Raw genomic sequence first — 109,200 nt, forward strand, 5'->3', positions numbered from 1 at the left:
TGACCGAAACCAGCCCGGTGTCGCTGCAGACCGGGCCGGCGGATGAGCTGGAGTTGCGCGTCACCACGGTCGGCCGCACCCAGCCGCAACTGGAAAGCAAGATCATCGATGATGCCGGCAACGTCGTGCCGCGCGGCACCATCGGCGAATTGTGCACCCGTGGTTACAGCGTGATGCTTGGCTACTGGAACAACCCGCAGGCTACTGCCGAAGCCATCGATGAGGCGGGGTGGATGCACACCGGCGACCTGGCGAGCATGAACGAGGAGGGTTACGTCAACATCGCCGGGCGTAACAAGGACATGATCATTCGTGGTGGCGAGAACGTTTATCCCCGTGAGCTGGAGGAATTCTTCTTCACCCATCCGGCGGTGGCGGACGTTCAGGTGATCGGCATTCCGTGCCCGCGCTACGGTGAGGAAATCGTTGCATGGATCAAGTTTCATCCCGGCCACAGCGCCTCCGAGCTTGAGCTGCAAGCGTGGTGCAAGGAGCGCATCGCCCACTTCAAGACACCGCGTTACTTCAAGTTCGTCGACGCGTTTCCGATGACAGTGACGGGGAAGATCCAGAAATTCAGGATGCGCGAGATCAGTATCGAGGAGCTGAAAATAACCGAGCGGTAACCTAAACCCTGTGGGAGCTGGCTTGCCAGCGATGGCGTCAGGTCAGCCAGCATCAATGTTGAATGTTCTACCGCAATCGCTGGCAAGCCAGCTCCCACAGGGATCGGGGGATTCATAAATTGCAGAAAGCACAAAGGGGAGCCGAGGCTCCCCTTTAATTTGTCGTTGCGTGCTCTTTTTATTATTGAGGGTCGGTCTGTTGTTGTTTTTGGCAACCGTGGCCCTGTACAGCTTTTTGGCGACCCCCATCCGGGGTCAAGAGCAAACGTATTTTTTTGAGCGCTGATCTGCTTTCTCGTTTAACGATCCAACCGATTCGGGAGCTACCTGAAGGTAGTTTTATTGTTCTCTGCCCGGTTGCGGGTCACTCATGGGAGCACCCTGAAAAGCACACCTTCTCCAAAAAAATCTGTTAGCTGCGTCTCTGCCGTGTTGTTCTTGTTATGTCAGAGTCGTTTCGTCTTGTTTTTATTGGTTTGCGGCTTTTTATTCTTGTTATGCGATAGAGATAGCAGGTGTCGTGCCAACTTTTGAAAAACGTTGTAAATCAACTAGTTACGATTTCAGAAGTTTTCAGCCTTGGGCAAAGCCAGACAATTTGTTTCCGTGTTACTCGCTTTTGCCCACAACACCGACCCCGCGGTAACACCTCACTGCGCGCTGCGCGCCTTGGCCACCCGCGAACCGCTCGGGCGGCCGAGCACTGCGCTGATCTTTTGACCCGCGGCGATCAAGGCGTCCAGATCGATACCGGTGTCGATGCCCAGGCCATTTAGCAGGTACACCACATCCTCGGTGGCGACGTTACCGCTTGCGCCTTTGGCGTACGGGCAGCCGCCGAGGCCGGCGATAGAGCTGTCGAACGCCGCAATGCCTTCGAGCAGGCTGGCGTAGATGTTGGCCATGGCCTGGCCATAGGTGTCATGGAAATGCCCGGCGAGCTTGTCCCGCGGCACTTGCGCCGAGACCACCTCGAACAGGCGCCGGGTCGCACCCGCCGTGCCGGTGCCGATGGTGTCGCCCAGCGACACTTCATAGCAGCCCATCGCGTACAGCTCACGGGCGACCACCGCCACTTGCTCCGGCGCGACCGTGCCTTCATACGGGCAGCCGAGGACACAGGAAACGTAACCGCGCACGGTAACGCCGTGTTGTTTCGCCGCCTCCATGATCGGCGCAAAGCGCGCCAGGCTCTCGCTGATCGAGCAATTGATATTGCGCTGCGAGAACGCCTCGGAGGCCGCAGCGAATACCGCGACTTCCTTGACCCCGGCGGCGAGCGCGTCTTCAAAGCCGCGCAGGTTTGGCGCCAGCGCGCCATAGGTCACGCCGGGCTTGCGCTGAATCTGCGCGAACACCTCGGCGGAACCGGCCATCTGCGGCACCCACTTGGGCGAAACGAAACTGCCGGCTTCGATATAACTCAGGCCTGCGGCGCTCAGGGCATCGACCAGTTGCACCTTGTCAGCGACGCTGATCGGCTGGGCTTCGTTCTGCAGGCCATCGCGCGGGCCGACTTCGATCAGGCGTACTTGGGAGGGGAGGGACATGGGCGGGACCTGCCTGTTTTTTCAGTTCACGAAGATCCCTGTGGGAGCGAGCCTGCTCGCGAAAGCGGTGGATCAGTCACCGTTAAAGGTGGATGACAGAATGCATTCGCGAGCAGGCTCGCTCCCACAGGGGCACCAATATTTGCTAAACCGCCTGCTGGCTTTTGAGCGTCTGCTCCAACGCCTGCACGCAGCGTTCTTCAGCAGTGTCCAGCTCGAGTTTCATCTGTTCGATATCCAGCAGCTGCTGCTCGAGCTGTTCGCGGCGTTCGCTGATTTTCGCCAGCATGCTGTTGAGCTGTTTGGTGTTACCGCCGGACGGGTCGTAGAGTTCGATCAGCTCGCGGCATTCGGCCAGGGAAAAACCGATGCGCTTGCCGCGCAGGATCAGCTTCAGGGTGACCTTGTCGCGCGGTGAATAGATGCGTTCCTGGCCGCGACGCTCGGGGCTGAGCAGGCCTTGCTCTTCATAAAAGCGGATCGCCCGGGTGGTGATGTCCAGCTCGCGGGCGAGGTCGGAAATGCTGTAGGTCTGATTGCTCATGAAAGCGCTCGGAAAAGGGGCATGGCGCTAAGCTAATCGGTGGTTTACGTTTACGTCAAGGCTCAAGATCCTCGCTGCGTTTGCCGGCCTCTTCGCGAGCAGGCTCGCTCCCACATTGAATTGCATTTCACCGGAAGGAATGCAGTCGAATGTGGGAGCGAGCCTGCTCGCGAAGAACGATAACGCGGTAAAAAGCCTTACACCTTTTCCAGCTTCTTTTCCTGCGCCGTCACCTGCTGGCACAACTCGATCATCTGCTCACGCATCCAGCGGTTGGCCGGGTCCTGGTCGGTGCTTTCGTGCCAATACAAATGCGTTTCCACCGACGGCACATCGTTCACCGGCAAGTTGAACGCCTGCAAGTCATGACGACGGGCGAAGCGTTCCGGCACGGTCATGACCATGTCGGTCTGCTGCATCACCTGCGAAGCCATCAGATAGTGCTGCGAGCGCAGGGCGATCTTGCGCTGGATGCCCATTTTGCCCAGCGCCAGATCGACATAACCCAAACCACTGCGGCGGCTGGAAATATGGATGTGCGTCAGCGAAAGATAATCATCGAGGCTGAGTTTTTCCTTGCCCGCCATCGGATGGCCCTTGCGCATGGCGCAGACGTAACGGTCGTCCATCAGCTTGACGTGGCGCACCTGCGGGTCGGTATTGAGCGGCGCATCCACGGCGAAATCCAGACGTCCGGCCGCGAGTTCCTTGGTGGTTTCCCGGCGTTTGGACAGAAAGCTCTCGATAATCACCGTCGGCGCCAGGCGGCGCAGGCGCTGGAACAATGGCGGCAGAATGATTGCTTCCGTGAGGTCGGTCATGCTGATGCGGTAAGTCTTGACTGCCTGCGCCGGGTTGAAAATGCGGCTTTCCTGCACCGACACGCGCAGCAGTGACAGGGCGTTGCGCACCGGGCCGATGATGTTCTGCGCCATCGGTGTTGGCACCATGCCCTGGGCGGTACGCACGAAGAGCGGATCATTGAAGGTCTCGCGCAGCCGTGCCAATGCATTGGACACCGCCGGCTGGGTGATGCCGACAATCTGCCCGGCGCGGGTCAGGTTGGCTTCGGTGTAGATCGCGTCGAAGACGATGAAAAGGTTGAGGTCGACCTTGCTCAGGTTCATAACGCGGCTTCTCTTGTTATTAAGGGCGGTGTTTTAACGGCTGACGATCAGCCGATCATATATCGGTGATGAATGTTTATACACGCCGAGAATAGGCTAGGTAAATTATCAGCGCTGTTCTAGCATCGATTGCATGACTTGAACAACCTCTGCCCGAGAAGGTAACTACCCATGGATTTCGCTTATTCGCCCAAGGTGCAAGAACTGCGTGAGCGCGTGACTGCGTTCATGGACACTTACGTTTACCCGGCCGAGGCGGTGTTCGAGCGCCAGGTCGCCGAGGGCGATCGCTGGCAGCCGACCGCGATCATGGAAGAGCTCAAGGCCAAGGCCAAGGCCGAAGGGTTGTGGAATTTGTTTCTGCCTGAGTCCGAACTGGGCGCCGGCCTGAGCAACCTCGAATACGCGCCCCTGGCAGAAATCATGGGCCGTTCCCTGCTGGGGCCGGAACCGTTCAACTGCTCGGCGCCGGACACCGGCAACATGGAAGTGCTGGTGCGCTACGCCAACGAAGAACAGAAACAGCGCTGGCTCGAACCGCTGCTGCGCGGCGAGATCCGCTCGGCGTTCGCCATGACCGAGCCTGACGTGGCGTCTTCCGATGCCACCAACATGGCCGCCCGCGCGGTGCGCGATGGCGATCAGTGGGTGATCAACGGCAAGAAATGGTGGACCTCCGGCGCCTGCGATCCACGCTGCAAGATTCTGATCTTCATGGGCCTGAGCAACCCCGACGCGCCGCGTCACGCCCAGCACTCGATGATCCTCGTGCCGGTCGACACCCCCGGCGTGAAGATCGTCCGGCCGCTGCCGGTGTTCGGTTACGACGATGCACCGCACGGCCACGCCGAAGTGCTGTTCGACAATGTGCGGGTGCCGTACGAAAACGTTCTGCTCGGTGAAGGACGCGGTTTCGAAATCGCCCAGGGTCGCCTTGGCCCAGGGCGGATTCACCACTGCATGCGTTCGATCGGTATGGCCGAGCGTGCGCTGGAACTGATGTGCAAGCGCTCGGTGAGCCGCACCGCGTTCGGCAAACCGCTGGCGCGTCTGGGCGGCAATATCGACAAGATCGCCGACTCGCGGATGGAGATCGACATGGCCCGTCTGCTGACGTTGAAAGCGGCGTACATGATGGACACCGTCGGCAACAAAGTGGCGAAAAGCGAGATCGCACAGATCAAGGTCGTGGCGCCGAACGTCGCCTTGCGGGTGATCGATCGGGCGATCCAGATGCACGGCGGCGCCGGGGTGTCGAACGATTTCCCGCTGGCCTATATGTATGCGATGCAGCGCACCCTGCGTCTGGCCGACGGCCCGGACGAAGTGCACCGCGCGGCGATCGGCAAGTTCGAGATCGGCAAGTATGTGCCGAAGGAAATGTTGCGCAGCGGCCACTGAGCCGACACCGACTTGCGGTGAACACTCATTGTGGCGAGGGAGCTTGCTCCCGCTCGGCTGCGCAGCAGTCGTAAAATCAGGCAACCCGGTTTTTCTGCCAATACCGGTCACTTGATCAGGGTCGCTTCGCAACCCAGCGGGAGCAAGCTCCCTCGCCACAACAGCCGTTGAGCTTTCGGATCAATACACCCAAACCTCAACCCGCCGATTCTTGATCCTTCCCTCATCCGCACTGTTGGTCGCCACCGGCATCAGCGCGCCGAAGCCGCGCACTTCGCGCATGACCACACCGTTCCTGACCAGCTCGCGGCGAACCGCCATCGCTCGCAGCTTCGACAGCAGATCGGCCCGCGCCGGGTCATCCTTCAAATCACCAAAACCCACCAGCGTCACCGCGCGCTCGGTCTTGCCATTGCGCTGTATATAGTCGAGCACCCGCGCCAGATCCTGCCGTGCCTTGTTGTCCAGACTGGCGCTGCCCTCGGCAAAACGGAAATTCACTGTCAGACGCTGGGCATGTCGGCTGAGGGATTGATAACCTTCGGGCATCAGCGCATTTGGCGCCACGCTCATGGCTTGCACGGTCTGGCTGACAAAACCGCTCGCGGCGACAATCGCCTGACCCTGAGGGCTCTGCGCGAATGTGGCCAAGGCCTGCGCCCACTGATTCTGGCTGTCCGGCGGCAGATAAAAGAACAAGCGCCGCGACAGCGGATAATCTTCGGTGGCGATCAGACTGTTCAGCGGCAGCATCGCTTGGGAGGCGCCATCGGCAATTGCCACGGCTTTGGCCTGACGCACGTAAGGCAAGCCGATGAAGCCGATACCTTGCGGGTCAGCGCTGACCGCATCGGACAATTGCTCGCTGGATTCGAAACGTTTCGCTGCGCTGCTGAGACTTTTCCCACGCCGACTCAGGACCAGTTCCTTGAGTGTGTCGTAGGTCCCCGATTGATCATCCCGCGCATATAGATGTATGGCGCCGCCACGGCCACCGATGTCTTCCCAGGTTTTCACTTCGCCGGCGAAAATCCGCGCCAGTTGTTCGGTATCCAGCTGCTGTAGCGGATTGGCCGGGTTGAGGATGATCGCCAGACCGTCGATGGCAATGACTTGCTCAGCCGCCGGGCTTTTCAGATCGCCGAGGATTTGCAGGGCGAGCAGCTCGCTGTCCTTGATCTCGCGGGAGGAGGCGGCGAGGTCGGCGCTGGCGTTTTTCAACGCGGTGAAACCAGTGCTGGAACCGTGGGCGGCGACCTCGATGACCACACGCTGCCCTTGTGCGGTCTGGCCGACGATGCGTTGTTCGTTGGCAGTATCCGGGGTTTCGCGGTGGATTTTCAGCAGGCCTTGTTCCTGCAACAGGCCTTCGACCAGCGCCGGGCCGAGCTCGGCGCCGATGGTGTTGGAACCCTGAATGCGCAATGCCGGGCCGTTTTCGGGGATCGGCAGTGCGGCGGCGGACACCGACAACCAGCCACTCAACAGGAAAACGCAGAAAACACGCAGGGTCATGCCGGCACCGAATCAAGCCAAGGGGATTGCCGGGGAGATTAAGTCAGGCGCGTGACCGAAATATGACAGTGGATTACCTGTGGGAGCGAGCCTGCTCGCGAATACAGAGTGTCAGTGGACAAATATGTGACTGATACACCGCCTTCGCGAGCAGGCTCGCTCCCACAGGGGATTTCAGGTGATGCGCAGATCAGGCCAGTTCAAGCCAGATCGGCGCATGGTCCGAGGGCTTTTCCATGCCGCGCAGTTCGTAGTCCACGCCGGCGTCCTTGACCCGTGGCAGCAGGCCATGGGAAGCCAGAATCACGTCAATCCGCAGGCCGCGCTTGGGCTCGTCTTCAAAGCCACGGCTGCGGTAGTCGAACCAGCTGAACATGTCGGTCACTTCGGGATTGAGGTGACGATAGCTGTCGGTCAGGCCCCAGTTCTTCAGGCGCGCCATCCACTCGCGTTCTTCCGGCAGGAAGCTGCATTTGCCGGTTTTCAGCCAGCGCTTCATGTTGTCCGGGCCGATGCCGATGTCGCAGTCTTCCGGGGAAATGTTCACATCGCCCATCACCACCAGTGGCTGTTCGTTGTGGAACTGGCTCTCCAGCAGCGCTTGCAGATCGCTGTAGAAGCGCTGCTTGGCAGGGAATTTGGTTGGGTGGTCGCGGCTTTCACCCTGTGGGAAATAGCCGTTCATGATCGTCACCGGCACGCCATTGGCGTCGGCGAACGTGCCCCAGATAAAGCGCCGTTGCGCGTCTTCTTCATCCGTGGCGAAGCCTTTGTGAATGGCGATCGGTTCGTTGCGCGAGAGCAGGGCGACACCGTAATGACCCTTCTGGCCATGAAAGTGCACGTGATAGCCGAGGGCGCGGATCTCTTCGTGGGGAAACTGGTCGTCGTGAACTTTGGTTTCCTGCAGGCCGATCACGTCGGGCTGATGTTTTTCGATCAGCGCTGCCAGCTGATGCGGACGGGCACGCAGTCCGTTGATGTTGAAGGAAACGATCTTCATGGTCGGCAGTCCTGGCAAAAGGGCGATGCTAGCTGACATGGGGGAGATGGGCCAGTGTGGGAGAAATCATTTTGGCCTGTGGGATTTGGGTTGTTGGGTCTGGCCCCTTCGCGAGCAGGCAAGATCGATGAAGATCCCGACTTGGTCTATACCTGTCAGGGGAACCACCACACCCGCCCAAGGTTCGTACCAACAAGCGCGCCAGCCTTCGAGCGCGCTCCGGGGAGAATCATTGTCATGCCTGAAACCCAGTTCGCCAGCGCCGCCATCCACATGCTCGACCGCGGCTACTCGCGCGAAGCCCGCTCGTTGCTGTATCAGGCTTATCGCCACGAGCCGACTTTCGGCTATCTGTTCGAGGCCGAACGCCCCGGCTACGAACAACGCGTGCGCGCCACGGTGCGCGAGCTGGTCAAACAGCATTTCCTCCAGGACTTGCCGGCGATCGGCCTGTTGGTCAACGATCGCTTGATCGGCATCGCCCTGATCGCGCCGCCGCAACGGCGCCTGGGCGTTACCGAGAGCTGGGCGTGGCGCCTGCGCATGGTGCTCAGCACCGGGTTTCGCTGCACCCGGCGTTATCTGGAATATCACGATGCCGTCGCCGCGTGCGTGCCCGGGGATTCAGTGCACATGCTGCCGCTGCTTGGTGTACATCCACAGTTTCAGGGCAAGCACTACGGCGAACAACTGCTCACCGCCGTGCACAACTGGTGCGCGGTCGATGAAACCTCGCAAGGCGTGGTGCTCGACACCGGCAATCCGCGTTACCTGGAATTCTATAAACGCCAGGGTTATCAGGAGATCGGCGAGGTTGCCGTCGGCCCGGTGCGCGAACACGTATTTTTCCACGCCAATCCGCAGGTGTTACAAACAGCAACGGGATAATCATCGAACTTCTTCACAAATTACCTGTTCTATCAGGCTCCCGAGCCCGTGATAGCATCCGCGCCTATGAAGTTTCCACGAAGATTTACCAGCGGCGTGCTGATGCTGTTATCCAGCTGCGCGGCGTTGGCGCAAAGTGAATTGGATGTACGGATCAAGCCGTCCAACGATGAACTCAAGGCCAATATAGAAGGCTATATCGGCAACCTCGGCGATCGCGACGAAGAAGCCTTGCTGCGCTTCAGTCGCGGCGCCGAAGAGCAGGCGCGCAAAGCCGCGCAGGCGTTGGGCTACTACCAGCCGCAGATCGACAGTGACGTCAAGGGCGGGGAAAAACCGCGTCTGGTGCTGAACATAGATCCCGGCGAGCCGATTCGCCTGCGTAATGTCACCGTGCGCGTCGATGGCCCGGCGGCCTCGCTGAAATCCTTTCGCGTACCGAAAAGCGACCTGCTCAAGTCCGGCGCAGTGCTCAACCATGGCCGCTACGAAGACGCCAAACGGGTCATCCAGAATCAGGCCTCGCGCTTCGGTTACTTCAGCGGCCATTTCACCAGCCAGAAACTCATGGTCGATCCGCGCGCGGGTGTCGCCGACATCGAACTGATCTACGCCAGCGGCCCGCGTTATGCGCTGGGCAAAGTCAGCTTTGCGGGCGACACGCCGTTCGACGAAGACCTGTTGCAACGCATGGTGCCGTTCAAGGCAGGCGAGCCTTACGATTCCGAACTGATCGCCGAACTCAATCGCGACCTGCAATCGAGCGGCTATTTCGAAGGCGTGCGCGTCGACGCCGCGCCGACCGCAGCGAAAAACGATGTGATCCCGGTCGAGGTCAAACTCGACACGCGCAAGCCGCGCACCATGGGCCTGGGTCTCGGTTACTCGACCGACGTCGGCCCACGCATCAAGGCCAACTGGACGCGGCACTGGGTCAATCCGCAGGGCGACAGTTATGGCTGGGAGGCCGAGCTGTCGGCGCCGCGGCAGAACGTCGGGCTGTTCTATGACATTCCGCTCGACCCGCCATTGACCGACAAACTGCGCTGGGCCGGCGGCTATCAGTTCGAAGACATCGAAAGCTCCGACACGTTGAGCAAGCTGCTGACCTTCGGCCCGGAATGGCACAGCAAGTTGCCCAGCGGCTGGCAGCGGGTGATCTCGCTGAAATGGCAGCGCGAGGAATACGAACTCGGCGACGACTCCGGCCTGAGCACCTTGCTCATGCCCGGCATCAGTTATTCGTACCTGAAAAGCGACAATCGCATCGACCCGCGCAACGGCTACCGCTTGAGCTTCGAAAGCAAAGTGGCCAAGGAGGGCCTCGGTTCCGACAACAATCTTTTATATGGCACCGCACTGGTCAAGGGCCTGACCACGGTGTTCGACAAGCACCGCTTGCTCGGTCGCGTACAGGTTGGCGGCAGCGCCACCAATGGCTACAACTCGATTCCGCCGTCGCTGCGCTTCTTTGCCGGCGGCGATCAGAGCGTGCGCGGTTACGACTATCAGAGTCTGTCGCCGAAAAACTCCAAAGGCGATCGTATCGGTGGCCGCTACATGATTGCCGGCAGCGTCGAATATCAATACTCGATCGCCGAGAAATGGCGGGTCGCGACCTTCGTCGACCAAGGCAATTCTTTCAACAAACTCGAACTGCCCGACCTCAAGACCGGGGTCGGCGTGGGTGTGCGCTGGGTCTCGCCGGTCGGGCCGATCCGCCTCGACCTCGCTCGGGCGCTGGACGACGACGGCGGCTTCCGACTGCACTTTTCCATGGGGCCTGAGCTGTGAAGCGTGGTTTGAAAATAACGGCGCTGACCCTGTTGGCGCTGGTCTTGTTGCTCGTCTTGATTTTCGCCGCATTGCTTGGCACGCAGGCCGGCAGCCGCTGGGCACTGGGTCTGGTGCCGGGCCTGAGCGTGGAGAATTTCCACGGTCGCCTCGCTGGCCAATGGAGCGCCGATCACCTGGTTTGGCAGCAGGACACCAGCCGTGTCGAGCTGAACAAGGCAATCTTCGCCTGGTCGCCGCTGTGCCTGACGCGCATGACCTTGTGCATCGATCAGCTCAAGGCCGATCAGGTGATCCTGCAATTCCCGCCGAGCGCAGAAACCACCGAGAGCGGCCCGATCAAACTGCCCGATCTGCAATTGCCGCTGGCCATTGAACTCGGCGATGTCGAGGTCGGCAGCCTGTTGTTCAACGGCAGCGAACAGCTCAAGGGCTTGCAACTGGCGGCGCACTGGACCGCTCAGGGTTTGCAGATCGACAGCGTGAAGTTGCAACGTGATGAACTCAGCCTGAACCTCTCCGGTCTGCTGCAACCGAGCGGTAACTGGCCGTTGAACATTCAGGGCGATCTGACCTTGCCCGCGCCCGGCAGCGAGCCGTGGACCCTAGCGCTGAAAGTCGACGGCGATCTGCTGAAAACCCTCAACCTGCACGCCGACAGCCGTGGCTACCTCGACGGCGAGTTGAGCGGCGAGCTGCAAGCGCTGGCGGAAAACCTGCCAGCAAAGGTGCGCATCACCAGCGAGGCGTTCAAGCCGAGCGCCGATCTGCCGGACACTCTGCAATTCACTCAGCTTGTGCTCACGGGCGAAGGCGACCTGAAGAACGGTTACCAGCTGCTCGGCAACGCCATGCTGCCCGCCGAGAAATCGCCAGTGGCGCTGCTGCTCAAAGGCAAGGTCGACGCCAACGGCGCGCAGATCGCCGGGCTCGATCTCAACGCCAATGACACGCAGAGCCTCAAACTCACTGGCAATGTCGACTGGAGCAAAGGCCTCAGCGCTCAGGCCAACATCAACTGGCAAGACTTCCCCTGGCACCGGCTCTATCCGGAAATCGACGAACCGCAAGTCACGCTGCGTACCTTCACTGGCGAAGTGTCCTACACCGACGGTCAGTACCTCGGTAATTTCGACGCGGCGCTGGATGGCCCGGCGGGGGCGTTCACCCTGAGCAGTCCATTCAGCGGCAGCCTCGAACAGATCGCCTTGCCGCAACTGGTCATGCAGGCCGGGCAAGGCAAGGCCGAAGGGCACGTCAATGTGCGCTTCGCCGACGGCATCGCCTGGGATACCGCGCTGGATCTGTCGGCGCTCAACCCGGCGTACTGGGTCGCCGAACTGCCGGGCACGCTGGCCGGGCCGCTGAAAAGCAAAGGCGAGATGAAGAACGATCGCCTGAGCCTCAGCGCCGATCTCGACCTCAAAGGCAAACTGCGCGGCCAACCGGCGATCCTGCAAGCCAAAGCTGACGGCGCCGGCGAGCAGTGGAACCTCAACGCCCTGCAGATCCGCCTCGGCGACAACAGCATCAACGGCAAGGGCAGCCTGCAGGACAAACTCGGCGGCCAGATCGACATCAAGCTGCCGCGCCTCGCGCAGTTGTGGCCGCAATTGCGCGGGCAGGTCAACGGTCAGGTCAATGTCGCCGGTACGCTGAAGGCGCCGCAGGGCAAGCTCGATCTGCAAGGTTCGCAACTGGCCTTCCAGGACAATCGCCTGCAAAGCCTCAACCTCGACGCCACGCTCGACAGTGCGCAACGGGCGAAGATCAATCTCAAAGGTAGCGGCATTCAGACCGGCGATACCTCGCTGGGCACGCTGACGGCGAGCGCTCAGGGCGATATCAAAAGCCAGAAACTCAACCTCGACCTGATCGGACCCAAGTTGAAACTGGCCCTGGCTCTGGATGGCAATCTGGACAAGGGCAACTGGCGCGGACGCCTGGCCAGCGGTGATATTCAGGCCGGTGGCCAGGACTGGAGGCTGCAAAGCCCGGCGAGGCTGGAGCGTCTGGCGAACGGCCAGATCAATTTCGGCGCGCATTGCTGGCTGTCCGGCAACGCCAGCTTGTGCGGTGAAGATCAGCGCCTGATGCCCGAGCCGAAGCTGCGCTATCACCTCAAGCAGTTCCCGATCGAAAGCCTCGCGCAATGGCTACCCAAAGACTTCGCCTGGCAGGGCCGGCTCAACGCCGATCTGCAACTGGACCTGCCGGCCAGCGGTCCGAACGGCGTGGTCAATGTCGATGCCAGCGGCGGCACGCTGCGCGTGCGCGACAAGGATCAGTGGCTGGATTTCCCCTACCAGACGCTCAAGCTCAGCAGCAAACTCACGCCCAAGCGTGTTGACACCGAGCTCAATTTTGTCGGCGGCAAACTCGGCGAATTGATGGTGCAGGCGCAGCTCAATCCGCTGCCGAAAAACAAACCGCTGAGCGGCTCGTTCCGCCTTTCCGGCCTCGATCTGTCGGTGGCGCGGCCATTCGTGCCGATGGTGGAAAAACTCAGCGGCCGGCTCAACGGCAGCGGCACTATTTCCGGTGGCCTGCTCGCACCGCTGGTCAACGGCACCGTGCAGCTCAGTGATGGCGAAGTCTCCGGAGCTGAATTGCCGATGGAGCTGCAGAACCTGCAACTGACCGCGGCGATTGCCGGCGAATCGGTGCGTCTGGACGGCGGCTGGAACAGCGGCAAGACCGGCCAGGGCAGCCTCAACGGCAACGTCGCCTGGGGCCAGGCGCTGGTGGTCGATCTGGCGCTCAAGGGCACGCGATTGCCAGTCAGTGTCGAACCCTACGCCAAACTTGAAATGGCTCCGGACCTGAAGATTTCCATGGCCGGCGATGAGCTGAAAGTCGCCGGCAAGGTGCTGGTGCCGAAAGGCGAAATCACTGTGCGCGAATTGCCGCCATCAACGGTGAAAGTCTCCGACGATACCATCATCGTTGGCGCGCAAACCGAAGAGGGCAAACCGCCGATCGCGATGAAAATGGACATCGACGTGATCGTCGGCCAGGACAAGCTTAGCTTCGCCGGTTTCGGCCTGACCGCCAACCTGCAAGGCCAGGTGCACATCGGCGACAACATGGACACCCGTGGCGAACTGTGGCTCAACGACGGCCGCTATCGCGCCTATGGCCAGCGCCTGACGGTGCGGCGTGCGCGTCTGTTGTTCGCCGGCCCCATCGACCAACCGTATCTGGACATCGAAGCGATCCGCCAGACCGACGATGTCATCGCCGGTATTCGCCTGAGCGGCAGCGCCGAACAGCCGACTACGCAGATCTTCTCCGAACCGGCGATGAGTCAGGAGCAGGCGTTGTCGTATCTGGTACTGGGCCGTCCGCTGAGCACCAACGGCGAAGACAACAACATGCTTGCGCAAGCAGCGCTGGGTCTGGGCTTGATGGGCAGTGCCGGGGTCACCGGTGGCCTGGCCAAGGATCTGGGCATCGAGGATTTCCAGCTCGACACCCAGGGCAGCGGCAACGACACCAGCGTCGTCGCCAGCGGCAACATCTCGGAAAAGCTCAGCCTGCGCTACGGCGTCGGCGTCTTCGAACCGGCCAGCACCATCGCCTTGCGCTACAAGCTCAGCAAGAAGGTCTATGTCGAAGCGGCAAGCGGCGTGGCGAGTTCGCTGGATATTTTCTACAAGCGGGACTTCTAGAACGCACCTGCTCATTTCAACCGAGTCGCGCCCTTCGCGAGCAGGCTCGCTCCCACAGTTGGAATGCGGTTTCCCCCTCTGTAGGAGTGAGCCTACTCGCGAAGGCTTTTTTTCAGGCGGTGGGGTTTTTTTGACCGGGTACATATCCGTTGCTGCGGTAACGGCTGCTTAGGGTTCCGCCCTTACGGCGGGTCACCTTTTCCAAACGCCGAAAAGGTAACCCAAAAGGCTTGCTCCTGCGTTCGGCCCTCGCAGGCTCGGGTTCCTTCGCTGCGGGATCGATCCGGGCGCAGCGGCTCCGGTTTGCTTCGCTGCACCTCCTTGCGCTGTGTTCGACTTCGTCGAACGGTCGCTGCGCTCCCACGCCCGGATCCATCCCTCCGCTCAGCCTTCCGACGTCGCTGGTGGATCTAGATCAAAAGCAGGCGAGCTGACACTCGGACTTATGGTTGGCGCGGTCATTGTAGGAGCTGCCGAAGGCTGCGATCTTTTGATTTTGCTGTTGCTGTTGCTGTTGCTCTTGCTCTTGCTCTTGCTCTTGCTCTTGCTCTTGCTCTTGCTCTTGCTTTTGCTTTTGCTTTTGCTTTTGCTTTTGCTTTTGCTTTTGTAGGAGTGAGCCTGCTCGCGATAGCTATCTCGAAAAAACCGGTGAATAGCAGGTTTACCCAATCCCTGTGGGAGCTGGCTTGCCAGCGATGGCGGCCTTGTAGCCGACCAGCCTCTGGCGGATATACCCGGTTCCGATTGTGGGAGTGAGCCTGCTCGCGAAGGCGGCTTTCCGGTCGGCAGAGAAGGTGCGGCTGACTGCCCCATCGCGAGCAGGCTCACTCTTATAGGTGCGCCGGTTGGCACACCAATGAAGCTCGTTCGTAGTTCAACGCCTTGTCGCGCTCCGGCAGCGCATAGGGTGCCTCGCAGCGCTGGCCTTGCCACTTGATGGTCAAGGTGCCGGCGTCGTCTTCGACCAGGGCCAGGGCCTTGCCGCTCGGATCGGAGATCGCCAGTTGCTTGCCGGCGGCGTCTTCCAGCGCGGCGCCGAACGGAATCGGCTGGTGCTGCGCATCGAACAGCGAGAACTGCACCCTGCGTCCGGTCTTGCTCGCATAGCGCGCCAGCACCACCGCACCACGGCGCGGCACCACTTGCTGGGTGGCGTTTTCGATTTCGACATCGCCGCCCAGATCGCGGGTGTCGAGGCTGATCCAGTTGACCCGATACGGTTGCGCATTGGACACCACGGCATACCCATTGCCAGCGGTTTTCGCCCCGGAGAAGCTGGCGATCTTCACGCCTTCGACACCCTCGACCTGCGCCAGCGCGAACGTCTCGCCGACGGTCTGCCCGAGGTTGATGCCGCCGGCGTGGCCGACAATCGAACCGGCAACATTGAGATTCTGCGAGTTGTAGCCACGGCCCTGACTGTAACCGGCACTGATGTCCATTACCGAGGTTCGCGTGCTGAGGTTGGCCGAGCCCGTGCTGCCGCCGGTGCGACTGTTGCCGCCCTGCACCGAGTAATAGGTGTCGCTGTCTTCGGCCAGATAACCGTTGATGCCGACCTGGGTGCTGCTGTTGTCCTTCTGCGAACTGGCCGAAACGAATGCCCGTGGCGCGCGGGGTTTCGAGCCCAGCGGAAACGACAGCGACAGGTTGAGCAGAGTGTCGTTGTTCGCCGGGCCGTAGTTGCCGACATCCTTGGTATAGGTGGCGCTGAGGTTGTAGCTGACTTCGCCCCAATAATTGCTGTAACCGGCCGACAGGCTCTGCGAACCGCCGCGTCCCCAGTAGCGCTGGTCGCTGGCGTTGAGGTAGATGCTGCCGAACTGCTGGTTGCGTCCCAGGCTCTGGTTGACGGTCAGGTCGGTGCGGGTTTTCGAATTGCCGGTGCGTTGCTCGCCGTCCCGGCTCAGCTCCTCGACGTGTTCGCTCAAGGTGCGATAGCCCTCGGTCGAATAACGGTAGGCGGCGAGGGTGAAATTGGTGTCGGTCCCGGTGAAGGTCTTGGCGTACAGCGCGCGCAAGCTGTTGCCCTTGACGGTGCGGCCGAAGGTACGGCTGTTGGAATGGGTCAGGTCGAGCGAGATCGCACCGATCGCCGTATTGCGTCCGGCGCCGATCGACAGCGCCTGAAAATTCTCGGTGGCCTGGGTGCCCACGATCGCCGACAGATTACTGCTGACGCCATAAGCCACCGTGCTGCTGAGAAATTCCGGCGTCTGCTGGTCTTCGCTGTTGCTGTTGTAGCGGCCCGCCGAAACGCTGTACTTGAGTTGCCCTTCGCGAACCATGATCGGCAGGCTGGAGAACGCCTGCACCGAGACCCGGCGCCGACCGTCGGCTTCGATCACGGTGATTTCCAGATCGCCGTTGGAGCCGCTCGGGTAGATATCGCTGATCTCGAACGGCCCGGGCGGCACGTTGGCGGTGTACAGAATGTAATTGTTCTGGCGTATCTCGACGGTGGCGCTCGATTGCGCGATGCCGCGAATCACTGGCGCATAACCGCGCTCGCTGTCGGCGCGCATGCCGTCGTCGGAGGCCAGTTTCAAGCCGCGATAGCGCACGCTGTCGAACAGGTCGGCGTCGGAAAAAATATCGCCGGCACTGAACTGGCCCTTCAACGCGGTGACGTCATGTTGCAGATAACTTCGGTTGCTCTTGAACGTGCTCGGTCGGCCGGTGCTGCTGCTGAAGTTGGACTCGTTGCGCAATCGCCAGCCGCCGAGGTTGATGCCGTTGCGCAGGCCGATGTTGTTGGCAAACGTGGTTTCGGCGTCGCTGCTGTTGCGATTGCTGCTCAGCTGATAGTTGATGAACGCTGCGGGTACGCCTTCGTCCCACAGTGCCGGATCGACATAACCACGGCGACCACGCTCCATGGCGCTTTGCGGCACACTGACCAGCAAACGCAGGCGCGGCACGTCGTAGCGCACGGTGGCGTGGTCGATCAGCGCGGGCAGGTCGAGGCAGGCGTCCGCGTCGGCGACGTCGAGTTTGCCGCTGGCCTGCAACTTGCCGAGGTCCACGCCCAGTTGCTTGAGCATGTCCACGGTCAGGCAGGCTTCGACCTTGTTGCTGTCGGGGAGGCGGCGGAAGTCGATATCGCGGCGGCCCACCAGCATGTCGTTGCCGTACAGATCAACGCGATAGGTGCCGGGAAGAACGCGACTGCCGGCGAGCAGCGATTGCAAGTCGAGGGCGGATGTCGCGCCTTGCAGAAACGAGGTATTGAATTGTTCGTCGCCGTCGGCCAGGCAGGTGGTACTGAATACCAGAGCAACCGAAAACGGCGCCAGGCCATCGCGCTTGAGTAAAAACATGCAGGAACCCTATATCACCTCCGATACGAACTAACGGAGCGAAGAGAAATACAGTGAAAGTGCGGCTGTTAAAGCGGCACGCGAGTTACGGCGATTCTTTATCCGGGCTGGCGCTTGTTTCGGCGCTGCTGGAAAGTTGCGCGACATAACGATCGCGGGCGCCATAGTCGTTGATGCTGCTGAATGACAGGCGCGCGGAAGTGGCCGCGTGAATTTGTTTGAAAACGAACTCTTTTTGTTCACCGGGCGCGATCATCATCGAATCGAATGGATGCTCGCTGGTAGTGCCGGATTGCACGGTGATATCGGCAATCGACACGTGATAGAGGCCGGGATTATTCACCAGCAGCAGGCTTTCGCCGGCGCGTTCGGTCAGGCGCCAGGTCAGCTCGGCCGGTGCCCGATAGGCGCTGTTGTTCAGCCCGGCAGGGCGGAAGAACACCTTGATGCGTTGACGCACCGCCAGTTGCAGGGTGTTCGCGGTTTTCGCCGACTGCGGGATTTCCTGGACATTCAGCCAGACCACCGATTCGCGGTCGCTGGGCATGCCAGTGCCTTCGTAGATGACCCGCAGGATCTGCTGCTCGCTGTCGCTGACGCGCACCAGCGGCGGAGTGACGGCGAAGGGCACAGAGGCCTCGTCGTTGTCGGTGTCGACCCAGGACTGAACCAACACGTCGGCACCGCTGTTGCGCACGGTGATGCCGGCTTCTTTGTGCTTGCCATCGAAAATCAGCCGAGTGCTGCTCAGGGAAATGCCGGCCATGGCCTGATTGACGACGAACAGGCCGAGAAGGCCGACGCAAAGAGACAGGGAAGAACGTAAAAACATGAAGAGTTACCGCACAGAGTGAAGGAAAGTGCAGGGCCGTTCAGCCCCGCACAGTGCTCGATGAAGCGCGCGGTTTATTCGTATTGCAGGGTGAACGGCAGGGTCGCGTCGCCGCGGCCGGCCACGGCCAGTTTTGGATCGACGGTGGTCACGTAGGCCGCCGAGAATTTCAGCGTGGTGTTGCTGTCCTGCAGGGTGTTTTCGATGCGAGCGGTGGTCGGCGAAGTCAAATCGATCACCTCGCCGTTGGCGTCCAGCAACGCGATGCCGATGCCTTTCGCAGCGCCGAGGCCCTGGATCAGGTTCAGCACTTTGGTGCCTGTCGCGATGCCCGAACCACCCTGTTTGGTCGGTTCGAAGATCATTGCCACCTTGGTACCGGCGTTACAGTTGATCTTCATGTCGAAGTTCTCGACGCTCAGGGTGCCGTTGCCTTTTGGCGCGGTAGCGGTGCCCATGTCCTTGATCGACACTTCGCCCATGTTCACCGAAATGGTTTTTTCCTTGCCGGCGCCTTCGATCGAGCAGGCATCGTTGTTGATGTTGCCAGTGAAGTTGATGGTGCCGCTGCCAGCCTTGGTAGGCACGACCGGGTCGGCCGCGAGAACATTACCGGCAGCGAAGATCGACAGGGCGAGAAGCGTGCGAGACAGCTTTTTCATGTTGCTTTTCCATTGGTGGGGTAAAGACAACACGATAAAACCCGTACCGACATTGCAACATCAGACGATCCCTAGAAGCCGGGAAGTTGCAAGCGATAACGGTGAGTTAATTGAACAAGTTGCGTTCGATGCAATAAGCCAGCAACTCCTGATCACTGCTTACTTTCAGTTTGCGCATGGCCGAAATCTTCTGCGTACTGATTGTTTTCGCACTTCTGTTCAAACCCCGGGCAATTTCATTGACGCCTTGCCCCTGAACGAACAAGCGCAGAATTTCATGTTCCTTGGGCGATAGGCGGGAAAAGCGTTCATCGAGATCGGCGCCGTCGTCCAGCACAGAGTTCGGCGCCGGTTGATGGCCGCGTATCCGCTTGCCCTTGGCGATGGCTTTGAGCGCCACTTCTATTTCAACGTGCAATTGGCTTTTCTGAATGACCGCGAGTACGCCGAGCTCTTGCAGGCGGGTCAGGATCAGCGGGTTGGAAATCATGGTCAGCACCAGTACCCGCACTGCGGGAAAGTGCCGGGTGACGTACTCCACCAGTTTCAGACCGTCACCGTAGGGCGAGTCGCCGGGCATATTGAAATCCGTAATCAACAGGTCTACCGGCCGGGCCTTGAGCAATTCGATCAAGCCATCGGAGCACACCGCTTCGCCTACCACGTTGAAGCGCCGGTCGCGCTCGACCAGCTCGCGCACCCCCAGCAGGACGATGGGATGATCATCGGCGATGACAACGTTGAAGGTTTCCATGGGTGCTTTATCCAGAGTGAAATTATTCAAGGGCGTCGAGCAGGTCAGTCAGGCGCGCCAGTTGCTGGCGAACTTCAAGGGCCAACGGCGGGGTAATGCTCATGCCGGTCAAGCGGCATTCCAGCCCGACGAACGCCTGGGCCAGCGCCTCGACCTGCACTGCGCCGAGTGCCCCGGCCATGCTGTGCAACTGCTGCGCGACGCTGTTGGCGTCGGCCGCATCCAGCGCGCTGAGGGTGGTTTGAATGTCCTTGCGCAGTGTCGAGACAAACAGCTCACGCATCTTCGGCGACAGTGTCGGCGGGGTGTCAGCGACCTGCGCGAACGCAATCTGGCAGTGGCTTTGCAAATGCGCGCGTAGCGTTGCCAGGTTCAGCGGTTTGACCAGCCAGGCGTTCATGCCGACGGCGGCGCAGCGTTCGCCTTCTTCGCGCAGGGCATTGGCGGTGACGCCGATGATCGGCAGCGTCGCGTCCTGCTCGCGCAGTGCGGCGGCCAGTTGGTAGCCATTCATGATCGGCATGTTGACGTCGGTCAGCAGCAGATCGAAGCGCCTCGGTGCCCATTGCGCGAGGGCCTGCTCGCCATTGGCGGCGACGATCACCGAGCAGCCCAGCGCCTCCAGTTGTTCCTGGATGATTGCCGCGTTGATTGCATTGTCCTCGGCCACCAGCACGCGCAGATTCAGCGCGCCGGTCTTTTCCTGCGGCGAAGGCGCGCGGCGCTGATGAGTGTCGCGTCGGGCCAGCGCAATCGCCCAGCCAATCGCGCGCACATCGTCGGCATCGACCTGCCAGCCTTTGCCGCTGACCTGCGCCGGGTTGGGGCCGCCCGGTATTGCAGTGATTCGTGCGCCATCGAAAACCGTGGCGTTGGCCAGTGGCGCAAGATCCACCAGCAGTGCCGTGGAGGGTGGCAGCTCGTTGGTTACCAGACGACAATCGAGGCCAAAGCGGCTCAGCCAGCCGAGCAGATGCTGCGCCAGTTCGGCCACCGGTGCGCGTACGTACACGGCGGCGCTGCCGGCCTCGAATGATGGGCAATCGGCGAGGCTGCCCGGCGCGCAATCGAGGCTCAGTTGCAAGTTGAAGCGGCTGCCAAGCCCCGGTTCGCTGACCACGTTCAACTCACCATGCATCAACTCGCACAGCCACTTGCAAATCGCCAGACCAAGACCCGCACCGGCGTGACTGTCGGCCTCGTTGACTTGATAGAAAGGGTCGAACAATTGCTCTTGCTGTGCCTGGGAAATGCCCACGCCGGAATCGCTGACCTGCCACTGCACCTCGGCGCGGCCGTCAGCGTTCTGCAGCACCTGAACGCGCACCACAACGCGACCGTTATCGGTGAACTTGATCGCGTTGCTCAGCAGGTTGTTCAGAATCTGCCGAATGCGCTGCGCATCACCGAGCAACTGATCCGGCAGCGTCGCATCGATGCAGGCATACAGTTGCAGACCTTTGCCACGGGCAAACGCGCCGTAGCTGCGCAGCACATCTTCGGTCAGTTCCAGCGGGCAGAACGGTTGCAGCTCGAGATTCATCTGCCCGGCCTCGATCTTCGACACATCCAGCACGTCACTGATCAGCTTGAACAGGCTGGCGGACGAGCGCTGAATGGTCTCCAGATAGGCCTGCTGACGCGGCGCGAGATCGGTCAGGCCGAGCAGCTCCAGGGTGCCGAGCACGCCATACAGCGGCGTGCGGATTTCATGGCTCATGGTTGCCAGAAAGCGGCTCTTGGCCTGATTGGCCGAATCGGCGGCCTGACGGGCGACTTCGAGTTCCGCCGCATCTTCGACATGGCGGGTGACATCGTGCAGCGCACACAGCCACGCGTCCTGGCCCTGATAGCGTGTCGAAACGAAGGCCACGTGCAAATGCCTGCCGTCGATCTCAAGCTCAGCGTGGCCATGCCCGGTCGCGCCTTGTCGGTGGAGCAGGCTGATCAATTGCTCGGTATCGTGCCATTGCTGGGCGCGCTGATTTTCCAGCAAGACCCGGTGATCGCGGCGGCTGATCACGCACAGGCCGGTGGGTGCGGTGTCGATGACCGCGCGGCTGAACGCCTCGCTTTCGGCGATGCTCGCGTGAGCACTTTGTGCGGGCAGGATGACGCGCTCGGTGTACCAGCGATTGAGCGCGCGGCCACAACCGAGCAGGGCCAGGACCAGGCCCAGCAGGCACAGCAACGGCCACAGCGCGTAATCGAGAAAGCTCTGCACGCTGATCACATAGATCGCCGTCCAGTGCTGTTCGCCGGGGCTGCTCAGCTTGAACACCAGACCGTCGCGGGTCAGGTTCGCGCCTTCATCGAGAACCTGATCGGGCCTGGGCTCGCCGATCAGCACCGTGCCGCTGGGCGTGATCAGCGTGAAGTCATCGTAGATCGACCACTCCATCAGGCGCTCGATGTTGTTGACCTGCGACAGCTTCAACAGCGAACCGAGCACCACCCAGGAGTTCGAGCCTTCGATGGCCAGCGTCGGTTTGTGCAGGTTGATCCGCACGTAAGCGAGCAGACTCGGGGTAACGTTGTCGTCCTCAGCGAACGGGTAGGGCACCCAGTGCACTTGCGCCGAAGTCTGCGCGCGCCGTTGCAGGTTTTTCCGGGTCATGATCTCGACGAAGGTGCTGATCGGCGTCGGCCCCGCTCCGCGCAAACGACCGGCGGCGGGCACGGCGATGTCGAAATTGTCCGGCCCGTTGAGCAGGATCACCTGCGGCGACTGGTAATGCGACGCTGCCCAGAAAGCGCTGTAATAAGCCGCGAGATAGCTGCCGAGGGCAAACACTTTGGGGTACTGGCTGGGGGCGATGCGCTCGGGATCGATCTTGACGCTGAACGGCAACGAAAAGGGCAGGCCCCGACCTTCATAAATATTCGGACCTTCCTCAGGCAAAAGCCTTTGCACAACGGCCGGCGCCACGGTCTCGGGGAAGTACTCACCTTTGTCGCTGGCCCGTGAAACCGCGCCGAGAAAGGCTTCCTGCTCGCGGATGTTTTCCATCAGCCGGGCGAAGTGAAACTGCAGGGTATCGCGCTGCTCTTCGACCATGCGCTGCACACCCAGATAGCTGATGCCCAGCAACAGCAAAACCAGCGCCGCGAGTATCAGCAGGCCCTTGTTCAGGCGCAGCGAACTGCTGGCGAGTTTCTCCAGAAAGGCATTGGGATGCGGCATCAAAGCGCCCGGTCAGTGAAAGTGGTTAGGCCAGTGAACACAGATCACCTCGATGGCAAGTGACGGTCGTCCAGCGCATGCTGCGGCTCACCAGACATTCGCCGGGCCGTCGTGGCTGAGCAACTGCTGGAACTGCTCCGAAGACACCGCGTGGGAGATCAGGAAACCCTGGACCTGAGTGCAGTCGATCTTACGCAACAGAGCAAGTTCTTGCGCAGTTTCCACACCTTCGGCCACCACCGTCAGGCCCAGTTGCCGACCGAGGGTGACGATACTGGTCAGCGCCTGTGCCAGTTCCGCGTTGCTGTTGCAACCTTTCACCAGCGCGCGGTCGATTTTCAGTTCGGTGAAGGGCGCCGACACCAGATTCATGTAGGAACTGTAGCCCTTGCCGAAATCATCCTGGGACAAGCCGAAACCCTTGATGCGCAAGCGGCAGGCCCCGGCATAGAAATTACTGATGTCATCAGGCACCGAGCACTCCATCAGCTCGAAGCAGATCCGCGCCGGCAGCCCGTCGTGTTGCAGGACAAACGCGAGGATGCGATCAGGCAGGTCGTGGCTGTTGAGCAGGTGCGTCGGCAGGTTGATCGACACCGGAATGTCATAGCCTTGTTGGCGCCATACCGATTGGGCGGCAATCGCCTGTTCGAGCATGCGCCAGAGCAGATGTTCTTCAAGGTCGTGGGCGATCAGCGCTGGCAGGAACGCTCCCGGCAACAAGGTGCCATGTTCGGGATGCATCCAGCGCACCAGTGCTTCGGCGGCAACGATGCGGCCATTGTCCAGCGCCTTCTTGGGTTGAAACCAGGCTTGCAGCTCAGCGTTATCCAGCGCACGCAAAAGACTCTGCCGATCGATACCGGCATGCGCAGTAACCGCAACGTCCTGACGTAGTGCCTGCAACTGCTCGATCAGGCAGCGCAATGCCGCGCTGTTGACCGGTTTGGAAATCAGCCCGATGACCTTCACTTGCAGGTTGCTCGCCACCAGACTCGCGCCCATCAACATGCGCCGGGAGGCAGCACTCATGATCGCCAATGCCGGACGCGACTTCTGCGCCGCAAGGCCCTGGATGAACTGCACGCCGTCCATGCCCGGCATCAGCAGATCGGTGAGCACCAGATCGAACTCGCGATTCTGCAGGCGCCGCAAGGCTTCTTCGCCGTCCCGGGCAAACTCCAGATCGAACACGCCCAGCGCGTTGAACAGGTTCTGCAAGTACAGATGCTGAAACGGATGATCTTCGACAATCAGCAGACTAGATGACTTCATCGGTGACTCGTTGGTAGGGAGCCAGGACAGTCGACAAGGCTCGCAGCGTGAAAGGTTTGATCAGGCAGTGATTCATCCCGGCGGCCAGGCACAACGCCTCTTCGCCGCGCAGGGCGTTGGCGGTGGCGCCGATGATCGGCGTGGTGCAGCCCAGATGTCGCAGGGCCTTGGCCAGTTCATAGCCGTTGAGGCGCGGCATGTTGACGTCCGTCAGGACCACATCGAAGCTTTCGTCCTGCCAGAGCGACAAGGCTTCTTCGCCATCGCTGGCCAGCGCCACCGTGCAGCCCAGCTCTTGCAACTGGTCGCGCAGGATCAACTGATTGATCGCATTGTCTTCGGCGACGAGGATGTGCAGATGCAACGGCGCCAGCGCGGCGGTTGGCGAGGGCCGCTGATGCTCAATGACGGGGCCGCCCTGCGCCTGACGCACGGCCTGGCGGATCGCGGTCAGATCGTTCAGGTTCGCCATCCAGCCGTCGCCGGTGCACTGCGGCTCACAGGCTGCATCGCCGCTGGCCAGCACTCGCGGTCCAGACCAGTGCAGGTCGCTGCGCTGCGCCAGCGGCTCCGGGTACAACTCCAGCAACACGCCGCTGTCGGCAGACTCGTGGCTGGCTGGCGCACCAAGGTGCGGCAGAGCGCCCCAACGACGCAGCCAGCCCGCCAGACTCTCGGCCAATTCGCGTACTGGCGACACCACGTAAACGGTCTCGGCCGCGAGTTTTGCCTTCACTTCAGGCAGCGCATCGCCCGAGCGCTGCTCCAGCGGCAAGGTCAGGGAAAAACTGCTGCCCAGCCCCGGCTCGCTGACCATGCGCAGCGTGCCGTCCATCAAATGGGTCAGGCGCAGGCAGATCGGCAGACCCAGCCCGGTACCAGCGACCACATGGCTGTTGCCCTGGGTCTGATAAAACGGTTCGAAAATAAACGCCTGATCCGCGTGGGCAATCCCGCGACCGGTGTCCGAGACCTGCCATTGCACACAAACGCGCTCACCCTCACGGGCCTGCACCTTGACCCGCAACACCACGCGCCCCGAATCGGTGAATTTCACCGCATTGTTCAACAGGTTATTGAGAACCTGGCGCACGCGGCTGACATCACCAACCAGGCTGTCGGGCAGTTGCGGGTCGAAGCAGGCATACAGCTGCAAGCCCTTGCCCTGCGCCGCCGCCGCGTATCCCTGCACCACTTCCTGCGCCAGCGTCACGACGCAAAAGTCACTCAATTCCAGCGCCAGTTGCCCGGCTTCGATTTTCGATACATCGAGCACATCGCAGATCAATTGCAGCAGGGTTGCGGACGAGCCTTCGATCGCTCGCAAATAACCTTTCTGCTGAGCGTCGAGTCGGGTCCGGGCGAGCAACTCCAGTGTGCCGAGTACGCCATACAGCGGCGTGCGGATCTCGTGGCTCATGGTCGCCAGAAACAGGGTCTTCGCTTCGTTGGCGGCATCGGCGGACTGGCGCGCCTGCTCCAGCGCCGCTTCGATCTGCCGGCGTGCGCTGATGTCGCTGAAGGCGCAAAGCAACACGTCCTCGCCCTTGTAACGGGTCGGCGCGCAGCTCAGGTACAGGTGGCGACCGTCGGCGGTTTCGAAATAGTCGGTCAGGCACGGCGCGTTTTCTGCAAACGCAGCGCGGATCCAGTCAGGCCCGAGTTGGTGGCTGCATTCGCCCAGCCATTGCCGGGCGAGGGTGTTTTCCAGCACCACCTGCGCATCGCTGCGCCGCAATACGCAGAGCGCCACCGGCGCGGTCTGGATCACGTCGCGGCTGAACAGCTCGCTTTCGACCAGGGCCTGAATGCGCTGCAGGGTCGGCGTGATGAAGCGATGTTCCAAACGTCGGATCAGCAGCCACACCAGGCTGATACTGGCCAGACAGAACGCCAGCGCGCCGAGAATCTGCGGCCACAACGCCCACAGCACGGCGAGCAAGTCGATGGAGTAAGTCAGTTGCCAGTCCGAGGATTTCAGCTGTTTGCGCAACACCAGTTGCTCGGGTAGCCAGCCGTCACCGACGAAGCCGAAGAAGTCCTGCTGGCGCAACAGCGGCAGATCCTGCCCAGGCGGCGGCTTGCGGCTGTTGCTGAACAGCGGCATGCCTTGCGAGTTGAACATGGTGAACTCGCCAGCGCTGTGGTCGCTCAGCGCATTGGAGATCTCACGGTCGTCCATCTCCAGACCCAGCCAGCCGGAATCAAGGTCGCGCTCATCCAGACGAATGAAGATGTACAGCTGCGAGTGCCCCTGCGAATTGTGCGTCAGCCAGATCTCTTTGAGGGCGCTGGTATTGTCGCGTTTGAGGGTTTCCAAGCGCTCGAGCATGGCCTGCGGAAAATCTCCAGCCATCGGCGTCGTGTTATACAGACGCCATACCTGCGCCTCGGCGCCGCTGCTGACGTAGAGCAGATTCAATTTGCGCGCTTGCAGATAGTCACGCATGCGCTGGGTCAGCCAGATGCTCCATTGCTTGCCTGGGGATTTTCCCAGCAACAGGCGAATTTCCTCTTCGGACAGCGGCGCGCTTAACGCAGTCTGCCGGGTCGCCGACAAACTCAGGCTTTCCAGCAGCGCTTCGCGGGTGGTGAAAAACGTATGCGCCTCGGCTATCGCACTGCTCATGTAGCTGCGCCGCTGAGAGATTTCGTTGTTGAAGGTGAACAGCAGAAAGCTGTACACGCCGCCGAGAATGCCCAGCAGCAGCACCCACGCAAAAATGCGCAACAAACGTCGCGCAGCATGAGGCGTGGACAGCACAGGGCTGATCTGATGGAGGTAATTCTTCAATCGCATGCCGGCACAGTAGGGGCGGCCGGGTGTGGCGAGAATCAGACGATTCCTAAAGAGGGCGCGCGGATAATTTGCTATGCGTGGGTACCAATGGATTCACAGGTAACTCATGACAAAGGCAATCGTTGCGTTGGCTGTTCCGGCGCGCATGCCCTTGTCAAACCCACCATTGCCAGCGGTTTCAGCGATGCGAAAGTATCGAGCGCTCAGGGGGATCTTCAAGTTGCCCCCCACAGAGGGATAGTCCGTGAACACATGACTTTGATTCAAAACCAGGGGGTTTCCATCACTGTTGAGTACTTGCAAAGCCGTACCCTGAGCAGTCGAATCTGCACTCAGATTTACGATGCCTGCCGTGGCGTTCTGCGCGGGGGAAGTTGAGGTAGGCAGTAGGGAATAAGTTACTTTGTTTATGCCTGTCGGGCAGTTGTTAAGGCTGATGTCAAAGTTGACGGATTTCGAATAGGCGCCGTTATAGGAAAAAGCACTTATGTCATGTGAGCCCATGTCCACTTTGATGTCAGGTGTTTCGCATGATTGAGGGACGATAGTTGTGCCGTTGGTGGCCATTGCCAGTGGTGAGACACCGTCTGCATGGAAAACCCCCAGTGTTCCTGCCGGGATTTTCTGCGCATCGATTACGTCCGCTATCTTGATCAGTCGTAGCACGTGCCTTGTGGTGTCCCATCCGAATCCGCCCGCTTCTCGCCGAATAGCCGGATAAATGGGTATGGTGATGTTGTCCTTGAAGGACCATTGCCATGCAAGCCCGGTATTTCCGATGGCGTAAACAAGATCGCCCGATTTGGACACGCCGACGTTGTTCTGAACCCCATATGAAAACTCGGTAGTGCATTTATACGAGCTGGGCGTAGGACCCATTGTGAGTGGAGGACTTTCATATATTACGGTGCCATTAGGCGTATCGCGAGGGACCGAAAGTGTAGCCGGTACTTGCATGGTAATAGTTGTTTGATGATGACCCGGGTAGAACGAGCAATTAGCCGCGCCCGCGTAGCTGGACGCAAAGAGTAACGTCAGGCACAGCGTGTGAATCAATTTCGTCAGCGGGACAGGGCGCTGTAGTTGGAAACGCTTCATGAGGTGGGCTTTACGTATCGGCCAATGAGTGGCGTACGTTAGCCACGACACTCAAACCTGAATATCAGGCGATTCCTAGAAGCCGCTCCCAACTTGCAATGCATTCCCCTGTGGGAGCGAGCCTGCTCGCGAATGCGGCCGCTCACGTAACAAAACCCAGCCCACTGGTCAACTAATTACCAAGCCCCCTAACTATTGCGTTGACATTCGCTGCCTAAGCAGTAACATCTCGACATACATTCACTGCCTAGGCAGTTATCAGGTCAGCCCATGAAGCATTTCACCCCGGAAGAATTCAAACACTGCCACCTCGGCCTGTTGCTCGGCCGTGCCGCGTTGCTCAAGGACCGGATCATCGACACCCACATGGAACCCCACGGCATCACCGCCGCGCAATTCAAGGTGTTGATCATCATGGCCCAGTTCGGCGTCGACACCCCGGCCGAGCTGTGCCGGCATTTGTCGCTCGATAGCGGGTCGATGACGCGCATGCTCGATCGCCTCGAGCAGAAGGCTTTTCTAGTGCGCCAACGCAGCGAAGGCGACCGTCGTCAGGTGCAATTGAAATTGACCGAGCAGGGCCAGCAACTGGCCGATCGCCTGCCGCATATCGGTGCGGAGGCGATGAATGAATTGGCCGGCGCGATCTCCCGCGACGAGCTGAAGACCCTGCAATACATCCTCAAGAAAATCCTTCTGGCCGCCGGTGACCCGATCACCGTGCAGCGTTTGGGTGAACACAATGAACGCTAAAATCATGCGCCGCAGCCTGACGCTGGTGCTGTCGGCGATGATCCTCGCCGGTTGCGCCAACTACAGCGGCCTCGACACCGAAGGCCAGCGCCTCGACGCGGCGAACCTGAAGACAGCGCAGTCTCTCGACGGCGTCATGCTGTCGCCGGCGGCGTGGCCGAAAAGCGATTGGTGGAGCAGCCTTGGCGATCCGCAGCTTGATGGGCTGATCCGCGAAGCCCTGCACGACAGCCCGGACATGCAGATCGCCGAAGCCCGCGCGCATCAGGCCAACGCCGCTGCGTATGCCGCCGATGCCGAACGCTATCCGACCCTCGACGCCAGCGCCGGCATCAGCCGTTCGCGTCTGGCCCGCGATCAGGATCCGCGAGGGCAGGGCGGTGCCTATGCGACGGTGCGCAATGTCAGCGCCGGCTTCAATTACAACTTCGACTTGTGGGGCGGCCAGCGCGATGCCTGGGAAGCCGCACTCGGCGAGGCGCGCGCTGCCGAAGTCGATCGTCAGGCCGCGCAGCTGACCCTCGCCGCTGACGTCGCCCGTGCCTACAGCGATCTCGGTCAGGCGCACATCGTTTACGACCTCGCCAGCGAGGACCTCAAGCGCACCCGGCAAATGCTCGACCTCAGCCAGCGCCGCTTGAGTTCCGGGATCGACAGCCAATACCAGTTCCAGCAAACCCAGAGTCTGGAAGCCAGTTCTCAAGCCAGCCTGATCGACGCGGAAAAACGCTTGAACAGCGCGAAGATTGCCTTGGCGGTATTGCTCGGCAAAGGACCGGATCGCGGCAACGAGATCGCCCGACCGAAAGTCCTGCAAGCCAGTGCCGTGGCGGTGCCGTCGGTGTTGCCGGCGGAACTGCTCGGCCGCCGTCCGGATCTGGTCGCGGCGCGCTGGCGTGTCGAGGCGGCGAGCAAGGATATCGACGCGGCGAAAACCCGTTTCTATCCCAACCTCAACCTGTCGGCCTCGGCCGGCGCCGAGTCGTTGCTGGGTGATGCGATGTTCGGTTCGGCCAGCCGCTTCTTCAATATCGCGCCGACCGTGTCATTACCGATCTTCGATGGCGGACGCCTGCGCGCCAGCCTCGATGCCCGCGACGCCGATTACGATCTGGCGGTGGCGCAGTACAACAAGAGTCTGGTCAAGGCCCTTGGCGATGTCGGCGACACCATCAACCAGCTACGCGATATCGGCCGGCAGATCGGCGCGCAGCAGCACGCCACCGACATCGCTCAGGATTCTTACAACACCGTCGTCCAGCGTTACGGTTCCGGCATCGGCAACTACCTGGACGTGCTCAGCATCGAGCAGCAATTGCTCCAGGCCCAGCGTCAGCTGGCGACCCTCAATGCCGAGCAGATCGACCTGTCGATTCAACTGATGCAAGCGCTGGGCGGCGGCTTTCAGGGTGAAAACCTGAACGCAGCCAACGCCAGCCCAGCCTCGTCGCACTACTAATTCAAGGTATTTGTCATGGCCACTGCCGAAAACACCCAAGCTCCAGACAACACCCCGGACACCGGCAACCCGCGCAAACGCAAGGTGATGCTGCTGGCCCTCGCCGTGGTCGTCCTGCTCGCCATTGCCGGCGTCTGGGCCTATCACGAATTCATCGGGCGCTTTAACGAAAGCACCGACGATGCCTACGTCAACGGCAACGTGGTGGAGATCACGCCGCTGGTGACCGGCACCGTGGTCAGCATCGGCGCCGACGACGGTGATCTGGTCCACGAAGGCCAGGTGCTGGTCAACTTCGACCCCAACGATGCCGAAGTCGGCCTGCAAAGCGCCAAGGCCAAACTGGCGCGCACCGTGCGTCAGGTGCGCGGCTTGTACAGCAACGTCGATGGCATGAAAGCCCAGGTCAACGCGCAACAGGCCGAGGTGCAGAAGGCACAGGACAACTACAACCGGCGGAAAAATCTGGCCCAGGGCGGGGCGATTTCCCAGGAAGAACTGTCCCACGCCCGCGACGACCTGACCTCGGCGCAGAACGCTTTGGCCAACGCTAAACAGCAACTGAAAACCACCAGCGCGCTGGTCGACGACACCGTGGTCTCGTCGCATCCAGACGTGATGTCGGCCGCCGCCGATCTGCGTCAGGCCTACCTGACCAATGCGCGCAGCACCCTGATCGCGCCGGTCACCGGTTACGTCGCCAAGCGCACCGTGCAACTCGGTCAGCGCGTGCAGCCGGGCACCGCGCTGATGGCGGTGATTCCGCTGAATCAGCTGTGGATCGACGCCAACTTCAAGGAAACCCAACTGCGTGACATGCGCATCGGCCAACCGGTGGATATCGAGGCCGATATTTACGGCAGCGACGTCAAATACAGCGGCACCGTCGACAGCCTCGGCGCTGGTACCGGCAGCGCGTTTGCTCTGCTGCCAGCGCAGAACGCCACCGGTAACTGGATCAAGATCGTCCAGCGCGTGCCGGTGCGTATCCACATCAATGCCGAAGAACTGGCCAAGCACCCACTGCGTGTCGGCCTGTCGACCAATGTCGAGGTCAATCTGCACGACCAGAGCGGCCCGGTGCTGGCCCAGCAACCGCCGCAAAAGGCCTCGTTCAGCACCAATGTCTACGAGCGCCAACTGGCTGAAGCGGACGCGATGATTGCCCAGTTGATCCACGACAACAGCGCCGCCGCGGGCAAAACCGCACAGCGCTGAGATCAGATGCGTTCCACTGTGGCGAGGGAGCTTGCTCCCGCTCGGCTGCGAAGCAGTCGTAGATTTTTTGGGGCCGCTTCGCGACCCAGCGGGAGCAAGCTCCCTCGCCACAAAAAACTGCTTCCACAAGGCCGGCTGTGTTCATCAGGACGCAGCGCCAACCCGGTTTCATAGGATTCACAATGAGCAATAACGCTTCTTTCACGCCGCCCAGCCTGTTGCTCAGCACCATCGGCCTGTCGCTGGCGACGTTCATGCAAGTGCTCGACACGACCATCGCCAACGTGGCGTTGCCGACGATTTCCGGCAACCTCGGGGTGAGTTCGGAGCAGGGCACCTGGGTGATCACTTCGTTCGCGGTGAGCAACGCGATTGCGCTGCCGCTGACCGGTTGGCTCAGCCGCCGCTTCGGCGAGGTGAAGCTGTTTCTGTGGGCGACGATGCTGTTTGTGCTTGCATCGTTTCTCTGCGGTATCTCGACGTCGATGCCTGAGCTGATCGGCTTTCGTGTGCTGCAAGGTCTGGTCGCCGGGCCGCTGTATCCGATGACGCAGACGCTGTTGATCGCGGTCTATCCGCCGGCGAAACGCGGGATGGCTCTGGCGCTGCTGGCGATGGTCACGGTGGTAGCGCCGATTGCCGGGCCGATTCTCGGTGGCTGGATTACCGACAGCTACAGCTGGCCGTGGATCTTCTTTATCAACGTGCCGATCGGCATCTTTGCGGTGATGGTGGTGCGTTCGCAACTGGCGAAACGGCCGGTGGTCACCAGCCGCCAGCCGATGGATTACGTCGGCCTGATCACCCTGATCATTGGCGTCGGCGCATTGCAGGTGATCCTCGACAAGGGCAATGACCTGGACTGGTTCGAATCGAACTTCATCATTATCGGCGCGGCGATTTCCGTAGTCGCGCTGGCGGTGTTCGTGATCTGGGAAATGACCGACCGCCACCCGGTGGTCAACCTGCGTTTGTTCGCCTATCGCAACTTCCGCATCGGCACGCTGGTGCTCGTCTTGGGTTACGCCGGATTCTTCGGCATCAACCTGATCCTGCCGCAATGGCTGCAAACGCAAATGGGCTATACCGCGACCTGGGCCGGTCTGGCGGTGGCGCCGATCGGTATTCTGCCGGTGCTGCTGTCGCCATTTGTCGGCAAGTACGCGCACAAGTTCGACCTGCGACTGCTCGCCGGCATCGCGTTTCTGGCGATCGGCCTGAGCTGCTTCATGCGTGCCGAGTTCACCAACGAGGTCGACTTCCAGCACATCGCCCTGGTGCAGTTGTTCATGGGCATCGGCGTGGCGCTGTTCTTCATGCCGACCCTGAGCATTCTGATGTCGGACTTGCCGCCGAGCCAGATTGCCGATGGTGCTGGCCTGGCGACGTTTTTGCGGACGTTGGGCGGTAGCTTTGCGGCGTCGTTGACCACGTGGATCTGGATTCGCCGGGCCGATCAGCATCATGCGTACATGAGCGAGAGCATCAGCACCTTCGAGCCGGCTACGCGCGAGACTTTGCATGCGTTGGGCGGGGCGAGTCAGTCGGCGTATGCGCAGATGGATCAGATTCTCACGAGTCAGGCGTACATGTTGTCGACCGTGGATTACTTCACGTTGCTCGGGTGGGGGTTCATGGGGTTGATTCTGATCGTGTGGCTGGCGAAACCGCCGTTTGCTGCGAAGGCCGGGCCTGCCGCGTCCGGTCATTGACTTTGCGGTGACTGCTAAAAGATCGCAGCCTTCGGCAGCTCCTACAGGAGAACGCATTCCAAAGTAGGAGCTGCCGAAGGCTGCGATCTTTTGATCTTCGCTTTAAATCGTTGGGGCGGAGAGGGCGGGTGGCGGGGCAAAATCGAACGGGGCCAAGGCATACCCGCTCTCATCCACCTGCAACGCCCAGCCCTGACGATCCCAATCCCCCAGCACAATCCGCTTCGCCGCCTGTTCACCAAGCTGCAATTTGTGAATCGCCGGGCGATGGGTGTGGCCGTGGATCAGGGTTTTTACGCCGAATTCCTGCATCACCCGTGGAACCTCTTCCGGGGTGACATCGACGATGTCATTGGCCTTCATCCGCGTCTGCGCACGGCTTTCGCTGCGCAGCTTGCGCGCGAGTTTATGGCGGCTGCGCAGTGGCAGATGACGGAGGATGAACAGGGTGATCGGGTTGCGCAGGTAGCGGCGCAGCTTCATGTAGCCAACGTCGCGGGTGCACAGGCTGTCGCCGTGCATCAGCAGCACCGGCTCGCCGTAGAACTGCACGACACTCGGATCCTTCAACAGCGTGCAGCCGGCCTGTTTGCAGAAGGCCTTGCCGAGCATGAAGTCGCGATTGCCGTGCATGAGAAAGATCGCCGTGCCGCTGTCGCTCAAATCGCGCAGGGCCTGGCAGATGGAACGCTGGAAGGGCGTCATGGCGTCATCGCCAATCCACGCCTCGAAGAAGTCGCCGAGGATGTACAACGCACTCGCCGAGCGGGCGCGTCCGGCGAGCAAATCCAGAAACGCCCGGGTAATGTCCGGGCGCTCCTCTTCCAGATGCAAGTCTGAAATCAGCAATATCACGCTTCGATGATCTCGGCTTTCTCGATGATCACGTCTTCTGCCGGTACGTCCTGGTGGCCGGCCTTGGAAGTGGTCGACACGCCTTTGATCTTGTCGACAACGTCGGTGCCTGCGGTGACTTTACCGAATACCGCGTAGCCCCAGCCCTGCACGTTCTTGCCGCTGTGGTTGAGGAAGGTGTTGTCGGCAACGTTGATGAAGAACTGTGCCGAAGCCGAATGCGGTTCCATGGTGCGGGCCATGGCGACGGTGTATTTGTCGTTGGAAAGTCCGTTGTCCGCTTCGTTCTGGATGCTTGGACGCTTGTCTTTCTTTTCTTTCATGCCAGGCTCGAAACCGCCGCCCTGGATCATGAAGTTACCGATGACGCGGTGGAAAACAGTGTTTTCGTAGTGACCGGCCTTCACGTACTCGATGAAGTTGGCAACGGTGATCGGCGCCTTTTCAGCGTTCAGTTCGATGACGATGTCGCCATGGTTGGTGGTCAGTTTGACTTGAGTCATGGTCATTACTCTGTATAGGGAATTCGTGGTTCTGGGGCCGTCAGCCCCACAACCGGTTCAGCCTGCTTCGGCCAAGGTGCGCAGTTTAGCGTGACAGGCGCGAATTTCGAGGCGGTTTTTCAAATCCCGGCGATTAAATGCATGCCTTTATAAGAGCTGCTCTGTCAGGCCCTTGACAGCATCGGCTATGATAGCGGCTTTGTTTTGTCTGGCCCCTCTTTGCGGCCGCGCACCTGTACGTCAAGGATCCTATGAGCAAGCCCACTGTCGACCCTACCTCGAATGCCAAGTCCGGCCCTGCCGTGCCGGTCAACTTCCTGCGGCCGATCATCCAGGCAGACCTGGACTCGGGCAAGCACACCCAGATCGTGACTCGCTTCCCGCCGGAGCCCAACGGCTACCTGCACATCGGCCACGCCAAGTCGATCTGCGTCAACTTCGGCCTGGCCCAGGAGTTCGGCGGCGTCACGCACCTGCGTTTCGATGACACCAACCCGGCCAAGGAAGATCAGGAATACATCGACGCGATCGAAAGCGACGTCAAATGGCTGGGCTTCGAATGGTCCGGTGAAGTGCGCTACGCCTCGCAATATTTCGACCAGTTGCACGACTGGGCCGTCGAGCTGATCAAGGCCGGAAAGGCCTACGTCGACGACCTGACCCCGGAGCAGGCCAAGGAATACCGTGGCAGCCTGACCGAGCCGGGCAAGAACAGCCCGTTCCGCGACCGCACCGTGGAAGAGAACCTCGACCTGTTCGCGCGCATGAAGGCCGGTGAGTTCGCCGACGGCGCCCGCGTGTTGCGCGCGAAGATCGACATGGCTTCGCCGAACATGAACCTGCGCGACCCGATCATGTATCGCATCCGCCACGCTCATCACCACCAGACCGGTGACAAGTGGTGCATCTACCCGAACTACGACTTCACCCACGGCCAGTCGGACGCCATCGAAGGCATCACCCATTCGATCTGCACCCTCGAGTTCGAAAGCCATCGTCCGCTGTACGAGTGGTTCCTGGAGAACCTGCCGGTGCCGGCGAACCCGCGCCAGTATGAGTTCAGCCGTCTGAACCTGAACTACACGATCACCAGCAAGCGCAAGCTCAAGCAACTGGTTGACGAGAAGCACGTCGATGGCTGGGACGATCCGCGCATGTCCACGCTGTCGGGCTTCCGCCGCCGTGGCTACACGCCGAAATCGATCCGCAACTTCTGCGAAATGATCGGCACCAACCGTTCCGACGGCGTGGTCGACTTCGGCATGCTCGAATTCAGCATCCGCGACGACCTCGACCACAGCGCACCGCGCGCGATGTGCGTGCTGCGTCCGTTGAAAGTGGTCATCACCAACTATCCGGAAGGCCAGGTCGAAAACCTCGAACTGCCACGCCACCCGAAAGAAGACATGGGCGTGCGCGCGCTGCCGTTCGCCCGGGAAATCTACATCGACCGCGAAGACTTCATGGAAGAGCCGCCGAAGGGCTACAAGCGCCTGGAACCGGCCGGTGAAGTGCGTCTGCGCGGCAGCTACGTGATCCGTGCCGACGAAGCGATCAAGGACGCCGACGGCAATATCGTCGAACTGCGTTGCTCGTACGACCCGGACACCCTCGGCAAGAACCCGGAAGGGCGCAAGGTCAAGGGCGTGATTCACTGGGTGCCGGCCGCCGCCAGCGTCGAGTGCGAAGTACGTCTGTACGATCGCCTGTTCCGTTCGCCGAACCCGGAAAAGGCCGAAGACAGCGCCAGCTTCCTCGACAACATCAACCCTGACTCGCTGCAAGTGCTGACCGGTTGTCGCGCCGAGCCATCGCTCGGCAACGCACAACCGGAAGACCGTTTCCAGTTCGAACGCGAAGGCTACTTCGTCGCGGACCTGAAGGACTCGAAACCCGGTCAGCCGGTATTCAACCGTACCGTGACCCTGCGTGATTCGTGGGGCCAGTGAGTGAGTCAAGGAACTAACGTGCTAACGATCTACAACACGCTCACCAAGAGCAAAGAAGTCTTCAAGCCGCTGGATGGCAACAAGGTGCGCATGTACGTCTGCGGGATGACCGTGTACGACTACTGCCACCTCGGCCACGGCCGCAGCATGGTTGCGTTCGATCTGGTGACGCGCTGGTTGCGCTTCAGCGGTTATGACCTGACCTACGTGCGCAACATCACCGACATCGACGACAAGATCATCAATCGTGCTCGCGAGAACGGTGAATCGTTCGAAGCGCTGACCGAGCGCATGATCGCCGCGATGCACGAAGACGAAGCGCGCCTGAACATCCAGAAGCCGGACATGGAACCGCGCGCCACCGATCACATCGCCGGCATGCACGCGATGATCCAGACCCTGATTGACAAGGGCTACGCTTACGCCCCGGGCAACGGCGACGTGTACTACCGCGTCGCCAAATTCATGGGCTACGGCAAGCTGTCGCGCAAGAAGATCGAAGACCTGCGCATTGGCGCGCGCATCGAAGTCGACGAGTCGAAGGAAGACCCGCTCGACTTCGTCCTGTGGAAAGCCGCCAAGCCGGGCGAGCCGAGCTGGGAATCGCCATGGGGCGCCGGGCGTCCGGGCTGGCACATCGAGTGCTCGGTGATGTCCACCTGCTGCCTCGGTGAGACCTTCGATATTCATGGCGGCGGCAGTGACCTGGAGTTCCCGCACCACGAAAACGAAATCGCCCAGAGCGAAGCGGCCACCGGCAAGACCTACGCCAACGCGTGGATGCATTGCGGGATGATTCGCATCAATGGCGAGAAGATGTCCAAGTCCCTGAACAACTTCTTCACCATCCGCGACGTGCTCGACAAATACCATCCGGAAGTCGTGCGTTACCTGCTGGTGTCGAGCCACTACCGCAGCGCGATCAACTACTCGGAAGACAACCTCAAGGACGCCAAGGGCGCACTCGAGCGTTTCTATCACGCGTTGAAAGGCTTGCCGAGCGTGGCGCCGGCCGGTGGCGAAGCGTTTGTCGGACGTTTCACCACGGTGATGAACGACGACTTCGGCACCCCCGAAGCGTGCGCCGTGCTGTTCGAAATGGTGCGCGAGATCAACCGTCTGCGTGAGAGCGATCTTGATGCGGCGGCGGGTCTGGCGGCACGCTTGAAGGAACTGGCCAGCGTGCTGGGTGTGTTGCAGCTTGAGGCGGATGACTTCCTGCAAGCGGGCGCCGAAGGGCGTGTCGATGCGGCGCAAGTGGATGCGTTGATTGCCGCGCGGCTGGCTGCGCGAGCGGCGAAAGACTGGGCCGAGTCGGACCGGATTCGCGATCAGCTGACGGCGATGGGTGTGGTGCTGGAAGACGGCAAGGGCGGGACGACCTGGCGTCTGGCTGACTGAGCAAGAAGCCAAAAGTCAAAAGCCCCTCACCCTAACCCTCTCCCGGAGGGAGAGGGGACTGACCGCAGTGTCTTTTGCTATACGCCGACCTGAACGACCGAGTCGATTATGGATTCGGTGAAGCCAGATCAGGTCGACGTTTCTCTCGAATATCCCCTAATCGGCTCCCTCTCCCGGAGGGAGAGGGACTGACCGCGGTGTCTTTTGCTATACGCCGACCTGAACGATCGAGTCGATTATGGATTCGGTGAAGCAAGGTCAGGTCGGCGTATCTCTCGAATAACCCCCAATCGGCTCCCTCTCCCGGAGGGAGAGGGACTGACCGCGGTGTCTTTTGCTATACGCCGACCTGAACGACCGAGTCGATTATGGATTCGGTGAAGCCAGATCAGGTCGGCGTATCTCTCGAATAACCCCCAATCGGCTCCCTCTCCCGGAGGGAGGGAGGACTGACCGCGGTGTCTTTTGCTATACGCCGACCTGAACGATCGAGTCGATTATGGATTCGGTGAAGCCAGATCAGGTCGGCGCATCTCTCGAATATCCCCCAATCGGCTCCCTCTCCTCGGGGAGAGGGCTGGGGTGAGGGGCAAGGGGTTGATGCAGTAGCCGAACAGGACGATGTTCGCCTAATCCATAATCGACGCGTGTTTTTCAGGTCGATGTATAACGCAAGACACCTCGGTCGGCTCCCTCTCCTCGGGGAGAGGGCTGGGGTGAGGGGGAAGGGGTGTACTCAACCGCCCATCTGTCGCAATCGCTTGTAAAGCGTATTCCGACTCACCCCTAACCGCCGTGCCAAATGCGAAATATTCCCCCCGGCCGCCTTCAACTCCCTGTTCAACGCCTCCACGTCATTCAAATCCAGCCCCAACGGCGCCGCCGTTTCCACCGGCTCCATCTCCAGATCGACAAAAAAATCATCCGGCAAATGCTCAAGCCGCACCGGTTGTTCCTCGGCCATGGCCAGCGCCACCTGCATCACACTGCTGACCTGACGCAAATTCCCCGGCCACGGATGCTTTTCAAACAACTCCAGAACCTCAGGGCTCAGCCCCGCCCATTGCGTCGGCTCGCGATGCTGCTCCCACAATCGTTTAAACAGCGCCTGCTTGTCGCTGCGTTCGCGTAACGGCGGCAGCTCCAGGGTCAAACCACCGATGCGGTAGTACAAATCCTCGCGGAAACGGCCCAATTGCACCTGCTCGCGCAACGATCGGTTGGTCGCGGAGATAATTCGCAGATCAACCGGGAACAACTCGCTGCTGCCCACCGGTTGCACGCAACGCTCCTGCAACACCCGCAACAGGCGCGCCTGGGTCGGCAGCGGCATATCGCCGATCTCATCGAGAAACAGCGTGCCTTTGTCGGCCTTGCGAATCAGGCCGATGCTGCCTTTCTGGTTGGCGCCGGTGAAAGCGCCTTTCTCATAACCAAACAATTCCGATTCGACAAGTTCAGCGGGGATCGCTGCGCAGTTCACCGCGATGAATGCTTGTTTGCTGCGGGAACTGGCCTGATGCAAGGCTTTGACGAACACTTCCTTGCCGACCCCGGTTTCGCCGTGGATCAACAACGGAATGTCCTTCTCCAGCAAGCGCTCGGCCTGGCGCACGGCTTTTTCCACGCGGCTGTCGCCGAAATGCAGGGTGTTGAGGCTGATCACACTGACTGGCGCAGGCTTGTCTTCAGCGACAAACACCCGCGCCTGTACCGGCGCCTGTTTCGGCCGCTTCAACAAACACTGGAAACGGTTGCGCCCCGAAGTCTGCAAGGCAAACGGCAGACCTTCGGGCTGATTGATCAACTCCAGCAGCGACACCTTGAACAGGCTTTCGACGCTGACCCGCGACAGACGCACGCCAAGCAGATTGTCGGCGCGGCGATTGGCCGAGAGCACCTGGCCGCTCTCATCGAAAATCAACAACCCGGCCCATTGGCTGTCGAGGTTGTTCAACCCGGTGTTGAAGGTCAGTTGAAAATGCTGGCCATGGAACAGGTTGAGGATCAGCCGGTTCTCCACGGTCTGGCTCATCATCTTGACCATGCCCAGGGTGTGCGAGGGCGGCAAATAGCTGTCGCTGGAGACATCGAGCACGGCGATGACCTTGCGCTCGGCGTCGAAGATCGGCGCGGCGGAGCCGGTCATGAAGCGGTTGGCCTTGAGGAAGTGTTCGTCGTGTTCGATGTGCACCGCCTGCTCACAGGCCAGCGCGGTGCCGATCGCATTGGTGCCGCTGCTGCGCTCCATCCAGCTCGCGCCGGCCTGAAAACCCCGGGCCAGAGTCGGTTCGATAAAGCGTTGGGTGCCCCACGAGGTCAGCACCTGGCCCTGATTGTCGGCGAGCATGATCAGGCAGTTGGAATTGCTGAGAATGTTTTCGTAATAGGGCAGGACTTCCTGATGCGTGGTCTGCACCAGCGAATGATGGCTGTCGAGCAACCGTGCGATGCCAGCGGCGGGCAATTGATCGAAGGCCGGGGCGCTCTGGTGGTCAAGGCCGAACGCGCGGCAACGTTGCCAGGAGGTCTGGACGATCGCGTCGTGGGACAGCGGCGAAGCAGGTGCGGCCATGGGGGCGAGCCTCTGAGTGCAGCGATTTTATTATTGTTATGAGGTCCACCTTCCCCCGTAGGAGCTGCCGAAGGCTGCGATCTTTTGATCTTGATCTTGAAAATCAAAGTCAAAGTCAAAAGATCGCAGCCTTCGGCAGCTCCTGCATGGGTGTGAACAGTGCATAGAGTGTTGTTCACTATTGTTCATTGTCAATCACCCCGACTGTTCAAAAGTGTTCAGCTGTGAACGCCACTTTCCCGCGTAATCATCGAATTTCACAGCAAATCAACCACTTGCCATTACTGGCACGAATGTCGCTCTGTTGCTTCGGTCGCTTGACTCCAAAAATAACAAAGGCCGAGCCATGTCACTCACCCTGGAGCACGTCAGCCGCACCGTCGAGGGCCAGATCTGGATCGACGATGCGTGTCTGAAATTCGAACCCGGATCCTTCAACGTTCTGCTCGGGCGCACCCTGTCCGGCAAGACCAGCCTAATGCGCCTGATGGCCGGCCTCGACAAGCCCGACAGCGGCCGCGTGCTGATGAACGGCGTCGATGTCACCCAGCGCCCGGTGCGGCTGCGCAATGTGTCGATGGTCTATCAGCAGTTCATCAATTACCCGACGATGACCGTGTTCGAGAACATCGCCTCGCCGCTGCGCCAGGCCGGCATCTCGAAAGAGATCATTCACAGCAAGGTGCAGGAAACCGCACGCATGCTGCGTATCGAGAAGTTCTTGCAGCGCTATCCGCTGGAGCTGTCCGGCGGGCAGCAGCAACGCACGGCCATGGCCCGCGCGCTGGTCAAGGATGCTGAACTGATTTTGTTCGACGAGCCGCTGGTCAACCTCGACTACAAATTGCGTGAAGAGCTGCGTCAGGAAATGCGCGAGCTGTTCAAGGCCCGCCACACCATCGCCATTTACGCCACCACCGAACCCAACGAAGCGCTGGCCCTCGGCGGCACCACGACCATCCTGCACGAAGGCCGGGTGATTCAGAGCGGCCCGTCGACCGAGGTCTATCACCAGCCGCAGTCGGTGCTCGCCGCTGAATTGTTCTCCGAACCGCCGATCAACCTCATGCCGGGACGCATTGCCGGCAACGAAGTCAGCTTTGCCAACTTCGTCCATTTTCCGTTGAACGTCGACCTGCGCCCGGTGGGCGAGGGCGAGTTCCGCTTTGGCGTGCGCCCCAGCCATATTTCGCTGGTGCCGAGCAACGATGACGATCTCGAACTGGCGGTGACCGTCGAGGTCGCCGAAATCAGCGGTTCGGAAACCTTCCTGCACGTGCGCAACGAGCATTTCCTGCTGGTGCTGCACTTGCCGGGGGTTCATGAATACGACGTCGATGCGCCGATCCGCATCTATATCCCGACCCACAAACTGTTCGTTTTCGATGCGCAGGGCCGTCTGGTGCAAGCACCGGGCCGGCGTGTCGCGAGGGTTGCCTGATGGCCGAAATCCGTTTGCAGCACCTCGCCCACAGCTACAGCAAAACCCCCAGCGGCGCGGAGGATTATGCGATCCGCGAGATGGATCACGTCTGGGAGCAGGGTGGCGCCTACGCCTTGCTCGGCCCGTCCGGTTGCGGCAAGTCGACCTTGCTCAACATCATTTCCGGCCTGCTCAGCCCGTCTCAGGGCCACGTGTTGTTCGACGGCAAAGCGGTCAACGACCTGACGCCGGAGAAGCGCAACATCGCCCAGGTTTTCCAGTTTCCGGTGGTCTACGACACCATGACCGTGTTCGACAACCTCGCCTTCCCCCTGCGAAACCAGGGCATGGCCGAGGCGAAAGTGCACAGCAAGGTGCAGGAAATTGCCGAAGTGCTCGACCTGCAGAATCTGCTGAGCAAGAAAGCGCGCAACCTCACTGCCGACGAAAAGCAGAAAGTCTCCATGGGCCGTGGCCTGGTGCGCGACGACGTCTCGGCAATCCTCTTCGACGAGCCGCTGACGGTGATCGACCCGCACCTGAAGTGGAAACTGCGGCGCAAGCTCAAGCAGATCCATGAGCAGTTCAACATCACCATGGTCTACGTCACCCACGACCAACTGGAGGCCTCGACCTTCGCCGACAAGATCGCGGTGATGTACGGCGGCCAGATCGTCCAGTTCGGTACGCCACGAGAGTTGTTCGAGCGGCCGAGCCACACCTTTGTCGGCTATTTCATCGGCAGCCCGGGGATGAACCTGATCGAGGTGCAGCCACAGCCCGGTGGCGTCGGTTTCGCCTCGACGCACCTGCCGTTGTCCGACGCCTTGCAGCGCCATATCGAGCACGGCCAGTGGAAAAATCTCAAGGTCGGCATCCGTCCCGAGTTCATTCATGTTTGGGACGAGCCGTTTGATGACGCTATGCAGGCAAAAGTCGTACACGTCGAAGACCTCGGCACCTACAAGATCATGACTCTGAACCTCGACGGCGCGCCGTTGAAAGTGCGGCTGGCCGAAGACAAACCGGTGCCCCAGGGCACCGCGTACATCAGTTTTCCGGCGCAGTGGCTGATGGTCTATGCCGATGAGTTTCTGCTCGAAGCCGATGATGAGGTGCAGCCATGAACAAGGTGCAGAACAACAAGGCCTGGTGGCTGGTGTTACCGGTGTTCCTGCTGGTGGCGTTCAGTGCGGTGATCCCGATGATGACCGTGGTCAACTATTCGGTGCAGGACATCTTCGACCAGTCCAGCCGCTACTTCGTCGGCGCCGACTGGTACAAGCAAGTGCTGCTCGACCCGCGTCTGCATGATTCGCTGCTGCGTCAGTTCATCTATTCGGCGTGCGTACTGTTGATCGAAATCCCGCTGGGTATCGCCGTGGCCCTGACCATGCCGACCAAGGGCCGCTGGTCGTCGGTGGTGCTGATCATTCTGGCGATTCCGCTGCTGATCCCGTGGAACGTGGTCGGCACCATCTGGCAGATTTTCGGCCGCGCCGACATCGGCCTGCTCGGTTCCAGCCTCAACGCGCTGGGCATCAGTTACAACTACGCGGCGAACACCATGGACGCCTGGGTGACGGTGCTGGTGATGGACGTCTGGCATTGGACTTCGCTGGTGGCGCTGCTGTGTTTCTCCGGTTTGCGGGCGATTCCCGACGTGTATTACCAGGCCGCGCGGATCGATCGCGCCTCGTCTTGGGCGGTGTTCCGCCACATTCAGTTGCCCAAGCTCAAGAGCGTGCTGCTGATCGCGGTGATGCTGCGTTTCATGGACAGTTTCATGATCTACACCGAGCCGTTCGTGCTTACCGGCGGCGGGCCGGGCAATGCCACGACCTTTCTCAGTCAGACGTTGACGCAGATGGCCGTAGGGCAATTCGACCTCGGTCCGGCAGCGGCGTTTTCGCTGGTGTACTTCCTGATCATCCTGTTGGTGTCGTGGCTGTTCTATACCGCCATGACGCACTCCGACGCCAACCGCTGAGGCCCGGCCATGAGCAAGAAAAAGCTTATTCCGTTGCTGGTGTACATCCTGTTTCTGCTGGTGCCGATCTACTGGCTGCTGAACATGTCGTTCAAGAGCAACACCGAAATCCTCGGCGGCCTGACGCTTTTCCCACAGGACTTCACGCTGGCGAACTACAAGGTAATCTTCACCGATCCGAGCTGGTACACCGGCTATCTGAACTCGCTGTATTACGTCAGCCTCAACACGGTGATTTCCCTGAGTGTGGCGCTGCCAGCGGCTTACGCGTTTTCACGCTATCGTTTCCTCGGCGACAAGCACCTGTTCTTCTGGCTGCTGACCAATCGCATGGCGCCGCCAGCGGTGTTCTTGCTGCCGTTTTTCCAGTTGTATTCGTCGATCGGCCTGTTCGACACGCACATCGCCGTGGCCCTGGCGCACTGCCTGTTCAACGTGCCGCTGGCGGTGTGGATTCTCGAAGGCTTCATGTCCGGCGTGCCCAAGGAGATCGACGAAACGGCCTACATTGACGGCTACAGTTTCCCCAAGTTCTTCGTGAAGATTTTCATCCCGTTGATCGGTTCCGGCATCGGTGTCACGGCGTTTTTCTGCTTCATGTTTTCCTGGGTCGAACTGCTGCTGGCGCGCACGCTGACCTCGGTCAACGCCAAGCCGATTGCGGCAGTGATGACGCGAACGGTGTCGGCATCGGGGATCGATTGGGGCGTGCTGGCGGCGGCGGGGGTGTTGACCATCCTGCCAGGCATGCTGGTGATCTGGTTTGTGCGCAACCACGTGGCCAAGGGCTTTGCCCTCGGTCGGGTCTGAGGAGCAGATGATGGAATGGATGAGCTGGACGACACCGACCGCCGCGTTCTTCATCGGCATCGGTCTGATTCTGGTGGGCATGACCACCTGGGAATTGCGCTCGCCGAGCATCCTGCGGCGAGGGTTTTTGCCGATTGCCACCACCCGTGGCGATCGCTTGTTTATCGGTCTTCTCGGCAGCGCCTACCTGCATTTGCTGGTAATCGGCGTCACCGACTGGAGCATCTGGGTGGCGTCCGCGTTGTCCCTGGTGTGGCTGTTGGCTGTGATGCGTTGGGGCTAGTCGAATCGTTCGGCAACGCGGCTCCACAACTTAAACAGGAGGTCTCTATGTTCGATAAAAACAATAAGCTGCGACATAGCATTTCATTGGCAGCCATGCTGGCACTCAGCGGTTTGAGCGCATCTGCCTGGGCCGACGCCTATGAAGATGCGGCGAAAAAATGGATCGGCAGCGAGTTCAAGCCCTCGACCCTGACGGCCGAACAGCAGCTCGAAGAACTGAAGTGGTTCATCAAGGCCGCCGAGCCGTTTCGTGGCATGGACATCAAGGTCGTTTCCGAAACCCTGACCACCCACGAATACGAGTCCAAGGTGCTGGCCAAGGCCTTCAGCGAAATCACCGGGATCAAGCTCACCCACGACCTGCTGCAGGAAGGCGACGTGGTCGAGAAGATGCAGACGGTGATGCAGTCGGACAAGAACATCTATGACGGCTGGGTCAACGATTCCGACCTGATCGGTACGCACTTTCGCTACGGCAAGACCGAATCGATCACCGACCTGATGGCCAACGAGGGCAAGAACTTCACCTCGCCGACCCTCGACATCAAGGACTTCATCGGCATTTCTTTCACCACCGCGCCGGACGGCAAGATCTACCAATTGCCCGACCAGCAATTCGCCAACCTCTACTGGTTCCGTGCCGACTGGTTCGAACGTGCGGATCTGAAAGCCAAGTTCAAGGAAAAGTACGGTTACGAGTTGGGCGTGCCGGTGAACTGGTCGGCCTACGAAGACATCGCCAAATTCTTCAGCGAAGACGTCAAGGAAATCGACGGCAAACGCGTCTACGGCCACATGGATTACGGCAAGAAGGACCCGTCGCTGGGCTGGCGCTTCACCGACGCCTGGTTCTCCATGGCCGGCGGCGGCGACAAAGGCATTCCCAACGGTTTGCCGGTGGACGAGTGGGGCATTCGTGTTGAAGATTGCCACCCGGTCGGCTCCAGCGTGACCCGTGGCGGTGACACCAACGGCCCGGCGGCAGTGTTCGCCACCACCAAATATGTCGACTGGCTGAAGAAATACGCGCCACCGGAAGCGGCCGGCATGACCTTCTCCGAATCCGGCCCGGTGCCGTCCCAGGGCAACATCGCCCAGCAGATTTTCTGGTACACCGCATTCACTGCCGACATGACCAAACCGGGCTTGCCGGTGGTCAACGCCGACGGCACACCGAAATGGCGCATGGCGCCGTCGCCGCGCGGGCCGTACTGGGAAGAGGGCATGAAGCTCGGTTATCAGGACGTGGGTTCGTGGACGTTCATGAAGTCCACGCCTGAGAAGCAGAAACTGGCGGCGTGGCTGTACGCGCAGTTCGTCACCTCGAAAACCGTGTCGCTGAAGAAAACCATCGTCGGCCTGACGCCGATTCGTGAGTCGGACATCAACTCCCAGGCGATGACCGATCTGGCGCCGAAGCTCGGTGGCCTGGTCGAGTTCTACCGCAGCCCGGCCCGCGTGCAATGGACCCCGACCGGCACCAACGTGCCGGACTATCCGCGGCTGGCGCAACTGTGGTGGAGCCACATCGCCGAAGCCGCCAGCGGCGAGAAAACCCCGCAACAGGCGCTGGACGGCCTGGCCAAGGATCAGGATGCGATCATGACCCGTCTCGAACGCTCCAAGGCTCAAGCCACTTGCGCGCCGAAGATGAACCCGGAGCGCGACGCGCAATACTGGTTCGATCAGCCGGGCGCACCGAAGCCGAAACTGGCGAACGAGAAGCCGAAGGGTGAAACCGTGAGCTATAGCGAACTGCTGAAATCGTGGGCGGATGCGCGTAAGTGATGTTGGAAATGTAAGAAGCGAACGGCACCGGAAGGTGCCGTTTTTTTTTGCCTGATCTGCCGCTTTCGCGAGCAGGCTCGCTCGCACATTGGAGCGGTGGTACTCAAAATTAGTGGCACCCAAGATCCCCGTGGGAGCGAGCCTGCTCGCGAAAGCGGTGGGTCAGTTAGCATATCCATCGACTTGTAGGACGCCATCGCGAGCAGGCTCACTCCTGCTGGGGGTGCGATGCACCCGGATGCTATGAGCGACACACACACCTGTGGGAGCGGGCTTGCCCGCGATGACGCTTGCACGAACGCCGGCGATATCGACTTCTTCTACAAACAAAAAACGGCACCCGAAGGTGCCGTTTCCGTTTCCAGCCAGCCGAGCAATCAGCCCGCCAGACCCGCCTGCTGTACCAGCACCAGCAATGGCTGCGGATACACACCCAGGAAGAACGCAACCAGGGCGATGGCCAGCAGCATCACGCCGCCTGCCTTCTGTTCCCAGTGCAGCTGGGCATCGTGGCGACGCAGGTTTGGCTCGATCAGGTACAGGGTGACCATTACGCGCAGGTAGTAGAAGACGCCGATGGCGCTGCCCAGTACCAGTGCGCCGACCAGCCACCACTGACGGGTTTCGACGCCGCTGGCGATGATGTAGAACTTGCCGATGAAGCCGGCGGTCAGCGGGATGCCGGCCAGGGACAGCATCATCACGGTCAGCACGGCGGTCAGGTACGGACGGCGCCAGAACAGGCCGCGGTATTCGTACAGAGCGTCGGCGTCGCGGCCGTTGTATGGCGAGGACATCAGGGTGATCACGCCGAACGCGCCGAGGCTGGTGATTACATAAGTCACCAGATAGACGCCGATGGCTTCCACCGCCAGACCCTTGCTCGCCACCAGTGCGATCAGCAGGTAGCCGAAGTGCGCGATGGACGAATAACCGAGCAGACGCTTGAGGTTGCTCTGGGTCAGGGCCAGCAGGTTACCGAACAGGATCGAGGCAACTGCGATCACGCTGAGCACGTCGCTCAGCACGCCACTGCTGGCGGCAGGGGAGAGCTGGAACAGACGCACCATCACCGCGAACACTGCCACCTTCGAAGCGGTAGCGAGGAACGCCGCCACCGGTGCCGGCGCACCTTCGTAGACGTCCGGCGTCCACAGGTGGAACGGTACCAGCGACAGCTTGAACGCCAGGCCGATCAGCATCATGCCCAGGCCCAGTTGCGCCAGCGGGCTTGGCAGACCGGTCGCGGCCAGGGCCTGACCGATGCCGACGAAGCTCAGCGAACCGGCGTCTGCGTAGAGCAGCGCCATACCGAACAGCAGGAACGCGGAACCGGCGGCCGACAGCACCATGTACTTGATGCCGGCTTCCAGCGAACGCTTGTTGAAGAAGGCGTAAGCCACCAGACCGTAGACCGGTACCGAGAGCAGTTCCAGACCGATGAACAACCCGGCCAGGTGCTGCGCGCTGACCAAAACCAGACCACCGGCGGCAGCCATCAGGATCAGCAGGTACAGTTCTTCGCGATTGCCCGGGTAACCCGAACCGCCATCACCCAGGTAGGCGTGGGCGAGGGTGACGCAGGCGAGGGTGGCAACCAGGATCATCGCCATGTACAGGCAGGCAAACGCGTCGATTTGCAGCAATGGAGTCACGGCCAGAGGCGCGACTTTCAACGCAGGCAGGATCGACAGCAGGGCCAGGTTCAGACCCGCCACCGAAATCAGGAAGGTCTGCGAGTGGTTGCGGCGCCAGGCGATTGCCAGCATCACCACGATAATGGTGAGGCTGGTGATCAACAGTGGCGCAAGCGCAATAAAGTGTTGAATCGTGAATTCCATAGCGCTCTTACCGGGCCGAAGCGAGTTGAGAGAAGGCGGTGCCGAGCCACTGCTGCACGCCATGCATGGTGGCGGCAGAGGTGTCGAGGAACGGTTGCGGGTAGACGCCGAGGTAAATCAGCAGCACCGCCAGACCGAGCACCATGATCAGTTCGCGCGCGTCCATGCCGTGCAGCACCGCGTCGGATTTCGACGGGCCGAAGTAGGCACGGTGGATCATGATCAGCGAGTAGACCGAACCGAACACCAGACCGGACGTGGCAATCGCCGTGACCCATGGAGCGCTGGCGAAGGAACCGATCAGGATCAGGAATTCGCCGACAAAGTTACCGGTACCCGGCAAGCCCAGCGACGCCGCCGCGAAGAACAGACTGATCGCCGGCAGGTAGGCGATACGCGACCACAGACCGCCCATCTCTCGCATGTCCCGAGTGTGCAGACGCTCGTACAACTGACCGCTGAGGATAAACAGTGCTGCCGCCGACAGACCGTGCGCGAGCATCTGGATCACTGCGCCCTGCAGCGCCAGTTGGCTGCCGGAATAGATACCGATCAACACGAAGCCCATGTGGGAAACGGAAGAGAAGGCGATCAGACGCTTGATGTCGGTTTGGGCGAACGCGAGGAACGCGCCGTAGAAAATCCCGATCAGACCGAGGGTCATGGCAATCGGCGCAAACTCGGCCGAAGCGTTCGGGAACAGCGGCAGGGCGAAACGCAGCAGGCCGTAGGCAGCGGTTTTCAGCAGGATACCGGCGAGGTCGACGGAACCGGCAGTCGGCGCCTGGGCGTGGGCATCAGGCAGCCAGGAGTGGAACGGTACGACCGGCAGCTTGACCGCGAAGGCGATGAAGAAGCCGAGCATCAGAATGTACTCGGTGGTCATCGACATCTTGGTTTTCAACAGATCGGCGTAGTTGAAGGTAATCACGCCAGTGTTGTTGAAGTTGACCAGCACCAGACCGAGGATCGCCACCAGCATGATCAGGCCGGACGCCTGAGTGAAGATGAAGAACTTGGTCGCTGCGTAGATCCGGGTTTTCTTGCCGTCCGAAGAACTGTGACCCCAGAGCGCGATGAGGAAGTACATCGGCACCAGCATCATTTCCCAGAAGAAGAAGAACATGAACAGGTCGAGGGCGAGGAACACGCCGACCACGCCGCCCAGGATCCACATCAGGTTCAGGTGGAAGAAGCCAACGTGACGTTGAATCTCTTTCCACGAGCAGAGTACCGAGAGGATACCCAGCAGACCGGTCAGCAGGATCATCAACAACGACAGGCCGTCGAGGGCCAGGTGCACGTTGATGCCGAAACGCTGGATCCAGACATGCTTGAACTCAAGCGCCCAGGTCGGATCGGCGCCCGGCGCCGGTGCGAATGAATAGTCACCGTGGGCCCACAGCCAGAGGCCGAGTGCGAGTTCCAGGGTCATGGTCAACAGCGCAATCCAGCGCGGGAGGGTAGCGCCGAAGCGCTCACCCATCCAGCACAGCAGGCCGCCGATGAAGGGGATCAGGATTAGCCAAGGCAGAATCATGACGGGCTCGTTTCCTTTCGCAAATTCGCAAGGTTCATATCAGACCGCTACCAGCACGATGGCGCCGATCACCAGCACGGCACCCGCAGCCATCGAAGCAGCGTACCAACGCAGTTGACCGGTCTCGGTGCGGCTCAGGGCAGTGTGACCACCCTTGGCCATACGCGGGATCAGACCGATGGTCTGGTCGAGCGGGTCTTTGCGCAGTACATGGCTGATCGCAAGGTACGGCTTGACGAACAGTTTGTCGTAGATCCAGTCGAAGCCCCAGGCAGCGAACCACCAGGCCGAAAGGAAACGGCCGATGCCGCTGTTGGCGATCGCCGTGACGAAGCGACGCTTGCCGAGGAACAGCAGCGCTGCCAGCAGGATACCGGCCAGAGCGATGGCGCCCGAGGCGATTTCCAGACTGTGCTTGGCTTCGCCGCCGGCATGGCCAACGCTTTCTGGCAGAACGCCGTGCAGCGGCGGAACGATCATGGCGCCGACGAAAGTCGACAACACGATCAGCACCGACAGCGGCAGCCAGTGAGCGATGCCGTGACCGGCGTGGGCTTCGGTCTTGGCTTCACCGTGGAACGTGATGAAGATCAGGCGGAAGGTGTACAGCGAAGTCATGAACGCACCGACCAGACCTGCGTAGAGCAGACCGTGGTTACCGCTGGCAAACGCTTCCCAGAGGATTTCGTCCTTGGAGTAGAAGCCCGCGGTGACCAGAGGCAGAGCGGCCAGCGCAGCACCACCGACGATGAAGCTGGCGTAGGCCAGTGGCAGTTTCTTCCACAGACCGCCCATCTTGAAGATGTTCTGCTCGTGGTGGCAGGCAACGATCACCGCACCGGAAGCAAGGAACAGTAGGGCCTTGAAGAAGGCGTGGGTCATCAGGTGGAAGATCGCGCCATCCCATGCACCCACGCCCAGCGCCAGGAACATGTAGCCGATCTGGCTCATGGTCGAGTAGGCGAGGATACGTTTGATGTCGGTTTGCACCAGCGCGGCGAAGCCTGCGAGAACCAGAGTCACGCCACCGACGATGCCCACCAGGTGCAGGATTTCCGGCGCCAGGGTGAACAGGCCGTGAGTACGGGCGATCAGGTAAACACCGGCGGTCACCATGGTTGCGGCGTGGATCAGTGCCGACACCGGGGTCGGGCCGGCCATCGCGTCCGCGAGCCAGGTTTGCAGTGGCAGTTGCGCCGATTTACCGACCGCACCACCCAGCAGCATCAGGGTCGCCAGGGTGATCCAGAAGTCGCCGACCTGGAATTTCTGCGGTGCCAGCACCAGCAGTTCCTGGATGTTCAGCGTGCCCACTTGCTGGAACAGGATGAACAGACCGATGGCCATGAACACGTCGCCGATGCGGGTGACGATGAAAGCCTTGAGTGCGGCGTTACCGTTGTTGCGATTGCTGTAGTAGAAACCGATCAACAGGTACGAGCACAGGCCCACGCCTTCCCAGCCGAAGTACAGGAACAACAGGTTATCGCCGAGCACCAGGAACAGCATGCTGGCGATAAACAGGTTGGTGTACGAGAAGAAGCGCGAGTAGCCCGCTTCACCGCGCATGTACCAGGACGCGAACAGGTGGATCAGGAAACCGACGCCCACCACCACGCCGAGCATGGTGATCGACAGGCCGTCGACGTAGAGGGCGAAGTCAGGCTTGAAGCCTTCGACCGCCATCCACTGCCACAGCACCAGGGTGTAGTGACCGCCTTCCGGTGGTGCGACGTTGAATTGCCAGATGACGTAGGCAGCGACAATCGCCGACAAGCCAATGGAACCCACGCCGATCAGCGCCGAGAGGTTTTCCGACCAGCGTCCACGGGAGAACGACAGGAGCAGGAAACCGATCAGAGGGAATACGAAAGTCAGAAAGATCAGGTTCATCCGCGCATCTCACTGGCAGCGTCGATATCGAGCGTGTGGAAGCGGCGATACAGTTGCAGCAGGATCGCCAGGCCAATACTGGCCTCGGCCGCTGCAAGGCTGATCACCAGGATGAACATGATCTGTCCATCCGGCTGCGCCCAGCGGGCGCCCGCGACGATGAAGGCCAGGGCAGAGGCGTTCATCATCACTTCCAGACTCATCAACACGAACAAAATGTTGCGGCGGACCATCAGGCCGACCAGACCAAGGCAGAACAGGATGCCGGCAACCGCCAGTCCATGCTCGAGAGGGATAGCAGGCATGTCTTACTCCTTCGCCTCGTTACGGCCCAAATGGAACGCCGTGACGGCTGCGGCGAGCAGCAGCATCGAGGCGAGTTCGACCACCAGCAGGTACGGGCCGAACAGGCTGATGCCCACGGCTTTCGCGTCTACGGTGGTGTGGCCGATGGCCTGGCCGCTCTGGTGAGCGAACAGCACATACAGCAGTTCGGCCAGCAGCAGCGCGGCAAGAATCACCGGTCCTGCCCAGATGCCGGGCTTGAGCCAGGTGCGTTCCTGCTGCACCGAGGCCGGGCCGAGGTTAAGCATCATCACCACGAACACGAACAGCACCATGATGGCGCCGGCGTAGGCGATCACTTCCAGCACACCGGCGAACGGCGCGCCGAGGGCGAAGAAGGTCATGGCCACGGCGATCAACGAGATGATCAGGTAGAGCAGGGCGTGCACAGGGTTGGTGTTGGTGACCACACGCAGCGTGGACACCACAGCAATACCCGATGCGAAATAGAAAGCGAATTCCATCGTTCTTCCTTAAGGCAGCAAGCTCTTCACGTTGATCGGTTCGGCTTCGTTCTGCGCAGCGCCTTTCGGCTTGCCAGCGATTGCCATACCTGCAACACGATAGAAGTTGTAATCAGGGTTTTTGCCGGGGCCGGAGATCAACAGATCTTCTTTCTCGTACACCAGGTCCTGACGTTTGAACTCGGCCATCTCGAAATCCGGGGTCAACTGGATCGCGGTGGTCGGGCAGGCTTCCTCGCAGAGACCGCAGAAAATGCAGCGCGAGAAGTTGATCCGGAAGAAGTCCGGGTACCAGCGACCGTCTTCTGTTTCAGCTTTCTGCAGCGAGATGCAACCCACCGGGCAGGCCACGGCGCACAGGTTGCAGGCTACGCAGCGTTCTTCGCCATCGGGATCGCGGGTCAGGACGATGCGGCCACGGTAACGCGGCGGCAGGTAGACCTGCTCCTCGGGGTATTGCAGGGTGTCGCGCTTACGAAAGCCATGGCCGAAGACCATGACCAGGCTGCGCAACTGGGTACCGGTACCCTTAACGATGTCGCCAATATATTTGAACATGGGTCAAATCCTCACTGAACCGCAACCGCAGGCGTGTTCAACAACACAACCGCAGCGGTTACCAGCAAATTGATCAGGGTCAGTGGCAGGCAGAATTTCCAGCTGAAATCCATCACCTGGTCATAACGCGGACGCGGGATGGAAGCGCGCAGCAGGATGAACAGCATGATGAAGAACGCGGTCTTCAGTGCGAACCAGACGAAGGACAGTTGCGGCAGGATGCCGAACGGACCGTGCCAGCCACCGAAGAACAGGGTGACCAGCAACGCCGAGATCAGGATGATGCCGATGTATTCACCGACGAAGAACATGCCCCATTTCATACCGGCGTATTCAATGTGGTAACCGTCGGCCAGTTCCTGTTCCGCTTCCGGCTGGTCGAACGGGTGACGGTGAGTCACGGCGACGCCAGCGATGAAGAAGGTACAGAAGCCGAAGAACTGCGGAATGATGAACCACAGGTTCTGCGCCTGGTATTCGACGATGTCGCGCATGTTGAACGAGCCGACCTGAACCACGATGCCCATCAGGGCCAGGCCCATGAACACTTCGTAGGACACGGTCTGCGCTGACGCACGCAAGCTGCCGAGCAGGGCGAACTTGTTGTTGCTCGACCAGCCTGCGAACAGCACCGCGTAGACCGACAGACCGGCCATGGCGAAGAAGAACAGCAGGCCGATGTTCAGATCCGCCACACCCCAGGTCGGGGTGATCGGGATGATCGCAAAGGCGATCAGCAGGGCGGACATGGCCACCACCGGCGCCAGGGTGAAGATCACCTTGTCGGCGAACGGCGGAGTCCAGTCTTCCTTGAAGAACATCTTCAGCATGTCGGCGGCGATCTGGAACATGCCGAACGGGCCAACGCGGTTCGGACCGTAACGGTCCTGCCACCAGCCCAGCAGGCGACGTTCGACAAAGCTGAGCAAGGCGCCTGCGACCACCACGGCCAGCAGGATCACGATGGCTTTGATGACCGTCAGGATCACATCGATCACTTCAGGGGTGAACCAGGTCATTGCGCTGCCTCCTGCAGACCGTCGACGGACAACCCAGCGAATGCCGGTGGAATGCCGGCGATGCCCGCAGGCAATGCCACCAGACCGGCGCCCAGTTCTTCATTGATGCGCAGCGGCAGACGCAGGGTCTGGCCGGCCACGTTCAGGCTCAGCAGGGCACCGTCGTTGACGCCGAGGCGATCCGCTTCGGATTTCGCCAAAGCCACGTACGGAGCCGGAATACGCTCTTGCACCGGGGCGGCTTTCGAAGAGTTTTCTTCGCTGCCGAACAGGTGGAAGAACGGCACGGCTTGCCAGGTGCCCGGCGCCGGGTTGAATGCGCGCGGCGCAGCAGCGAACCAGTTCAGCGAATCACCGGTGCTTTCGATCAGGCGGGTGCCCGGGTCGCCAGCGCGCAGATGACCACCGACTTCGTCCTGGAACTTGTTCCACGCTTGTGGCGAGTTCCAGCCCGGCGACCATGCGAATGGCACCTGCTGACGCGGTTCGGCGGAGCCCGAGTAACCTTCCATGGAGAAGGCGAACGCGGTGTCCTGGTCTTGCGGGGTGCGCGGTTCGTGAACGCTGATGTCGGCGCGCATCGCGGTGCGACCGGAATAACGCAGCGGCTCACGCGCCAGTTTCAGACCCTTGATGCGGAACGCAGCGGAAGGTGCAGCATCGACGATACGCGCCAGTTGCGCGGTGCTCGAAGCCACGGCAGCGGTGACGTGGTCGAGTTGCGTCCAGTCGATCGGCTGGTTCAGCAGGGTCGCGCGCAGGGCGTGCAGCCAGCGCCAGCCTTCGTGGACCAGAATGCTCGCGTCGAGGTATTGCGGATCGAAAACCTGGAAGAAGCGCTGGGCGCGGCCTTCCTGGCTGACCAGCGTACCGTCGCCCTCGGCGAAGCTCGCCGCTGGCAGCACCAGGTGCGCGCGATCGGTGGTGGCGGTTTTCTGATGGTCGGCGACGATCACCACTTTTGCGGCGTTCAGTGCGGCATCGACCTTGGCTTTGGCAGTGCGGGTGAACAGATCGTTTTCCAGCACGACGATCGCGTCAGCCTTGCCATCGATGACCGCTTGCAGCGCGGCGTCGACCGATTCGCCACCGAGCATGGCCAGACCGAGGCTGTTGGCTTCCGGGACGATCAGGCTGATCGAACCGTTCTTCTCGCGCAGCTTCAGGGCCTTGGCGATGTTTGCCGCGGCTTCGATCAGGGCTTTGGAGCCCAGCGAAGTACCGGCGATGATCAGCGGGCGCTTGGCGGCGAGCAGGGCGTCGGCGATGCGCTGCGCCAGCTCCAAGGCTTCGGCATCCAGGCCTTCGACAGCCGGAGCGCTGGCATCCAGCGCGTGAGCCACGGCGAAACCGATGCGTGCCAGATCATCTGGAGCTGCATGTACGCACTCTTCGGCAACGTCATCGAGCTTGGTTTCCGCCAGGCTGGCAATGAACAGCGGGTTCAGCGCGTGCTGGCCGATGTTCTTCACTGCCGCGTCGAGCCAAGGCTGGACGCGCATGGCTTCGGCCATGTCTTCAGCCTTGCCCTTGACCGACTGACGCAGTGCCAGCGCCATACGTGCGGCGGTCTGGGTCAGGTCTTCGCCGAGGACGAAGATCGCGTCGTGGTCTTCGATGTCGCGCATGTTCGGCACTGGCAGCGGGCTGTCATTCAGCACTTGCAGGACCAGACGGATGCGCTCCAGTTCGGAGGCTTCGATACCCGAGTAGAAGTGCTCGGCGCCGACCAGTTCGCGCAACGCGTAGTTGCTTTCGAGGCTGGCACGTGGCGAACCGATACCGACGATGTTGCGCCCGCGCAGCAGGTCGGCGGCTTTATCCAGCGCCGCGTCGAGGCTGAGCTTGGTGCCATCGGCCAGCAGCGGCTGACGTGGACGGTCGGTACGGTTGACGTAGCCGTAGCCGAAACGGCCACGGTCGCAGAGGAAGTACTGGTTCACCGAACCGTTGAAGCGGTTTTCGATACGACGCAGTTCACCGTAACGCTCGCCCGGGGAGATGTTGCAACCGCTCGAGCAGCCGTGGCAGATGCTCGGCGCAAACTGCATGTCCCACTTGCGGTTGTAGCGCTCGGAGTGAGTCTTGTCGGTGAACACGCCGGTCGGGCAGACCTCGGTGAGGTTGCCGGAGAACTCGCTCTCGAGGGTGCCGTCTTCAACGCGACCGAAGTACACGTTGTCGTGGGCGCCGAACACGCCGAGGTCGGTGCCGCCGGCATAGTCCTTGTAGAAACGCACGCAGCGGTAGCAGGCGATGCAGCGGTTCATTTCATGGGAAATGAACGGGCCCAGTTGCTGGTTCTGGTGGGTGCGCTTGCTGAAGCGATAGCGGCGCTCGTTGTGGCCGGTCATCACTGTCATGTCTTGCAGGTGGCAGTGACCGCCTTCCTCGCACACCGGGCAGTCGTGCGGGTGGTTGGTCATCAGCCATTCGACAACGCTGGCGCGGAACGCCTTGGATTCTTCATCGTCGATGGAGATCCAGGTGTTGTCGGTGGCCGGGGTCATGCAGGACATGACGATGCGACCACGGGTGTCGTTTTCGTCGGTGTACTGCTTGACCGCGCATTGGCGACAGGCCCCGACGCTACCAAGCGCGGGGTGCCAGCAGAAATATGGAATGTCGAGGCCCAGCGACAGACATGCCTGTAACAGGTTGTCTGCCCCGTCGACTTCGAGCGCTTTGCCGTCTACGTGGATAGTGGCCATGGTTCAAAGGTCTTCGTTGGCCCGGTGTCAGCGGGCGTGGCTAATGGAATCTTGTTATGCGTCCGAATCCAAACAGCCCCGAAGGGCGTCATCGGACGAAAGGCGAAGGGCACGGACCCTTCGCCTTTTTTAAGCGTTTACGCGCCGACTACGATCGGCCTTGCCAGAGGCGGGACGGCGGCGCTGACAGGCGCGATACCGGCTTCGAACTCTGGACGGAAGTATTTGATCGCGCTGCCCAATGGCTCCACGGCTCCCGGTGCGTGAGCACAGAAGGTCTTGCCCGGGCCGAGGAAACCGACCAGACCCAGCAGGGTCTCGATGTCGCCCGGCTGGCCCTTGCCCTGTTCGATGGCCATCAGGAGCTTGACGCTCCATGGCAGACCATCGCGGCACGGCGTGCAGAAACCGCAGGATTCACGAGCGAAGAACTGCTCCATGTTGCGCAGCAGCGAGACCATGTTGACGCTGTCGTCCACCGCCATCGCCAGACCGGTACCCATCCGGGTACCGACCTTGGCGATGCCGCCGGCGTACATTTGTGCGTCGAGGTGCTCCGGCAGGAGGAAACCGGTACCGGCACCGCCTGGCTGCCAGGCCTTGAGCTTGAAGCCGTCGCGCATGCCGCCGGCGTAGTCTTCGAACAGCTCGCGACCGGTGACGCCGAACGGCAGTTCCCACAGGCCCGGGTTCTTCACCTTGCCGGAGAAACCCATGAGCTTGGTGCCCATGTCTTCGGAGCCTTCGCGGGCCAGCGATTTGTACCAGTCAACGCCGTCGGCAATGATCGCCGGCACGTTGCACAGGGTTTCGACGTTGTTCACGCAGGTCGGCTTGCCCCACACGCCGACGGCGGCAGGGAAGGGCGGCTTGGAGCGCGGGTTGGCGCGGCGGCCTTCGAGGGAGTTGATCAGTGCGGTTTCTTCACCGCAGATGTAACGCCCGGCGCCGGTGTGGACGAACAGCTCGAAATCGAAACCCGAACCGAGAATGTTCTTGCCCAGCAGGCCGGCCGCCTTGGCTTCTTCCACGGCACGGTTGAGGTGCTTGGCGGCGGTGGTGTATTCGCCGCGCAGGAAGATGTAGCCACGGTAGGTCTTCAGGGCGCGGGCACTGATCAGCATGCCTTCGATCAGCAGATGGGGCAGTTGCTCCATCAGCATGCGGTCTTTCCAGGTGTTCGGCTCCATTTCATCCGCGTTGCACAGCAGGTAGCGGATGTTGATGGATTCGTCCTTGGGCATCAGGCCCCACTTCACGCCAGTGGGGAAGCCGGCACCGCCGCGACCCTTGAGGCCGGCGTCTTTCACGGTCTGGACGATGGCGTCCTGATCCATGTCGGCGAAGGCTTTGCGCGCAGCAGCGTAACCGTTCTTGGCCTGGTACTCGTCGAGCCACACGGCTTCGCCGTCATCGCGCAGACGCCAGGTCAGCGGGTGAGTCTCGGCCGAGCGCTGGATGCGGTTGGCTGGACCAAAAGATGTCAGGGTCATACGTAGCCCTCGAGCAGTTTGGCCACGCCAGCAGGCTGGACATCGCCAAAGGTGTCGTCGTCAATCATCAGCGCCGGAGCCTTGTCGCAGTTGCCGAGGCAGCAGACAGGCAGCAGGGTGAAACGACCGTCGGCGGTGGTCTGACCCAGGCCGATGCCCAGATTGTTCTGGATTTCGCTGACCACCGACTCGTGGCCGCCGATGTAGCAGACCATGCTGTCGCAGACGCGAATGATGTGGCGGCCGACCGGCTGACGGAAGATCTGGCTGTAGAACGTCGCCACGCCTTCAACGTCGCTGGCGGGGATGCCGAGGATCTCGCCGATCGCGTACAGGGCGCCATCCGGCACCCAGCCGCGTTCCTTCTGAACGATCTTCAGGGCTTCGATCGACGCCGCGCGCGGGTCTTCGTAGTGATGCAGCTCGTGCTCGATGGCCGAGCGCTCGGTTTCACTCAAGGTGAAACGGTCTGTCTGGATAAGCGTGCTGTTCATGCTTAGCGGTCCACGTCGGCCATAACGAAGTCGATACTACCCAGGTACGCAATCAAGTCCGCGACCATGCTGCCTTTGATCACCGAAGGGATCTGCTGCAGGTGCGGGAAACTCGGAGTACGGATCCGGGTACGGTAGCTCATGGTGCCGCCGTCGCTCGTCAGGTAATAACTGTTGATGCCCTTGGTCGCTTCGATCATCTGGAAGGATTCGTTGGCCGGCATGACCGGGCCCCACGAAACCTGCAGGAAGTGCGTGATCAGGGTTTCGATGTGCTGCAGCGTGCGCTCTTTCGGTGGCGGCGTGGTCAGCGGGTGATCCGCCTTGTACGGGCCTTCCGGCATGTTGCGCATGCATTGATCGATGATCTTGATGCTCTGGCGCATCTCTTCGACGCGGACCATGCAGCGGTCGTAGGCATCGCCGTTGACGGCCAGTGGCACTTCGAATTCGAAGTTCTCGTAGCCCGAATACGGACGCGCTTTACGCAGATCGAAATCGCAACCGGTGGAACGCAGGCCGGCACCGGTGACGCCCCATTCGAGGGCCTCTTTGGTGTTGTAGGCAGCGACGCCGACGGTACGCCCCTTGAGAATGCTGTTCTGCAGGGCGGCCTTGGTGTATTCGTCCAGACGCTTGGGCATCCACTCGACGAAATCCTTGACCAGTTTTTCCCAACCACGCGGCAGATCGTGGGCGACGCCACCGATGCGGTACCAGGCCGGGTGCAGACGGAAACCGGTAATCGCCTCGATCACCGTGTACGCCTTCTGGCGGTCGGTGAAAGTGAAGAACACCGGGGTCATGGCGCCGACGTCCTGGATGTAGGTACCGAGGAACAGCAGGTGACTGGTGATACGGAAGAACTCGGCCATCATGATGCGGATGACATCGACCTTCTGCGGCACCTTGATGCCGGCGAGCTTCTCGACCGAGAGCACGTACGGCAGGTTGTTCATCACGCCGCCGAGGTAGTCGATACGGTCGGTGTAAGGAATGTAGCTGTGCCAGGACTGACGCTCGCCCATCTTCTCGGCGCCACGGTGGTGGTAACCGATGTCCGGGACGCAGTCGACGATCTCTTCGCCGTCCAGCTGCAGGATGATGCGGAACGCACCGTGCGCCGAAGGGTGGTTCGGCCCAAGGTTGAGGAACATGTAGTCCTCGTTGGCACCGGAACGCTTCATGCCCCAGTCTTCGGGACGGAAACGCGCGGCTTCCTCTTCAAGCTGCTGCTTGGCGAGGTTGAGGCTGTACGGATCGAATTCGGTGGCGCGCGCCGGGAAATCCTTGCGCAGCGGGTGACCTTCCCAGGTCGGCGGCATCATGATGCGCGACAGGTGCGGGTGGCCTTTGAAGTCGATGCCGAACATGTCCCAGACTTCGCGCTCGTACCAGTTGGCGTTCGGCCAGATGCTGGTGACGGAAGGCATGCTGAGGTCGCCTTCGGACAAGGCCACCTTGATCATCACGTCACTATTACGTTCCAGCGACATGAGGTGATAGAACACGGTGAAATCGGCGCCGGTCGGCAGCCCTTGACGCTTGGTGCGCAGACGCTCGTCCACGCCGTGCAGGTCATAGAGCATGACGTACGGCTTGGGCAGGTTGCGCAGGAAAGTCAGGACTTCAACCAGTCTGGCGCGGGCCACCCACAGCACCGGCATGCCGGTGCGGGTTGCCTGCGCGGTAAACGCTTCGGCGCCAAAACGGTTGTTCAGTTCGACGACCACATCCTGGTCGTCTGCCTTGTAAGGCGGGATGTACAGAGCACTGCCTGTAGTCATGGTTATTTTTTCGCTTTCGGTCAACGTAAAGAATGAAGCCAGCTTCTCGTTACTTGGAACAGAACTGGATCAGACTTCGTCAGGGCTGCGCAGGTTGGTGACTGCGATTCGCTGTTCGCGGCGCTGTTCCTTCTGCGAAGGCATGTCGGCGCGATACACGCCTTGATCACCAACGACCCAGGAAAGCGGACGACGCTCCTGTCCAATCGATTCCTGCAACAGCATCAAGCCTTGCAGAAATGCTTCCGGACGGGGCGGGCAGCCAGGTACGTAGACGTCCACGGGCAGGAACTTGTCTACGCCTTGAACCACGGAGTAGATGTCGTACATGCCGCCGGAGTTGGCGCACGAACCCATGGAGATAACCCATTTCGGTTCGAGCATTTGCTCGTAGAGACGCTGAATGATCGGCGCCATCTTGATGAAGCAGGTACCGGCGATAACCATGAAGTCGGCCTGACGCGGCGAGGCCCGGATGACTTCGGCGCCAAAGCGCGCGATGTCGTGGGGCGCCGTGAAGGCGGTGGTCATTTCCACGTAGCAGCACGACAGGCCGAAGTTGTACGGCCACAGGGAGTTTTTACGTCCCCAGTTGACCGCGCCACTCAGCACGTCTTCCAGCTTGCCCATGAAAATGTTTTTGTGAACTTGATCTTCTAACGGATCGGCAACGGTTTCCCGCTGGCCAATCGGATACTGCTCGTTAGGAGCATCGGGGTCGATCCTGGTGAGATTGTATTGCATTGCCAAAGCCTCATTGTTTCAGCTTCGCCTGCCGCTTGCGACGAGCTTCCGGAGCCCAGTCAAGGGCGCCCACTCGGAACAGGTAGACAAGACCTGCCAACAGAATTGCTATGAAAACGAGAGCTTCGACGAATCCGGTCCAGCCGCTTTCGCGGACGGACACAGACCATGCAAAGAGAAAGAGGGCTTCGATATCGAAGATCACGAAGAGCATCGCGACCAGATAGAATTTGGCTGAGAGCCGCAAGCGGGCGCCACCGGTAGGTAGCATGCCCGACTCGAACGGTTCGTTTTTGCTGCGACCCCAGGCTTTTGACCCAAGGAGGCTGGAGACGCCAAGCATGAAGGCACACAGGCCGACGACACCCAGAAGGAAAATGGCAAAGCCCCAGTTGTGGGCCATGAGTCCTGTCGCTTCGGGCATGCTGGTAATCCTTAACAGAGAGCAAAGGTCTCTGAGCTTGATAAAGAAATAAGGCAGTGACGATATGTCGCAGCAATCAATCGGGCTGATTTTATGGCTAAACACCCGGCAAGTAAAATTCCAAAGGCGAAATTATTTACCGGATTAAGGACATAGCGCTTGCTCACAGCCCTGCGGCCCATGCGTTGCGGGCATTAGCCGGGTTTCCATCAATTATGTTTTGTAGGGTTTGTAACGAACATAGTTACCGCTAAATGATAATTGATATCGTTTGCAGTGGTTTTGTAACTGTTTAACGAGTGAGTGGTTGGGAAGTTGTCTTACTTGCGCGTTACTACAAGTAGCGAAGCCTACGGTTTTAGCGGAAATTTCTGACGCTTGTAGCGCCTCAGATCAATGTTTCGTTTCGCGGCTGACGCTGGTCCTGTGGGAGCGAGCCTGCTCGCGAAAGCGGTGGATCAGCAATCAGATGTGCAAGCTGACATATCGCCTTCGCGAGCAGGCTCGCTCCCACAGGGGATTTATGGGGTCTTTGAGATTGCAACAGGCAAAAAAACGCCCCGATCAAGTCGGGGCGTCAATTTTGCGGCTCTGCGGTTAGCTTTTGTTCGATCCGCAGAGGCCGTTTGCTCAGCGAAGCGCTATCAGTGGAACTGTTCTTCTTCGGTCGAGCCGGTCAGCGCGGTCACCGAGGACGAGCCGCCCTGGATCACGGTGGTCATGTCGTCGAAGTAGCCAGTGCCCACTTCCTGCTGGTGCGCAACGAAGGTGTAACCCTTGGCGGCGTCAGCGAATTCCTGCTCTTGCAGCTTTACGTAGGCAGTCATGTCGTTGCGGGCGTAGTCGTGCGCCAGGTTGAACATGCTGTGCCACATGTTGTGAATGCCGGCCAGGGTGATGAACTGGTGCTTGTAGCCCATGGCGGACAATTCGCGCTGGAACTTGGCGATGGTCGCGTCGTCCAGGTTCTTCTTCCAGTTGAAGGAAGGCGAGCAGTTGTACGACAGCAACTGGTCCGGGTATTCCTTCTTGATCGCTTCAGCGAAGCGACGGGCTTCTTCCAGATCCGGCTTGGCGGTTTCGCACCAGATCAGGTCGGCATACGGCGCGTAGGCCAGGCCACGGGCGATCGCTTGATCCAGACCGGCACGTACCTTGTAGAAACCTTCCTGAGTACGCTCGCCGGTCACGAATGGCTGATCGTACGGGTCGCAGTCGGAAGTCAGCAGGTCAGCCGCGTTGGCGTCGGTGCGGGCCAGGATGATGGTCGGCGTGCCGGCAACGTCAGCTGCCAGGCGGGCAGCGGTCAGCTTCTGTACGGCTTCCTGGGTTGGCACCAGTACCTTGCCGCCCATGTGGCCGCATTTCTTCACCGAAGCCAGTTGGTCTTCGAAGTGAACGCCGGCGGCGCCTGCTTCGATCATGCTTTTCATCAGCTCGTAGGCGTTGAGTACGCCGCCGAAACCGGCTTCAGCGTCGGCCACGATTGGCGCGAAGTAGTCGATGTAGCCGTCATCACCCGGGTTCTTGCCGGCTTTCCACTGGATCTGGTCAGCACGACGGAACGAGTTGTTGATGCGCTTGACCACGGTTGGCACCGAGTCCACCGGGTACAGCGACTGGTCCGGGTACATGGATTCGGCGGAGTTATTGTCCGCAGCCACCTGCCAGCCGGACAGGTAGATCGCCTGGATACCGGCCTTGACCTGCTGAACAGCCTGGCCGCCAGTCAGGGCGCCCATGCAGTTGACGAAATCTTTCTCTGGACGGAAGGACGGCTTGGCACCCTGGGTCACCAGGTTCCACAGCTTCTCGGCGCCCATCTTCGCGAAGGTGTGCTCAGGCTGAACCGAGCCACGCAGACGGACCACGTCGGCAGCGGAGTAAGTGCGAGTCACGCCTTTCCAGCGCGGGTTCTCGGCCCAGTCTTTTTCGAGGGCTGCAATTTGCTGTTCGCGTGTCAGTGCCATGGAGATAAACCTCGTCGCGTCTTTTATGAAAAGTTGTTCTGCGGTGGAAAATTCCTGCGCTCGCTGACCAGAAGCTTAGGTGGTCAAGTCGGATTCGGCGGGGTAGGCGACGGGATGAACGATGGGCTCGAGGGGAAGTGAGCAGGTAGTGGCGGACTGCGGGGCGCATGCGGGCGTCGTGGGCCTTTATACGGACAACAGCGTGAAGCCGGGTTACCTAAATACGCTTCCGTCCCTCGGGACAACTTCGTTCCAGTCGGCAACCTCGTCAAACACGCCTTATGGGCGGTACAGACACGAAACGGTTCGCGGGGTAGGTGCGAACGGCGCTTCGAAGGCCCTTGCCAGGGCCTCTGATTAGCGGGAGCGAGGCCATCATGCCTTCGCTTTTTCGCATCGTCAAACGTTTTGTAGTGCTTTTTTTCAAGCACTACATCTTTAGTCTGATACGACTAATCAGTCAGTTTTCGGTGCTTTAGTCCAGCGTGTCGACTTTGACCCGCAAGGTCATGTCATCCCGGCCTTGAGTCGAGTAGCTGCGGGTCAGGCCCTGTTTATCGGCCTGAGTCTGGCTGTTGACGCCAGCGAGGGTGATCCACTCTCCGAGGCGCCCGGTGACAGTTGTGTCGGTACTTTGCACGTTCACTACATCGGGACGTTCCTGGCTCATGCGGTCACGGTTGGTACTGATCGCCAGATGAACGGTTTCGCCGGTGACGCTGGCGGTGACGTAGAAACCCTGGGTGACGTTGCGGTATTGGGTCTCGCTGCTGTAACCGCCGTAGGAATCACTCTGCGTGTTGGTAATCGGCACGCTTTGGCCGACCTGAATCAACGCCGGCGTGCCTTCACTGGTCTGCACTTGCTGAACGCCGCCGTTACGGCTGGTGGTGCTGCGACTGATGATGCGGGTCTGGTTTGGCTGAGCGCCGTGGACCGAATAACCTTCGTCGCCACGGCCATTGTTCTCGTTGGTGTCGACGGTAATCAGCAAGCGTTTGGGGGCGGTATCCAGTTGGGTGATCAGCGCCTTGAGTTCCTGAATCTTGTCCGGCTCGGCCTTGATGATCAGTTGGTTGCCGTAAGCGCTGACCTGACCGTCCTTGCCGAGGAAGTCTTGCGCCATAGGCAGCATGTCGGTGCTGGTGCGGTAATTGAGGGGCACGATTTCTGTGGCTGCCATCACCGTAAAACTGCAACCGAGCAGCAGGGTGGTGAGCAGGGTGCGTAGGGACATGTCCGTTATCTCCGCGTTCGAAAGGCTTGATATTGCCAGTTTGTCGGCCTTGGGTGGGGCGAGTTGAATCGTAGACAGCAAAACGCCCCGGCAGTGTTGAATGGCGGGGCGTCAGGAGATGATGTTGTGGCGAGGGAGCTTGCTCCCGCTGGGGCGCGAAGCGGCCCTGCTGTTGAAATCCAAAGCAGGGTCTGCTGCGCAGCCCGGCGGGAGCAAGCTCCCTCGCCACAGGGTTTGATCAGTGCTGCTCAGGCCGAATGCCGAACCATGTCGACATGCGGTATCCCGGCCTCGAGAAACTCTTCGCTGACCAGGCTGAAGCCCAGGCGTTCATAGAACGCCGTGGCCTGCACCTGCGCGCTGAGCTTTTGCTGCTTCAGGCCGCGCGCTTCGGCTTCGGCAATGACCGCCTGCATCAGCGCATCACCGACCTTCATCCCGCGCCAGTCTTTGAGCACCGAGACCCGGCCGATGTGCCCGTCAGGCAGCAGGCGGGCAGTACCGATCGGGAAGTCGCCTTCGAATGCCAGAAAATGCACGGCGGTCGCGTCATCCGCGTCCCACTCAAGCTCGGGTGGTACCGATTGTTCGCCGATGAACACCGTTTCACGAATGCGCCGGATCTCGGCGATATCCTTCTGCCAGTCTGCGACACGAACGCGAATTTTATTCATCGGCGAACCCCAGGCTCCCTTGCTTGACCAGCTCGCAGAGCAGGCTGCGGCCGTCTTCGTCGCTCAGCCACTCGCCGAGGTTGTCGGCGTGCAGGGCGTCAGCGGCGCAGATCAGCTTCAGCAGTTCGCGCAGCTTGCCCGGCAGGTATCGGCTCTGGCCGCTGGCGAACAGCAGCAGGTCGTCATCGACTTCCGACCAGGCCAGGCGCGCGCTCGGGTTGCGGATCAGCACGGCGCCGTCCTGCAGGGCGGCGAGGAAGTCTTCTTCTTCGACGTCCTCCGGGCCGACCACCAGTTCCGGGTAGCGCGGCTCGGTCATGTACTGGCCGAACCAGGTCAGCAGCAGGCGCTCGTCGCTCATGTGTTCGGCGAGCAGGCTTTTCAGGCGATCCAGCGCGTCGTGTTGAATCTGGTGCGGATCGACCGCCGGCTTGGTGTCGGCATCGGTGTAGCGCTCTTCGTCGGTCAGGAACTGGCTGAGGAAGTCGGTGAAGTGGGTCAGCACTTCAGCGGCGCTCGGTGCGCGGAAGCCGACCGAGTAAGTCATGCAGTTGTCGACCGCGACGCCGCAATGGGCCAGACGCGGCGGCAGGTAGAGCATGTCACCCGGCTCCAGTACCCACTCTTCGGTCTCATGGAATTCGGCGAGGATGCGCAGGTCGGTGTGTTGCAGCAGCGGGCTTTCGGAATCGCACATCTGGCCGATTTTCCAGTTGCGCTTGCCGTGGCCCTGCAGCAGGAACACATCGTAGTTGTCGAAATGCGGGCCGACGCTGCCACCCGGGGCGGCGAAGCTGATCATCACGTCGTCGACGCGCCAGCTCGGCAGGAAGCGGAAGTTTTCCAGCAGTTCGCTGACTTCCGGCACGAACTGGTCGACCGCTTGTACCAGCAGGGTCCACTCTTTTTCCGGGAGTTTGCTGAACTCGTCTTCGGCGAACGGGCCGCGGCGCAGTTCCCATGGGCGCTCGCCATGTTCGATCACCAGGCGCGATTCGACTTCTTCTTCCAGGGCCAGGCCGGCCAGTTCGTCGGCGTCGATCGGGCTTTCGAAGTCAGGAATCGCCTGACGGATCAGCAGCGGTTTTTTCTGCCAGTAGTCACGCAGGAATTCGCGTGCTGTGAGGCCGCCCAGAAGTTGAAGAGGAATATCGGAATTCATATGTAACCTATTGAAAAAAAGCACTTTTCAGACGGGAATAAAAACGCCCGGCGCGGCCGGGCGTCTCAAACGGAGCAAACGGTCGATCAGATGCGTTTGGCTTGTGCCACAGCGTTGCCGATGTAGTTGGCCGGGGTCAGTTGCTTGAGCTCGGCTTTGGCTTCGGCTGGCATGTCCAGGCCATCGATGAAAGTCTGCAACGCTTCAGGGCTGATGCCCTTGCCACGGGTCAGTTCTTTCAGCTTTTCGTACGGGTTTTCGATGTTGTAGCGACGCATCACGGTCTGGATCGGCTCGGCCAGTACTTCCCAGCACGCGTCGAGGTCAGCGGCAATCTTCTGCTCGTTGAGTTCGAGCTTGCTGATGCCTTTGAGGCTGGCTTCGTAGGCGATCACGCTGTGGGCGAAGCCGACACCGAGGTTGCGCAGGACGGTGGAGTCGGTCAGGTCGCGCTGCCAGCGGGAGATCGGCAGCTTGCTCGCCAGGTGCTGGAACAGTGCGTTGGCGATGCCCAGGTTGCCTTCGGAGTTTTCGAAGTCGATCGGGTTGACCTTGTGCGGCATGGTCGACGAACCGATTTCACCAGCGATGGTGCGCTGCTTGAAATAACCCAGGGAGATGTAGCCCCAGATGTCGCGGTCGAAGTCGATCAGGATGGTGTTGAAGCGCGCGATCGCGTCGAACAGCTCGGCGATGTAGTCGTGCGGTTCGATCTGGGTGGTGTACGGGTTGAAGCCCAGGCCCAGCTCGTCTTCGATGAAGGCGCGGGCGTTGGCTTCCCAGTCGATCTGCGGGTAGGCCGACAGGTGCGCGTTGTAGTTGCCGACGGCGCCGTTGATCTTGCCCAGCAGCGGCACGGCAGCGACCTGCGCGATCTGGCGCTCGAGACGGTAAACCACGTTGGCCAGCTCTTTACCCAGAGTGGTCGGCGAAGCCGGCTGACCGTGGGTGCGCGACAGCATCGGCACGTCGGCGAAACGGATGGCCAGTTCGCGGATGGAGTTGGCGGTCTGGCGCATCAGCGGCAGCATTACGTCGTCACGGCCTTCGCGCAGCATCAGGGCGTGGGACAGGTTATTGATGTCTTCGCTGGTGCAGGCAAAGTGGATGAACTCGCTGACCTTGGCCAGCTCCGGCAGCTTGGCCGCCTGCTCTTTGAGCAGGTATTCGATCGCTTTGACGTCGTGGTTGGTGGTGCGCTCGATCTCTTTGACGCGCTCGGCGTGCTCCAGCGAGAAGTTTTCCGCCAGTTCGTTGAGAACGGCGTTGGCCTCGGCGGAGAAGGCTGGTACTTCAGGGATACCAGCGTGGGCGGCCAGGCGCTGGAGCCAGCGCACTTCAACCAGAACGCGGGCACGGATCAGGCCGTACTCGCTGAAAATCGGGCGCAGGGCCTGGGTTTTGCCGGCGTAGCGGCCGTCAACAGGGGAAACCGCAGTGAGCGAAGAGAGCTGCATGGGGTGTTCTCGGACAGTCGGGCAACGAAATGGGGCGCGTATTATACATGAAAAAATCCGCCGGTCCGTCGCCAACTGACCGGCGTATTACGCGTTACAGACTACAAAGCCTTCATGACGCGGCGTTTATTCGCTGCGCATCAACGGATAAAGCTCCTTGAGCAGCTTGCGACGGCTGATCACCAGCTGCCAGCGATGACCGCCGAGCTGGCGCCACAGGCGCGCCGAGCGGATACCGGCGAGCAGCAGGGCACGGATCTTCGAGGCATTGCTCGGCTGTTGCAGATTGCGCATGTCGCCGTGCACCTGAATGCGCTGGCGCAGGGTGCTCAACGTGTCCTGATACAGCGCGCCGCAAGCGGCCACGACGTTTTCGTGGGCCGGGCCGAAGTGTTCGACCTGCGACTGAATCTGCGGCAGGCGCTTGGCAATCGTCTCGAGCATGTCGTCACGCTTGGCCAGTTGCCGCTCCAGACCGAGCATCGACAGGGCGTAGCGCAATGGCTCGCGCTGCAAGGTGCTCGGATCGCGCTCCAAAGCGCCGATCAACGCCCGATAACCCTCGCGCAGATTGATGTCATCGCCACCGTACACGTCCAGCGTATCTTTCGGATCCCGCACCAGCAGGCTGCCGAGCATGCAGCTCAGGCCCGCTTCGTTGGTCTGGCCGGTCTTGGCGATACGATCCACCAGCACGGCGGCGAGAAACACCCCGCCCAGCGCCGTCAGTTGCTCCTGAGTCGGGCTCATGCCTGGCCGCTCCACGGCTCGGCCACTTCGATCACGCCGCCACCGAGGCAGATTTCGCCGTCATAGAACACCACCGACTGGCCCGGCGTCACCGCGCGTTGCGGTTCGTCGAACACGGCGCGGTAGCCGCTGGCGGTTTTTTCCAGGATGCAGTCCTGATCGCTCTGGCGATAACGCACTTTCGCCGTCAGGCGCAGCGGCTGGCTCAGGTCGATCGGGTTGACCCAATAGATTTCCGAAGCGAGCAGGGCGCTGGAAAACAACCACGGATGGTTGTTGCCCTGACCGACGATCAGCTCGTTGGTCTCCAAATCCTTGCGCAGCACGTACCACGGCTCGTCACCGGCGTCCTTCAAACCGCCGATGCCGAGGCCCTGACGCTGGCCGATGGTGTGGTACATCAAGCCGTGGTGACGGCCGATGACTTCGCCTTCGGTGGTTTTGATTTCGCCCGGTTGTGCCGGCAGGTATTGCTTGAGGAAATCGCTGAAACGGCGTTCGCCGATGAAGCAGATCCCGGTGGAATCCTTCTTCTTGGCGGTGGCCAGTTCGTATTTCTCGGCAATTTCGCGCACTTGCGGTTTTTCCAGCTCTCCGACCGGGAACAGGGTCTTGGCAATCTGTTCGCCACCGACGGCGTGCAGGAAGTAGCTCTGATCCTTGTTCGGATCGAGGCCCTTGAGCAGTTCGGTGCGGCCGTCGATGTCGCGACGGCGCACGTAGTGGCCGGTGGCGATCAGGTCGGCGCCGAGCATCATTGCGTAGTCGAGGAACGCTTTGAACTTGATCTCGCGGTTACACAGGATGTCCGGGTTCGGCGTGCGCCCGGCCTTGTATTCGGCGAGGAAGTGCTCGAACACGTTGTCCCAGTACTCGGCGGCAAAGTTGGCGGTGTGCAGCTTGATGCCGATCTTGTCGCAGACAGCCTGCGCATCCGCCAGGTCGTCCATGGCGGTGCAGTATTCCGTTCCGTCGTCTTCTTCCCAGTTCTTCATGAACAGGCCTTCCACTTCATAACCCTGCTCGATCAGCAGAAGGGCGGAAACGGAAGAGTCCACGCCGCCGGACATGCCGACAATGACGCGCTTCTTGGATGTGTCAGAAGGGGCTGGATCACGCATAGGGATTCAATGAGTGTCTTGGAAAAGGGCGCGATTCTATCAGGCTCGCGGCCGCAAGGCTAAAGAGAAGGGCGGATCAGCTCGAGGCTGAAGTGATGGCCGGCCAGATAATCGTCGATGCAACGGATGATCAGCTCGCTGCGCCAGTTGTCGCGCTGGGCGATTAATTCCTCGCGAGTCAGCCACTTGGCGCCGACGATACCGTCGTCAAGCTGGTAATCAGGGTGGTGCTGCACGGCTTTGGCGCTGAAGCACACGCGCTGATAGGTCACGCCGTTGCTCGGTGCGGTGTACAGATAAATGCCGATCACCCCGGTGGGCTCGACGTCCCAGCCGGTTTCTTCGAGGGTTTCGCGAATGGCTGCGTCGATCAGGGTTTCATCCGGATCGAGATGCCCGGCGGGCTGGTTGAGCACGTTACGACCGCCCTTGTGTTCTTCGACCATCAGAAAGCGGCCATTGTCCTCGACGATGGTGGCGACGGTGATATGGGGGAGCCATTCCATAAGTCATCCTCAATCTATTGGTTGAAACCCAATCACCTGTAGGAGTGAGCCTGCTCGCGATAGCGTCGGGTCAGTCACCATCAATGTTGAATGGTATACCGCTATCGCGAGCAGGCTCACTCCTACAGGGGATTTGTGTTGTGTTCGGAAACACAAACCCCGGCACAAGGCCGGGGTCTGATCACAGCATTACAACCTTAAACCAGCGCAGCGATCGCGTTGTTGAAGGTTGCGCTTGGGCGCATGGCCTTGCTGATCAGCTCGGCGTCGGCGTGGTAGTAACCGCCGATGTCGACTGGCTTGCCCTGAACGGCGTTGAGCTCGGCAACGATGGTCGCTTCGTTCTCGGTCAGGGTTTTGGCCAGAGTCGCGAACTGCGCTTGCAGTGCAGCGTCTTCAGTCTGGGCGGCCAGGGCCTGAGCCCAGTACATCGCCAGGTAGAAGTGGCTGCCGCGGTTGTCGATGTTGCCGACCTTGCGCGATGGCGACTTGTTGTTGTCGAGGAACTGGCCGGTGGCCTGGTCCAGGGTTTTCGACAGCACCAGTGCTTTCGGGTTGTTGTAGTTCACACCCAGATGCTCAAGGGAAGCGGCCAGAGCGAGGAACTCACCCAGCGAATCCCAGCGCAGGAAGTTCTCTTCAACCAGTTGCTGCACGTGCTTCGGCGCCGAACCGCCGGCGCCGGTTTCGAACAGGCCACCGCCGTTCATCAGCGGCACGATCGACAGCATCTTGGCGCTGGTGCCCAGTTCCATGATCGGGAACAGGTCGGTCAGGTAGTCGCGCAATACGTTGCCGGTCACCGAAATGGTGTCCTTGCCTTCGCGGGTGCGCTGCAGGGTGTACTTCATCGCGTCGACCGGCGCCATGATCTGGATGTCCAGGCCGCTGGTGTCGTGATCCTTCAGATACGCCTGAACCTTCTCGATCACCACGCCATCGTGGGCGCGCATCGGGTCGAGCCAGAAGATCGCTGGCGTGCTGCTCGCGCGAGCACGGTTGACGGCCAGTTTGACCCAATCCTGGATCGGCGCGTCCTTGGTCTGGCACATGCGGAAGATGTCACCGGCTTCGACAGCCTGTTCCATCAGCAGCTTGCCCTTGCTGTCGGTGACGCGAACGACGCCGTCAGCCTTGATCTGGAAGGTCTTGTCGTGGGAGCCGTACTCTTCGGCTTTCTTCGCCATCAGGCCAACGTTTGGCACGCTGCCCATGGTGGTCGGATCGAAAGCGCCATTGGCTTTGCAGTCTTCGATCACGGCCTGGTAGATGGTCGCGTAGCAACGATCCGGGATCACAGCCTTGGTGTCGTGCAGCTGACCGTCGGTGCCCCACATCTTGCCGGAGTCACGGATCATCGCCGGCATCGAGGCGTCGACGATGACGTCGCTCGGCACGTGCAGGTTGGTGATGCCTTTGTCGGAGTTGACCATCGCCAGCGATGGACGAACGGCGTAGACCGCGGCGATATCCGCTTCGATCTGCGCTTGCTGCTCGGCCGGCAGGGCCTTGATGCGCGCGTACAGATCGCCGATGCCGTTGTTCAGGTTGAAGCCGATCTGGTTCAGCACGTCAGCGTGTTTGGTCAGTGCGTCTTTATAGAACTCGGCAACGATCTGGCCGAACATGATCGGGTCGGAGACCTTCATCATGGTTGCTTTCAAGTGCACCGAGAGCAGTACGCCCTGGGCCTTGGCGCTTTCGATCTCGGCAGCGATGAACGCACGCAGAGCGTTTTTGCTCATCACGGCGCAATCGAGGATCTCGCCAGCCTGAACGGTGGTTTTTTCTTTCAGAACGGTGGCAGCACCGTCCTTGGCGATCAGTTCAATCTTCACGGCGTCAGCGGCGTCGATCAGGACAGCTTTTTCGCTGCCGTAGAAATCGCCGGTGCTCATGTGAGCGACGTGAGACTTGGAGTCCTTGGCCCAGGCGCCCATTTTGTGCGGGTGCTTGCGCGCGTAGTTCTTCACCGACAGCGGAGCGCGGCGGTCGGAGTTGCCTTCACGCAGAACCGGGTTCACGGCGCTGCCCTTGACCTTGTCGTAGCGCGCCTTGGCGTCTTTGTCGGCGTCGCTGGTCACGGTTTCCGGGTAGTCCGGCAGGTTGTAGCCCTGCGCCTGCAACTCTTTGATCGCGGCTTGCAGCTGTGGCACCGAAGCACTGATGTTCGGCAGCTTGATGATGTTGGCTTCAGGCGTAACGGCCAGGTCGCCCAGTTCGGCGAGGTGGTCGGCTACGGCTTTGTCGCCCAGTTGCTCGGGGAAGCTTGCCAGGATGCGCGCTGCAAGAGAGATATCGCGGGTTTCCACGGCGATATCGGCCGAGGCGGTGTAAGCCTCGATGATCGGCAGCAGGGAATAGGTGGCGAGGGCAGGAGCTTCGTCGGTGAAGGTATAGATGATCTTCGAGCGGGTGGGCATATTCGGATTAACTCTCTCTTCTTTGCTAAAGCGTGCGCAGAAACTCGAGGGGCGCCGGGTAAGCGCGTTCGTTCAAAGTCATCCATGAACCGAATGTCGAGATTCTTCGCGGTGATGTTGGGTGCATCAGTAGAGCGTCAAGCAGTCAGGCTGCGGTAACAACCCGACCAATCAGGCGGAAAGTCTCGTGCTAGAGAGGCCAGCCGTCGTGACCCTGTGGTCAGCGGGCGGCATTATACATAGGTAGCTGGCAATCTGCCGATGGTTCATATGCAACGATTCTCGTCCATTGGTCTAAAGGTCGCAGGGCAGGGCGGGGCAAAGACTCGTTACGAATGCTGGAGTTTGGCGCTTTTCCCTTTGCATTCAGGCTTGTACGAAACGAGATGTGCGCGGCGCCGGAACATAGGGTTTGCGTGTTGATTCAACTGGGTTACGCTCGAAGCAAGCCAGGTGTTCAATCCAAACAATGGAGTTCAGCATGGGTTACAAGAAGATTCAGGTTCCAGCCGTCGGCGACAAAATCACCGTCAATGCAGACCATTCTCTCAATGTTCCTGATAACCCGATCATCCCCTTCATCGAAGGTGACGGTATTGGTGTCGACATCAGTCCGGTGATGATCAAGGTTGTCGATGCTGCTGTTGAAAAGGCCTACGGCGGCAAGCGCAAGATTTCCTGGATGGAAGTCTACGCCGGCGAAAAAGCCACCCAGGTTTACGATCAGGACACCTGGCTGCCGCAGGAAACCCTCGACGCCGTCAAGGATTACGTGGTCTCCATCAAAGGCCCGCTGACCACCCCGGTCGGTGGCGGCATCCGTTCGTTGAACGTCGCTCTGCGCCAGCAACTAGACCTGTACGTCTGCCTGCGCCCGGTGCGCTGGTTCGAAGGCGTGCCAAGCCCGGTGAAAAAGCCCGGCGATGTCGACATGACCATCTTCCGCGAGAACTCCGAAGACATTTACGCCGGTATCGAATGGAAGGCCGGTTCGCCGGAAGCCACCAAGGTCATCAAATTCCTTAAAGAAGAAATGGGTGTCACCAAGATCCGTTTCGACGAAAACTGCGGCATCGGCGTCAAGCCCGTATCGCGCGAAGGCACCAAGCGCCTGGCGCGCAAGGCCCTGCAATACGTGGTCGACAATGATCGCGACTCGCTGACCATCGTGCACAAGGGCAACATCATGAAGTTCACCGAAGGTGCTTTCAAGGAATGGGCCTACGAAGTGGCGGCCGAAGAGTTCGGCGCGACCCTGCTCGACGGCGGCCCGTGGATGCAGTTCAAGAACCCGAAAACCGGCAAGAACGTTGTGGTCAAGGACGCCATCGCCGACGCCATGCTCCAGCAGATCCTGCTGCGCCCGGCCGAGTACGATGTGATCGCTACGCTTAACCTCAACGGCGACTATCTGTCTGACGCCCTGGCCGCGGAAGTGGGCGGTATCGGCATCGCGCCGGGCGCCAACCTGTCCGACACCGTGGCGATGTTCGAAGCGACCCACGGTACCGCGCCGAAGTATGCCGGCAAGGACCAGGTCAACCCGGGCTCGCTGATTCTCTCGGCCGAGATGATGTTGCGTCACATGGGCTGGACTGAAGCGGCGGACCTGATCATCAAGGGCACCAACGGTGCGATCGGCGCGAAGACTGTTACTTATGATTTCGAGCGTTTGATGGATGGGGCCAAGCTGGTTTCGTCTTCAGGGTTCGGGGATGCGTTGATTTCGCATATGTAAGAAAAGCAGGCAGACGAAAAACCGCCCGACCTGGATTATTGAGTCGGGCGGTTTTTTATGGCTGTAGCTTGCGGAGCTCAGCTGGTAATTTTGTGCTCGTGACGGTTGCGGTGTTCGTGGTGTTCATGATCTTTATGATCATCGATGACGTTCGGCTTGCTATCGTCTTTCACCGCCGCAATTTTCACCGCGTGCAGACCTTTCGGGCCTTGCACGATCTCGAAGTTCACTGACTGTCCCGCTTTCAGGGTCTTGTACCCGTCCATTTCAATGGCCGAGTAGTGGGCAAAGAAATCAATGTCCTTGCCGTCCTCATCGCGACCTTCCCGGGCGTCGGTATTGATGAAGCCGAACCCCTTGGCGTTGTTGAACCATTTCACCTTGCCGACAGCCATGCTCAAATCCCTCTGCAACAGACTCCATCGCTGGAGTATCATCCACGACATCCGCAATCGAATTCGATAAAAGAATTGACTCCGCGGATCTTTTTTACCCACTGTGGGCTCTATTGGTTGTAACACCGTTTTCCCGATAGTCAAGGTGACCGGGCAGTCGTAGTTGAAAACGTGTGCAACCGCCCCCACCACTGTATTCGCACAACTGACGAACCTTTTTTTCCATGCATGCAATCAGCCAGATTCGACTAACATTCAATCAGGATCGCCCGCTTCTCCAAAAGGATCTTCCACAGGAGCACGACGACGATTCGGCAGGCGTTGCTGTTCAGGAAGCAAAGCCCGCGTTACAGGCGCCGCCGATGTACAAGGTGGTTTTGTTCAACGATGACTACACACCGATGGATTTCGTCGTCGAAGTGCTCGAGGTGTTTTTTAACCTGAATCGCGAGCTGGCGACCAAGGTCATGCTGGCCGTCCATACAGAAGGCCGGGCAGTATGTGGAGTGTTTACCCGCGACATCGCCGAGACAAAGGCCATGCAGGTCAACCAGTACGCCAGGGAAAGCCAGCATCCGCTACTCTGTGAAATCGAGAAGGACGGTTAATCGCCGACCACTTGGGTATGAGGTGAAGCTATGTTAAACCGCGAGCTCGAAGTCACCCTCAATCTTGCCTTCAAGGAGGCTCGTTCGAAGCGTCATGAATTCATGACCGTCGAACATCTCCTGCTGGCCCTATTGGATAATGAGGCTGCCGCCACCGTTTTGCGTGCCTGCGGCGCAAACCTCGACAAACTCAAGCATGATCTGCAGGAGTTCATCGACTCGACCACGCCATTGATCCCCGTGCATGACGAGGATCGTGAAACCCAGCCAACCCTGGGCTTCCAGCGTGTCCTGCAGCGTGCTGTTTTTCACGTACAGAGCTCGGGCAAGCGCGAAGTGACCGGCGCCAACGTGCTGGTCGCCATCTTCAGTGAGCAAGAGAGTCAGGCCGTGTTCCTGCTGAAACAGCAGAGCGTGGCGCGCATCGATGTCGTCAACTACATCGCCCACGGTATTTCGAAAGTACCGGGGCATGGCGATCACTCTGAAGGTGAACAAGATATGCAGGACGACGAGGGCGGTGAGTCTTCTTCTTCAGGCAATCCTCTGGATGCTTATGCCAGCAACCTCAACGAGCTCGCGCGCCAGGGGCGTATCGACCCGTTGGTCGGTCGCGAATCGGAAGTCGAGCGCGTTGCGCAAATTCTCGCGCGCCGGCGCAAGAACAATCCGCTCTTGGTCGGTGAAGCAGGCGTGGGTAAAACCGCGATTGCCGAAGGCCTGGCCAAGCGCATCGTCGACAATCAGGTGCCGGATCTGCTGGCCAATGCGGTTGTTTATTCGCTCGATCTTGGCGCTCTGCTCGCGGGCACCAAGTATCGCGGTGATTTCGAGAAGCGCTTCAAGGCGCTGCTCAATGAACTGAAAAAACGTCCGCAGGCGATCCTGTTCATCGACGAGATCCATACCATCATCGGTGCGGGTGCTGCTTCCGGTGGCGTGATGGATGCTTCCAACCTGCTCAAGCCGCTGCTGTCGTCTGGCGACATTCGCTGCATCGGTTCGACCACGTTCCAGGAATTTCGCGGCATCTTCGAGAAGGACCGTGCCTTGGCGCGTCGCTTCCAGAAGGTCGATGTCGTCGAGCCGTCGGTGGAAGACACCATCGGCATCCTGCGTGGCCTGAAAGGCCGTTTCGAGCAGCATCACAACATCGAGTACAGCGATGAGTCGTTGCGTGCCGCTGCCGAACTGGCGTCGCGCTACATCAATGACCGGCACATGCCGGACAAAGCCATCGACGTCATCGACGAGGCGGGCGCCTACCAGCGTCTGCAGCCGGTGGAGATGCGCGTCAAGCGTATCGAAGTGCCACAGGTCGAGGATATCGTCGCGAAAATCGCGCGGATTCCGCCAAAACACGTCACCAGTTCCGACAAGGAGCTGCTGCGTAATCTGGAGCGTGACCTGAAGCTGACGGTATTTGGTCAGGATGCGGCGATCGATTCGCTGTCAACCGCGATCAAGCTCTCGCGTGCCGGGCTGAAATCGCCGGACAAGCCGGTCGGTTCTTTCCTGTTCGCCGGGCCTACCGGTGTCGGTAAAACCGAGGCCGCGCGGCAGCTGGCCAAGGCGCTGGGGATCGAGCTGGTGCGCTTCGACATGTCCGAGTACATGGAGCGTCACACCGTATCGCGTCTGATCGGTGCGCCTCCAGGCTATGTCGGTTTTGATCAGGGCGGTCTGCTGACCGAAGCGATTACCAAGCAGCCACATTGCGTATTGCTCCTCGATGAAATCGAGAAGGCGCATCCGGAAGTCTTCAACCTGCTGTTGCAGGTCATGGACCACGGTACGCTGACCGACAACAACGGGCGCAAGGCGGATTTCCGCAATGTGATCGTGATCATGACCACCAACGCGGGTGCCGAAACGGCCGCGCGGGCTTCGATCGGCTTCACCCATCAGGACCACTCGTCCGATGCGATGGAGGTGATCAAGAAGAGCTTCACGCCGGAGTTCCGTAACCGTCTGGACACCATTATCCAGTTTGGTCGCCTCAGTCATGAGGTCATCAAAAGCGTGGTGGACAAGTTCCTCACCGAGCTTCAGGCGCAGCTGGAAGACAAACGTGTGTTGCTCGAGGTTACCGATGCGGCGCGTAGCTGGCTGGCGGCCGGCGGTTACGATTCGGCGATGGGCGCACGTCCGATGGCGCGTCTGATCCAGGACAAGATCAAGCGTCCGCTGGCGGAGGAGATTCTGTTTGGCGAACTGGCCGAGCATGGCGGTGTGGTGCACATCGACATCAAGGACGGGGAGTTGACGTTCGACTTCGAAACGACTGCAGAAATGGCCTGACGGCTGTTGTCTGTTGGTAACGCTAAAGGCGCCTTCGGGCGCCTTTTTGCTGTTTGTCGTTTGGGGGGGGTGGGTGAATATCCGTTGCTGCGGTAACGGCTGCTTAGGGTTTCGCCCTGACGGCGACTCACTTTTTTTACAAACGCCTAAAAAAGTAAGCAAAAAAACGCTTGCTCCTGCGTTCGGCCCTCGCAGGCTCGAGTTCCTTCGCTGCGGGATCGATCCGGGCGCATCGCCTCCGGTTTGCTTCGCTGCACCTCCTCTCGATGTGTCTGGCTGCGCCAAACGGTCGCTGCGCTCCCACGCCCGGATCAATCCCTCCACTCAGCCTTCCGACGTCGCCCGTGGATCAAGATCAAAAGCACTCGAGTTAACGCTCATTGTTGAGTGGGGCGGCTTCGCCGCGGGCAGCTGCGCTGCTTTTTTTGCTTTTGTGGGAGCGAGCCTGCTCGCGAAGGCGGCCTGTCAGCCGACCTGTTCTTGTGTGGTGCGCGATCCAACTGTAGGAGCTGCCGAAGGCTGCGATCTTTTGATCTGGCTTCTGCTTTTGCTCTTGCTTTGGCTTTTGATCTTTTGCCCCCTTCGGCAGGCTTCGTTACGGGATCGATCCGGGCGTGGGAGCGCAGCGACCGTACGACGTAGTCGTACACAGCGAGAGGAGGTGCAGCGGAGCAAACCGGAGGCGCTGCGCCCGGATCGATCCCGTAACGAAGGTACCCCGAGCCCTAGCGAGCGGGCCGAACGCCGGGGCAAAGCCTTTTGGGTTACCTTTTCGGCGTTTGGAAAAGGTGACTCGCTGTAAGAGCGAAACCGCCAGCGGCAGCACCCGCAGCAACGGATATGCCCACAAAACCCACAAAACCCCAAACCCCAGACAAACAAAAACGCCCGGCATAACCCGGGCGTTCTGTATTGACTTGATTAACGAGCGCGGTAAGTGATCCGCCCTTTGCTCAAATCATAGGGCGTCAGCTCGACGCGCACTTTGTCACCGGTAAGAATACGAATGTAGTTCTTGCGCATCTTGCCGGAAATATGCGCGGTTACGACGTGCCCATTTTCCAACTCCACACGAAACATGGTGTTGGGCAGGGTGTCGACGACAGTGCCTTCCATTTCGAAGCTGTCTTCTTTCGACATGCAGTAAAGCCCTCGGTATCCAATGAATGGCCCGGTGCAACTGCGCCAGGCAAAAGCGGCGTGCATTGTGCCCGAAAAATGGGGTTTACGCCAAGGGGTTTAGGCCGCAGGTTTAGTTCAGGACGACCCAGCGCTGATTGATCAGCAATTCGATGGGCCGATATTGCGTCTTGTAGTTCATCTTTTTGCAGTTCTTGATCCAGTAGCCCAGGTAAACCGCTTCGAGGCCCAGACGCTGGCTCTCGGCGATCTGCCAGAGGATCGCGTAACGCCCGAGGCTGCGGCGTTCTTCGTTCGGTTCGTAGAAGGTGTACACCGCTGACAGGCCGTTAGGCAGCAGATCGGTGACCGCTACCGCCAGCAACCGTCCGTCGAGTCGGAATTCGTAGAAGCGCGAGAAGGGCAGGTCACGCACCAGGAACGTCGAGAACTGGTCACGGCTCGGCGGATACATGTCACCGTCGGCATGGCGCTGTTCGATGTAGCGTTGATACAGGTCGAAGTATTCTTCACTGAACTGCGGCTTGACCGGCTGTACTTGCAAGTCGGCGTTGCGTTTGTAGATACGCTTCTGCTGGCGATTGGCGATGAACTGCGCGGAAGGGATGCGCGCAGGCACGCACGCATTGCAATTCTGGCAATGCGGCCGGTACAGATGATCGCCGCTGCGACGAAAGCCCATTTCCGACAGGTCTGCGTAGACGTGCACATCCATGGGCTGACTCGGGTCGAGAAACAGCGTCGTGGCCTGCTCCTCGGGCAGATAACTGCAAGAGTGGGGCTGAGTGGCATAGAACTTCAGACGCGCCAACTCGGTCATGAATCAACCCTCGGGATAAGCTGGTGGATTAAGTGTAAGCCACCTGCGCAAAAGTCGCTCAGCAAACCCAGGTCGCCGAATTCGGTTGATCGAGATGGTGCTGCAGATAGTCGGCAAATTCACCGCGCGGAATCGACCGCGCACCCAGGCTGTGCAGGTGATCGGTCGGCATCTGGCAATCGATCAACACAAAACCGGCGGCTTTCAAATGTTGCACCAGGGTGGCGAAGCCGAATTTGGAAGCGTTGTCGGCGCGGCTGAACATCGACTCGCCAAAAAACAATTGACCCATCGCCAGGCCATACAGGCCGCCAACCAGCTGTCCGGCGTCCCAGACCTCCACCGAATGAGCGAAGCCGCGCCGATGCAGTTCCACGTAAGCCTCCTGCATGGCCTCGGTGATCCAGGTGCCGTCGGCGTAGTCGCGGGGCGCAGCGCAGGCGCGGATGACAGCGTCGAAATCCTGATCGAAGGTCACTTGATAGCGTTGCTTGCGCAGCAGCTTGCCGAGGCTGCGCGAGACGTGCAGTTCGTCGGGAAACAGCACGGTGCGCGGATCCGGTGACCACCAGAGAATCGGCTGGCCCTCGGAAAACCATGGAAAGCAGCCATGGCGATACGCCTGGATCAGTCGGTCAGCGGAAAGATCGCCACCGGCGGCGAGCAATCCGTTCGGCTCGCGCATGGCTTTTTCCAGTGGCGGAAAGGTCAGGGAATTACGTTGTAACCAAGTCAGCATGGCATCCAGGCTTGCAGAAGGGGAGGGCGGTGAGGGGCGTGCAGGCCCCACGAAAGAGTTTGCCGCGAAACGGCGCCGATGTCCTGCACAGATGTCTGCTGCTGTGAGTGTCGAGCTGCAACTTGATGTGTCGCCCGTGGTCGTAAGCGTCACTGTGGCGATGCCTGTCGAGCATTTCCGTGCGCCTGATCTGGCCTGCCTCGCTACGTTCATCAAATACAGCTCATAAGCCTTTGTCACAAAAGACAATGCATGCTCCAATTGCAACGCAGTGCACGTGGGTTTGGCTATGCTCAAGGCAAGGGTCTCAAGCATGGCGTCGGGCGCACAAACCCGTACAATGCCGGGTTGTGACAGGCTTTTCGCTGCGCATGGTGTTTATGGCTGTGTTTATAAAACCAGTGGCACAGTGTTAAAAGTAGTCCCAGTTGAGCTTTTCACCTTTTTTACCTGCCTGGATCGGGCAGTTTTTTATCGTCATTCAATAGATGGACGCGCCTCGGGCGCAGGAAAAGAAGCGTTTTGAAGAAGACCACCGAAGCACCCAAAACAGTCGTTCCGCTCTGGCGCCAGCAACTGCACTACCGGCTCAAGGAAGGTGCATTGATCGCCATCGGCGCCTTGTGCCTGTTCCTGATGATGGCTTTGCTGACTTACGGCAAGGACGATCCGGGCTGGAGCCACAACAGCAAGATCGACGACGTGCAGAACTTCGGCGGCCCGGCCGGCTCGTACAGCGCCGATATCCTGTTCATGGTGCTCGGTTACTTCGCCTACATTTTCCCTTTGCTCCTGGCGGTCAAGGCGTACCAGATCTTCCGTCAGCGCCACGAACCATGGCAGTGGAGCGGCTGGTTGTTCTCCTGGCGCCTGATCGGTCTGGTGTTCCTGGTGCTTTCCGGTGCTGCGCTGGCGCACATTCATTTTCACGCCGCGACCGGCCTGCCGGCGGGCGCTGGCGGGGCCTTGGGCGAAAGCCTTGGCGATCTGGCGAAAAATGCGCTGAACATTCAGGGCAGCACCCTGCTGTTCATCGCTTTGTTCCTGTTCGGCCTGACCGTATTTACCGACCTGTCGTGGTTCAAGGTGATGGATGTCACCGGCAAGATCACCCTCGATCTGTTCGAACTGTTTCAGGGCGCGCTCAACCGTTGGTGGTCGGCGCGCACCGAGCGCAAGCAGCTGGTGGCGCAACTGCGCGAGGTCGATGACCGCGTACATGATGTGGTCGCACCGACTGTCACCGACAAGCGCGAACAGGCCAAGGTCAAGGAACGCCTGATCGAGCGCGAGCAAGCGCTGAGCAAGCACATGTCCGACCGCGAGAAGCAGGTTCCACCGGTCATCGCGCCGGCCCCTGCCAAGGCGCCCGAGCCGAGCAAACGCGTGCAGAAAGAGAAGCAGGCACCGTTGTTCGTCGACAGCGCGGTGGAAGGCACCTTGCCGCCAATCTCCATTCTTGATCCTGCGGAAAAGAAACAGCTCAATTATTCGCCTGAGTCGCTGGCAGCGGTCGGGCACCTGCTGGAAATCAAGCTCAAGGAATTCGGCGTCGAAGTCACCGTTGATTCGATCCACCCGGGCCCGGTGATTACCCGTTACGAAATCCAGCCTGCCGCAGGGGTAAAAGTCAGCCGCATCGCGAATCTGGCGAAAGACCTCGCACGTTCGCTGGCGGTGACCAGTGTGCGGGTGGTGGAGGTGATTCCGGGCAAGACCACCGTAGGTATCGAGATCCCCAACGAAGACCGCCAGATCGTGCGTTTCTCCGAGGTGCTGTCGACGCCCGAGTACGACAACTTCAAATCGCCGGTCACCCTGGCGCTCGGTCATGATATCGGCGGTAAACCCGTCATCACCGACCTGGCGAAGATGCCGCACCTGTTGGTGGCCGGTACTACCGGTTCCGGTAAGTCCGTGGGCGTGAACGCGATGATCCTATCGATCCTGTTCAAGTCCGGACCGGACGACGCCAAGCTGATCATGATCGACCCGAAAATGCTCGAGCTGTCGATCTACGAAGGCATTCCGCACCTGCTCTGCCCGGTGGTGACGGACATGAAGGACGCTGCCAACGCCTTGCGCTGGAGCGTTGCCGAAATGGAACGTCGCTACAAACTGATGGCGAAGATGGGCGTGCGTAACCTGTCCGGCTTCAACGCCAAGGTCAAGGAAGCCCAGGATGCCGGCGAACCGTTGAGCGATCCGCTGTACAAGCGCGAAAGCATTCACGACGAAGCGCCGCTGCTGCAGAAACTGCCAACCATCGTCGTAGTGGTCGACGAATTCGCCGACATGATGATGATCGTCGGCAAGAAGGTTGAAGAGCTGATCGCACGTATCGCGCAGAAAGCGCGTGCGGCGGGGATTCACTTGATTCTTGCCACCCAGCGCCCTTCGGTGGACGTGATCACCGGCCTGATCAAGGCCAACATTCCGACTCGCATGGCGTTTCAGGTATCGAGCAAGATCGACTCGCGGACCATCATCGACCAGGGCGGCGCCGAGCAACTGCTCGGCCACGGTGACATGCTCTACATGCCGCCGGGCACCAGTCTGCCGATCCGTGTTCACGGCGCGTTCGTTTCCGACGATGAGGTTCACCGCGTGGTCGAGGCCTGGAAACTGCGCGGCGCGCCGGAATACAACGACGACATCCTCAACGGTGTCGAAGAGGCGGGCAGCGGCTTTGAAGGCAGCAGCGGTGGTGGTGACGGTGATGATCCGGAAGCCGACGCGCTGTATGACGAAGCGGTGCAGTTCGTCCTCGAAAGTCGTCGCGCGTCGATTTCCGCTGTGCAGCGCAAACTGAAGATCGGCTACAACCGCGCCGCGCGGATGATCGAAGCCATGGAAATGGCCGGCGTCGTCACATCGATGAACACCAACGGTTCGCGTGAAGTCCTGGCCCCGGGCCCGGTACGCGACTGAAACGCAACGACTCGGGTGGCGTAATGACGCGCCACCCGCTCTCCCACGAGTATTCAAGAGGACTCTCATGCGCCTTATCCGCATGCTGTTGCCAGTACTGGCGCTGACCACACTCACGGCCCACGCCGACGAAAAGGACGTGGCGCGTCTGACCCAGTTGCTCGAAACATCGAAAACCCTTTCGGCGAACTTCTCGCAGTTGACCCTCGACGGCAGCGGCACCCAGTTGCAGGAAACCACCGGTAATATGACCCTGCAGCGTCCGGGCCTGTTCTACTGGCACACCAACGCGCCGGCCGAGCAGACCATGGTCTCCGATGGCAAGAAAGTCACCCTCTGGGACCCGGACCTGGAACAAGCCACCATCAAGAAGCTCGACGAGCGCCTTACCCAGACTCCCGCGCTGCTGTTGTCCGGTGATGTCTCGAAGATCAGTCAGAGTTTCGATATCAGCGCCAAAGAGGCGGGTGGTGTGATCGACTTCACCCTCAAGCCGAAAACCAAGGACACGCTGTTCGACAATCTGCGCCTGTCGTTCCGCAACGGTCTGCTCAATGACATGCAGCTGATCGACAGCGTCGGCCAGCGCACCAATATCCTGTTTACCGGGGTCAAGGCCAACGAAGCGGTGCCGGCGTCCAAATTCAAGTTCGACATTCCCAAGGGTGCCGACGTCATCCAGGAATAAGTCGCAAAACTCATGCAGGAGTGAGCCTGCTCGCGATAGCAGTGGGTCAGACAATCAAGCATTGACTGGCAAACCGGATCGCGAGCAGGCTCACTCCTACAGTGTTAATGATCGGCAAATCAGAGGTTTCAACGCTACGTGATGGATCTGTTTCGCAGTGCACCGATTGCCCAACCCTTGGCCGCGCGTCTGCGTGCGGCCAATCTGGATGAGTACGTCGGTCAGGAACACCTGCTCGCTCGCGGCAAGCCTCTGCGTGAGGCGCTGGAGCAGGGCGCGCTGCACTCGATGATCTTCTGGGGACCACCGGGCGTGGGCAAGACCACCCTGGCGCGCTTGCTTGCGGAAGTTTCCGATGCGCACTTCGAAACCGTCTCGGCGGTGCTCGCCGGGGTCAAGGAGATCCGTCAGGCCGTTGAAATTGCCAAGCAGCAGGCCGGCCAATACGGCAAACGCACGATCCTGTTTGTCGACGAAGTGCACCGCTTCAACAAGTCGCAGCAGGACGCCTTTCTGCCGTACGTTGAAGACGGCACGCTGATCTTCATCGGCGCCACCACCGAAAACCCTTCGTTCGAACTCAACAACGCGTTGTTGTCGCGTGCCCGCGTCTACGTGCTGAAAAGCCTCGACGAAGCGGCGTTGCGCAAACTGGTGCATCGCGCACTGACCGAAGAGCGCGGGCTGGGCAAGCGCAACCTGACGCTGAGCGATGAAGGTTTCCAGATGCTGCTGTCCGCAGCTGATGGCGATGGCCGGCGTCTGCTCAATCTGTTGGAGAACGCCTCCGATCTGGCCGAAGACAACAGCGAAATCGGCACCGAGCTTCTGCAAAGCCTGCTCGGCGACACCCGTCGACGTTTCGACAAGGGTGGCGAAGCGTTTTACGACCAGATCTCGGCCCTGCACAAATCGGTGCGCGGCTCCAATCCCGACGGCGCGCTGTACTGGTTTGCGCGGATGATCGACGGCGGTTGCGATCCGCTGTACCTGGCGCGGCGCGTGGTGCGCATGGCCAGCGAAGACATCGGCAACGCCGACCCGCGTGCGCTGAGCCTGTGCCTGGCGGCGTGGGAGGTGCAGGAGCGTCTCGGCAGCCCCGAGGGCGAATTGGCAGTGGCCCAGGCCATCACTTATCTGGCCTGCGCACCGAAGAGCAATGCGGTGTACATGGGCTTCAAAAGCGCACTGCGTGCCGCTGCGGAAAACGGTTCGCTGGAAGTGCCGCTGCACCTGCGCAATGCTCCGACCAAGCTGATGAAGCAATTGGGTTACGGCGACGAATATCGCTACGCCCACGACGAGCCGGACGCTTATGCCGCCGGTGAAGACTATTTTCCGGAAGAACTCGAGCCGATTCCGTTCTATCAGCCCGTGCCCCGTGGCCTGGAGTTGAAGATCGGCGAGAAGCTCAATCACCTCGCTCAACTTGACCGTCTGAGCCCTCGGCAGCGGAGAAAATAGTGGTTCCATTGATCCTTGCAGTGTCGGTCGGCGGTGTTGCCGGGACATTGTTGCGCTTCGCCACCGGTAATTGGGTCAGCGCCAACTGGCCGCGGCACTTCTATACCGCGACGCTGGCCGTTAATATCGTGGGCTGCCTGCTGATTGGCGTGTTGTACGGCCTGTTTCTGATACGCCCGGAAGTGCCGATCGAGGTGCGTGCCGGGTTGATGGTCGGCTTCCTCGGGGGGCTGACGACTTTTTCATCCTTTTCACTGGATACGGTGCGCCTGCTGGAAAGCGGGCAAGTGTTGCTGGCCCTGGGCTACGCGGCACTCAGCGTATTCGGCGGGCTGCTCGCCACGTGGGCCGGCCTGTCCCTGACCAAACTTTGATAACGAGAAACCGACATGCTCGATTCCAAACTGTTACGTAGCAACCTTCAGGACGTAGCGGACCGCTTGGCTTCCCGTGGCTTTGCCCTGGACACCGCGCGCATCGAAGCGCTGGAAGAACAGCGCAAGACCGTCCAGACCCGCACCGAAGCACTGCAGGCTGAGCGTAACGCGCGTTCCAAATCCATCGGCCAGGCCAAGCAGCGCGGCGAAGACATCGCGCCGCTGATGGCGGACGTCGAGCGCATGGCGGGCGAACTGAGCGCCGGCAAGGTCGAACTGGACGCGATCCAGACCGAACTGGACTCGATCCTGCTCGGCATTCCTAACCTGCCACACGAGTCGGTTCCGGTCGGCAAGGACGAAGACGACAACGTCGAAGTGCGCCGCTGGGGCACGCCGACCCAGTTCGATTTCGAAGTCAAAGACCACGTCGCCCTCGGCGAGAAGTTCGGCTGGCTGGATTTCGAAACCGCCGCCAAGCTGTCCGGCGCGCGCTTTGCGCTGTTGCGTGGCCCGATCGCCCGTCTGCACCGCGCACTGGCGCAGTTCATGATCAACCTGCACGTCAACGAGCACGGCTATGAAGAGGCTTACACGCCTTATCTGGTTCAGGCTCCGGCGCTGCAAGGCACTGGCCAGTTGCCGAAGTTCGAAGAAGATTTGTTCAAGATCGCCCGCGAAGGCGAAGCCGATCTGTACCTGATCCCGACTGCCGAGGTATCGCTGACCAACATCGTTGCCGGCGAAATCGTCGATTCGAAGTCGCTGCCGATCAAGTTCGTCGCCCATACCCCGTGCTTCCGTAGCGAAGCCGGTGCGTCGGGCCGCGACACTCGCGGGATGATTCGTCAGCACCAGTTCGACAAAGTCGAAATGGTCCAGATCGTCGAACCGTCGCAATCGATGGAAGCGCTGGAAGGCCTGACCGCCAACGCCGAAAAAGTCCTGCAATTGCTCGGCCTGCCTTACCGCACTCTGGCACTGTGCACTGGCGACATGGGTTTCAGCGCGGTCAAGACCTACGATCTCGAAGTGTGGATTCCAAGCCAGGACAAATACCGCGAAATCTCCTCGTGCTCAAACTGCGGGGATTTCCAGGCCCGTCGCATGCAGGCGCGCTTCCGCAACCCGGAAACCGGCAAGCCTGAGCTGGTGCACACTTTGAACGGCTCCGGTCTGGCGGTCGGTCGTACGCTGGTTGCCGTGCTGGAAAACTATCAGCAGGCCGACGGTTCGATCCGTGTGCCGGACGTGCTCAAGCCGTACATGGGTGGCCTTGAGGTCATCGGTTAAATGAAATATCTGCCGCTGTTTCACAACCTGCGCGGCAGTCGTGTGTTGGTTGTCGGTGGGGGGGAAATTGCCTTGCGCAAATCCCGCCTGCTGGCCGATGCCGGTGCGCTGCTGCGGGTGGTCGCACCTGAAATCGAAACGCAACTGGCTGAACTGGTCGCTGCCAGCGGCGGCGAATGCCTGCTGCGCGGTTACGTCGAAACGGATCTGGACGGTTGCGAGCTGATCATAGCCGCCACCGACGACGAAACGCTTAACGCGCAAGTCTCCACCGATGCCCATCGGCGTTGCGTGCCGGTCAACGTGGTCGATGCGCCGGCCTTGTGCAGCGTGATCTTCCCGGCGATCGTTGATCGCTCGCCGCTGATCATTGCCGTGTCCAGCGGCGGCGATGCGCCGGTACTGGCGCGCCTGATCCGGGCAAAAATCGAAACCTGGATTCCCTCGACTTACGGGCAATTGGCCGGACTGGCAGCGCGTTTCCGCCATCAGGTGAAAAACCTGTTTCCGGATGTGCAGCAGCGCCGCGGCTTCTGGGAAGACGTTTTCCAGGGGCCGATCGCCGATCGTCAACTGGCCGGGCAGGGCGCTGAAGCTGAGCGCCTGTTGCAGGCCAAGGTCGATGGCGAGCCAATGGTCACCACTGGCGAGGTTTATCTGGTCGGTGCCGGTCCGGGTGATCCGGATCTGTTGACCTTCCGCGCGCTGCGTCTGATGCAGCAAGCCGATGTGGTTCTCTATGACCGCTTGGTGGCGCCGGCGATTCTAGAGCTGTGCCGTCGCGATGCCGAGCGGGTGTATGTCGGCAAGCGTCGTTCCGAACACGCCGTGCCGCAGGATCAGATCAATCAGCAACTGGTCGATCTGGCCAAGGCCGGCAAGCGCGTGGTGCGGTTGAAGGGCGGCGATCCTTTTATCTTCGGCCGCGGTGGCGAAGAGATCGAAGAGCTGGCAGCTCACGGCATCCCGTTCCAGGTGGTGCCGGGGATCACGGCGGCCAGCGGGTGTGCGGCCTATGCGGGGATTCCGCTGACCCATCGTGACCATGCGCAGTCCGTGCGGTTTGTCACTGGCCACTTGAAGGACGGCTCGACCGATCTGCCTTGGGCCGACCTTGTCGCGCCGGCGCAGACGCTGGTGTTCTACATGGGCCTGGTGGGTTTGCCGATCATCTGCGAGCAGTTGATCAAGCATGGTCGCGCGGCGGATACCCCGGCGGCACTGATCCAGCAGGGCACCACGATCAATCAGCGGGTGTTTACCGGCACGCTGGCGGATCTGCCGCGACTGGTGGCGGAGCATGAAGTGCATGCGCCGACTCTGGTGATCGTTGGTGAAGTGGTGCAACTGCGCGAGAAACTGGCGTGGTTCGAAGGGGCGCAGGCGCAGGTCTAAACACCGCGTCGTTCCCTTCGCGAGCAGGCTCGCTCCCACATTGGATCTGTGTCAGGCACAAATCCCGTGTGGGAGCGAGCCTGCTCGCGAACGGGGTCTCGAAAACACCGAGGTAATCAACCCCGGCGCCAAACCTCTTTGCCAATCAACCGCTCGCGATCATGCGCCACGCTGAAATCCTGCTGCGGCCCCTTCGGCACCACCCCGGTCGGATTGATGGTCTTGTGACTGCCGTAGTAGTGATGCTTGATGTGCTGGAAATCGACCGTCTCGGCAATCCCCGGCCACTGATACATCTCCCGTAGCCAGTTCGACAGATTCGAGTAATCGGCAATCCGCCGCAGGTTGCACTTGAAGTGACCGTGATACACAGCGTCGAAGCGAATCATCGTCGTGAACAGACGCACGTCGGCTTCGGTCAGGTATTCACCGCTCAGGTAGCGATTGGCACCCAACAGTTGCTCCAGATGATCGAGTTCGGCGAATACTTCATCGAATGCCTGTTCGTAGGCCTGCTGCGAGGTGGCGAATCCAGCGCGGTAGACGCCGTTGTTCACCGCCGGATAGATCCGCTCGTTCAGCGCATCGATCTCGTTGCGCAGCGGCGCCGGGTAGAAGTCCAGATCGTTGCCAGTTAGCCCGTCGAATGCGTTGTTGAACATGCGGATGATTTCCGCTGATTCATTGCTGACGATGCGCTTGAGTTTCTTGTCCCACAGTACCGGCACTGTCACGCGGCCAGTGTAATCAGGGGTGTCAGCGGTGTAGCGCTGGTGCATGAAGTCGAAACCATCGAGTTTGTCGCCGGTCGAGCCGAGCGCTGTGTCGAAAGTCCAGCCATTCTCCAGCATCAACCAGCTGACCACTGACACATCGATCAGACTTTCCAGACCCTTGAGCTTGCGCAGGATCAGCGTGCGATGCGCCCAAGGGCAGGCGAGGGAAACGTAGAGGTGATAGCGCCCGGCTTCGGCAGCGAAACCGCCTTCGCCGCTAGGGCCGGGCTGGCCGTCGGCGGTCACCCAGTTGCGGCGTTGCGCTTGTTCGCGCTGGAACGCGCCGTCCTTGCTGCTTTCGTACCACTTGTCCTGCCAGTGGCCGTCGACGAGTAAACCCATGATCAAGACTCCCAAAACCAATATGCGTTGGAGTCGAGTCTATTCCGATGAGTTCGAACAAAAAGCGCAAAGATCGGGCGCTAATGATCGGTTAGATCGATGTGTTGCGTGTTGCCCAATATTGCTCGGCAGTGGCAAACGCCTGTTCACGAGTTTGACCGAGACCGCGCAGGGCGAGGGCCATGGTCGCAATCAAGGCCATTTGCGGGTAACTATCGACCACGTCGTCGCGCCACACCGCTTTCAAGTGTTCGATGTCCAGCGAGGCGGGTTTGACGTGACGTTGCGCTGACAACTGTGGCCATTCCTCGTCCCAGCTCTGACCACCGCTGGTGCCGTACAGGTGGCTGGTGGCGTCGGGGTTGATCTCGATTTCCCCGCCATCGCCCTTGACCACAATTGCCGTATCGCCGAGCAAGCCGCTGGCATCGCGATGCACCGCCTGGTAGCCCGGGTGAAAGATGCTTTGCAGGCCGCAGCGCGCACCGAGCGGATTGAGAATCCGCGCCAGCGAGTGGATCGGCGAACGCAGGCCCAGGGTGTTGCGCAGATCGATCATTTTCTGCAACTGCGGCGCCCAGTCCGCCAGCGGCATAAAGGCCAGGCCGCCGTTGTCCAGTGCCGTGCCGACCTGCTGCCAGTTGCGGCACAGGGGAATGTTCAGTTCGCCCAGCAGTTGTTCGCTGTACAGACGCCCGGCGGTATGCGCGCCGCCGCCGTGCATGAAGATGCGCACGTCATTCTGCGCCAGGCACTTGGCCGCCAGCAGGTACCAGGGCAGATGTCGTTTCTTGCCGGCATAGGTCGGCCAGTCCAGGTCGACGTTCAATGCAGGCGCCTGCAAGCGTTCGCGCAGGGCTTCGGTGAAACCGGCCATTTCCTCGGCGCTTTCTTCCTTGTGTCGCAGCAACATCAGGAAGGCGCCCAGTTGCGTATCTTCGACCTGGTCATCGAGGACCATGCCCATGGCCGCGCGGGCTTCCTCGCGGGTCAGATCGCGGGCGCCGCGTTTGCCTTTGCCGAGAATGCGCACGAATTGCGCGAACGGGTGTTCGGCGGGCGTTTCGAGGGTCAATGCTGGAAAGTCGTTCATAGGCAATTCGTCGGTTTGGGCAGGCCCGCCAGTTTCGCGGCGAGTTTGGCAGGGGTGCCTTTGAACAGTCGGTTCAGGTGCAGGCTGTTGCCTTTGTCGGCGCCGAGTTTCAACGCGGTGTACTTGATCAGCGGCCGCGTGGCCGGGGACAGCTGGAATTCGGCGTAGAAGCTGCGCAGCAGCTCAAGGACTTCCCAGTGTTCGGGCGTCAGCTCAATGTCTTCGGCGGCGGCGAGGGCACTGGCAACTTCCGCCGACCAGTCGCTGAGGTCGACGAGAAAGCCATCCTTGTCCAGTTCGATGGCGCGGGCGCCGACGGTCATCGAATTCATAGCCAGCTGTTGACCTTGGCGTGATGGATCGACAGTTCGACGAAGGCCGGGTAATCGATGGCCTTGGCCCAGTCCGGGATCGCGATCGCGCGGGCTTGTGCGTCTTCAACCAATACAAACAGGTCGATTTTTCGCTCTTGCAGCGCAGAGAACGGCGCAGTGTCCGGTTGCAGCGCATACACCGCATCGCCGGACAACAACACCGCATCGGCGCTGCCCAGCAGGCGTAGGCAACTGCTCAGGCGGTTGTCGCCGAACGGGGAATGAGACAACACATGCAAAGTCGACATCAGAGGGTGATCACCTGATCGTAACGGTCAATAAGGGCGGTGATGTGTTCAGTGGCAAGCGGCTGCGCTTCGTCCAGCGACAGTTTGCCAAGACCGCGAGCGTTGGCGCTTTCGGCGCAATAGAACAACTCTTCAACACCAAACATCGGCAGCGCCTGCAGATTGGCGCTGAGGTCTTTCTGCTGCAAGGCCTTGGCGTTCTGCCCAGCGGCCAGTTGCAGCACGCCGTCATCGAGAAACAGCAAGCCGATCGGCAGATCGAAGGCGCCGCCGGCCAGCACGATGTCCAGCGCTTCCCGCGCACCGGGGCCGGACCATGGCGATTGGCGACTGATGATCAACACAGACTTGGGCATCTTCATGCGCCTCCGAAACAGATGAGACGGTCGGCATCCTGCACGGCGTCGTGCAACTGGCCAAGACCGGACAATTCCCACGGCGCGCTCAGCGAAATCGCTTCACGCTGGTAACGCCTGGCTTCTTCTTCATTCAATACACCACGGCGCAGGGCGGCGGCGATGCAGACCACGCCATCCAGTTGCTGTTCGTTGATAAAGGCGCGCCATTGCTTGGGCAGGTCCAGTTCATCCTGTGGTGTCACGACGGCATCAGAAGCATTGAAGATGCCGTCCTGATAGAAGAACAGCCGGACAATCTCATGCCCGCCGGCCAGCGCGGCCTGGGCAAACAGCAGGGCACGGCGCGAGGAGGGCGCATGGGCGGCGGAAAACAGCGCAATGGCGAACTTCATGATGGACTCGATCAGCGAAACTGCGCCCATGATAAAGCTTTATTGCGGCAGCCGCGAAACCCCGGTTTTACGCAGATTCCTTGGTAGGAGCTGCCGAAGGCTGCGATCTGTTGATTTTGCTCTTCAAGATCAAGATCAAAAGATCGCAGCCTTCGGCAGCTCCTACACGTTTGACGGGGTTATGCCGTAAAGATCGCAATACTCGATCCAGTCCATCCCCGCCATTTCCGCCACTTCCCGATGCACCTCCAGCCGTTGCGCCTGATAGTCCTGCGGCGAAGCAGCGGTCAACTGCAACGTCAGTTCCCAGGCAAATAACCCCTGGCTTTCAGCCTCGGCCTCGAACGCTTCATGCAGGCGTTCTTCGCGATACTGTGCCTGGGTTTCGCCCTTGGCCTGAGCCAGCAGCGGATTGAGATGGTCGAGGGTTTCACGCAGTTCGGGACGTGCATCGAGAAACAGTTTCAGTGCCTGTTCATGTCGCTGGTCGCTAGGCGCCATGTAATTTCCTTGTGTGGCTGAAGATCTTGGGGTGCCGCAGTTGCTCGCGCATGTCGCGGATAAAAACAGTAAAGCAGAACGATTCGCCGCGTCGCAGTGCTACAGTCCGCTTTTTTCTCGATGAGCGAATGCAATGCGAATGCTGATGGTAGTGCTGGCGGCGGCCCTGTTGGTCGGGTGCGCCGGTTCGGTGATGAACGATGCTCGTACCAAGAGCCCGGACAAGGTCCTGACCTCGGACAAGCCGGAGAAAGACGTCGCCCGGTGCGTGCAATTCGCCTGGCAGGACGAAGCGGTGTTCGGCGTCGACGCGGCAGCCTATCTGGAATCGCGCGAGTCCGGCGGCACGACGGTTTACACCCGTTCGGCGGAGTCGTTCGTCGATGTGATTACCGATGCGTCGGGTACAACACTGAATTACTACGCGCAGCAGGATGATTTTGTCGCGATGCGGCGCATGGCGGCGATGGCGACCTGCCTTTGATTATGGGGTGAAGCTGCTGACGCTTTCGCGAGCAGGCTCGCTCCCACATTGGAGTGCATCACAACTTTTTGGGAGCGAGCCTGTTCGCGAAGACGGCGGCACATTCAGTCGATCAGGCGCTTCTGAAAGTAGTGCCGCTTGTGCCCCGGTGGGTAGTCAACGATTTCCCCAAACTGGCTGAAACCCAGCTTCTTGTAGAACTCCGGCGCCTGAAAATCGAAGGTGTCGAGCCAGAGGCCGTAGCAATTTTTTTCCTTGGCCAGGGCTTCCGCCTGAGCCATCAATTTCGAGCCGATCCCCTGTCCGCGACCTTGTTCCGGCACTGACAGCAGTTCGATGAACATCCAGCGAAAAATCATTCGCCCATACAAGCCGCCCAATATCGCGCCATTTTCGTTTTTGACCATCAAGGCGAACGGCTCGGATTTCGAACCTCCGGTTTGTGCATCGTTGTACTCGATCAGCGGCTGCAGAATGGCCTGACGCTGTTCCTCGGTAGGCTCCTGCGTCAACTCGATACGCAAATTCATGCATGACTTCGTTGTGTAATTGAACGTCCAGCCTAACGCGTCCGGGCAAGCGCTTCCAAGCCCTCCGATCAAACCAGCGGAACCGTCAAACAAGCGCTGCGGTCTAGGCTTTTATCGCGTCTTTCCCTGAGCGCGATTGATGAGGAAAGCCCCTTGAATATTTTTGAAGCCCTGCGCGAAAGCCACGAGCGCCAGCGCAGTTACGCCAAGGCTCTGATCGCGACCAGCGGCGACAGCCCGGAGCGGGTCGAGGCCTACAAGCAGCTCAAAGCGGAACTGCAAGCACATGAAACCGCCGAAGAGCGGCACTTCTACATCCCGTTGATGGCAATGGACGAAGGCGTTGACCTGAGCCGTCACGCCATCTCGGAGCACCACGAAATGGACGAGATGATGGAAGAACTCGACGAGACCGAGATGTCCAGTCCGGCGTGGCTGGCCACCGCGAAAAAGCTCTCCGACAAGGTCCATCACCACCTAGAGGAAGAAGAGCACAAGTTCTTCCAGATGGCCGGCAAGCTGCTCAACGATAAACAGAAAACCCAGCTCGCCGGGCAGTACGAAAAGGAGTATCAGGCGCAACTGTCTTGATCGGTCGAGGGCAATTTCGTCAACTCGGCGTGTAGGCGTTCGGCTACACGTCGAGTGCGATGGGTCGTCGATGACTGGTTATCCATCCAGTGTTTTCGGGTTTTTCGGCTTGAACACAATCGCACTGCGACAAAAGCGCCGATGGACAAAAAAACCACCTCCGTTAGCTTGAAGGCCTCTCCTCGGGAAGGAGAGTTCTCAAATCAACGGAGTGAAAACATGAATCAGGCAATTCCACAAACCCAACTGAAACACGGCCGTGTTATCTCACCAGCGAGTCGCGGCGCAGTCGCCATCGACCTTGGCTTGCTCGGCGCTTGGCAAGTCAATGAAATGGAGGGCGGCAAGAACTTTCCGGCCGTAGATGCCGGACCGTTCCCGCAACCCTTCGAGACCGACTCGGACAGCGTCGCGCCGCCGGCCGATGGCTACATTCTCAGCGGCGGCAAGACCGATGCCCGCGATTGCGTCAATTACACCAACGACGAGATGAGCAAGAAGCTCGGCCGTGCCTTCAGCTGGCCGCTGCTCAATGTCGATCCGGGCCAGATTCTTGAGGTCAGTTGGGCATACACCGCGCCGCATACCACCCGCGGTTACCGCTGGCTGATCACCAAGGACGGCTGGGATCCACAGCAACGCATCACTCGTGCACAACTGGAAACCCAGGCGTTCTTTGAAGATTTCTACCCGCAAGTGCCGTATTACAGCCATGCCGGTGAATTGAAGGCGAAGGTCGATCACGAAGTGAAGCTGCCGGCGAACAAGCAGGGCCATCACGTTATTGTGCTGATGTGGATCGTCGCCAACACCGGCAATGCGTTCTACCAGGCCTTCGACGTCGACTTCCAGTAACCGCTGCCGCTGAACCAGCCCGGTAGCGCTGCCGGGCTTTTTTTGTCGGCGCAATTGTCCGACCATGGCGGTCCCCCCATGAAGACAGGATCAGACGCGATGTCCAACACAGCCGAACGGGTCAACATCGTCGACACTCAGGTGTTGTCCCACGACTGGTATCTGCTGAAGAAAATCACCTTCGATTACCACCGCAACAACGGCGAGTGGCAGCGCCAGACCCGCGAGGTATACGACCGCGGCAACGGCGCGGCGATTCTGCTGTTCAATCGCGAAAAGCGCACGGTGGTGTTGACCCGTCAGTTCCGCTTGCCGGTGTTCGTCAATGGCCACGATGGATTATTGATCGAAGTGGCGGCGGGGTTGCTCGAAGGTGCCGCGCCCGAGCAACGCATCCGTGACGAAGCCGAGGAGGAAACCGGTTACCGCGTGCATGATGTGAAGAAGGTCTTCGAGGCCTATATGAGCCCCGGTTCGGTGACCGAGAAGCTGCACTTCTTCATTGCCGAATACGATGCCGCCTCCAAGGTCAGCGACGGTGGTGGCCTGGAAGAGGAAACGGAAGAACTGGAAGTGCTCGAGTGGGGATTTGATGATGCCCTGGCAGCGTTTCAGCGCGGCGAGATCTGCGATGCCAAGACCATCATGCTGTTGCAGTACGCAGCGATGAATGGCCTGTTCGGTGGCTGAGTCAGAACAACTCGCCTGTTTTGCCTAACGTTGACCACTGGCCACCCTCAAGCGTCAGCAAGCGCTCTTTAGCCTCAAGCCCTCCGGCAAATCCGGTGAGTTTTCCCGAAGCACCGATCACCCGATGACATGGCGCAACAATGGAAATCGGGTTGCGCCCGTTGGCGGCGCCGACCGCTCGAACCGCCGTCGGATGGCCAATCTGTAAGGCGATCTGGCTGTAGGTGCGCGTCTCGCCGAAGGGAATGGTCAGCAGTGCCGTCCAGACTTTTTTCTGGAATTCGCTGCCGACAAATTCCAGCTCGAGATCGAAGCGATTGCGGGTGCCAACGAAATACTCTTCGAGCTGCCGCGCGGTCTGCCGGAGGATCGGGCTGTCCGGCGCTTCGCTCATTGGCCCGAGCCGGACCCGGTTCGGTTTGTCGTTTTCCCAGAGGATGGCCGCGAGTCGACTGCCGTTCGCGACCAGCTTCAACTCACCGACCGGCGAGGGCAGGGTGATGAACGTGTAGGACATGACGGCGGCTCCATATCAGGGCGATTACGCCGCTCAGCATACTGGCTGAACGGGGAGGCGCAATACGCAAAGCCGACCATACTGCTTGTTGCTCCTGAAGCGTTGCCCTGCGTTTCGCGCAGTCCCGAAAAACAAAAAAGAGATCGACTCATGAAGTACGAACCTTTGGCCAGATCGCTGATTGCGACCTCCCTGGCGCTCAGCTGTCTCATGGCGCACGCGGCATCGGTGGCACCGGTTGCGGCGGAAAACGGCATGGTGGTCACCGCGCAACATCTGGCGACCCATGTTGGCGTCGATGTGTTGAAAAACGGCGGCAATGCCGTGGATGCGGCAGTCGCCGTGGGCTATGCACTGGCGGTGGTCTATCCGGCTGCGGGCAATCTTGGCGGTGGCGGGTTCATGACCATTCAACTGGCGGACGGGCGCAAGACCTTTCTCGACTTCCGTGAGAAAGCCCCGCTGGCAGCGACCGCCAACATGTATCTGGACAAGGACGGTAACGTCATTCCGGACCTGAGTACTCGCGGCCACCTGGCGGTCGGCGTGCCGGGCACCGTGTCCGGCATGGAGCTGGCCCTGAGCAAATACGGCACCAGGCAGCGCAAGGAGATGATTGCCCCGGCGATCAAACTGGCCGAAGACGGCTTCGAGTTGCAGCAGGGCGATGTCGAACTGCTGGAGTACGCGACGGATGTATTCAAGAAGGACATGCGCGATTCCGGCTCGATCTTCCTCAGCAACGGCGAGCCGATGCAGGTCGGACAGAAACTGGTGCAAAAGGATCTGGCGAAAACCCTGCGGACGATCTCCGACAAGGGCGCCGACGGCTTCTATAAGGGCTGGGTCGCTGATGCCATCGTCACCTCCAGTCAGGCCAACAAAGGCATCATCACCCAGGCTGACCTGGACAAATACAAGACCCGCGAGCTGGCCCCGGTGGAGTGCGATTATCGCGGCTATCACGTGGTCTCGGCGCCACCACCAAGCTCCGGCGGGGTGGTGATCTGCCAGATCATGAATATTCTCGAAGGCTACCCGATGAAGGACCTGGGCTTCCATTCCGCTCAGGGCATGCACTATCAGATCGAAGCCATGCGCCATGCCTATGTCGATCGCAACAGCTACCTGGGCGATCCGGATTTTGTGAAGAATCCGATCGAGCATCTGTTGGACAAGAACTACGCGACCAAACTGCGCAACGCCATCCAGCCGCAAAAGGCCGGCGTGTCGGCTGAACTCAAGCCTGGTGTGGCGCCCCACGAAGGCAGCAACACTACGCACTATTCGATCGTCGACAAGTGGGGCAATGCCGTTTCGGTCACCTACACCCTCAACGACTGGTTCGGCGCCGGCGTGATGGCGAGCAAGACCGGGGTGATTCTCAACGACGAAATGGACGACTTCACCTCCAAGGTCGGCGTACCGAACATGTACGGGCTGGTGCAGGGCGAAGCCAACGCCATTGCCCCGGGCAAGGCGCCGCTGTCGTCGATGAGTCCGACCATCGTCACCAAGGACGGCAAAGTGGTGATGGTGGTCGGCACGCCGGGTGGCAGCCGGATCATTACTGCGACCTTGCTGACCATGCTCAACGTCATCGACTACGGCATGGGTCTGCAGGAAGCGGTCGACGCGCCGCGCTTCCATCAGCAGTGGATGCCGGAGGAAACCAACCTCGAAGACTTCGCGGCCAGCCCCGACACGAAGAAAATCCTCGAGAGCTGGGGCCACAAGTTTGCCGGCCCGCAGGATCCCAACCACATCGCCGCGATTCTGGTCGGCGCGCCGTCTCTGGATGGCAAACCGGTTGGCAAGAACCGCTTCTACGGCGCCAACGATCCACGGCGCAATACCGGCTTGTCATTGGGTTATTGAGCGGAGTAAAAAGGGGCGGGCTCAAGTCCGCCCCATCTTCAAGGACTGATCAAGGAAGGCTCGACATGACCACCGCATTACTGATCATCGACGTCCAGCAGGCACTTTGTGCTGGTGAATATCAGTGTTTTGAAATCGACCGTGTGATCGCCACGATCAATGATCTGAGCCAGCGCGCCCGGCATGCCGGCGTTCCGGTGGTGCTGATTCAACACGAAGAGAAGGACGCTCCGTTCGTGCGCGGTACTGACGGTTGGCAACTGGCCAACAATCTGCTGACTTCGACGAAAGACCTGCGGGTAGGTAAAACCACCGGGGATTCTTTCTACCAGACCGAGCTCGGCAAGCTGCTGCCCAGCGAAGATTTTGAGCGACTGGTCATCTGCGGCTTGCAGACTGATTACTGCGTCAACGCCACAGTGCGCAGCGCGCATGAACTGGGCTACGACATCGTGGTTGCGGGAGACGCACATTCGACAGTCGACAACGGCACCATGAGCGCCGAAGACATCATTGCCCAACACAACAAGGATTTCGCTGCGCTCACTGGTTCCGTGGCGCGAGTCGACGTCAAACCGGCAGCCGAAGTGATCTTCTGAAACGCCATAAAACTCTGTGGGAGCGAGCCTGCCCGCGAAAGCGCTGTGACAGCCAACATCAAACCGACTGATATACCCACTTCGCGAGCAGGCTCGCTCCCACAGGGGTGAGCAGACTCTACGACAACGGCGATTTACGGCAGCAGCACTGGCATACTCCCCACCGCCCGAAGAATGGAATCTCTCGATGTTCGCTCCTTCCCTGCGTCACGCCGTGGCGCTGACTGCTCTCTTCCTTGCCGGCACCGCCCACGCCAGCAGTTTCGATTGCACCAGCGTCTCCAGCAAAACCGAACAAGCCATCTGCAACGATCCTTACCTTTCGAGCCTCGACGACAAACTCGCCGAGCAGTGGCGGATTACGCTGGGCAAAGTTGCCGATGTCAAAACCCTGAAAACTGACCAACGCCAGTGGCTGAAAAACCGCAACGCTTGTGGCGCCCTGAGCGCTTGTCTGCGGCGCGAATACCTGATGCGCCTCACCGAACTCGAACACGCAGTCCAACCGTTCAGTTGGGACGCGACCTGGCAATTGATCCCGCCCGGCACGTCAACGTCGGCGACCATCGTTACCCAGCGTCGCGATGCCACGCATATCGACATCGATATATCAGCAGGCGAGGGAGCCAATTCCGGCGATCTGACTGGAGTTGCCGTACTCAGAGATGGAATAGCTGTTTACGCCGAGGACGCCTGCAAACTCACCTTCACACCCATCAATGGCGTACTGACCGTCGCGCAAAGCGGTGCGGATTCCGATTGCGGCGGTGGCATGGGCGTGTATTACGCCGGCCGGTATATTGCCTCCGAACAACCGCTGACGCTGGATTACGATCTGCTCAGCCTGGGTCTGGCCCGCACACCCGCGGAAGATCAGGCACTGCGTTCGCTGCTCAACACCGACTACCAGAAACTGGTTGCAACCTCCGGTTCCTTGCAGATCGGCGAGGCCTCAAGAGATGTGCCTGATGCTCAGGTGCTGGAAATGTGGATGCGTGGTCTGGGCGACATCGGCATCCTGATGAGTGCTGCCGACGCGCAGGTCTGGCTGATCTTCAAAAGCTACGATGACCAGGGCCATGAACATCTGCGGTACTACACCAACGTGACGAAGTGGAAGAATCGGCTGCCTGATGTGCTGCAAGGCTGGTACGAGCGCATGCAGGAAAATCATTCACCGGTTGTGGAAATGATGCCCTGAGCGACGACTTGATTCGCCTCACGCAATAACCGTTCAATCTGCGCCAGTTCCCATGTGCTGAGCAGGCTCACCGGGTCTGTGCCATAACGCTGCCACGTGTTCAGCGTCGCTTCGTCCCCGGCGCAGTTGCGAGCGGATTCACAGTGATGCAAATGTCCCTCGGCGAAATCCAGCAGCAAATGCCAGCCCTCGATATCCACGGCAATCAGCCCTGACTCGGGCATCATTTCGCGGACTTCGAAGCCAAGAGTTCCCAGCGCGGCATCGCGCAGCCGCTGACACACGTCACGGGCAGACAAAAACGCTGACATGCTGCAACTCGATTCAAAGGACAAGTCGGCAAGGATAAGGCCCGAGCCAACCCATGTCAGCGTTTCACTGGCTCGAGGCCGAACAATTCCGTAACATTCGCCTCCCTCTTTTTTCGCGAAAACAGCGGCCGTGCCCGACGGCCGCTCAGTCAGGTAAGCCATGAAACCGATTCGTCTGCGCGCCGATGTCCTCGCCGGACTCACCACCTCGTTCGCCCTGTTGCCCGAATGTATTGCCTTCGCGCTGGTCGCGCATCTCAATCCACTGATGGGCCTGTACGGCGCTTTCATCATTTGCACGCTGACGGCATTGTTTGGCGGCCGACCGGGCATGGTCTCCGGTGCGGCGGGTTCGATGGCGGTGGTGATCGTCGCGCTGGTGGTGCAACACGGCGTGCAATATCTGCTGGCGACGGTACTGCTCGGTGGCCTGATCATAATGGCGTTCGGGCTGTTGCGCCTGGGCAAACTGGTGCGCATGGTGCCGCATCCGGTGATGCTCGGTTTCGTCAACGGCCTGGCGATCATCATTGCCCTGGCGCAACTGGAGCACTTCAAAAGCGGTGAGCAGTGGCTCAGCGGTACGCCGTTGTACCTGATGACCGGGCTGGTGCTGCTGACCATGGCCATCGTTTACATCCTGCCGCGCCTGACCAGAGCGGTGCCGCCGGCACTGGTGGCGATTCTTGGCGTCGGCCTGCTGGTCTACCTGTTCGGCTTGCCGACCCGCACACTCGGCGACATGGCGCACATTGCCGGCGGTTTGCCGACCTTCGCGTTGCCGGACATCCCATGGAATTTCGAAACCCTGCGCATCATCGCCCCGTACGCGATCCTGATGGCGATGGTCGGCCTGCTGGAAACCTTGCTGACGCTGAACCTGACCGACGAAATCACCGAAACCCGTGGCTACCCGGATCGCGAATGCGTTGCGCTCGGCGCGGCGAACATGGTGTCCGGCGCGTTCGGCGGCATGGGTGGTTGCGCGATGATCGGCCAGACCGTGATCAACCTCAGCTCCGGCGGTCGCGGGCGCTTGTCCGGCGTGGTCGCTGGTGTGCTGATTCTGTTGTTCATTCTGTTTCTGTCACCGCTGATCGAGCGTATTCCGCTGGCCGCGCTGGTCGGGGTGATGTTCGTGGTGTCGCAGCAGACCTTCGCTTGGGCGTCGTTGCGGGTAATCAACAAGGTGCCGGCGCACGATGTGCTGGTGATCATCGCTGTGACCACCATTACCGTGTTCACCGATCTGGCCACGGCGGTGCTCTGCGGAATCATCATCGCTGCGCTCAACTTCGCTTGGCAGCAGGCGCGCGAACTGTACGCCGATGAACATCTGGAAGCCGATGGCAGCAAGCTCTATCGCCTGCACGGCACGCTGTTCTTTGCCTCGACCACGCCGTTTCTCAACCAGTTCGATCCGGCCAACGACCCGGCCAAAGTCACTCTTGACTGCCGGCACCTGAGCTTTGTCGATTACTCGGCGATTGCCGCGTTGAAAACCCTGCGTGAACGCTACGCCAAGGCCGGCAAGCATTTACAGGTGTTTCACCTGTCGGAGCGCTGCAAGAAATTACTCAAGCGTGCCGGCGTCGATCACGACTGAGGCCGCTGACGTTGCGTCCTTGAGCCAGGTCTTGCCAAGAATCCGCGAGACCTGTTCGGCGGAGTAGGGCTTGGCGAGAAATTCGAAACCTTCGTAACCGCTGCGGGCCAGTTCTTCGCTGTAGCCGGAGGTCAGAATCACTGGCAGATCGGGGCGGCGCTGGCGCAATTCCTTGGCCAAGGCGACGCCGGTAATACCGGGCATGACCACGTCGGAAAACACCGCATCGAACGCCATGGCATCGCTGCCCGCCAATTGCAGGGCTTCTTCGGCGTTGGTCGCCCACGCGGTTTCATAGCCCAGATCCTGCAGGATCTGATTGGCGAAACGGCCGACGTCGAGATTGTCCTCGACCACCAGCACCCGGCGCTTTTCACACGCCGGATGGACCTCGCCATCGTCCTCGGCGGCGTCCACTTCAGCCTCGTCCGCTGGCACTTGCGGCAGATACAAGGTGAACTCGGTGCCTTGGCCGAGCACGCTGGAGACATCGACGTTGCCGCCCGATTGCTTGGCGAAGCCGAATACCTGAGACAGCCCCAGCCCCGTGCCTTTGCCGACCGCCTTGGTGGTAAAGAACGGTTCGAAGATGTGTTCCAGGGTGTGCGCATCAATGCCGGCCCCGGTATCGGCCAAGGCAATCGACACGAAGTGGCTGCTGGAACCGGCGTGACCGCGAATCGGCGGCAGCGCTTTGTGGCACTCCAGACGCAATTTCAACTCCCCCTGGCCATTCATGGCGTCGCGGGCATTCAGCGCAATGTTGATCAACGCGGTTTCGAACTGACTGAGGTCGACGCGGATGTAGCAGGGGTGATCCGGGCGTTCGACGCACACGTGAATCTGCGCGCCGGTGACCGATTCGAGCATCTCGCCGATATTGGCCAGACGTTCGCCGGCATCGACCACTTGCGGATTGAGCGGTTGGCGGCGGGCGAAGGCGAGCAACTGGCTGGTCAGCTTGGAGGCACGCTCGACCGTGTCGGAAACCGCACGCATGTAGCGCTGACGACGTTCTTCCGGCAGGTTGGGCTGGCGCAGAAAATCCACTGACGAGCGAATGATCGTCAGCAGGTTATTGAAGTCGTGGGCCACGCCGCCGGTCAACTGGCCGATGGCTTCGAGCTTTTGCGACTGGCGTAACGCCGATTCGGCCTGGGCCAGGCGCAGGCTGCGTTCTTCGACCCGTTGCTCCAGCGTGGCATTGAGTTCGGCCAGCGCCAGCAGGCCTTCGCGCACGTTGGCGTCGGCGCGCACCCGCTCGATGTGTGCCCAGCAGCGTTCGGTGACTTCGCTCATCAATGCCTGCTCGAAGCGCGACCAGACCCGCGGCACTTTGTCGTGGACGGCCATCAATGCCGTCAGACGGCCCTGCTTGATCAGCGGTACACAAATGGTCGCGGTGATGCCGATGGCCTGAAAGGTCGCCGATTCTTCGGGCGGCAGTTCGCTGCGGTTGTCATGGATGATCAGCGGCTCCCCGGCGCGCAGAAGACGTACAGCCTTCTCACCGAAATCGCGCAAGCGGTAGTGCCCGACGATGCTCGGCGAACCCGGCGCCGCATAGTCGCCGCGAATGGTGAAGCCATCCTCGTCGGCATCCATGTCGGCGTAAGCGCAGTTGGACAGTTGCAATTGTTCGACCATCAGCCGCGTGCTCGCGGCCAGGATTGCTTGCGCATCAGTAGCGTTGGTCACCGCGTCGCCGATGGCATCAAGTACCGCCAGGCGCTGGTTGAGGTACACGGTCTGGGTGGTTTCGGTAACGGTGTCGAGCATGCCCACGACATTGCCCAGCGAGTCACGGATCGGGCTGTAGCAGAAAGTGAAAAACGCCTGCTCCGGTCCGTTGCCGCGTTCGATCTTCAAGGCAAAGTTTTCGATATAGGTGGCCTGGCCGGCAAATGCCGCCTCGGCAATCGGGCTGATCTCGTGCCAGGCTTCTTTCCAGATATCGCTGAAGGAGCGTCCCAACGCGTGTGGCTTGTCGCCGAGAATCGGTACGAAGGCGTCGTTATAGAGCGTGATCAGTTGCGGGCCCCAGACGATCGCCTGAGGGAAATGCGAGGCAAGGCTGAGCGAGACGGTGGTCTTGAGCACATCGGGCCAGTGTTCCAACGGGCCGAGGGGCGAATTCGCCCAGTCGTGACGGCGGATCTGCCCGGCCATCTCGCCGTTGTCTTGCAACCAGTCTGTCATGGGGTTCGTGTCTTTCCGGGCATTTGTCTGAGAACAAAGACCTGCGCGCAGGGTGTTTGGTTTCAGCGCACCAGACACTGTTTGCGCTGCGAATTATTCTGCCGTACATCATGGCAGCAAAAAACCCTGCTGGCGAAAAGAGCATCTTTTCGCCAGCGGATTTTTCTTCAGTTCGTGAGCGATTGCTCAGGCCTCGACGGCCGGGAAGTCAATGTCGGTCAGCGCAGTGTTGTTCAGGTAGTTGGTCAGTGTCTGCACGGCCACCAGGGCAATCACTTCGATGATCTTGCGGTCATCGATACCGGCGGCGCGGGCAGCGGCCAACTGTTCGTCGCTCAAGTGGCCACGGCTTTCGGTCAATTGGCGGGCGAGGGCGGCGTAGGCATTCAGTTCGCCGTGACGGGCGGCGAGGATGTCCTCTGCCGAGAGCCCGGCCTTGCCGGCAAATACGGTGTGCGCGGACAGGCAATAGTCGCAACCGTTGACCTGCGAAGTGGCGAGGTAAACGGCCTCTTTCTCTTTGCCGCTCAACGAGGTCTTGCCGAGGATCGCCGAGGCTTGCAGGTAAGTGTCGAGGGCAACCGGTGCCTGGGCGAGGGTGGTGAAAACGTTGGGCAGAAAACCGATTTTTTTCTTCACGCCTTCCAGTGCGGGACGGGTGGCGTCGGTGGCGGTGTCGAGGCTGATTGCAGGGATGCGGCTCATGGTGATTCTCCGAAAATCCGCGGCGAAGTGCAGCGGCGATGGAGAGATCTTAGGGACTGCCAATGGCGCTTTGGCGGCAAATCGTCGAGGATATGCCACAGATCGTCCAGATATGCTCTCGGGAGTCAGCCATGGATCGCCTTTCCACATTGCTCAGTCATTTCGGTGTGAATGCCGGCACCTTTCATAGCGGGGCGTTTTGCGGGGTCAGCGTTCACGAAGGCGAACCGGTTGGACATGTGCATGTTCTGCAAGCGGGGGCGCTGCTGCTCAAACCGGGCAACGAGCGGGAGATCCGGCTGGAAGAGCCTTCGTTGATTTTCTTTCCACGGCCGTTTACTCATCGGATGTTTGCCGACGAAGCCATGGCCAGCCAGATTGTCTGTGCTTCGCTGACCTTCGATGGCGGTTCGGGCAATGCACTGGCCGCCGCGTTACCCGACTATCTGGTATTGAAACTCACCGACATTCCGCAATTGCGCAGCACCCTTGACTGGCTGTTCAACGAAGCTTTCGAAGGGCATTGCGGGCGAGTGGCGGTGATGGATCGTCTGTTCGAGTTGCTGGTGATTCTGCTGCTGCGCCATCTCATCGCCAGTCGTGATCAGCAGCCGGGCATGATGGCCGGGCTGGCTGACCCGCGTTTATCCCGCGCTTTGAACCTGATCCATGAGCAACCGTACAAGCCATGGAGCGTCGCTGATCTCGCGGCGGCGGCGAACCAGTCCCGCGCCGGTTTTGCCGAGCAGTTTCGCCGGGTGGTCGGGCAGACGCCGGCCGATTATCTGCTGAGCTGGCGCGTCAGCCTCGCGCAGAAACGCCTGCGCGAAGGCCGGCCGATTGCGTTGATTGCCGAAGAGGTCGGTTACGAAAGTCCGTCGGCGCTGGCCCGAGCCTTTCGGCGCAAGACCGGGCTCAGCCCTCGTCAATGGAAAGCTGAACACTGAATACTATTTGGCAAATTTCTTCGCCCCGGCCACGCATGAAATCACTCCAAGCGTGACGCCGAGCATGCCGACACTGACCTGCTCGTGCAGCAAGGTCGCCGCCAGGGCCAGACCGAAAAACGGCTGCAGCAATTGCAACTGCCCGACCGCGGCGATCCCGCCCTGAGCGAGGCCGCGGTACCAGAAAACGAAGCCGATCAGCATGCTGAACAAAGACACGTAACCGAGGCACAGCCACGCCGACACGCTGATGTCGGCGAATGAGGCGGGCGCCAGCCACAGACTCAACAACGCCATCAGCGGTAACGACAACACCAGCGCCCAGCAGATCACCTGCCAGCCGCCGAGGCTGCGCGACAGTTTCGCGCCTTCGGCGTAACCGAGGCCGCAGGCCAGAATCGCCGCGAGCATCAGCAGGTCCCCGGTCGGCGAGGCGCTCAAGCCTTGGGACAGGGCGAAGCCCACCACCAGCGCACTGCCCAGTATCGAGAAGATCCAGAACACCGGCCGTGGCCGTTCTCCGCCGCGCAACACGCCAAATATCGCCGTAGCGAGCGGCAGCAATCCTACAAACACAATCGAATGCGCTGACGTAACGTGCTGCAATGCCAGCGCGGTCAACAGCGGAAAACCCAGGACCACGCCCAGCGCCACGATCAGCAACGACAACCACTGCTGGCGTGCCGGTCGCGGCTGTTTGAACAACCACAGAAGCCCTACCGCCAACACACCGGCAATCGCTGCTCGCACCACGGTCAAAAATACCGGCTCGAACTCCAGCACCGCCAAACGTGTGGCCGGCAGCGAACCGCTGAAGATCAGCACGCCGATAAAACCGTTGATCCAGCCACTGGTTCTTTCCAGCGCGGGGTTATTCGCAGTCGATGTTGTGTCCATGTCGGTCGCACTCAAGAAGTGGCTTGTGTCGCTGCGATCCTAGGGCTGAGAATCAGCACAATCAAAAAATTGTCATGGATACAGCCGACATGCCCCGGTCTCGTTACAAGACTCTGGTTGACCGTTACGCCGCGGACATTCGTGGCGGACGCTTGGCGCCGGGCACGCGATTGCCGACGCATCGGCAACTGGCGGCGCAGGAAGGGCTGGCGCTGGTCACCGCATCACGGGTGTATGCCGAGCTGGAGGCGATGGGCCTGGTCAGCGGCGAAGCCGGACGCGGCACTTTTGTCCGGGAAACGTCGCTGGCGCCCGGGCAGGGCATCGACCAGAAGGACGTGGCGGTCGGCATGATCGACCTGAATTTCAACTACCCGGCGTTGCCCGGTCAGGCCGAGCTGTTGCGCACGGCGTTGCGCCAACTGGCGTTGTCCGGTGATCTCGAAGCGCTGCTGCGTTATCAGCCGCACGCCGGGCGTGCCCACGAGCGCGCCTCGGTTGCGCGGCATTTATCGACACGCGGCGTGACGGTCGAAGCCGGGCAAGTGCTGATCGTCAACGGCGCTCAGCAAGGCTTGGCGGTGACGCTGATGGCCCTGCTCAAACCCGGCGATGTGATCGCCGCCGATGCGCTGACCTATTCGGGCTTCAAGGTGCTGGCCGACGCGTTGCATCTGGAAGTGCTGGCGATCCCGATGACGGAGCATGGCCCGGACTTGCCGGCACTGGACAAACTCTGCCGCCAGCGTGCGGTGCGCGCCGTGTACAGCATGCCGACGCTGCACAATCCGCTCGGCTGGGTCATGCCGCTGGAACAGCGCGAGCAATTGGTCGCGATTGCGCGCCGACATGATCTGACGCTCATCGAAGACGCGGCCTACGCGTTTCTGGTCGAGAGCCCGCCGCGAACCTTGATCGATCTGGCGCCGGAACGGACGTTTTATGTTTCAGGCCTGTCGAAAAACATCGCCACCGGATTGCGCGTCGGCTTCATTGCGGCGCCGCTGCCTCAAGTGCCAGCACTGGAACGGATCATCCGCGCGACGACGTGGAACACCCCCGGGGTGATGACCGCGATTGCCTGCGGTTGGCTCGATGACGGTACCGTGACTGTGCTTGAGGAGCACAAGCGCAGCGATGCCATGGCGCGACAGGCCTTGGCGGCCGAGGTGCTGAAAGGGCTGCGCTACATTGCTCATCCGGCTTCGTATTTTTTGTGGCTGCCGTTGCCGGAAGACGTGCGCGCCGATCAGATCGTGGCCGAGTTGATGCAGCAGCAGATTTCAGTCACCAGCGCCGAGCCGTTTTCGCTGTCGACCAACAGGCCCCATGCGATTCGTCTGGCGTTGGGTTCGGTGGACATGGACGTGTTGCGTCAGGCGTTGACCACCGTCAGAACGATCGTCGGCGCTTACCTGTAAACTGCGCCCATGTCATGAAAAGCCACGTTTGGACTGTTCAATGAAATTCACCACAACATTGCTGCTCGCTTTGATCTTCAGCGCCAGCGTACAGGCTGAGGGCGATGCTGACGCCGGGGCGAAGATCTTTCCGCGCCTGTGTGGCGGTTGCCATCAGGTTGGCGAGTCGGCCCGACCGGGGTTTGGACCGCAGCTCAACGGCGTCATTGGCCGGGCTGCGGGGACTTCGGCCAATTATGTTTATTCCGATGCGATGAAGAATTCGGGGATTACTTGGGATCGGGCGACCTTGAGGGCGTATCTCGAAGACCCGAAAGGGGTGGTGCCGGGGACGCGGATGATTTTCTGGGGGCTGAGTGATGAGGACAAGCTGGATAATTTGCTGGCGTATTTGCAGATGTTCAGCCCTGAATCAAG

At 60.3% G+C, this 109,200-nt stretch carries 92 protein-coding genes (1 of these 92 only partly in view); 37 read left to right on the top strand and 55 right to left on the bottom strand.

The window, feature by feature from the left end; all coding sequences use genetic code 11:
- On the top strand, positions 1-626 hold the 3' portion of the coding sequence (locus GXB78_RS23210) for an AMP-binding protein (protein ID WP_329517167.1). Its footprint begins 1,072 nt before the window's first position; the window shows 626 of its 1,698 coding nt (coding positions 1,073-1,698); its start codon lies off the left edge, out of view; its stop codon occupies positions 624-626.
- Between the two features lie 650 nt (positions 627-1,276).
- Here GXB78_RS23210 and GXB78_RS23215 read toward each other — a convergent pair.
- From GXB78_RS23215 to GXB78_RS23225, 3 genes are all read right to left on the bottom strand, one after another.
- Positions 1,277-2,176 carry a hydroxymethylglutaryl-CoA lyase gene (locus GXB78_RS23215; RefSeq protein WP_329517168.1) on the bottom strand — a complete coding sequence of 300 codons (900 nt, stop codon included), beginning with the start codon at positions 2,174-2,176 and terminating at the stop codon, positions 1,277-1,279.
- 145 nt (positions 2,177-2,321) lie between these two features.
- Positions 2,322-2,720: a MerR family transcriptional regulator gene (locus GXB78_RS23220; RefSeq protein ID WP_329517169.1), complete on the bottom strand. Its 399-nt coding sequence runs from the start codon at positions 2,718-2,720 to the stop codon at positions 2,322-2,324.
- Between the two features lie 197 nt (positions 2,721-2,917).
- Complete coding sequence (locus GXB78_RS23225; protein ID WP_252874787.1) at positions 2,918-3,847, bottom strand: LysR family transcriptional regulator; 930 nt, start codon at positions 3,845-3,847, stop codon at positions 2,918-2,920.
- Positions 3,848-4,018: 171 nt separating this feature from the next.
- Between GXB78_RS23225 and GXB78_RS23230 the strand changes: the two genes are divergently transcribed.
- Positions 4,019-5,248 carry an acyl-CoA dehydrogenase gene (locus GXB78_RS23230; RefSeq protein WP_329517170.1) on the top strand — a complete coding sequence of 410 codons (1,230 nt, stop codon included), beginning with the start codon at positions 4,019-4,021 and terminating at the stop codon, positions 5,246-5,248.
- Positions 5,249-5,428: 180 nt separating this feature from the next.
- Here the strand turns inward: GXB78_RS23230 and GXB78_RS23235 are convergent, their stop codons facing one another.
- Together GXB78_RS23235 and xthA are read right to left on the bottom strand one after the other, a co-directional pair.
- A complete protein-coding gene (locus tag GXB78_RS23235; RefSeq protein WP_329517171.1) occupies positions 5,429-6,763 on the bottom strand; it encodes a phosphate ABC transporter substrate-binding/OmpA family protein in 1,335 nt (444 codons plus the stop codon).
- A 190-nt stretch (positions 6,764-6,953) separates the two neighbouring features.
- Positions 6,954-7,766, bottom strand: a complete 813-nt coding sequence (gene xthA, locus GXB78_RS23240; RefSeq protein WP_329517172.1) for an exodeoxyribonuclease III — start codon at positions 7,764-7,766, stop codon at positions 6,954-6,956.
- A gap of 237 nt (positions 7,767-8,003) precedes the next feature.
- Between xthA and GXB78_RS23245 the strand changes: the two genes are divergently transcribed.
- The 3 genes from GXB78_RS23245 (at position 8,004) to GXB78_RS23255 (ending at position 14,119) form a co-directional block, all read left to right on the top strand.
- Entirely contained in the window at positions 8,004-8,654 is a 651-nt protein-coding gene (locus tag GXB78_RS23245; RefSeq protein WP_042609196.1) for a GNAT family N-acetyltransferase, read from the top strand.
- Positions 8,655-8,720: 66 nt separating this feature from the next.
- Positions 8,721-10,448: an autotransporter assembly complex protein TamA gene (locus tag GXB78_RS23250; protein ID WP_329517173.1), complete on the top strand. Its 1,728-nt coding sequence runs from the start codon at positions 8,721-8,723 to the stop codon at positions 10,446-10,448.
- Positions 10,445-14,119 carry a translocation/assembly module TamB domain-containing protein gene (locus GXB78_RS23255; RefSeq protein WP_329517174.1) on the top strand — a complete coding sequence of 1,225 codons (3,675 nt, stop codon included), beginning with the start codon at positions 10,445-10,447 and terminating at the stop codon, positions 14,117-14,119. The genes GXB78_RS23250 and GXB78_RS23255 overlap by 4 nt, the downstream gene beginning before the upstream one ends.
- Before the next feature lie 830 nt (positions 14,120-14,949).
- Here the strand turns inward: GXB78_RS23255 and GXB78_RS23260 are convergent.
- The 8 genes from GXB78_RS23260 to GXB78_RS23295 all read right to left on the bottom strand — a co-directional run bounded on the left by GXB78_RS23260 (position 14,950) and on the right by GXB78_RS23295 (position 27,756).
- The gene (locus GXB78_RS23260; RefSeq protein WP_329517175.1) at positions 14,950-17,439 is read right to left on the bottom strand and encodes a fimbria/pilus outer membrane usher protein; all 2,490 of its coding nucleotides are present in this window, start codon (positions 17,437-17,439) and stop codon (positions 14,950-14,952) included.
- 85 nt (positions 17,440-17,524) lie between these two features.
- A complete protein-coding gene (locus GXB78_RS23265; RefSeq protein ID WP_329517176.1) occupies positions 17,525-18,271 on the bottom strand; it encodes a fimbrial biogenesis chaperone in 747 nt (248 codons plus the stop codon).
- Between the two features lie 74 nt (positions 18,272-18,345).
- On the bottom strand, positions 18,346-18,933 hold the full coding sequence (locus GXB78_RS23270) for a fimbrial protein (protein ID WP_253503359.1): 588 nt from the start codon (positions 18,931-18,933) through the stop codon (positions 18,346-18,348).
- Between the two features lie 106 nt (positions 18,934-19,039).
- A complete protein-coding gene (locus GXB78_RS23275) occupies positions 19,040-19,687 on the bottom strand; it encodes a response regulator (protein ID WP_329517177.1) in 648 nt (215 codons plus the stop codon).
- A 22-nt stretch (positions 19,688-19,709) separates the two neighbouring features.
- On the bottom strand, positions 19,710-22,871 hold the full coding sequence (locus GXB78_RS23280; protein WP_329517178.1) for a hybrid sensor histidine kinase/response regulator: 3,162 nt from the start codon (positions 22,869-22,871) through the stop codon (positions 19,710-19,712).
- An 87-nt stretch (positions 22,872-22,958) separates the two neighbouring features.
- Entirely contained in the window at positions 22,959-24,146 is a 1,188-nt protein-coding gene (locus GXB78_RS23285) for an EAL domain-containing response regulator (protein WP_253503347.1), read from the bottom strand.
- The gene (locus GXB78_RS23290) at positions 24,133-26,946 is read right to left on the bottom strand and encodes an ATP-binding protein (protein ID WP_329517179.1); all 2,814 of its coding nucleotides are present in this window, start codon (positions 26,944-26,946) and stop codon (positions 24,133-24,135) included. Before GXB78_RS23290 ends, GXB78_RS23285 begins: the two co-directional genes overlap by 14 nt.
- Before the next feature lie 93 nt (positions 26,947-27,039).
- Positions 27,040-27,756 (bottom strand): fimbrial protein, encoded by a 717-nt coding sequence (locus GXB78_RS23295; protein ID WP_329517180.1) that lies wholly within the window; start codon positions 27,754-27,756, stop codon positions 27,040-27,042.
- Between the two features lie 558 nt (positions 27,757-28,314).
- Here GXB78_RS23295 and GXB78_RS23300 point away from each other — a divergent pair.
- The 4 genes from GXB78_RS23300 (at position 28,315) to GXB78_RS23315 (ending at position 33,186) form a co-directional block, all read left to right on the top strand.
- Complete coding sequence (locus GXB78_RS23300) at positions 28,315-28,797, top strand: MarR family winged helix-turn-helix transcriptional regulator (protein WP_329517181.1); 483 nt, start codon at positions 28,315-28,317, stop codon at positions 28,795-28,797.
- Positions 28,787-30,256: an efflux transporter outer membrane subunit gene (locus tag GXB78_RS23305; RefSeq protein ID WP_329517182.1), complete on the top strand. Its 1,470-nt coding sequence runs from the start codon at positions 28,787-28,789 to the stop codon at positions 30,254-30,256. Before GXB78_RS23300 ends, GXB78_RS23305 begins: the two co-directional genes overlap by 11 nt.
- Before the next feature lie 15 nt (positions 30,257-30,271).
- The gene (locus tag GXB78_RS23310; protein ID WP_329517183.1) at positions 30,272-31,474 is read left to right on the top strand and encodes an HlyD family secretion protein; all 1,203 of its coding nucleotides are present in this window, start codon (positions 30,272-30,274) and stop codon (positions 31,472-31,474) included.
- A 182-nt stretch (positions 31,475-31,656) separates the two neighbouring features.
- Positions 31,657-33,186, top strand: coding sequence for a DHA2 family efflux MFS transporter permease subunit (locus GXB78_RS23315; protein WP_329517184.1), 1,530 nt, complete (start codon positions 31,657-31,659; stop codon positions 33,184-33,186).
- 102 nt (positions 33,187-33,288) lie between these two features.
- Here GXB78_RS23315 and lpxH read toward each other — a convergent pair whose 3' ends face one another.
- Together lpxH and GXB78_RS23325 are read right to left on the bottom strand one after the other, a co-directional pair.
- Positions 33,289-34,041: a UDP-2,3-diacylglucosamine diphosphatase gene (lpxH, locus tag GXB78_RS23320; protein WP_329517185.1), complete on the bottom strand. Its 753-nt coding sequence runs from the start codon at positions 34,039-34,041 to the stop codon at positions 33,289-33,291.
- Complete coding sequence (locus tag GXB78_RS23325) at positions 34,038-34,544, bottom strand: peptidylprolyl isomerase (RefSeq protein ID WP_329517186.1); 507 nt, start codon at positions 34,542-34,544, stop codon at positions 34,038-34,040. The genes lpxH and GXB78_RS23325 overlap by 4 nt, the downstream gene beginning before the upstream one ends.
- Positions 34,545-34,795: 251 nt before the next feature.
- On the opposite strand from GXB78_RS23325, the gene GXB78_RS23330 reads away from it, so the two are divergent.
- Together GXB78_RS23330 and cysS are read left to right on the top strand one after the other, a co-directional pair.
- Positions 34,796-36,493, top strand: coding sequence for a glutamine--tRNA ligase/YqeY domain fusion protein (locus GXB78_RS23330; RefSeq protein ID WP_329517187.1), 1,698 nt, complete (start codon positions 34,796-34,798; stop codon positions 36,491-36,493).
- Positions 36,494-36,511: 18 nt separating this feature from the next.
- Positions 36,512-37,894 (top strand): cysteine--tRNA ligase, encoded by a 1,383-nt coding sequence (gene cysS / locus GXB78_RS23335; protein WP_329517188.1) that lies wholly within the window; start codon positions 36,512-36,514, stop codon positions 37,892-37,894.
- 736 nt (positions 37,895-38,630) lie between these two features.
- Here cysS and GXB78_RS23340 read toward each other — a convergent pair.
- The gene (locus GXB78_RS23340; RefSeq protein WP_329517189.1) at positions 38,631-40,469 is read right to left on the bottom strand and encodes a sigma-54-dependent Fis family transcriptional regulator; all 1,839 of its coding nucleotides are present in this window, start codon (positions 40,467-40,469) and stop codon (positions 38,631-38,633) included.
- A gap of 346 nt (positions 40,470-40,815) precedes the next feature.
- Between GXB78_RS23340 and GXB78_RS23345 the strand changes: the two genes are divergently transcribed.
- From GXB78_RS23345 to GXB78_RS23370, 6 genes are read left to right on the top strand one after another with little or no spacing between them, the layout of a single operon-like run.
- A complete protein-coding gene (locus GXB78_RS23345) occupies positions 40,816-41,910 on the top strand; it encodes an ABC transporter ATP-binding protein (protein WP_016775291.1) in 1,095 nt (364 codons plus the stop codon).
- On the top strand, positions 41,910-43,019 hold the full coding sequence (locus GXB78_RS23350) for an ABC transporter ATP-binding protein (RefSeq protein ID WP_329517190.1): 1,110 nt from the start codon (positions 41,910-41,912) through the stop codon (positions 43,017-43,019). The genes GXB78_RS23345 and GXB78_RS23350 overlap by 1 nt, the downstream gene beginning before the upstream one ends.
- Positions 43,016-43,882 (top strand): carbohydrate ABC transporter permease, encoded by an 867-nt coding sequence (locus tag GXB78_RS23355; RefSeq protein ID WP_329517191.1) that lies wholly within the window; start codon positions 43,016-43,018, stop codon positions 43,880-43,882. Before GXB78_RS23350 ends, GXB78_RS23355 begins: the two co-directional genes overlap by 4 nt.
- A gap of 9 nt (positions 43,883-43,891) precedes the next feature.
- Positions 43,892-44,692, top strand: coding sequence for a carbohydrate ABC transporter permease (locus GXB78_RS23360; RefSeq protein ID WP_024013421.1), 801 nt, complete (start codon positions 43,892-43,894; stop codon positions 44,690-44,692).
- 10 nt (positions 44,693-44,702) lie between these two features.
- Entirely contained in the window at positions 44,703-44,975 is a 273-nt protein-coding gene (locus GXB78_RS23365) for a DUF2160 domain-containing protein (RefSeq protein ID WP_038861868.1), read from the top strand.
- Between the two features lie 47 nt (positions 44,976-45,022).
- Entirely contained in the window at positions 45,023-46,765 is a 1,743-nt protein-coding gene (locus GXB78_RS23370) for an ABC transporter substrate-binding protein (RefSeq protein ID WP_042609208.1), read from the top strand.
- A 377-nt stretch (positions 46,766-47,142) separates the two neighbouring features.
- Here the strand turns inward: GXB78_RS23370 and nuoN are convergent, their stop codons facing one another.
- From nuoN to GXB78_RS23480, 22 genes are all read right to left on the bottom strand, one after another.
- Entirely contained in the window at positions 47,143-48,606 is a 1,464-nt protein-coding gene (gene nuoN, locus GXB78_RS23375; protein WP_024013420.1) for an NADH-quinone oxidoreductase subunit NuoN, read from the bottom strand.
- A 7-nt stretch (positions 48,607-48,613) separates the two neighbouring features.
- Positions 48,614-50,146 (bottom strand): NADH-quinone oxidoreductase subunit M, encoded by a 1,533-nt coding sequence (nuoM, locus tag GXB78_RS23380; RefSeq protein WP_016775285.1) that lies wholly within the window; start codon positions 50,144-50,146, stop codon positions 48,614-48,616.
- Between the two features lie 39 nt (positions 50,147-50,185).
- A complete protein-coding gene (nuoL, locus tag GXB78_RS23385; protein WP_042609210.1) occupies positions 50,186-52,039 on the bottom strand; it encodes an NADH-quinone oxidoreductase subunit L in 1,854 nt (617 codons plus the stop codon).
- Complete coding sequence (nuoK, locus tag GXB78_RS23390; protein WP_003180046.1) at positions 52,036-52,344, bottom strand: NADH-quinone oxidoreductase subunit NuoK; 309 nt, start codon at positions 52,342-52,344, stop codon at positions 52,036-52,038. The genes nuoL and nuoK overlap by 4 nt, the downstream gene beginning before the upstream one ends.
- A 3-nt stretch (positions 52,345-52,347) precedes the next feature.
- Entirely contained in the window at positions 52,348-52,848 is a 501-nt protein-coding gene (nuoJ, locus tag GXB78_RS23395) for an NADH-quinone oxidoreductase subunit J (protein ID WP_007951462.1), read from the bottom strand.
- A 9-nt stretch (positions 52,849-52,857) separates the two neighbouring features.
- Positions 52,858-53,406: an NADH-quinone oxidoreductase subunit NuoI gene (nuoI, locus tag GXB78_RS23400; protein ID WP_016775283.1), complete on the bottom strand. Its 549-nt coding sequence runs from the start codon at positions 53,404-53,406 to the stop codon at positions 52,858-52,860.
- Between the two features lie 11 nt (positions 53,407-53,417).
- The gene (gene nuoH, locus GXB78_RS23405; RefSeq protein WP_039763316.1) at positions 53,418-54,425 is read right to left on the bottom strand and encodes an NADH-quinone oxidoreductase subunit NuoH; all 1,008 of its coding nucleotides are present in this window, start codon (positions 54,423-54,425) and stop codon (positions 53,418-53,420) included.
- Entirely contained in the window at positions 54,422-57,136 is a 2,715-nt protein-coding gene (nuoG, locus tag GXB78_RS23410; protein ID WP_329517192.1) for an NADH-quinone oxidoreductase subunit NuoG, read from the bottom strand. The genes nuoH and nuoG overlap by 4 nt, the downstream gene beginning before the upstream one ends.
- A gap of 137 nt (positions 57,137-57,273) precedes the next feature.
- Positions 57,274-58,629 (bottom strand): NADH-quinone oxidoreductase subunit NuoF, encoded by a 1,356-nt coding sequence (gene nuoF / locus GXB78_RS23415; protein WP_064363636.1) that lies wholly within the window; start codon positions 58,627-58,629, stop codon positions 57,274-57,276.
- Positions 58,626-59,123: an NADH-quinone oxidoreductase subunit NuoE gene (nuoE, locus tag GXB78_RS23420; protein ID WP_003223804.1), complete on the bottom strand. Its 498-nt coding sequence runs from the start codon at positions 59,121-59,123 to the stop codon at positions 58,626-58,628. The genes nuoF and nuoE overlap by 4 nt, the downstream gene beginning before the upstream one ends.
- 2 nt (positions 59,124-59,125) lie before the next feature.
- Positions 59,126-60,910 carry an NADH-quinone oxidoreductase subunit C/D gene (nuoC, locus tag GXB78_RS23425; RefSeq protein ID WP_042609213.1) on the bottom strand — a complete coding sequence of 595 codons (1,785 nt, stop codon included), beginning with the start codon at positions 60,908-60,910 and terminating at the stop codon, positions 59,126-59,128.
- A gap of 69 nt (positions 60,911-60,979) precedes the next feature.
- Complete coding sequence (locus GXB78_RS23430) at positions 60,980-61,654, bottom strand: NuoB/complex I 20 kDa subunit family protein (RefSeq protein WP_016775278.1); 675 nt, start codon at positions 61,652-61,654, stop codon at positions 60,980-60,982.
- Between the two features lie 10 nt (positions 61,655-61,664).
- Positions 61,665-62,078, bottom strand: a complete 414-nt coding sequence (locus GXB78_RS23435; RefSeq protein WP_003223812.1) for an NADH-quinone oxidoreductase subunit A — start codon at positions 62,076-62,078, stop codon at positions 61,665-61,667.
- 644 nt (positions 62,079-62,722) lie between these two features.
- Positions 62,723-64,048 carry an isocitrate lyase gene (gene aceA, locus GXB78_RS23440; RefSeq protein ID WP_016775277.1) on the bottom strand — a complete coding sequence of 442 codons (1,326 nt, stop codon included), beginning with the start codon at positions 64,046-64,048 and terminating at the stop codon, positions 62,723-62,725.
- A 475-nt stretch (positions 64,049-64,523) separates the two neighbouring features.
- Positions 64,524-65,285: a secretin N-terminal domain-containing protein gene (locus GXB78_RS23445; protein WP_329517193.1), complete on the bottom strand. Its 762-nt coding sequence runs from the start codon at positions 65,283-65,285 to the stop codon at positions 64,524-64,526.
- Positions 65,286-65,533: 248 nt separating this feature from the next.
- The gene (locus tag GXB78_RS23450) at positions 65,534-65,959 is read right to left on the bottom strand and encodes a GNAT family N-acetyltransferase (protein ID WP_329517194.1); all 426 of its coding nucleotides are present in this window, start codon (positions 65,957-65,959) and stop codon (positions 65,534-65,536) included.
- The gene (locus GXB78_RS23455; protein ID WP_329517195.1) at positions 65,952-67,121 is read right to left on the bottom strand and encodes a ribosomal protein uL16 3-hydroxylase; all 1,170 of its coding nucleotides are present in this window, start codon (positions 67,119-67,121) and stop codon (positions 65,952-65,954) included. The genes GXB78_RS23450 and GXB78_RS23455 overlap by 8 nt, the downstream gene beginning before the upstream one ends.
- A gap of 86 nt (positions 67,122-67,207) precedes the next feature.
- Positions 67,208-68,578: an adenylosuccinate lyase gene (purB, locus tag GXB78_RS23460; protein ID WP_329517196.1), complete on the bottom strand. Its 1,371-nt coding sequence runs from the start codon at positions 68,576-68,578 to the stop codon at positions 67,208-67,210.
- A 126-nt stretch (positions 68,579-68,704) separates the two neighbouring features.
- Entirely contained in the window at positions 68,705-69,328 is a 624-nt protein-coding gene (gene hflD, locus GXB78_RS23465; protein ID WP_039763308.1) for a high frequency lysogenization protein HflD, read from the bottom strand.
- Complete coding sequence (gene mnmA / locus GXB78_RS23470; protein WP_329517197.1) at positions 69,325-70,449, bottom strand: tRNA 2-thiouridine(34) synthase MnmA; 1,125 nt, start codon at positions 70,447-70,449, stop codon at positions 69,325-69,327. Before mnmA ends, hflD begins: the two co-directional genes overlap by 4 nt.
- Before the next feature lie 59 nt (positions 70,450-70,508).
- Positions 70,509-70,955: an NUDIX hydrolase gene (locus tag GXB78_RS23475; protein WP_329517198.1), complete on the bottom strand. Its 447-nt coding sequence runs from the start codon at positions 70,953-70,955 to the stop codon at positions 70,509-70,511.
- 197 nt (positions 70,956-71,152) lie between these two features.
- The gene (locus GXB78_RS23480; RefSeq protein ID WP_329517199.1) at positions 71,153-73,378 is read right to left on the bottom strand and encodes an NADP-dependent isocitrate dehydrogenase; all 2,226 of its coding nucleotides are present in this window, start codon (positions 73,376-73,378) and stop codon (positions 71,153-71,155) included.
- A 481-nt stretch (positions 73,379-73,859) separates the two neighbouring features.
- On the opposite strand from GXB78_RS23480, the gene icd reads away from it, so the two are divergent.
- On the top strand, positions 73,860-75,116 hold the full coding sequence (icd, locus tag GXB78_RS23485; protein WP_024013414.1) for an NADP-dependent isocitrate dehydrogenase: 1,257 nt from the start codon (positions 73,860-73,862) through the stop codon (positions 75,114-75,116).
- A 77-nt stretch (positions 75,117-75,193) separates the two neighbouring features.
- Here icd and GXB78_RS23490 read toward each other — a convergent pair whose 3' ends face one another.
- Positions 75,194-75,511: a cold shock domain-containing protein gene (locus GXB78_RS23490; protein ID WP_329517200.1), complete on the bottom strand. Its 318-nt coding sequence runs from the start codon at positions 75,509-75,511 to the stop codon at positions 75,194-75,196.
- Between the two features lie 224 nt (positions 75,512-75,735).
- Between GXB78_RS23490 and clpS the strand changes: the two genes are divergently transcribed.
- Together clpS and clpA are read left to right on the top strand one after the other, a co-directional pair.
- Positions 75,736-76,119, top strand: a complete 384-nt coding sequence (gene clpS, locus GXB78_RS23495; RefSeq protein ID WP_011334948.1) for an ATP-dependent Clp protease adapter ClpS — start codon at positions 75,736-75,738, stop codon at positions 76,117-76,119.
- A 30-nt stretch (positions 76,120-76,149) separates the two neighbouring features.
- Positions 76,150-78,420, top strand: a complete 2,271-nt coding sequence (gene clpA, locus GXB78_RS23500; RefSeq protein ID WP_016775266.1) for an ATP-dependent Clp protease ATP-binding subunit ClpA — start codon at positions 76,150-76,152, stop codon at positions 78,418-78,420.
- Positions 78,421-79,341: 921 nt separating this feature from the next.
- Here the strand turns inward: clpA and infA are convergent.
- From infA to aat, 3 genes are all read right to left on the bottom strand, one after another.
- Positions 79,342-79,560 carry a translation initiation factor IF-1 gene (infA, locus tag GXB78_RS23505; RefSeq protein ID WP_002553999.1) on the bottom strand — a complete coding sequence of 73 codons (219 nt, stop codon included), beginning with the start codon at positions 79,558-79,560 and terminating at the stop codon, positions 79,342-79,344.
- Between the two features lie 112 nt (positions 79,561-79,672).
- Positions 79,673-80,380, bottom strand: coding sequence for an arginyltransferase (locus tag GXB78_RS23510; RefSeq protein WP_042609221.1), 708 nt, complete (start codon positions 80,378-80,380; stop codon positions 79,673-79,675).
- 58 nt (positions 80,381-80,438) lie between these two features.
- Positions 80,439-81,119, bottom strand: a complete 681-nt coding sequence (gene aat / locus GXB78_RS23515; RefSeq protein ID WP_329517201.1) for a leucyl/phenylalanyl-tRNA--protein transferase — start codon at positions 81,117-81,119, stop codon at positions 80,439-80,441.
- Positions 81,120-81,641: 522 nt separating this feature from the next.
- Here aat and ftsK point away from each other — a divergent pair.
- The 6 genes from ftsK (at position 81,642) to cysG (ending at position 89,267) form a co-directional block, all read left to right on the top strand.
- Complete coding sequence (gene ftsK / locus GXB78_RS23520) at positions 81,642-84,050, top strand: DNA translocase FtsK (protein ID WP_041477069.1); 2,409 nt, start codon at positions 81,642-81,644, stop codon at positions 84,048-84,050.
- A gap of 67 nt (positions 84,051-84,117) precedes the next feature.
- Positions 84,118-84,738, top strand: coding sequence for an outer membrane lipoprotein chaperone LolA (lolA, locus tag GXB78_RS23525; RefSeq protein ID WP_056788905.1), 621 nt, complete (start codon positions 84,118-84,120; stop codon positions 84,736-84,738).
- Positions 84,739-84,879: 141 nt separating this feature from the next.
- Complete coding sequence (locus GXB78_RS23530) at positions 84,880-86,202, top strand: replication-associated recombination protein A (protein WP_329517202.1); 1,323 nt, start codon at positions 84,880-84,882, stop codon at positions 86,200-86,202.
- Entirely contained in the window at positions 86,202-86,576 is a 375-nt protein-coding gene (gene crcB, locus GXB78_RS23535; RefSeq protein WP_016775261.1) for a fluoride efflux transporter CrcB, read from the top strand. The genes GXB78_RS23530 and crcB overlap by 1 nt, the downstream gene beginning before the upstream one ends.
- A gap of 15 nt (positions 86,577-86,591) precedes the next feature.
- Entirely contained in the window at positions 86,592-87,872 is a 1,281-nt protein-coding gene (gene serS / locus GXB78_RS23540) for a serine--tRNA ligase (RefSeq protein ID WP_065616030.1), read from the top strand.
- Entirely contained in the window at positions 87,873-89,267 is a 1,395-nt protein-coding gene (cysG, locus tag GXB78_RS23545) for a siroheme synthase CysG (RefSeq protein WP_329517203.1), read from the top strand.
- 116 nt (positions 89,268-89,383) lie between these two features.
- Here the strand turns inward: cysG and GXB78_RS23550 are convergent, their stop codons facing one another.
- The 7 genes from GXB78_RS23550 to GXB78_RS23580 all read right to left on the bottom strand — a co-directional run bounded on the left by GXB78_RS23550 (position 89,384) and on the right by GXB78_RS23580 (position 93,352).
- On the bottom strand, positions 89,384-90,385 hold the full coding sequence (locus tag GXB78_RS23550) for a glutathione S-transferase family protein (protein WP_329517204.1): 1,002 nt from the start codon (positions 90,383-90,385) through the stop codon (positions 89,384-89,386).
- A gap of 91 nt (positions 90,386-90,476) precedes the next feature.
- A complete protein-coding gene (locus GXB78_RS23555) occupies positions 90,477-91,478 on the bottom strand; it encodes a glycosyl transferase family protein (RefSeq protein WP_329517205.1) in 1,002 nt (333 codons plus the stop codon).
- Positions 91,475-91,810 carry a TusE/DsrC/DsvC family sulfur relay protein gene (locus GXB78_RS23560; protein WP_016770652.1) on the bottom strand — a complete coding sequence of 112 codons (336 nt, stop codon included), beginning with the start codon at positions 91,808-91,810 and terminating at the stop codon, positions 91,475-91,477. Before GXB78_RS23560 ends, GXB78_RS23555 begins: the two co-directional genes overlap by 4 nt.
- Positions 91,807-92,100: a sulfurtransferase complex subunit TusB gene (gene tusB / locus GXB78_RS23565; RefSeq protein ID WP_329517206.1), complete on the bottom strand. Its 294-nt coding sequence runs from the start codon at positions 92,098-92,100 to the stop codon at positions 91,807-91,809. Before tusB ends, GXB78_RS23560 begins: the two co-directional genes overlap by 4 nt.
- The gene (tusC, locus tag GXB78_RS23570) at positions 92,100-92,456 is read right to left on the bottom strand and encodes a sulfurtransferase complex subunit TusC (protein ID WP_329517207.1); all 357 of its coding nucleotides are present in this window, start codon (positions 92,454-92,456) and stop codon (positions 92,100-92,102) included. Before tusC ends, tusB begins: the two co-directional genes overlap by 1 nt.
- Positions 92,457-92,458: 2 nt before the next feature.
- The gene (gene tusD, locus GXB78_RS23575) at positions 92,459-92,851 is read right to left on the bottom strand and encodes a sulfurtransferase complex subunit TusD (protein WP_329517208.1); all 393 of its coding nucleotides are present in this window, start codon (positions 92,849-92,851) and stop codon (positions 92,459-92,461) included.
- A gap of 162 nt (positions 92,852-93,013) precedes the next feature.
- Complete coding sequence (locus GXB78_RS23580; protein WP_329517209.1) at positions 93,014-93,352, bottom strand: DUF6388 family protein; 339 nt, start codon at positions 93,350-93,352, stop codon at positions 93,014-93,016.
- A gap of 133 nt (positions 93,353-93,485) precedes the next feature.
- On the opposite strand from GXB78_RS23580, the gene GXB78_RS23585 reads away from it, so the two are divergent.
- The gene (locus GXB78_RS23585; protein ID WP_329517210.1) at positions 93,486-93,836 is read left to right on the top strand and encodes a hypothetical protein; all 351 of its coding nucleotides are present in this window, start codon (positions 93,486-93,488) and stop codon (positions 93,834-93,836) included.
- Positions 93,837-93,940: 104 nt separating this feature from the next.
- Here the strand turns inward: GXB78_RS23585 and GXB78_RS23590 are convergent, their stop codons facing one another.
- Entirely contained in the window at positions 93,941-94,366 is a 426-nt protein-coding gene (locus GXB78_RS23590) for a GNAT family N-acetyltransferase (RefSeq protein ID WP_329517211.1), read from the bottom strand.
- Positions 94,367-94,519: 153 nt separating this feature from the next.
- Here GXB78_RS23590 and GXB78_RS23595 point away from each other — a divergent pair, with 153 nt between their 5' ends.
- The 3 genes from GXB78_RS23595 to GXB78_RS23605 all read left to right on the top strand — a co-directional run bounded on the left by GXB78_RS23595 (position 94,520) and on the right by GXB78_RS23605 (position 96,502).
- Positions 94,520-94,957, top strand: a complete 438-nt coding sequence (locus tag GXB78_RS23595; RefSeq protein WP_329517212.1) for a hemerythrin domain-containing protein — start codon at positions 94,520-94,522, stop codon at positions 94,955-94,957.
- A 219-nt stretch (positions 94,958-95,176) separates the two neighbouring features.
- A complete protein-coding gene (locus tag GXB78_RS23600; RefSeq protein WP_329517213.1) occupies positions 95,177-95,812 on the top strand; it encodes a lytic polysaccharide monooxygenase auxiliary activity family 9 protein in 636 nt (211 codons plus the stop codon).
- 99 nt (positions 95,813-95,911) lie between these two features.
- Positions 95,912-96,502: an NUDIX domain-containing protein gene (locus GXB78_RS23605; protein ID WP_329517214.1), complete on the top strand. Its 591-nt coding sequence runs from the start codon at positions 95,912-95,914 to the stop codon at positions 96,500-96,502.
- Position 96,503: 1 nt separating this feature from the next.
- On the opposite strand, the gene GXB78_RS23610 is transcribed toward GXB78_RS23605, so the two are convergent.
- The gene (locus tag GXB78_RS23610) at positions 96,504-97,019 is read right to left on the bottom strand and encodes a methylated-DNA--[protein]-cysteine S-methyltransferase (RefSeq protein ID WP_329517215.1); all 516 of its coding nucleotides are present in this window, start codon (positions 97,017-97,019) and stop codon (positions 96,504-96,506) included.
- Positions 97,020-97,169: 150 nt separating this feature from the next.
- Here GXB78_RS23610 and ggt point away from each other — a divergent pair, with 150 nt between their 5' ends.
- The 3 genes from ggt (at position 97,170) to GXB78_RS23625 (ending at position 100,697) form a co-directional block, all read left to right on the top strand.
- Positions 97,170-98,897, top strand: coding sequence for a gamma-glutamyltransferase (ggt, locus tag GXB78_RS23615; protein ID WP_329517216.1), 1,728 nt, complete (start codon positions 97,170-97,172; stop codon positions 98,895-98,897).
- Positions 98,898-98,962: 65 nt separating this feature from the next.
- Positions 98,963-99,496, top strand: coding sequence for a cysteine hydrolase family protein (locus GXB78_RS23620; RefSeq protein ID WP_329517217.1), 534 nt, complete (start codon positions 98,963-98,965; stop codon positions 99,494-99,496).
- Between the two features lie 187 nt (positions 99,497-99,683).
- Positions 99,684-100,697, top strand: a complete 1,014-nt coding sequence (locus GXB78_RS23625; protein WP_329517218.1) for a lysozyme inhibitor LprI family protein — start codon at positions 99,684-99,686, stop codon at positions 100,695-100,697.
- Here the strand turns inward: GXB78_RS23625 and GXB78_RS23630 are convergent.
- Positions 100,667-101,008, bottom strand: coding sequence for a DUF7693 family protein (locus GXB78_RS23630; RefSeq protein ID WP_329517229.1), 342 nt, complete (start codon positions 101,006-101,008; stop codon positions 100,667-100,669). The two genes, GXB78_RS23625 and GXB78_RS23630, sit on opposite strands and share 31 nt — an antisense overlap.
- Before the next feature lie 160 nt (positions 101,009-101,168).
- Here GXB78_RS23630 and GXB78_RS23635 point away from each other — a divergent pair, with 160 nt between their 5' ends.
- Complete coding sequence (locus GXB78_RS23635) at positions 101,169-102,614, top strand: SulP family inorganic anion transporter (protein WP_329517219.1); 1,446 nt, start codon at positions 101,169-101,171, stop codon at positions 102,612-102,614.
- On the opposite strand, the gene GXB78_RS23640 is transcribed toward GXB78_RS23635, so the two are convergent.
- Together GXB78_RS23640 and GXB78_RS23645 are read right to left on the bottom strand one after the other, a co-directional pair.
- Positions 102,582-104,813 carry a response regulator gene (locus GXB78_RS23640; protein ID WP_329517220.1) on the bottom strand — a complete coding sequence of 744 codons (2,232 nt, stop codon included), beginning with the start codon at positions 104,811-104,813 and terminating at the stop codon, positions 102,582-102,584. The genes GXB78_RS23635 and GXB78_RS23640 overlap by 33 nt on opposite strands.
- Before the next feature lie 186 nt (positions 104,814-104,999).
- Entirely contained in the window at positions 105,000-105,518 is a 519-nt protein-coding gene (locus tag GXB78_RS23645) for a carboxymuconolactone decarboxylase family protein (RefSeq protein ID WP_329517221.1), read from the bottom strand.
- 131 nt (positions 105,519-105,649) lie between these two features.
- Here GXB78_RS23645 and GXB78_RS23650 point away from each other — a divergent pair, with 131 nt between their 5' ends.
- Positions 105,650-106,465, top strand: coding sequence for an AraC family transcriptional regulator (locus GXB78_RS23650; RefSeq protein ID WP_329517222.1), 816 nt, complete (start codon positions 105,650-105,652; stop codon positions 106,463-106,465).
- A 3-nt stretch (positions 106,466-106,468) separates the two neighbouring features.
- Here GXB78_RS23650 and GXB78_RS23655 read toward each other — a convergent pair whose 3' ends face one another.
- Positions 106,469-107,362: a DMT family transporter gene (locus GXB78_RS23655; protein ID WP_329517223.1), complete on the bottom strand. Its 894-nt coding sequence runs from the start codon at positions 107,360-107,362 to the stop codon at positions 106,469-106,471.
- An 89-nt stretch (positions 107,363-107,451) separates the two neighbouring features.
- On the opposite strand from GXB78_RS23655, the gene GXB78_RS23660 reads away from it, so the two are divergent.
- Positions 107,452-108,783, top strand: a complete 1,332-nt coding sequence (locus GXB78_RS23660; protein ID WP_329517224.1) for an aminotransferase-like domain-containing protein — start codon at positions 107,452-107,454, stop codon at positions 108,781-108,783.
- 40 nt (positions 108,784-108,823) lie between these two features.
- On the top strand, positions 108,824-109,200 hold a 377-nt coding region (locus GXB78_RS23665; RefSeq protein WP_329517225.1), incomplete at its 3' end, for a c-type cytochrome.

Source organism: Pseudomonas moraviensis subsp. stanleyae (genome assembly GCF_036283065.1).
In the GTDB taxonomy this organism is placed as follows: Bacteria; Pseudomonadota; Gammaproteobacteria; order Pseudomonadales; family Pseudomonadaceae; genus Aquipseudomonas; species Aquipseudomonas stanleyae.

Bases quoted from the DNA above. Each gene is read 5' to 3' on its own strand.
- nuoK (WP_003180046.1), bottom strand. From the start codon at position 52,344: ATGCCTGCTATCCCTCTCGAGCATGGACTGGCGGTTGCCGGCATCCTG.
- GXB78_RS23530 (WP_329517202.1), top strand. From the start codon at position 84,880: ATGGATCTGTTTCGCAGTGCACCGATTGCCCAACCCTTGGCCGCGCGT.
- GXB78_RS23215 (WP_329517168.1), bottom strand. From the start codon at position 2,176: ATGTCCCTCCCCTCCCAAGTACGCCTGATCGAAGTCGGCCCGCGCGAT.
- GXB78_RS23275 (WP_329517177.1), bottom strand. From the start codon at position 19,687: ATGGAAACCTTCAACGTTGTCATCGCCGATGATCATCCCATCGTCCTG.
- GXB78_RS23605 (WP_329517214.1), top strand. From the start codon at position 95,912: ATGTCCAACACAGCCGAACGGGTCAACATCGTCGACACTCAGGTGTTG.
- GXB78_RS23590 (WP_329517211.1), bottom strand. From the start codon at position 94,366: ATGAATTTGCGTATCGAGTTGACGCAGGAGCCTACCGAGGAACAGCGT.
- GXB78_RS23340 (WP_329517189.1), bottom strand. From the start codon at position 40,469: ATGGCCGCACCTGCTTCGCCGCTGTCCCACGACGCGATCGTCCAGACC.
- GXB78_RS23285 (WP_253503347.1), bottom strand. From the start codon at position 24,146: ATGAAGTCATCTAGTCTGCTGATTGTCGAAGATCATCCGTTTCAGCAT.
- GXB78_RS23555 (WP_329517205.1), bottom strand. From the start codon at position 91,478: ATGAACGACTTTCCAGCATTGACCCTCGAAACGCCCGCCGAACACCCG.
- tusC (WP_329517207.1), bottom strand. From the start codon at position 92,456: ATGCCCAAGTCTGTGTTGATCATCAGTCGCCAATCGCCATGGTCCGGC.
- GXB78_RS23645 (WP_329517221.1), bottom strand. From the start codon at position 105,518: ATGAGCCGCATCCCTGCAATCAGCCTCGACACCGCCACCGACGCCACC.
- GXB78_RS23610 (WP_329517215.1), bottom strand. From the start codon at position 97,019: ATGTCCTACACGTTCATCACCCTGCCCTCGCCGGTCGGTGAGTTGAAG.
- GXB78_RS23250 (WP_329517173.1), top strand. From the start codon at position 8,721: ATGAAGTTTCCACGAAGATTTACCAGCGGCGTGCTGATGCTGTTATCC.
- GXB78_RS23355 (WP_329517191.1), top strand. From the start codon at position 43,016: ATGAACAAGGTGCAGAACAACAAGGCCTGGTGGCTGGTGTTACCGGTG.
- GXB78_RS23490 (WP_329517200.1), bottom strand. From the start codon at position 75,511: ATGGCTGTCGGCAAGGTGAAATGGTTCAACAACGCCAAGGGGTTCGGC.
- GXB78_RS23550 (WP_329517204.1), bottom strand. From the start codon at position 90,385: ATGGGTTTACTCGTCGACGGCCACTGGCAGGACAAGTGGTACGAAAGC.
- GXB78_RS23360 (WP_024013421.1), top strand. From the start codon at position 43,892: ATGAGCAAGAAAAAGCTTATTCCGTTGCTGGTGTACATCCTGTTTCTG.
- GXB78_RS23230 (WP_329517170.1), top strand. From the start codon at position 4,019: ATGGATTTCGCTTATTCGCCCAAGGTGCAAGAACTGCGTGAGCGCGTG.
- GXB78_RS23635 (WP_329517219.1), top strand. From the start codon at position 101,169: ATGAAACCGATTCGTCTGCGCGCCGATGTCCTCGCCGGACTCACCACC.
- GXB78_RS23660 (WP_329517224.1), top strand. From the start codon at position 107,452: ATGCCCCGGTCTCGTTACAAGACTCTGGTTGACCGTTACGCCGCGGAC.
- GXB78_RS23450 (WP_329517194.1), bottom strand. From the start codon at position 65,959: ATGAATAAAATTCGCGTTCGTGTCGCAGACTGGCAGAAGGATATCGCC.
- GXB78_RS23300 (WP_329517181.1), top strand. From the start codon at position 28,315: ATGAAGCATTTCACCCCGGAAGAATTCAAACACTGCCACCTCGGCCTG.
- nuoH (WP_039763316.1), bottom strand. From the start codon at position 54,425: ATGACCTGGTTCACCCCTGAAGTGATCGATGTGATCCTGACGGTCATC.
- GXB78_RS23245 (WP_042609196.1), top strand. From the start codon at position 8,004: ATGCCTGAAACCCAGTTCGCCAGCGCCGCCATCCACATGCTCGACCGC.
- GXB78_RS23325 (WP_329517186.1), bottom strand. From the start codon at position 34,544: ATGACTCAAGTCAAACTGACCACCAACCATGGCGACATCGTCATCGAA.
- nuoJ (WP_007951462.1), bottom strand. From the start codon at position 52,848: ATGGAATTCGCTTTCTATTTCGCATCGGGTATTGCTGTGGTGTCCACG.
- GXB78_RS23435 (WP_003223812.1), bottom strand. From the start codon at position 62,078: ATGCCCGAAGCGACAGGACTCATGGCCCACAACTGGGGCTTTGCCATT.
- GXB78_RS23625 (WP_329517218.1), top strand. From the start codon at position 99,684: ATGTTCGCTCCTTCCCTGCGTCACGCCGTGGCGCTGACTGCTCTCTTC.
- nuoI (WP_016775283.1), bottom strand. From the start codon at position 53,406: ATGTTCAAATATATTGGCGACATCGTTAAGGGTACCGGTACCCAGTTG.
- tusB (WP_329517206.1), bottom strand. From the start codon at position 92,100: ATGTCGACTTTGCATGTGTTGTCTCATTCCCCGTTCGGCGACAACCGC.
- purB (WP_329517196.1), bottom strand. From the start codon at position 68,578: ATGCAGCTCTCTTCGCTCACTGCGGTTTCCCCTGTTGACGGCCGCTAC.
- infA (WP_002553999.1), bottom strand. From the start codon at position 79,560: ATGTCGAAAGAAGACAGCTTCGAAATGGAAGGCACTGTCGTCGACACC.
- aat (WP_329517201.1), bottom strand. From the start codon at position 81,119: ATGCTGACTTGGTTACAACGTAATTCCCTGACCTTTCCGCCACTGGAA.
- GXB78_RS23640 (WP_329517220.1), bottom strand. From the start codon at position 104,813: ATGACAGACTGGTTGCAAGACAACGGCGAGATGGCCGGGCAGATCCGC.
- GXB78_RS23310 (WP_329517183.1), top strand. From the start codon at position 30,272: ATGGCCACTGCCGAAAACACCCAAGCTCCAGACAACACCCCGGACACC.
- nuoE (WP_003223804.1), bottom strand. From the start codon at position 59,123: ATGAACAGCACGCTTATCCAGACAGACCGTTTCACCTTGAGTGAAACC.
- GXB78_RS23235 (WP_329517171.1), bottom strand. From the start codon at position 6,763: ATGACCCTGCGTGTTTTCTGCGTTTTCCTGTTGAGTGGCTGGTTGTCG.
- GXB78_RS23445 (WP_329517193.1), bottom strand. From the start codon at position 65,285: ATGTCCCTACGCACCCTGCTCACCACCCTGCTGCTCGGTTGCAGTTTT.
- nuoC (WP_042609213.1), bottom strand. From the start codon at position 60,910: ATGACTACAGGCAGTGCTCTGTACATCCCGCCTTACAAGGCAGACGAC.
- GXB78_RS23280 (WP_329517178.1), bottom strand. From the start codon at position 22,871: ATGCCGCATCCCAATGCCTTTCTGGAGAAACTCGCCAGCAGTTCGCTG.
- mnmA (WP_329517197.1), bottom strand. From the start codon at position 70,449: ATGCGTGATCCAGCCCCTTCTGACACATCCAAGAAGCGCGTCATTGTC.
- icd (WP_024013414.1), top strand. From the start codon at position 73,860: ATGGGTTACAAGAAGATTCAGGTTCCAGCCGTCGGCGACAAAATCACC.
- GXB78_RS23475 (WP_329517198.1), bottom strand. From the start codon at position 70,955: ATGGAATGGCTCCCCCATATCACCGTCGCCACCATCGTCGAGGACAAT.
- GXB78_RS23480 (WP_329517199.1), bottom strand. From the start codon at position 73,378: ATGCCCACCCGCTCGAAGATCATCTATACCTTCACCGACGAAGCTCCT.
- hflD (WP_039763308.1), bottom strand. From the start codon at position 69,328: ATGAGCCCGACTCAGGAGCAACTGACGGCGCTGGGCGGGGTGTTTCTC.
- GXB78_RS23655 (WP_329517223.1), bottom strand. From the start codon at position 107,362: ATGGACACAACATCGACTGCGAATAACCCCGCGCTGGAAAGAACCAGT.
- nuoM (WP_016775285.1), bottom strand. From the start codon at position 50,146: ATGATTCTGCCTTGGCTAATCCTGATCCCCTTCATCGGCGGCCTGCTG.
- GXB78_RS23600 (WP_329517213.1), top strand. From the start codon at position 95,177: ATGAATCAGGCAATTCCACAAACCCAACTGAAACACGGCCGTGTTATC.
- GXB78_RS23455 (WP_329517195.1), bottom strand. From the start codon at position 67,121: ATGAATTCCGATATTCCTCTTCAACTTCTGGGCGGCCTCACAGCACGC.
- GXB78_RS23650 (WP_329517222.1), top strand. From the start codon at position 105,650: ATGGATCGCCTTTCCACATTGCTCAGTCATTTCGGTGTGAATGCCGGC.
- GXB78_RS23620 (WP_329517217.1), top strand. From the start codon at position 98,963: ATGACCACCGCATTACTGATCATCGACGTCCAGCAGGCACTTTGTGCT.
- GXB78_RS23220 (WP_329517169.1), bottom strand. From the start codon at position 2,720: ATGAGCAATCAGACCTACAGCATTTCCGACCTCGCCCGCGAGCTGGAC.
- nuoF (WP_064363636.1), bottom strand. From the start codon at position 58,629: ATGACCCTGACATCTTTTGGTCCAGCCAACCGCATCCAGCGCTCGGCC.
- nuoG (WP_329517192.1), bottom strand. From the start codon at position 57,136: ATGGCCACTATCCACGTAGACGGCAAAGCGCTCGAAGTCGACGGGGCA.
- nuoN (WP_024013420.1), bottom strand. From the start codon at position 48,606: ATGGAATTCACGATTCAACACTTTATTGCGCTTGCGCCACTGTTGATC.
- GXB78_RS23365 (WP_038861868.1), top strand. From the start codon at position 44,703: ATGGAATGGATGAGCTGGACGACACCGACCGCCGCGTTCTTCATCGGC.
- cysG (WP_329517203.1), top strand. From the start codon at position 87,873: ATGAAATATCTGCCGCTGTTTCACAACCTGCGCGGCAGTCGTGTGTTG.
- GXB78_RS23585 (WP_329517210.1), top strand. From the start codon at position 93,486: ATGCGAATGCTGATGGTAGTGCTGGCGGCGGCCCTGTTGGTCGGGTGC.
- GXB78_RS23290 (WP_329517179.1), bottom strand. From the start codon at position 26,946: ATGCGATTGAAGAATTACCTCCATCAGATCAGCCCTGTGCTGTCCACG.
- ggt (WP_329517216.1), top strand. From the start codon at position 97,170: ATGAAGTACGAACCTTTGGCCAGATCGCTGATTGCGACCTCCCTGGCG.
- nuoL (WP_042609210.1), bottom strand. From the start codon at position 52,039: ATGAACCTGATCTTTCTGACTTTCGTATTCCCTCTGATCGGTTTCCTG.
- GXB78_RS23330 (WP_329517187.1), top strand. From the start codon at position 34,796: ATGAGCAAGCCCACTGTCGACCCTACCTCGAATGCCAAGTCCGGCCCT.
- GXB78_RS23345 (WP_016775291.1), top strand. From the start codon at position 40,816: ATGTCACTCACCCTGGAGCACGTCAGCCGCACCGTCGAGGGCCAGATC.
- GXB78_RS23630 (WP_329517229.1), bottom strand. From the start codon at position 101,008: ATGTCAGCGTTTTTGTCTGCCCGTGACGTGTGTCAGCGGCTGCGCGAT.
- GXB78_RS23260 (WP_329517175.1), bottom strand. From the start codon at position 17,439: ATGTTTTTACTCAAGCGCGATGGCCTGGCGCCGTTTTCGGTTGCTCTG.
- GXB78_RS23430 (WP_016775278.1), bottom strand. From the start codon at position 61,654: ATGCAATACAATCTCACCAGGATCGACCCCGATGCTCCTAACGAGCAG.
- GXB78_RS23560 (WP_016770652.1), bottom strand. From the start codon at position 91,810: ATGAATTCGATGACCGTCGGCGCCCGCGCCATCGAACTGGACAAGGAT.
- GXB78_RS23370 (WP_042609208.1), top strand. From the start codon at position 45,023: ATGTTCGATAAAAACAATAAGCTGCGACATAGCATTTCATTGGCAGCC.
- GXB78_RS23510 (WP_042609221.1), bottom strand. From the start codon at position 80,380: ATGACCGAGTTGGCGCGTCTGAAGTTCTATGCCACTCAGCCCCACTCT.
- GXB78_RS23580 (WP_329517209.1), bottom strand. From the start codon at position 93,352: ATGGCGCCTAGCGACCAGCGACATGAACAGGCACTGAAACTGTTTCTC.
- GXB78_RS23270 (WP_253503359.1), bottom strand. From the start codon at position 18,933: ATGAAAAAGCTGTCTCGCACGCTTCTCGCCCTGTCGATCTTCGCTGCC.
- tusD (WP_329517208.1), bottom strand. From the start codon at position 92,851: ATGAAGTTCGCCATTGCGCTGTTTTCCGCCGCCCATGCGCCCTCCTCG.
- clpS (WP_011334948.1), top strand. From the start codon at position 75,736: ATGCATGCAATCAGCCAGATTCGACTAACATTCAATCAGGATCGCCCG.
- xthA (WP_329517172.1), bottom strand. From the start codon at position 7,766: ATGAAGATCGTTTCCTTCAACATCAACGGACTGCGTGCCCGTCCGCAT.
- GXB78_RS23305 (WP_329517182.1), top strand. From the start codon at position 28,787: ATGAACGCTAAAATCATGCGCCGCAGCCTGACGCTGGTGCTGTCGGCG.
- GXB78_RS23225 (WP_252874787.1), bottom strand. From the start codon at position 3,847: ATGAACCTGAGCAAGGTCGACCTCAACCTTTTCATCGTCTTCGACGCG.
- lolA (WP_056788905.1), top strand. From the start codon at position 84,118: ATGCGCCTTATCCGCATGCTGTTGCCAGTACTGGCGCTGACCACACTC.
- serS (WP_065616030.1), top strand. From the start codon at position 86,592: ATGCTCGATTCCAAACTGTTACGTAGCAACCTTCAGGACGTAGCGGAC.
- GXB78_RS23265 (WP_329517176.1), bottom strand. From the start codon at position 18,271: ATGTTTTTACGTTCTTCCCTGTCTCTTTGCGTCGGCCTTCTCGGCCTG.
- aceA (WP_016775277.1), bottom strand. From the start codon at position 64,048: ATGGCACTGACACGCGAACAGCAAATTGCAGCCCTCGAAAAAGACTGG.
- GXB78_RS23350 (WP_329517190.1), top strand. From the start codon at position 41,910: ATGGCCGAAATCCGTTTGCAGCACCTCGCCCACAGCTACAGCAAAACC.
- clpA (WP_016775266.1), top strand. From the start codon at position 76,150: ATGTTAAACCGCGAGCTCGAAGTCACCCTCAATCTTGCCTTCAAGGAG.
- GXB78_RS23315 (WP_329517184.1), top strand. From the start codon at position 31,657: ATGAGCAATAACGCTTCTTTCACGCCGCCCAGCCTGTTGCTCAGCACC.